Below are 115343 nucleotides of genomic sequence, written 5' to 3'. Positions count from 1 at the left end.
CCGGATCCTCGAACTGGGGCTGGGGGGCGGCGATCTCACCCGCCATCTGCACCAGCGCTGGCCCGATGCCCGCCACGAGTGCGTCGACCTCGACGAAGAGGTGCTGACCGTTTATCAGCAGTTTTTCCAGCATCAGGAGCACGATGAGCAAGCCGCTCCGGTACTCCATCAGGCCGATGCCTTGGCCTTTCTCGAACAGAGCGAGCAACAGTACGATCTCATCCTGCTCGATCTCTTCAGTCAGGATGGCAACCCGCTGCTGCTGTTTCAGGAGCGACTCTACCGGGCGCTGGCCCCCCGCCTCTGCGGTACCCTGGTTATCAACCTGCTGCCGCGCACCGAGCTGGAGCTAACCCATGCCCTGACACTGATGGAACAGTGGATTGGCCCGGCTACACCTTATCCGGTCGCGGGGCTCATCAACGTGATCGTCCATGTCACGCCACGGGATGAAACATCCTCAGACCTGTAGCCAGAAGGTAACCGGGCCGTCGTTGACCAGCGCCACCTTCATGTCGGCGGCAAAACGGCCGGTTTCGGTCGGGATGCCGCTGGCAGCAGACTTGGCCACAAAGTAGTCATAGAGCCGCTCGGCTTCGCTCGGGTGAGCGCCGCAGGAGAAGCTGGGGCGCATCCCGCTCTTGGTGTCAGCCGCCAGGGTAAACTGGGAGACCACCAGCAGGCTGCCGCCCACCTGGCTGACATTGAGGTTCATCTTGCCATTCTCGTCACTGAACACCCGGTAGCCGCTCACCTTGTGCAGCAACTTGTCGGCCTTGGCCTCGTCATCCCCCTGCTCCACCCCGAGCAGCACCAGCAGCCCCTGACCGATGGCACCGGTCACTTCGCCCTCGACGGTCACGTTGGCCTCGCTGACCCGCTGAATCAATGCAATCACATCCCTCTCCTCTCAAAACAGAACGACCGCCCCCTCACAGGGGCGGTCGTCGATGCTACCAATAAACTGGTGGGCAAGGCGATGGCTCAGCCCGGTTCTTCGCTGGTCGGTTTCTCGTATTCGCCGAGGCAGGCGGTCGCTTCTGCACCGAACAACACCACCAGCCAGCTGAGGTAAACCCAGACAAACAGGATCGGGATGGTCGCCAACGCGCCTCAAAATTGGGAGCTCAACAGCAAAAACCAATTCGCTTTGGCATGGGAGGCTAACGTGGTCAAATCGCGATTATGTGATCTAAGGTGTCATTTGGATTTGTTTTTTTGTGTACTATACCAAGTAGTGTTTGTATGGATATATTTTCTGCTAGGTGGTTGATACATATGGGTTTTTTTAATTTATCGAAAGCATTTGATGATGTTAAGGATGCTTTTGGAGCCAAAGAAACGGCGATAGCCGGAGCTAAGTTATTAGGTAAGGGAGTTGTTAACGTCGCCCAGTTTGCGGCGACAACGGGTCTTGACACCGTACTTAAATCTTCGAGTGAGAAGATTCTAAATAAAGCTGATGCTACCGAAGAACAGCGAATGAATGCCATGGAAGTCCATGAGAGGGCTTGTAATCGCATTGCCGCTCGTAAAGAAAAAGAGCGTCTCGAGCGCGAATCAGAAGGCTAATAGATTAGTCTACGTATAAATAATCAACTAGAGGTGTAGTAAATAATGACAGTTGTATATCGAGCTAAGTGTTCAGATTGTAAGTATGAGTGGACTAGCAGAGCGGGGTTCGGCACACCAGATTACTGCCCTAAATGCAGAAGTAAACATATCAGCTCATCGCCAATAAAGCAGTAACTTAGGTGCTGCTATCAGGGGGCGTTTCAGAATTCTGAATTTAAAGTACGGTAAGCGGTTGACTCGGTGGGCGCGCTCACAAACGATCGTTTGTGAGCAGTGTCAGTGAGAATCCGACCTACGCCAGTGCTGGCATGGGTCGTTACTTTATCAAAAACCACTCTCGTATCACACGACTGAAACAGCCGAGTTTCGAGAACCACGAAAATGCGGTTTCTAGGGGGCGTTATTTGCGCAAAGCAGCGCCGTTGCGGGGCCTAGAATTACTTAACGTACTTTAAATTCAGAATTCTGAGGCGAGCCAAATAAGTTCGACTGGGTAATTATTAGGAGAGATAAAATGGGCTTTTGGGATACAGCAGGCAAGCTTGCAAAGGGTGCTGCAAACGCATTAGAAGAAAAATCTAATGAGCTTCACGCCATAAAAATGCGCTTAGAAAGCAAGCGCAGTGAAGAGCTAAAACGCCTAATAAAAGACGATGGTATTTTCTCTGCGAGCAGCTCAGAAAAAAGCATTGCGATGAAAATCCTCAGGGAACGCGGAGACATTTAAGAAAGGTTAAACAATAGGCGCGATGACGTTTACTCATACGCCGTTAGTCCGCTATGCGCTTAAGGGGGCGTTACGTTAAATCGGACGCACTTTTTCTGACACTGCCATCGAGCAAGATGGCGCGGTCCTCTCAAAACAGAACGACCGCCCCCTCACGGGGGCGGTCGTCGATGCTACCAATAAACCGGTGGCCAAGGCGATGGCTTAGCCCGGCTCTTCGCTAGCCGGTTTCTCGTATTCGCCGAGGCAGGCGGTGGCTTCTGCGCCGAACAACACCACCAGCCAGCTGAGATAAACCCAGACAAACAGGATAGGGATGGTCGCCAGCGCGCCATAGATGGCCTGATAGGAGGGGAAGTTGGTGATGTAGATGGCAAAACCACGCTTGGCCAGCTCGAACAGGGTGGCCGCCAGCAACGCGCCGATAAAGGCGTGGATCAGCCGCACCTTGCAATTGGGCACCACGGTATAGACCAGCAGGAAGGTGAGTACCGAGAAGAGGAACGGCAAGCCGCGCAGCAGCAGATAACCGATGCCGAACAGGCTCTCGGCGCCAAACAGCCGCAGGGAGAAGATGTAGGAGGAGATGGCGATGCTGGCCCCAATCAATACCGGCCCCAGGGTCAGGATCATCCAGTACATGGCGAACGCCTGCGCCAGGGGGCGACTCTGGGTCGAGCGCCAGATGTAGTTGAGGTTCTTGTCGATGGCGGAGATCAGCATCAGGGCCACTACCACCAGCGCCCCGATCCCCACCGCCGTGGTGTTGGTGGCGTTGGCGACGAAGCCGTCGATGTACTCCTTGAGCATGTCCCCGGCAGTCGGCACGAAGTTGTGGTAGACGAACTGCTCCATCTCCTGCTTGAGGCTCTGGAACACCGGAAAGGCGGACATCATGCCAAAGACCACGGCGATCATCGGCACCAGCGAGAGCAGGGTGACATAGGCCAGATAACCGGCGGTGACCGTCAATCTGTCCTGTTGGAAACGGCCCCAGACAAACTGGGCGAAGTGGCGACCATCATGGCGCACAAAGGAGAGGGCGTGGGCCAAACGGCCGCTGATTTGCTGCTGCATCTTGATTCTCGTAAGCATCGTCATGCAGACATTGTGTCAGAGTGGCGCGCTGTTTGGCCACCTTTGACCCCGGATTGCCGCCATATCCGCCCATTTGCTGCACAGGCTGCGCCTTGGGCTGTCACGGGATGCCGCAACAAAAACGGCCCCGATAAAGGGGCCGTTTGCAACGCAGATTACAGCATGTAGTCCGCGGGCAGCTCGGTACGAGCAACGCCGGAGGCCACCGCCGCCAGCGCCACGGCACGGGCGACCCGTGGCAGCAGGCGGGCATCCATCGGCTTGGGAATGACGTAATCCTTGCCGAAGGTGAGCGTGCTCACCCCGGCGGCGGTCAGTACCTCGGCCGGCACCGGCTCCTTCACCAGACCACGGATCGCCTCGACCGCGGCGATCTTCATGGCATCGTTGATGCGGCTGGCGCGGGCATCGAGTGCACCACGGAAGATGAAGGGGAAGCAGAGCACGTTGTTGATCTGGTTCGGGTAGTCGGAGCGGCCGGTGCCCATGATGAGATCGCTGCGCACCCCGTGGGCCAGCGCCGGTTTGATCTCCGGGTCCGGGTTGGAGCAGGCGAAGATCACCGGGTTCGGTGCCATCAGGGCGACCGCTTCGGCGGGCAGCACATTGGGGCCGGAGACGCCGACAAACACGTCCGCACCTGCAATGACATCCATCAGAGTACGCAGCGAGGTCTCGTTGGCGAAACGCTGCTTGTACTTGTTGAGATCGCTGCGGCCGGTGTGAATCACCCCCTGACGGTCCAGCATGAAGATGTTGTGCGGATTGGCGCCACACTTGATCAACAGATCCATACAGGCGGTCGCGGCAGCCCCCGCCCCCATGCAGACGATGCGGCTGTCACTGATGAGCTTGCCCTGCACTTCCAGCGCGTTGAGCAGACCGGCAGCGGTGACGATGGCGGTGCCGTGCTGGTCATCGTGGAACACCGGAATGTCGCAGCGCGCGATCAGCGCTTCTTCAATTTCGAAACACTCAGGCGCCTTGATATCTTCCAGATTGATGCCGCCAAAGGTATCGGCGATGGCCGCTACCGTGTCGATAAACTGCTGGCTGGTCTCGTGTTTCACCTCGATGTCGATGGCGTCGATACCGGCGAAGCGCTTGAACAGCAGGGCCTTGCCCTCCATCACCGGCTTGGAGGCGAGCGGCCCCAGATTGCCCAGCCCCAGAATGGCGGTGCCGTTGGAGATGACGGCCACCAGATTGCCCTTGCCGGTATAGCGGTAGGCATCGGCCGGGTTGGCGGCGATCTCGCGCACCGGCTCGGCGACACCCGGGCTGTAGGCCAGCGCCAGATCGTGGGCGGTCTCGGCCGGTTTGGTCAGGGCGATGGCAATTTTGCCGGGTACCGGCTGGGCGTGGTAATCGAGAGCTTGTTGACGCAGATCGGACATGGGGGACCCCGATGTGGTTGGTGCAAATGAGGTGCCGACAGGGGGCACGCAGAAGGGCGGGGATCATAAAAGAAAGCGGTGGGCATGCCCAGCAGATCATGCTGCTGCCAGCCAGATCAGACCAGTTATTTCAGTACCTTACCCCACCCGCAACTACCACTTTAGTTATAGATGCTGCTATGCGGGGCAAAAAATGGGACAAAAAAGGGCGGCAAGTTGGCCTTGTCGCCCTTTCTGTCAGTGCTGTAGACCTGACTCAGTTGCCCAGATAGACCGGCAGCAGATTTGCCATCGACAGGAAGTGGAACAGCGCGGTCGCCAACCCGAACAGGATCAGCAGCCAGGCCATCAGCTTGCCGCCGGGGGTGACGAAGTGGGGTGTCACTTCACCCCGCTCGGCCCGTGCCCGGGTACGCAGCACCAGCAGCGCCGGGATGATGCAGGTCCAGATGGTCGCGGCGGCACCGGCATAGCCGATGGCCAGCAGGAAACCGAACGGGAAGAGCAGCGAAAGCACCAGCGGCGGCAGGAAGGTAACCGCCCAGGTCTTGCTGCGACCGGCGCGGCTGTTGTCGAACTTGAACAGATCCGCCAGATAGTCGAACACCCCGAGCCCCACCCCGATAAAGGAGGAGAGAATAGCCGCCATGGAGAAGCCGTTGATGGCGCTAGCCACCTTCTCCGATTCAATCACCCCGGAGAGCGCGGAAAGCAGCACGCTCACGTCACCCCCTTGGGCAATCACGGGGGCAAAATCCTGACGGGGCAGATTGCCGAAGATCCCCAGCAGCCAGAGCACGTAGAGCACCAGCGCGATCAGGGTTCCCCCCAAAATGGCCCATCGGGCCTGCTGCTCGTTCTGGTAGTAGGCGCGCAGGGAGGCAACCGAGTGGTGATAGCCAAACGAGGTGAGCGCCACCGGCAGCATCGCCATGGCATAGGGGGCGTAACCGCTCTCACTGCCTGCCAGATCGAGCAGGGTCGGCAGCTTGATATTACCGAGCAACCCGGCCACACCGAGGGCGAAGCTGAGGATCATGAAGGCGATCAGCACCACCGAAATTCGGTCAACGGCGCGGGTCGAGTGCCACACCACCAGCGAGAAGATCGCCACGAACAGCACCGAGGCGAGCTTGCTGTCGATCCCCAGAATCCCCTGCAAGATGGCACCGGAGGAGGTGATGTAGGCGTAAATCAGAATGCCGCCAACAAAGTAGACCGAGAGGTTGTTGAGGAGGTTGAGCTTCTCCCCCAGCAGCTCGCGGGTCACGGTATTGAAGGAAACCCGCATATCGTAGTGCTGGAACGACTCCAGCAGCATCCAGCCAGACAGCGTCATCATCACCATGGTGACGGTCAGTGCCAGCACCGACCAGAGGGTCCAGGCTCCCGCCCCCGAACTCGGCAGACCGAGCATGCCGGCTCCCACGCAGACGCTGGCAATGATGCAGGCGCCCCCCAGAATTGACGGTTTTTTCTTCATAATTCCTTCTTTATTAATTAGTTACACACCTGAATTGCATAAATACCGGGGCATGATGCCAGTCTTTGTCGAAAGACGCACATCTATATCGGGCTGCAAGGCAGCAGGAGCGAGTCTTCCAGGCAGCAATGACAATATCCAAGAGGCATAAGAGAAGGAGCCGAAAGGCGTTTCAGCCTCGGCTCCTGTCTGACATGGATAAGGTTCGGCGATAGGACGAGGGCGCAGTCCGCCCTCAATCCATCACAGGAATGCCGGCTTTCGCCTCCGCCTGTCTGGCGATGGCCTCAGTCATCCCCTGAAAGATGAAGAGGTGGAACGGCAGCATGGCCAGCCAGTAAGCCAGCCCCCAGGCCCCTTGCGGATGCCAGTGGGCCGTCACCTTGAGTCGGGTCAGGCCAGACTCCTCCGGCAAAATAATGAACTCCAGCCGACCCACGCCGGGGGCCTTCATGTTGAACAGCAAGTCGAGCCTGCGCCCCTCATCCACCCCGAGGATCTGCCAGGAGTCGAGCATATCGCCTTTGACAAACTGATCCGGGTTGCTGCGGCCACGGGTGCGGGCCGGACCACCGATCAGGTGATCCATCCACTCGCGCACCACCCACAGCTCATTCATGTAGAAGTAACGCTGCTCACCCCCCAGTTGCTGCAGCACCTCCCACACCACCTTGGGCGAGGCGAGACAGATGGCATCGCCACTGGCGGTACGGTCGTAGAACCCATATTCGGGATGGCGCCAGCGCAGGCCGAGGGGCGTCTGCTGGCCTTGTTGTTCAGCACCGAGTCGTTGCTCCAGCGCCAGACTCTCCGCCAATGCCTCGTCGAAGCTGAGCAGGGTTTGCGGCAGCAGAGCTCGCAGCGGGCCATCATCGGCCGGAATGTCGTGCTTGAGGCCACCCACCAGCGCCTTGGCCACCGGCTGCGGTACCGAGGTGACAAACTGCAGCCACCAGGCGGAGAGACGCGGGCTCAGAAACGGAATGGGAATGATGGGGCAACGCTTGCCGATATGGGCGGCGAACTTCTGCAACTGCTGCTGATAGCTGAGCAGCTCGGGGCCGACGGCGTTGAAGATGTGGCCATCCACCTCGTCGGCCTCTACCAGCCCGCCCAGATAGTGCAGCAGGTTGGACAGCGCAATCGGCGGCGTGCGCGAGCGCACCCATTTCGGCGTCACCATCAGCGGGAGGTTGAACACCAGATCCCGCATCACCTCGAACGCCGCCGAGCCGGGCCCGATGATGATGCCAGAGCGCAGCTCAACCGTCGGCACGCCGGAGTCACGGAACAGCTCGCCACAATGACGGCGGGAGTTGAGATGGCGACTGTTGCACTGCTCGGGCTGGATCGCCCCCAGATAGATGATGCGACGCACCCCGGCGGCGCGGGCAGCGGCGGCAAAGTTCTTCACCCCCTGCTGCTCCAGCCGGTGAAAATCGGCCCCCGCCCCCATGGCATGCACCAAATAGAAGACGGTATCGATGCCCGCCAGCGCAGGCAGCAGGGTGATGGGCTTGAGGCTGTCGGCGAGGCGAAACTCCACCCCCTCCGGCAGGCGGCAAGGGCGTCGTGCCCCGGCAATCACCCTGTAACCCAGGGTTTGCAGGTGGGGTACCAGATAGGAACCGATATATCCTGCCGCCCCCATCACCAGACAGTTACGCATTCACGCGCTCCTCATGTTCGTTGCTTATCACCAACGCGCCATCACCGATGCCGCATGTCAGCCAGAGTACGCAGCGCAACACCCTTGAAGATGTTCAACAACAGCGCCACCATCCAGCCTCTTGCCATCCTGCCACGCCGCCACCTTGCGACATAGTACTAACCACTTCCGTGATTAGTCCGATTTGGTGTTAAGCCTTGCTCATTGACTGGTCGATAACTGACCAGATGTATAGCGCCGAGGGCGAATGTATGCGCATCGATCACTACGACCTCCAGGGGGAGGTGCAATACCGGCAACAACAGGCCCAGAGCCGCAAGGTGCGCAACCTCGGGCCCGTGCCCCCCACTATCAACCCGCCAGATAACCGCACACGCGCCACCTCATCTGACGAGCCGCGAACCAATCTCACCCTGATGCAGGCCAGCGCCCTGACGCTGCAAGCCACCAACCGCGCTGCCACCAGCCCGCAGGCTGGCGCGATGCCAGCCCCGCCCCCGGCAACCGATGTCAAACAGGATGATAACGGCATGCCCGATGACGGACTGGATAACCGCCAGCGGCTGATCAAGCTGATGATCGAGGCGATGCTGGGCCACGAAATCGAGCTGCCCAAGCCGATAAAACCCGCCGAAGAGGGGGGTGAAGGGGTAATGCAAGGAGACGCTGCAGCTCAGGCCGCCGAGCCGGATCAACTGGTGGAGGTGACAGACACCCTGCTGCAACAGGAGCAGCTCAAGGTGGTAGCGTCAGCCAGCGTAGCGACTCGGGATGGTCAGAACTTGCAGCTGGATCTCGGCTTTGTGCTCGACTGGCGTCAGCTGGAGGTGAGCCAGCGGCGCACCACCCTCAATGCTCTCAAGGATCCGCTGGTGCTCAGTCTGGATGGCAAGATTGCCGATCTGACCGAGGTGCGGGTCACTTTCGATATCGATCAGGATGGCAAGGAGGACAGCCTGCCGGGCCTGCGTGAAGGGAGCGGCTTCGTGGCGCTGGATCGCAATGGCAACGGCACCATAGACGATGGCGGCGAGCTGTTTGGCGCCCGCTCCGGCAATGGCTTCGGCGAGCTGGCAACCCTGGATGAGGATGGCAACGGGGTGCTGGATGAGGGGGATAGCCAGTTTTCAGCTCTGCAGTTCTGGCATCCCGAGCACGCCCCCATCGCGCTGGTCGAGCTGGGGATCGGCGCCATTCTGCTGCGCCCCCTCGACACCCCCTTCACCCACCTGGGGGAGAGCGGCAATCAGGGAGTGCTGCGCCAATCCGGCCTCTACCTCACCGAACAGGGCAAGGGGGGCTGGGTGCAGCAGATCGATCTGCGGGTCTGAACCTTGTAACCGAATAATCCGCTCGGTCGCTGGCGAGAACTGCCCGTGACCGGCTCCGGCACCATCAACTCAGCTCGGTGGGATCGATATCCAGACTCCAGCGCACCTTTTTGGTCTCCGGCCAGCCCTCCAGCTCCTTCACCGCCCAATCCAGCAACTGGGCCAGCGGTGCCCGGTTCGGCCCCTGCACCAGCAACTGCATACGGAACTTGCCCGCCTTGCGCTCCATAAAGCCACTGATGGGTCCCAGCACCTGCAGATGGGGATAGCGGGCGCTGCGCAGGGTATCGGCGAGGCGGGTAAGGAACAACTGCACCTCGTCGCGACCCGTAGCCTCAGCCCGGAACAAACTTTGATAGCTAAATGGCGGCAGCCCCAGCAGACGACGCTCTTTCAGCGCCGTATCGGCAAAGTGGCCGTAACCGTTCTGGGTCAGATCCTGCAGCAGGGCATGCTCCGGATGGTGGCTCTGCAGCACCACCAACCCGGGTTTGCTGGCGCGACCGGCACGGCCCGCCACCTGGGTGTAGAGCTGGGCCAGCTTCTCGGCGGCGCGAAAATCGGCGCTGAACAGGGCGCCATCTACATCCAGCAGCCCCACCAAGGTTACATCCGGGAAGTGGTGGCCTTTAGCCAGCATCTGGGTGCCGATCAGGATCTTGTACTTGCCCGCCTTGATGTCGCCGAGATGGGTCTCCAGCTCTCCCTTGCGGCGGGTGTTGTCCCGATCGATACGCACCACCGGGTATTGCGGGAAAACCGTGGTGAGCAGCTGCTCCAGCTGCTCGGTGCCCACTCCCGAGCCAATCAGCTCGTTGCTGCCGCACTCGGGGCAGCTGTGGGGCAGCGGACGCACGCTGTCGCAGTGATGGCAGTGCAGCCGTCGCCCAGCCTGATGCCAGGTGTACCAGGCATCACAGCGCTCGCAAGCAGCGCTCCAGCCACACTGGTGGCAGATAAGCGATGGGGCATAGCCGCGGCGGTTGAGGAACAGCATCACCTGATTGCCCGCCGCCAGATGCGACCCCATCAACTGCTCCAGCTGGGGGGATAGCCCGGCCTGCAGCCGCACGTTCTTGATATCCAGAATCACCTGACGGGCGGTCTGGGCATTGCCGGCGCGCCGGGTCAGGGTGAGGTGGTGGTACTTGCCGGTTCTGGCATTGTGCAGGGTCTCCAGCGAGGGGGTGGCCGAACCGAGCAGGATCGGAATACCTGCGCGATGGGCCCGCATCACCGCCAGATCCCGTGCGTGGTAGCGAAAGCCGTCCTGCTGCTTGAAAGAGCCGTCATGCTCCTCGTCGATGATGATGATGCCGAGGTTGTGAAACGGGGTGAACACCGCAGAACGGGTGCCGATCAGGATGGCGGCGCCGCCATCGCGGCAGGCGAGCCAGGCGTCGAGCCGCTCCCGATCGTTCATGGCGGAGTTCATCGCTACCACCGGCACCTTGAAGCGGCGGCGGAAGCGGTTGATGGTCTGCGGGGTGAGGCCAATCTCCGGCACCATCACCAGCACCTGCTTGCCAGCCCGAAGCAGCGGCTCGAGGATGCTTAAGTAGACCTCGGTTTTGCCGGAGCCGGTGATGCCATCGAGCAAGAAGGCGCCGAACTGATCGCTCTGGCTGGTGACAGTCGCCACCGCCAACGCCTGTTCGCTGTTGAGACGCAGCCCCTCCCCCGCGTCAAAACGGGTTGCCCAGTCACTATCGTGGCTGGGCTCCAGGCTGCGCTTCTCCAGCAACCCCTTTTTCTCCAGCGCAGTGAGCGCGGCACTCTGGATCTCCTCCTGCTTGAGCGCGGATGGAGTCTGTGGCCCCTTGCGCAGCAGGGCGAGGGCCTGCTGCTGTTTGGCCGCCCGCTTGAGCTCGTTGAGGTCGATCGCTATCCCCGCCTCGGTGGCAAACCAGAACTCCAGCTCCCGATAGGCGGCGGGCTCTCCCTTACGCACCAGCACTGGCAGGGCGTGAGGCAGCACTTCTCCCAGCGGATGCTGGTAGTAGTTGGCGCTCCAGTTCATCAGCGCGAGGATGTCGGCCCCCAACACAGGGGTCGTGTCGAGCACCCTTTTCAAGGGTTTTAATTTGTTGCGGGGCACCTGACTCTCGGTTGGGTGATCCACCACCAAACCCACAAGAGTCTGCGGACCGAAGGGGATCTCGACCCGACAACCGGGCGCCGGTAATGGCAGGGGGGAGAGATAGTCGAAGTGACGGCGTAACGGTACCGGGACAGCGACACGAACCAGATCCAGCATTTGGGAACAATTCACCAGGGGTTGCCTATTTTTTCTGCGAAGCCACTTGCCTGATCTCAGGCATTTCCTATATTATTCGCAGCCTTTGAAACTGTGTTCAACAATCGTGTGGTGTCCGACAAGAGATCGGATGGCGACACGGCCTATTAATTGAGGTTGTCCATGAAAGCTAATATTCATCCTGAGTACGTCGCCATCACCTGCAAATGCTCCTGCGGTAATGTCATCAACACTTTCTCTACCCTGGGTAAAGATCTGAACCTGGACGTGTGCTCTGCATGCCACCCGTTCTACACCGGTAAGCAGAAAGAAGTTTCTAGCGGCGGCCGCGTAGACAAGTTCAACAAGCGTTTTGGTGGCCTGACTGCCAAGAAGTAATCTTACTTCTGAAAAATTCTGAAAAAGGCGCCTATCGGCGCCTTTTTTATGCCCGCAATTTTCGTATCCCAGCCGATGGGATACCCGGTGCTAATATCCGCGTTCGCTGCTTTTGCGTAAATAGACATAGCCTTCCCCCGGACTGCCCCAGCGAGACCCTCCCTGATTGTCATAGGCGCGATCCAGCAGTCGAATGCTATTCGGCCCAATCCAGATATGCTGCACTAGCGTGCTGGCCCCGCCAAAGTCGGTAGCACAGTGCCCCACCCGGGTATGACCAGCGTATTCACCGGATGCCGTCCGGCTCAGCCAAATCTCGCAACCGTGACGCAGTGAGAGTTGTTGCGGGGTCAAACTGTCGAGCAAAGCGGGTTGACGCCAGGCACCAGCAAAATCGATAGCTCTGGGCATGGTCAGTTCGGCCATCAGGATCCGCCCGTCAGGGGCGGGTGAGAAGCGATAGACGCGCTGACGGAAGGGACGGATGGAACGCAGGGTCAGGTATTGTTCGGCATAGACCCAGCGATACCCCTGATAGCCGGGCCAGATCTCCCTCAGCCGCAGTTCGGCGCTGGTAAAGCGGCTATCATAGCCAGCCTGCTCCTTGCTCGAAAAGTCACCGCTTAACCAACTGAGCAGCGGCTCCATGCCGGGCTTGAGTGGAGTAGCCTGGGGCGCCGAACCTGCCAACACCAGACAAGAACAGAGCAGCCCGAATGCAGCCACCAGCAACTTTGCCATCGAATCCTTCCGAATCATCATAATGGCGGCGATTATATGAGCGAATGCCCCCAATAACAGCCATCAGGATCAAATCATTGCCACTCAGGGACAAAAACCTCGCAAGGATACCTGTCCGATCACTAAACCCGGTATTTCGCCACCGCCTTGTTCAGTAGCTGAGCTTGCTCGTTAAGGCCCTGGCTGGATCTGGCGTTCTCCTCCGCCATGGTGCTCGACTCCTGGGCTATGTCGCGGATGTTGTTGACGTTGCGGTTCACCTCGTTGGCCACCAGGCTCTGCTGTTCGATGGCTGCCGCTATCTGGGTGCTCATGTCCATGATCAGGGTGACATCCTGGGTGATCTGCCCCAGCAGCGCCCCTGCGGTGCTGGCCTGCTCCGCGCTGCGGCTACCCTGCTCACGACAAGTCGCCATTACCTCGACGATACTGCCGGTCTGTTTTTGCAGGGAACTGATGATACCGGCAATCTCCTGAGTCGATTTCTGGGTGCGAATCGCGAGACTGCGCACCTCGTCCGCCACCACCGCGAAACCACGCCCCTGATCCCCCGCCCGTGCGGCCTCGATGGCGGCATTGAGCGCCAGCAAGTTGGTCTGCTCGGCAATACCGCGGATCACGTCAAGCACAGAGCCGATGGTCTCGCTCTCTTTTTGTAGCTGTCCCACCTCTCGGGACGAGATCTCCAGATTGCCCGCCAGCGAGCGGATCTGACTGACGGTGCTCTCAACCGCGGTGCGTCCCTCCTGCGCCTTGTTATTGGTGGCCTGGGCATTGTTGGCCGCCTGTTCGGTGTTGCGGGCGATCTCCTCAATGGTGGATCCCATCTCGGTGGAAGCGGTCGCCACCATGTCGGTCTCCTGCAACTGGCGCGCCGCCCCCTCGCTGGTGCGTTTGACGTTGGCCGAGAGGTGGTCCGCCGCTTCGGTCAGGGTGTGCACGCTCTGTTTCACATCGCCGATCAGGTTGCGGAACCCGCCCAGCATCACGTCAAGATTGCCTGCCAGTTGCGCCATCTCGTCGGTTCCCTGCAGCTCGATCTTGAGACACAAATCATTATCCTGGCGGATGCGGTTGACCGTATCGTTCACCCGGGTAATGGGGCGGTCGATGCTGCGACCCAGCAATACGCTCATGGTGCCGATCAGCACTATGATGATGCCGCCGCAGACCAGCATCAGCAGATTCAGACGCGCGGTCTGTTGCTCCAGCTGGTCGGCGATATGCCGGTCGACCGCAACAAATCCCTGTTCGGTCTGATGTACCAGTTCGCGCATCTGGTTGCGCAGCCCTTCTTCGTCTTTCAGACCCAACACCTGCATCCCCTGCACCAGGGCAACAAAATCCTGCCGGTACTGCTTGCTGGCCTGCTCCAGCTTGCCGCGATCCGCCTCCGGTAGGGCTGTAAGGCTATCCTGAAAGCCCTTGTGCAACGTCTCGAAGCGATCCAGATACTGGATGTCGGAGCGCAACATGAAATCTTTCTCCGCCCGTCTCAGCTGCAGCATGGTGATGAGCAGCCCCTGCTGATCCAGCTGCTTGAGCCCATTTTCTACCTCATGCACTGCTGCCCGCAGCTTGCCATAGAGGCCATCTTCCGGCCCTAGTCCAATCTTTTGCTGCTGTGCCACCAAGTCGTTGAAGGCCTTGCCATAAGCCGTCATCTGCTGATCCAGCCGAACCAGCTCCACCTGCGCAGCTGCAAGGTTGTCATCGCTGCTCATGTTCTGATCCAGCTGATGAAAATCGGCCAGCCCCTGATTGAAACGTTCGGCAAAAGCCATCTCCTTGCGGATCAGGAAATCCTTCTCGGCTCGCCGCAAATTGAGCATGGCGATCTCCAGCTGGTCCACATGGCGCTGGGCATCGGTCAGATGGCGATTAACCTGACTGGAGTAAAGAAACAGGCCACTCAGCACCATCATGGCGACGGCAACCAGCACGGTATTCAGGATCAACTTATGACGGATCAGCACGGTGGACCTCACACAGACAAAGGATGAACTGCATTGAGCTTAAGCAGAAAAGCCGCGGTGGGTTGCCTGTACAAGGAATATTCATTGAAATGCCCCCCCCACTCCTTATACTGGTTGCACCTGTTTCCAGCCGTGGATTTGACACTATGGAATACAATACTTCTGAACTGTGCGACATCTATCAGGACATGGTGGATGTGCTTGAACCCATGCTCTGCTCCTTCGGTGGCCGCTCCTCTTTCGGCGGCGTCATCACCACCGTCAAATGCTTCGAATCAAATGGCCTGATCCGTGAACTCGTTAAAGAGAACGGGGTCGGTCGCATATTACTGATCGACGGCGGTGGCTCCATGCGCCGCGCCCTGATCGACAGCGACATCGCCACGACGGCGGCCGAGAACGATTGGGAAGGGATTGTCTGCTACGGCTGCGTCCGCGAAGTCGATATTCTGGAAGATCTGGATATCGGCATTCAGGCACTGGCAGCCATTCCGGTCGGAGCCGACAGCAAGGATGTGGGGGAGACCGATCTACCGGTCAACTTCGGTGGCGTGACCTTCCTGCCCGATGACCACCTCTATGCCGATACCACAGGGGTGATCCTCTCCCCCGAGGCACTCGATATCGAGTAAGCCACAGACAGAGTGACGACGGGAGCCTTGGCTCCCGTTTTTTATGCCTGCAACTTGCTGAAAAATGACAAAAAAAGAGGGCCAGATAAACTGGCCCTTAACTGGAAGCAATGTGAGCAATGTCGTGCCTTCACAAGAAGTCCATCACGTTGGAACGAATGAAGTCTTTCCCGGAAAACAAGTTAACAATAATCATTCTCATTTAAATGAGCAAGCGCTATTTGTAGAATAGTGCAAAAAAATTGACCACCGTGAAGGGTGGTCAATCTCATCAGACTTGTCGGGTGGCCGTTTGCAGGCTGGATAATCCGGCCTCGCCCACCAGCTTGCGGCTGAGGTAACGCAGCAAGACGCCGTAGAGTGGCACGAACAAACCAAGGCTTATCAGTAACTTGAATACGTAATCGACGGTTGCGATCTCGACCCAGTGCTCTGCCATGAAAGGATCTGTGGTGCGCCAGAAGGCCACACTGAAGAAGGCGATGGTATCGACCAGATTACCGAACAGGGTGGACGCCGCCGGGGCAACCCACCAGGCCTTCATCAGTCGCAGTCGGTTGAACACCACCACATCCATGAACTGCCCCACCAGATAGGCCATAAAGCTGGCCAGCGCGATACGCGCCACAAACAGGTTGAACTCGGCCAGATTGCCCATGCCCTGATAACTGCCCTCGAAGAACAGCACGGAGAGTCCATAGGAGACCACCAGCGCAGGCAGCATCACGGTCTGGATAATCTTGCGCGCCAGACCGGCACCGAAAATCCGCACCGTCAGGTCGGTCGCCAGGAAGATAAATGGGAAGCTGAATGCACCCCAGGTGGTATGGAAGCCAAATACAGTGATCGGCAGCTGCACCAGATAGTTGCTGCTGGCAATGATCAGGATGTGGAACAACGACAGGCGAACAAGCGCCGTTTGGTACTGCGCAGGGGTCAGATTCATCTTGTGACCTTTTTGGTTAATGGGGTTAGGGAACCCATACCGCCACCATTGGCGATAATCGAGGGGCGAGATTATACGCCCCAAAACCGATAGTTCAATCTCTATGCGATTGCGCTCACCCGGATTGGTCAGTAGCAGAACAGGCCTTGCGGCCGATTGTTACCCCTTGTGTTGCCTGGCGAGCCAGAGCAGCACCTCCCGATCCGCCGGACGCACCGCCTCCAGCCAGCAACCGCTATGATGCTCATACTCCAGCCGAAACTGGCTCCCCTCAAACTCCAGCAGCCAGCTGTGGCGGTCGGCGCCCACATCCTGCTCGAGCGGCTGCAACTCCCACTCTCGCAGCAAGGCCTGCGCCAACACCGGAAACGTGTCCCAGTCGAGCGTCGGGCAATCAAGCATCACCACACCAGCTTCAGTATCTACCTGTTTGATCTGCCAACTCATTCCCTGTCTCTCAGCTGCTGCAGGAGAGCTCGCCACCGCAATACCATGCAGGATCCGGGGTGGCGAGATCCTCATATTCGGGTTGTTCATCATAGGGACGCTGCAGGGCGGTGAACAGCCGCGCGAACGGCTGCATATCCCCTGCGCCGGCGGCATCGATCACCTGCTGAGCCAACGCATTGCGCAGCACATACTTGGGATTGATGGCATCCATCTGCCCCTTGCGCACCGCATCATCGCTTCCTTCGTGCACCAGCCGCACCCGATAGCATTCCAGCCACTCCTGCCAAACGCGCAGATCAGGCAACAGGGCCAGCAGAGACGCGGGCCAGGCACTCTCTCGCGTCACCTCGCCGAGACGGCGCAGGAACAGGTGGTAATCCACCTTGTGAGCTGCCAGCAGCCGGAACAGCTCGCGAAACAGCGCTGGGTCATCCTCCTCCCACACCGCCAACCCGAGTTTGGCGCGCATCAGTTCGGAGTAGTGCAGCATCAGTTGCTGCTCGTACTGGGCCAGCGCCGCAGCCAGCGCATCACCATCTACATGGCCAGCCAGTGCCTGCGCCAGCTTTTGCAGATTCCAGTAACCGACCGCAGGCTGCTGATCTAGCGCGTAGCGCCCCGCAGGATCCGAGTGATTGCAGACAAAATCGGGCTCGTAGGCATCGATAAAGCCGTAAGGGCCGTAATCCAGAGTCAGGCCGAGCAGCGACATGTTGTCGGTGTTCATCACCCCGTGACAGAAGCCCGCCGCCTGCCATTTGGCAATCAGCCGCGCGGTGCGGCGCACCACCTCGGCAAACAGTTCGGCGCCATTCTCCAGCTCTGTGAAGTGGTGGCGCAGCAGATAATCGATGAGCGGCGGGATCTTCTCCCCCTGCCCGCTCCAGGCGAAATACTCAATATGGCCGAAGCGCAGATGGCTGGGGGCGGTACGCAGCACGGTCGCCCCCATCTCGACCTGTTCGCGGTAAACAGGCTCACGGCTGCCCACCAGCACCAGCGCTCGGGTGGTGGGGATGCCAAGGGCATGGAGCGCTTCGGAGGCGAGATACTCGCGAATGCTGGAGCGCAGCACGGCACGGCCGTCGCCAAAACGGGAGAACGGTGTTTTACCCGCCCCCTTCAGATGCAGATCCCAGCGCTGGCCATCCGGCGCCAGCTGCTCCCCCAACAACAGCGCCCGACCATCCCCGAGCCGGGGGCTGTAACCCCCGAACTGATGGCCAGCATAGACCTGAGCCACCGGCTGCATGCCGGGTAGCACTTTTCCCTCGCCACAACAGGCGATCCAGTCAGCCTCGCTGACGCCTCCCAGCCCCAACTCATCCAGCAAAGCCCGGTTGAGATGAAGCAACCGGGGTTGCTGCAGCGACTGGGGAGCCACGGACTCACAGGCCCAGGGCAACTCGGTCGCAAAAGTGTTGATCAGCTTCATGGTTGTGCCATTCGTCCCTGCGTATGCTCGTGTCACTCTTTATACTGCCGTCAGCCATGCTTGCGCTAACTGGCAACCATCATTTTTCAATTCAAGGAGAAGAAGATGCAAAAATGGGTATATGCCCTGCCCTTGCTGGCACTGGCGTGGGGTCATCAGGCCAAGGCTGCAGATATCGAGGCCGGCAAAGCCAAAGCAGCGGTCTGTGCCGCCTGTCACGGCGTGGAAGGCAAGGCGATGATCCCCAACTATCCCCATCTGGCGGGTCAGAATGCCGCCTATCTGGTGAAACAGTTGAAAGCGTTCAAGGATGGCAGCCGCAAAGAGCCCTTGATGGACCCCTTCATGGCGCCGCTGACCGAGGCGGATATCGACAATCTGGCGGCCTTCTACGCCAGCCTGAAATAACCTCGCGTCTGACCCTAGGTTCTTCCGAGCCGCGCTTACAGTGGTCGATTAGGCTGCCTAATCGACCCTAACGACGACAGTAGTCGATGATAAGGTCCATAAAGGCTTCACCGAAACGTTCAAGCTTGCGGTGGCCGACGCCGTTGATGGCCAGCATCTCGTCCTCGGTCATCGGCATCAGCTGAGCCATCTCCACCAGAGTCGCATCGTTGAACACCACGTAGGGCGGCACCTCTTCATCCTCGGCGATCTGCTTGCGCAGGCCGCGCAGCTCCTTGAACAGGCGCTTGTCGTAGTTGGCATTGTCGAGCAGGCCGTTGCGCTTCTCCTTGCGGCTGGAGATAGGCTGCAAGCGGGGCACCGCCAGCTCAAGCCTGGTCTCGCCGCGCAGCACCGGGCGGGCCGCTTCGGTCAGCTGCAGCACCAGATTGCGGGTGATGTTCTGGGTCAGCAGCCCCTTGTGGATCAGCTGGCGGATCACACTCATCCAGTATTCGTGGCTCTGATCCTTGCCGATGCCGTAAGTCGACAGCTTGTCGTGGCCGTGATCCTTGATGCGCTGGTTGAGCGAGCCGCGCAGCACCTCCACCACATAACCCACCCCGAAGTTCTGCCCCACCCGCCAGACGCAGGAGAGCGCCTTCTGGGCATCTTCGGTGCCGTCATAGCTCTTGGGCGGATCGAGACAGATATCGCAGTTGCCACACGGCTTGTCGTTGTACTCGCCAAAATAGTTGAGCAGCACCTGACGGCGGCAGGTCTGCGCCTCGGCAAAGGCCGCCATCACGTTGAGCTTGTACTGCTCCACCTGCAACTGCTGGGGATTCTCGATGTTGTCGAGCAGGCGGCGCACCCGGCCGATATCGGCAGGATCGTAGAGCAGCAGCGCCTCGGCAGGGGTGCCATCGCGACCGGCACGACCGGTCTCCTGATAGTAGGATTCGATGTTCTTCGGAATGTCGTAGTGCACCACGAAGCGCACGTTGGGCTTGTCGATGCCCATGCCGAACGCCACCGTCGCCACCACGATCTCGACGTCATCCTTGAGGAAGGCATCCTGGGTCTGCTGGCGCTGCTCGAGCGGCAGCCCGGCATGATAGGGCGCCGCCTTGCAGCCGTGGCGGGATAGCCGCTCGGCTACCTCCTCCACCCGATTGCGGCTGGAGCAGTAGACGATGCCGCAGTTGCCCTTCTGGCTCTGCACATAGCGCAGCAGCTGTTCGGCCGCCTTGAACTTCTCCACCAGGCTGTAGCGGATATTGGGGCGATCGAAGCTGGCGGTGTGGATGAAGGGGTCATTCAGCTCAAGGCGATGCAGCATGTCGCTGCGGGTCGCCTCGTCGGCGGTGGCGGTGAGCGCCACCACCGGCACCTGCGGGAACCACTGTTTGAGCCGCCCCAGCGCCGCATACTCTGGCCGGAAATCGTGGCCCCACTGGGAGACGCAATGCGCCTCGTCGATGGCGAACAGCCCGAGCGGCAGCTCGGCCAGCCGGTCCATAAACTCGTGCTGCAACAAGCGCTCGGGGGAGACATAAACCAGCTTGATCTCGCCGCGACGCATGGCGGCGAAGTTCTGGATCATCTCCTCCCGGCTCAGGGCCGAGTTGATGTAGACCGCCGCCACACCGTTGGCGCGCAGGCTATCAACCTGATCCTTCATCAGGGAGATCAGCGGAGAGACCACCACCCCGAGCCCTGGCCGCAGCAGCGCCGGGATCTGGAAGCAGAGTGACTTGCCACCACCGGTGGGCTTGAGCACCATGGCATCACGCCCCGCCACTATCTGCTCGATGATCTCCAGCTGGCCCGGCCGAAATTGCTGGTAGCCGAATACCGCCTGCAGCAGGGCAAGCGGGCTCTCTGGCTGAGAATCTGGCAGGATTTCGGCAATCGCGGTCATGGGCTCTCCTTTGGGGTCGCCATTCTAAAGCAGCAGCCGCCCACAATAAACCTGCCATTGCGACTGTTAAGGAACTGTTGCAGACTGGCTGGAGTTTTTACTCGGCTTTGATGACAAGGATTGGGATCAGAGAATGAAACAGATGCTCAAGAAGATGGCGCTCAGTGGTATTGCCAATCTGTTCGCAGAACGGATGCCATTCAACAAACTGATCGGCATGCAGGTAACCCACTACGACTTCGACAAGGTGGAACTGCGCATCAAGATGGACGAGAAGTTGATCGGCAACCCTTTCCACAACATCCTGCACGGCGGCGTCACCGCCACGCTGCTGGATGTGGCCGGCGGCATGATAGTCGCCGCCTCCTGCATCGACGAGCTGGAGGAGTTCTCTCCCAGTTATCTCAAGGAGCGCTTCGCCCGCCTGGGCACCATAGATCTGCGAGTTGACTACCTGCGCCCGGGGCGTGGCAACGAGTTTATCGCCACCGCCCACATTATCCGGGCTGGCAGCAAGGTCGCCGTCGCCCGGATGGAGCTGCACAACGAAGAGGGCACCCACATCGCCTTTGGTACCGGCACCTATCTGGTGGGTTGAACCAAGTTAGTGCATAAAAACCACGCTGCTAATCCACTTTTAATCATTAGATTCCTTACCCCCTCTAGCCGAACAAGGTCCATACTCATAGTCGGGATTGTGTGCAGAGGGAGGATTGCAGGCGATGAGTGCGAAACTGGCGATCAAACCATCCAGAACCTTGTTGACACAGCTCGAGTACATGCTCAACGAGGTGCAGACACCCGAGTGTCGCCACTGGTTGGAACAGGAGCTTGAGGGGTATTCTCTCTCCTCACCCCTGCCTTGGTATCGCATCGTCCCCTGTCGGCAACGCGGACATTTTTTGGATCTGAAAACGGGAAAATATTTGACCTGTCATATCAACAGTCAAACGCTATGCCAACGCGATATGGCCCAAATTCAGTTCATTTATGCCCGAGAACCCGCCGCCCACTATTTACTGCAACGCAATTCCGGCGTTGAACCCTGGCCAGAGCAACTGCTGGAAGATTATCAGGAGCAGTTGATCCCCGGCCATTTATGCCTGCAAGCCTGGCATGAGCCAGTGAGTTCATTACGTGCACAACTGATGGAGGGAATAGAACATTTCATTAGTGAGTACCCCAAGCACGCGGCCTTGCTGCCTCAACACAGTTTCAAGGCATTGCGGCATCAGCACTGGCATATTTGAGTAAGCGCCTGGCGCGCAAGGAGGGCACCATAGACAAGACCCATAGCGAGATTGCCACAATCTAGAGTGCCGGAGTCAGGATCAGACTCCACCGATGGGCCACCAAGCGGTGGCCCTTTTAATGTCCGCAGCAGCCCCACTACCGACAGCTCCATGCACAATAAGCCCCGTCTGCTTATACCCAACCTTTACCCATCTCTTCCATATCTCACTGGCTTACCGCTTCTCTACCCCGCCCTACCCAGAAAGAGTGGGCTGCCATCGCAAGCTGAAACGGATAGCGGATAGCGGATAGCGGATAGCGGATAGCGGATAGCGGATAGCGGATAGCGGATAGCGGATAGCGGATAGCGGATAGCGGATAGCGGATAGCGGATAGCGGATAGGCAAAGTGTGGCGCCGCGCGCCGTGAACCCGCAACATTAACGGGCAATCATGACTCGTAGAGTCTTGGGCTATCGGCAGGTCAGCAGGGGAAATGGCAACAAACGGTAAAAAGCAAATGCAAAAAGGCCGCTCTATTGAGCGGCCTTTTCAAATTTGGTCGGTGTGAGAGGATTCGAACCTCCGACCCCTTCGTCCCGAACGAAGTGCGCTACCAAGCTGCGCTACACACCGATGTCTGCGGGACGGGAATTTACCGAAAGGACCGTGCTGACACAAGTCTTTTCTGCATTTAGCTCAGAAAAAAGCGACCAGATGCTCACCAATCACGCGCCGGATCAGCCTGTTTACCCTGCTGTATCCTGACGGTGACATACTGGCATCCAGGACTCAACCTAACCGCATCGACTCCGGCCCCAGCAAGCGACGCTGCCAGTCCGCCACAGTGCCATGCTCCAGCCAGTCGGCTGCATGCTGGCGCCAGTTGGGGGAGAGGGCCGGATTCTCCAGCAGCAACAGCAAGTCGGCTTCGTTGCGCACCTGATTGAACAGGATATCCGCCGTACGCTTCACCGTCAGTTCGGGATAGGGTCTGTCTACCAGCTCCATGGTCGCGTCGGGCGCGATCATGCCCTCCTCCAGCACCCGCAGCAGCCAGCCACAGCGGCCATTGAGCTGCATAACCTGCGACAGCTGGCCATAGCCAAAGCGCTGGTTGAGCTTGAAGCAGGGGGATCTCGGCTGACTGATCTGGATCAGCGCCTCACCGAGTCGATAGACATCGCCAATGCATGCCTGTGCCTCGGTCAGCCCAAGGCCAGAGAGATTCTCGCCAAAGGCGGCGGGTTGCCAGGGGGTACGTGGCGCAGGCAAGCCCAGCGCGGTTTGCCAGGTCTGCCACCAGAGATAGTGATCAGCAGGATAGTAGTGGAGCGCCCGATCCGGGCCACCGTGGTGGCGCTGGTCACACTGTTCATCCCCTTCCAGACCGGCAAAGGTACAGCGAACTGGCGCAGAAATCGGTTGCTTGTGAATGGCACTGATGAGGCCTGGCACCAACTCGGTGCCGCGACCGCTAAAAAGGGAGATCCGCATACTCATCCTCCAGGTTGACGAGAGTAGGCGGATCTTATCATGACGTCAGACCACGGCCTGCATCTGGATAGTCATGGCAATCTCGGCGCGACGACGCTTCTCCGACCGAGCCATCAGATACCAGCTACCAAAGGTAAACAGCGATACCGACAGCAGGATCAGACTGGCCACCGCGTTGATCTCCGGTTTCACCCCGAGCCGCACCGCCGAGAAGACCTCCATCGGCAGCGTGGTGGAGCCCGGGCCGGAGACGAAGCTCGCCAGCACCAGGTCATCCAGCGACAGGGCGAACGACATCATGCCGCCTGCCGCCAGCGAGGGGGCGATCATCGGGATGGTGATCAGGAAGAACACCTTCCACGGCTTGGCGCCAAGATCCATCGCCGCCTCCTCGATGGAGAGATCCAGCTCCCGCAACCGCGCTGACACCACGATCGCCACATAGGCGGTACAGAAGGTGGTGTGCGCGATCCAGATGGTCAGCATGCCCCGCTCGGCGGGCCAGCCCACCAGCTGGGCCATCGCCACGAACAGCAGCAACAGCGACAGACCGGTGATCACCTCGGGCATCACCAGCGGCGCCGTCACCATGCCGCCGAACAGGGTACGGCCACGGAAGTGGGGGATCCGGGTCAGCACGAAAGCCGCCACCGTCCCCAACGCCACCGCGGCGATCGCGGTGTAGAAGGCGATCTCCAGCGAGCGGAACACAGACCCAATCAGCTGCTTGTTGTCGAGCAGGCCGAAGTACCACTTGAGCGACCAACCGCCCCACACCGTCACCAGCTTGGAGGCGTTGAAGGAGTAGATCACCATGATGACCATGGGCAGGTAGATAAACAGCAGCCCCAGCCAGAGCATCAATTTGGCAAAACCGAAACGTCTCATCATGCCTTGCCCTCCAGCTCTTTGGCCTGATTACGGTTGAACAGGATGATCGGAATGATCAGCACCGCCAGCATCACCACCGCCAACGCAGAGGCTACCGGCCAGTCGCGGTTGTTGAAGAACTCCTGCCATAGCACCTTACCGATCATCAGGGTCTCCGGGCCGCCCAGCATTTCCGGGATAACGAACTCCCCCACCACCGGAATAAACACCAGCATGCAGCCAGCGATAATGCCGTTCTTGGAGAGGGGCACTGTGATCTGCCAGAACCGGGTCAGGTTGCGGGCACCCAGGTCGGAGGCTGCCTCCAGCAGGCTCTGGTCATGTTTGACCAGATTGGCGTAGAGCGGCAGCACCATGAACGGCAGGTAGGAGTAAACGATGCCGATATAAACCGCCAGGTTGGTGTTGAGGATCTGCAGCGGCTCGTTGATCACCCCGATCCCCAGCAAGAAGCTGTTGAGCAGGCCGTTGTTGCTGAGGATCCCCATCCACGCATAGACCCGGATCAGAATGGCGGTCCAGGTCGGCATCATGATCAGCAGCAGCAGCACGGTCTGGGTCTCCTTGTTGGCCCGCGCTATGGAGTAGGCCATCGGATAGCCAATCAGCAGGCAAAGCAGGGTGCTGATAAAGGCCATCTTGAGGGAGCCCAGATAGGCCGCGATATAGAGCTCATCCTCCTGCAGCAACAGGTAGTTGCCCATGTTGAGCAGGATAGTGAGCTGATTGTCTGCCCAGCTCACCACGTCGGTGTAAGGGGGGATCGCCACATCCGCTTCGGCGAAACTGATCTTCACCACAATGATGAAGGGCAGCAGGAAGAAGAGGAACAGCCAGAAGAAGGGGATGCCGATCACCAGCCGGCGCCCCCCAACCCGCTTCAGTCGTTGCACGAACGTCATGATTGCAGCACCACGCCGCTGTCATCTTCCCAGTAGAGGAACACCTGGTCATCCCAGGTTGGCCGCTTGCCGTGGCGTTCGGCATTGGCGATGAAAGCCTGAACGATTTTGCCCGAAGGCAACTTGATGTGATAAACCGAGTGGCCGCCCAGATAGGCGATGTCATAGACCTCACCCTTGGTCCAGTTGAAGTCCGGGTGCTCGATCTCCTCCGGCTTTTGCAGACTCATCAGCAATTTTTCCGGCCGCAGGGCGTAGGTCACCTTCTTGTTCTCGGCGCGGGAGCTGATGCCGTGGCCCACATAGATGGGCTGATCCAGATCGGCGCAGGCGATGATGGCATGATCCTGCTCATCTTCGACCAGCAGGCCGTCGAACAGGTTGACGTTACCGATGAACTCGCACACCAGCCGACTGGCCGGAGTCTCGTAGATATCCATCGGGCTGCCGATCTGCTCGATGCAACCGAGGTGCATGATGGCGATCCGCTCCGCCATGGTCATGGCTTCTTCCTGATCGTGGGTCACCATGACGCAGGTCACGCCGACCCGCTCGATGATCTCCACCAGCTCCAGCTGCATCTTGGAGCGCAGCTTCTTGTCGAGTGCTCCCATCGGCTCATCGAGCAACAGCAACTTGGGACGCTTGGCCAGCGAACGGGCCAGCGCCACCCGCTGGCGTTGACCACCGGAGAGCTGGTGCGGCTTGCGACGGGCATACTGGGTCATCTGCACCAACTTGAGCATCTCCTCCACCCGCGCATCGATCTCGGCTCTGGGCAGGCCATCCTGCTTGAGGCCAAAAGCGATGTTCTGCGCCACCGTCATATGGGGGAACAGGGCGTAGGACTGGAACATCATGTTGATGGGACGCTCGTAAGGTGGCATGTCGGTGATGTCGACCCCATCGAGGAACAGCCGCCCCTCGGTCGGGCGCTCGAAACCGGCCAGCATCCGCAGCAGGGTCGATTTGCCGGAACCGGAACCGCCGAGCAGGGCGAAGATCTCCCCCTTGTGAATATTGAGAGATACGTTATCGACCGCCAGCGTTTCGTCGAACTGCTTGCTTACCCGATCAATCTTCACCAGCACTTCTTTGCGCTGCTGGCTGCCCTCAAGGGCTTTCTTATAGGCACTGGAGGCTATCGCCATTACCAAACTCCCCAACGTGATACCGACCTCGTGGCCGATCCATAAAAGCGATTTGGCGCCCCCGAACGGGCACCAAGGTTAGGTACCGGACTTGATCTTGGTCCAACTCCGGGTGATTAAACGCTGTACCGAGCGGGGATGTGCTTGCTGCACATACAGCCGCTCGAGCACGGCCTGAGGCGGATAAACCTCCTCGTTGTTGCGCACCGCCTCCGCCATGAACTCACCCGCCCTTGAGTTGGGATTCGCGTAGCCCACATAATCGCTGACCTTGGCGATCACCTCGGGCTGGAGGACGTAGTTGATGAGGGCGTGCGCCTCTTTGACATTGGTGGCATCGGACGGGATCGCCATCATGTCGAACCACAGATTGCCCCCCTCTTTCGGAATGCTGTAGGCGATCTTGACCCCCTTGCCAGCTTCATCAGCGCGGGCAGCGGCTTGCAGGATGTCGCCGGAAAAACCGGCCGCCACGCAGATGTCGCCATTGGCGAGATCGCCAATGTATTTGGAGGAGTGGAAGTAGGCCACATAGGGCCGCACCTTGAGCAGCAGCGCCTCGGCCTGCTTGATATCTCCCGTCGCATGACTGTTGGGATCGAGTCCGAGGTAGTTGAGGGCGGCAGGGATCATCTCGTCGGCAGAGTCGAGGAAGGCGACGCCGCAGCGAGAGAGTTTCGCCATTTTTTCCGGTTCGAAGATAGTGGCCCAGGAGTCAATCTTGTCGACCCCCAGCACCGCCTTGATTTTGTCGACGTTGTAGCCGATGCCATTGGTCCCCCACAGATAGGGCACCGCGTACTGATGACCCGGATCCACCTTGTCGAGCTGTTTGAGCAGCACGGGATCCAGGTTGGCCATGTTGGGCAGCAGGGATTTATCCAGCTTCTGGAAAGCTCCTGCCTGGATCTGCTTGGCCAGAAAATTGTTGGAGGGCACCACCAAATCGTAACCGGTCCGCCCCGTCAGCAACTTGCCTTCCAGGGTCTCGTTGGAGTCAAACACGTCGTAGACGGTCTTGATCCCGGTCACCTGCTGGAAATCGCTGAGAGTGGTCTCGCCGATATAGTCTGACCAGTTGTAGAAGTGCAACACAGGCTCCGCCTGAGCTGCACTCACCCATCCCATGGTCAGCGCGAGGGTTATCGACTTGGTTGTGTTCACGGGGTCAGTTCTCCTGTTCAGTGGTTAACCGTCTGCGCATCCATTCGCGCGGCCCATCCAGTTGGATGGCATCACTATCCTCCCGGCCGAACCGCAGACCGGGAGGGGCACTCGTCACTTACTTGCCGGACTTGATCTTGGTCCAGCTGCGGGTCATCACCCGCTGCACCTTGGCCGGCAGATCCGGGAAGGTGTAGATCTTCTGCAGGGTCGCCGCATCGGGGTAGATACCCGGGTCGGTGCGGATCGCCTCATCCACCAGCGGGGTCGCCGCCTTGTTGCCGTTCGGGAACTGCACCACGTTGGTGATACTGGCGATGACCTCCGGCTTCATCAGGTAGTTGATGAAGGTGTGGGCCGCCTCGGCGTTCTTGGCATCCGCCGGAATGGCGATCATGTCAAAGAAGCTTCCCGCCCCCTCTTTCGGTATGGTGTAGGTCAGCGTCACGCCGTTGTTGGCCTCTGCCGCCCGCGCCTTGGACTGCTGCAAGTCACCGGAGTAACCGACCGCGACGCAGAGGTTGCCGTTGGCCAGATCCGAAATGTACTTGGAGGAGTGGAAATAGGCGGTATAGGGGCGGATGGAGAGGAACAGCGCCTCGGCTTGCTTTAACTCGTCCGGTTTCTGGCTATCTGGCTTGAAACCCAGATATTGCAGGGCAGCCGGCAGCATTTCGGTCGGCGAATCGAGGAAGGAGACGCCGCACTCTTTCAGCTTGGCCATGTTCTCCGGCTTGAACACCAGATCCCAGGAGTTGATCGGGGCATCGGCACCCAGCACGGCCTTCACCTTCTCGGCGTTGTAGGCATAGCCGATGGTACCCCACAGATAGGGGATGGAGTACTGGTTACCCGGATCGCTCGGCTCGAGCGCCTTGAGCAGGTTGGGGTCCATATTTTGCCAGTTGGAGAGCTTGGACTTGTCCAGTTTCTGGAACACGCCCGCCTTGATCTGCTTGGCCAGGAAGGGGTTGGACGGCACCACGATATCGTAACCCGAGCTGCCCGCCAGCAACTTGGCTTCCAGCACCTCGTTGCTGTCGAACACGTCATAGACCACCTTGATCCCCGTCTCCTTCTGGAAGTTATCCAGGGTATCCGGCGCTATGTAGTCGCTCCAGTTGTAGACGTGCAGCACCTTCTCTTCAGCCATTGCTCCGGTACTTGCCATGACCAGAGCCACAGAGGCAGCGATCACTCCTGTTTTGAAAGACATCATCCTTGTCTCCTAAGCAAATTGTATGCGCATGCCAACCTGCCCGACCCACCTCAACCTTTCAGCTTTGCGGCTGTCAGATCCAGACTGCGCCTGGCCAGATTGACCAATTCATCAACCTGTTCCTCGGTGATCACCAAGGGGGGCGATATGATCATGGTATCGCCTACCGCCCTCATCACCAAGCCATTGTTAAAGCAGAACTCCCGACAGGTCATCCCCGCATTTGCGTGCGCCGGAAAACGCCGGTTGGTCTGCTTGTCCTGCACTATTTCCAGCGCGGCCACCAGCCCGCGGCCACGGGTTTCCCCCACCAGCGGATGATCGGCCAGCTCCCCCCAGCGGCGCTGCAAATAGGGGCCGATGGTATCATGGACACGCTTAACTATGCTCTCTTTCTGCATAAGCTGGATATTGGCCACTGCCACGGCGCAAGAGACCGGATGGCCCGAGTAGGTGAAGCCATGATTGAACTCGCCCCCCTCCTCCACCAGCCCCTTGGCAACCCGGTCGCTCACCATCACAGCGCCGAGCGGCAGGTAGCCGGAGGTGATCCCCTTGGCCAGGCACATCAGATCCGGCTTGATGCCAAACCCTTCGCTGGCAAACCAGTGGCCGGTGCGGCCAAAACCGCAGATAACCTCGTCGGCGATCAGCAGAATGCCGTAGTGATCGCAGATCCGCTGGATCTCCGGCCAGTAGCTGTCAGGCGGAATGATGACGCCGCCCGCCCCCTGGATCGGCTCGCCGATAAAGGCGGCCACCTTGTCCACCCCCAGCTCCAGAATCTTCTGCTCCAGCTGACGGGCCCGCTCCAGCCCGAACTCGTGGGCACTCATCCCCTGCCCCTCACCGAAGTGATAGGGCTGATCGATGTGCACTATGCCGGGAATGGGCAGGCCACCCTGGGCATGCATCCCCTTCATACCGCCGAGACTCGCCCCCGCCACGGTAGAGCCGTGGTAGGCGTTGTGGCGACTGATGATCACCTGTTTGTCAGGCTGACCCTTGCTGGCCCAGTAGTGACGCACCATCCGCAGCACGGTGTCGTTGCACTCGGAGCCGGAGCCGGTAAAGAAAACACGATTGAGATGAGCTGGGGTCACCTCGGCCAGCAGGGTCGCCAGCTCGATCACTGGCGGGTGAGCGGTCTGGAAGAACAGGTTGTAGTAGGGCAACTGCTGCATCTGGCGAGTGGCTGCATCCACCAGCTCTTGTCGGCCATAGCCCATGTTGACGCACCACAGGCCCGCCATGCCGTCGAGAATGCGGTGGCCGTCGGAATCTTCGAGATAGACGCCGCTGGCCTTGGTGATGATGCGCGAGCCCTTCTTGTTCAGGGCCTGAAAGTCGGTAAAGGGGTGCAGGTGGTGGCTGGCATCCAGCTGTTGCCACTCACGGGTTGTCTGCTGCATGTATTGCTCCTCGGTTCCTTCGATTTAGCAGGATTATTTTGTCAATTCATCAGGAGGGCTGGCATATCCGCAGTCACTGCCACTCACGGGTGTCAGCTGCATGTATTGCTCCCCTGCGCCTTCGATTTAGCAGGATTCTGGCGTCAAATAGTCAGGCGGGCTGGCACGTTCGCAGCCACTGCCACTCACAGGTGGCATATCGCCACCTGGCTCGTTTCCGGTGTCTTGGATACAGGGACCGGAGAGGCCGACTCTGGCCTCCCCGTTACAGGGGCTGGCCGCCCCCGGGGTCAGACGTTGAGCAGCAGGAACTCCCGCTCCCAGCGACTGATAACCCCGAAGTAGGTTTCATACTCTTTGCGTTTTACCGCAACGAAGGCACGGATAAAGCGCTCACCCAGCATCTCCTTGATGGGTTCGCACTGCTCGAGATGACTGAGCGCCTCCTCCAGCGAACGGGGCAGGCTATAGGGCAGCTCGTAAGCGCTCGACTTCATCTCCGGCAGCGGCTCCAGCTTCTCCATCATGCCGAGGTAGCCACAGGCCAGAGTGGCGGCTAGCGCCAGATAGGGGTTGGCATCGGCACCGGCAAAGCGGTTCTCTACCCGACGGGCGCTCGGATCGGAGAAGGGCACCCGCAGGCCGCAGGTACGGTTCTCTACGCCCCACTGGACGTTGCGCGGCGCGCTCTCACCGAAAGTCAGGCGGCGGTAGGAGTTGACGTTGGGGGCCAGCAGCGCGGTCACCGCTGGCGTGTATTTCTGCAGACCGGCGATAAAGTGCATGAACTGCTCGCTGTTGCCGCCGTTATCGGTACCAAACAGGTTGCGACCATTCGCATCTTCCAGGCTCTGGTGGATGTGCATGGCGGAGCCCGGCTCATCGCTCATCGGCTTGGCCATGAAGGTGGCATAGATACCGTGCTTGTGGGCCGCTTCACGCATGGTGCGCTTGAACAGGAACACCTGATCCGCCAGATCGATGGCATCACCATGCAGGAAGTTGATCTCCATCTGGGCAGCACCCGACTCGTGGATCAGGGTGTCAACCTCCAGCTCCTGCGCCTCGCAGTAGTCATACATATCTTCAAAAATCGGGTCGAACTCGTTGACCGCATCGATACTGAACGACTGGCGGGCGGTCTCCGGGCGGCCGTTGCGACCGACCGGTGGCACCAATGGATAATCGGGGTCTTCGTTGCGCTTGACCAGATAGAATTCCAGCTCGGGGGCCACCACCGGCTTCCAGCCCTGCTTCTCGTAAAATGACAGAACCCGACGCAGCACTGAGCGTGGCGCTATGTCGATTAGCTTGCCGTTGATATCAAAACAGTCGTGGATAACCTGCGCGGTGGGCTCCAGCGCCCAGGGGACAAAACGGATGGTGTTGGGGTCAGGATAGAGCTGCATGTCCCGCTCCAGCGGGTCGATCATGCTGTCATCATCCGGATATTCACCGGTCACCGTCTGGGTGAAAATCACCTCGGGCAGACGCATGCCCCCTTCGCGCAAAAACTTGTTGGCTGGGATGATCTTGCCCCGGGCATTGCCGGTGAAATCCGGGAACAGGCACTCCACTTCCGTGATGCGATTGCTCTCCATCCAGCCTTTGATACTGTCCATGTTAAACCCCGACTTTACGGTTGCCATTGGCAAAGGTGTCTAATATATGGAACACCCTTGTTATGAAATTGTAATCAACATCACCATAAAAGCCCGCCATCAAGGGCAATGTCAAGCGGGCGTGTTTAAAAAACTATAAATAACGGCGCATATAATGACCAGGTCGGCACCAAATACTAAACACATACTGTCCGACCAAGCGGGTGTTAAACCACCATTCCATTAACTGCAAAGCGGATGCCAACACCCGGGGTGCCGGATGGCAAAATCTGCTCAATTCCCCACCAGAATGGGCCATTTTTTTGCAAGGGCGCACAATCCTTATGCTATTTGCTTTGCTTGGCTGCATTTTTTTGGTACAAGGCCCGCCCTGATTTGCACTCTCTTGCATGGAACTGGTGCAAATCGGGATACAAGGGCTTGGTCTGTAGGCAGACAGCCCCCATAAACAGGGATTATTGGGTTAGCAAACTGACTGGTAGTTAATCGTATGTGTGATTTCATGACTGAAGACCAACTGGCCTTTTACAAGGGGCAGATCGAGCGACAGATCGTCGAGCTCGAAGAACGCCTCAGCTCTCAGGCTAGCCAGGCCATCGCCACCGACACCAACGAGATGGCTGATGAAATTGACCGTGCCAGTATCGAGGAAGCCCGCCGTCTGGAGCTGAACCGCATCGAGCACGACAAGCTGCACCTGCGCAAGTTACGGGGCGCGTTAAAGCGTATGAACGAAGGGGACTTCGGTTACTGCGAATCTTGCGGTGACGAGATCTCCCTCAAGCGGCTGCATGCCCGTCCGGAATCCCGTTTCTGTGTCGAATGCCAGAGCACCAAGGAATTTAACGATACCCACGTGTTCCGTCGCGTCGCCTGATCCCGCCAGGCACTGTCACTGGTCTCTGGCGAACCCTCGTCAGCAAGATAGTGACAAGTTCTGTTAGACTCCGGGCACGTCCCGGAATCGACAGGAGAACTGCGCGTGAAATGGCTCATCAAACTGTGTTTGTGTCTGCCGCTGCTGGCACAAGCACAGGTTTTGACGGTGAAAGTCCCCAGCCGTCCCATCAACAATCTCGATCAAGAGTACCAGCTAAAACTGCTGGAACTGGCGCTGACCCGTGCCGGGCAACCCTTTCGCATCCAGCCTGTCGACCTCGATCTCAACCAGTTCACCCTCCAGCAGCAGCTGAGCAAGGGCAAGACCATCAACGTCTTCTGGATGGGCACCTCCAGCGCACTCGAATCTTCCCTGATCGCCGTCCCCATTCCGCTGTTTCGCGGGCTGGAAGGATTGCGGTTGTCGTTCATCCACGCCGATGCGCAAGAGAAGTTCAACCAGATCAATACCCTGGCCGACCTCAAGCAGCTAAAGGCGGGGCAAGGGGTGGGCTGGGCCGATAACAAAATTCTGGAAAATGCCGGCATTCCCACCTACGCCGGCCGTTACAGCAATCTGTTTCGGCTGATCAACGACGGCGACAAGCTCGACCTCTTCCCGCGCTCGCTGGTGGAGATTTACGCCGAGCGCAGCGAACTGGTGGCGCAGTATCCCAACCTCGCCATTGATCAGCACCTGCTGATCCGCTACCCCTTTGCCCAGTTCTTCTTCGTCAGCCCCGAATACCCCAAGCTGGCCAAGGCGATCCAGACCGGGCTGGAGCGGGCCTACGCCGATGGCAGCTTTATGCAGTTCTTCCATGAAAATCCGAAGATCCGCGAAGCACTGGCCAGCGCCAACCTCGACCAACGGGTCACCATAGCGCTGCCCAATCCGGACATGACCCCATTGCTAAAAAGCATTCCGGCCCAATATTGGGAGTATCCACCTCAGTGATGGCGCAGGATGATGATTATCACGCCCATGCAACTCGTTACTGAGGCCCGCAACCTGCTGGCGAGGAACAACATGAACAGATTACAAGGGTCGCTGCTGCTGACGAGCTGCTTACTGGCGATGCCCGCCATGGCTGACAAGGCTGACCCCGTCGGTGAGGTGAGCACCTCTTTCAAGCTGTTAGGCCCCAACCACAAGATTTTGGTAGAAGCCTTTGATGACCCGCGTATCGACGGGGTCGCCTGCTATCTGGCGCGCCCCAAGACCGGCGGCGTAAAAGGCGGACTGGGGCTGGCGGAAGATCCCTCCCACGCCTCCCTGTCGTGCCACCAGATTGGCCCCATCACCCTGCCCGAGAAGTTGAAAGCGGGGGAAGAGGTGTTCGACGTCAGCACCTCGCTGGTGTTCAAGGAGCAGAAAGTGGTGCGTTTTTACGACAAAAAACGCAATACACTGGTTTACCTGACTTACAGCACCAAACTGGTGGATGGTTCGTACAAGAGTGCAGTCAGCGCGGTCCCCATCATGCCGTGGGGACAATGACCTGCCGGTTTGTCCGGTGATAGCTGACCCATTTTGTTGTAATTTAACGACACACACGCTGCGGAGCACACACCATGAAGGTCGCCGTATTCAGTACCAAGAGCTATGACAAAGAGCATTTCAACCAGGCCAACAGCCAGTACGGCTTCGATCTGGAGTTTTTCGATGTGCGGCTGGAGGCCAAAACGGCCCGACTGGCTCACGGCTTTCCGGTGGTGTGTCTGTTCGTCAATGACGATGCCGACCGCGAGGTATTGACCGAACTGGCCGCCAACGGCACCCAGGTCATCGCCCTGCGCTGCGCCGGTTACAACAACGTGGATCTGGCCGCAGCCAAAGAGCTGGGGCTGAAAGTGGTGCGGGTGCCCGCCTACTCCCCCGAAGCGGTCGCCGAGCACGCGGTCGGTCTGATGATGACCCTCAACCGCCGCATCCATAAGGCTTATCAGCGCACCCGCGATGCCAACTTCTCGCTGGAGGGGCTGGTCGGCTTCAACATGTTCGGCCGCACCGCCGGCATTATCGGCACCGGCAAGATCGGCATCGCTACCCTGCGCATCCTCAAGGGCTTTGGCATGCGCCTGCTGGTGAGCGACCCCTACCCCAATCAGGCGGCCATCGAGCTGGGGGCCGAGTATGTGGATCTCGATACCCTGTTCCGTCAATCCGATGTCATCAGCCTGCACTGCCCGCTGTTCAGTGAGAATTACCATCTGCTGAACAAGGAGGCGTTCGCCAAGATGAAGGACGGGGTGATGATCATCAACACCAGTCGTGGCGGCCTGCTCGACTCCAACGCCGCCATCGAGGCACTCAAGACCTCCCGCATCGGCGCGCTGGGGCTGGATGTCTACGAGGAGGAGGAAGACCTGTTCTTCGCCGACAAGTCCAACGAGGTGATCACCGATGATGTGTTCCGCCGTCTGTCGGCCTGCCACAACGTGCTGTTCACCGGTCATCAGGCGTTCCTGACCCGCGAGGCGCTGCACGCCATCGCCGATACCACCCTCGGCAATATCCGCGCCATCGAGAGCCAGGGCCACTCCGACAACGAAGTAGAATAAGGGCTCCTCCCTTCATCCTGTTCTTCATTGCTGTGCGCCGGGTTGTGAGACCCGGCGCCTTCGGGTAGGCTAGCCCCCCTTTTTTATTCAGGAGTCTGGCGCCCATGTTGATCGGATTTGCTCACGGTACCTCCGACTGTGCGTCGGGTTGTGAGACCCGGCACCTTCGGGTAGGCCAGCCCTCCTTTTTTACTCTGGAGTCTGGCACCCATGTTTATCGGATTTGATTACGGCACCTCCAACTGTGCCGTGGCCGTGATGGAACAAGGTAGCCCCAGGCTGCTCAATCTCGGCGCATCCCGCTATCTCCCCTCCACCCTGCATGCGCCCCACCGGGATGCCATCGCCGGTCTGTTGGCCGAAGGGCTGGCACCCGCCCAGCAGGCGGAGTACCTCAAGCTGCGTGGCCCCGTGGTCACCCGCGCCCAGATGGTTCGTCGCCAGATGCGTGAAGAGGGGCTGATCGACGAGCTCTGCTTTGGTGGCGCTGCGCTGGAGCGCTATCTGGAAGAGCCGGATGACGGCTACTACATCAAATCGCCGAAATCCTTCCTCGGTGCCTATGGCCTCAAGGCCCCCCAGATAGCCCTGTTTGAAGACATCGTCTGCGCCATGATGCTCCACGTCCGCCAGCAGGCGGAGCAGCAGCTCGGTGCCCCAATCCGCCAGGCGGTGATCGGCCGTCCGGTCAACTTCCAGGGTCTGGCAGGGGAAGAGAGCAACAGCCAAGCCATCGCCATCCTGACCGAGGCGGCCCGTCTGGCCGGGTTCGAGCAGGTGGAGTTTCTCTATGAGCCGGTGGCCGCCGGTTTTGAATTCGAGGCGCGCCTCAGCGAAGACGCCGTGGTGCTGGTGGTGGATATCGGCGGCGGTACCACCGACTGCTCCATGCTGCGGATGGGCCCCAGCTACCGCGATCAGCTGGATCGCAGCGGCGACCTGCTCGGTCACAGCGGCCAGCGGATCGGCGGCAATGACTTCGATATCCGCCTGACGGTGGAGGGGATGATGCCGCTGCTCGGCATGCACGAGACCCTCAAAACCGGCAAGCCGCTGCCCCACCCGCTGTTCTGGGACGCCGCCGCCATCAACGATGTCAGCGCCCAGAGCCGTTTCTACAGCCTCGACACCGCTCGCCAGTTGCAGGATCTGCAGCTCGACAGCCAGCCCGGCAGCAAGCTAAAGCGCTTGGCCAACCTGCGGGCCCACAAGCTCAGCCACCAGCTGGTATGGCGCGCCGAGCAGGGCAAGATCGCCCTCTCGGAGCAGCCGCTGAATCGCCAGTCGCTGGCCGAGCTGGAAAAAGGACTGGAAGCGGAGCTGACCCGCGAGCAACTGGCCAACGCCTCTGCCCTGTTGCTGGAGAAAATTGGCGAGCTGATGGATGAAGCCATTGCCAATGCCGGTGTGCAACCGGATCGCATCTTCGTCACCGGCGGTAGCGCCCGCTCGCCGCTGATCGCCAGCTTTATCCGCCAGAAGCTCCCGGCTATCCCGCTCGAGGGTGGTGATGACTTCGGCTCGGTTGCTTCGGGTCTTGCCCGTTATGCCGAGCGGTTGTTCGCACAATAAGCAAACCGATGGCAACATCCACCCGGGTGTTGCCATTTCGCGACAGTGGTGCGGGACAAGGGGCGACAGAAGCAGTCGGTCACCCCCTCTAGCCCCCTGCGCCACAGCCAGTAAACAGGGTATTCTGGGCACTCCACCAACCGGAGCCCCCTCATGCCCAGATTGCTATCCCTGCTGCTCTCCCTGCTGCTGCTCGCGGGCTGCAGTTCAACCGCCTTTGTCCGGCAGGATCTGCAACATCACCACTGGGTACTGAGCAAGCTGGATGGCGAACCGGTCGCCGCCTTGCGCGACAATCCCCCCGATTTCGAGATAGGTGAACACTTCACCGTCAACGGCATCGCCGGTTGCAATCGCTACTTCGGTCAGGGCCATCTGAAAAATGACCGGCTGTGGGTCACCAGCATGGGCAGCACCGAGATGGCCTGCATGCCGCCGCTGAACACCATAGAGCAGGCCGTGCTGACCACATTAACCGAGGGCGCCACCGTTAGCGGCTCCAGCCAGACCCTGATCCTGCAGGGCAAACAGCACCGTTTGGAATACACCTTGCGCGACTGGGTGCTCTAGCGCCCACAATCCCCATCACAAAGCCGCATCACAAACAGGAACATGTTGTCCGGCTGTGGCACACTATGAGGCAGAGTTCGCAATGGAGGCTGCCTCAGCCATGTCGATGGATCGCCTGTTTGACAAGATCAAACAACTCCCCACCATTCCCCAGCTGCTGCATGAATTGATGCAGAGCTTCAATGATGAAAATGCCCGCATCGACGAGATTGCGGCCAAAATCGCCATGGATCAGGTGATCAGCGTCAAGGTGCTGCGGATGGCCAACTCGGCTGCCCTGCGCCGGGGCAACGAAGTGACCTCCATCGAACAGGCGGTGATCCGGCTTGGCTTCAACCGGTTGCGATCTGTGGTGGTTGCCTCCGGCATCATCGGCAGCTTCAAAGCCCCTCCCAGCTTCAACAAAAACAAGTTCTGGACCGAGACCTTTCAGGTCGCCACCATTGCCAAGACCCTGGCGCAAGAGACCAAGGCACTGGATCCCGAGACGGCCTTTACCTGCGCCCTGATCCACAACATCGGTGAACTGCTGATCCAGAGCACCCTGCCGGAAGAGGCAGAACTGATCAATATGTCGATCCAGAACGGCAGTAGCCGGGTGGAGGCCCAGCGGGAGATGCTCGGCTACGACTATTCCCAGCTTGGCGCCGAACTGGCGCGACGCTGGAACCTCTCCGAGGCCTTCGTTGATGCCATTTCCCAGCAGCTTGACCCGCTCTCCCACGATCCGGTCAGCAAGGAGGCGGTGCTGATCCGCCTCGCCGTGTTTATCTCCTTCGCCTGGAATGCCGGGGTGCCTGCCCAGGCCATCATTGCCCGCTTCCCCAAACCGCTCGCCGACCAGTTGGGACTGGATCCCAAGTCACTGGCAGGCCAGCTCGAAACGCTTCACGAACAGGGTAATGCCCTCGCCGATCTTCTGACTCAATAAGCATCATGACCCATCCGTTTCTGTTTCATCCCCAGGTGGCGCCCTGGTTCAAAGAGAGCGCCGACGCACTGCAACTCACCCTCTTTAGCGAACTGGACGCCCCGATCCGCACAGTGTGGCTACGCCACGAGCCGGACAACGAGGAGTACCTGATCCCGATGACACCGGTCTCGACCCGCGACCGGCTGCAGGTGTGGCAGGTCGAGCTGCCACTGGCCAAGGGGCAGGATACCCACCTCTACAGCTTCAAGTGCCTCACCGACGAAGGGCAGTGGTGGTTGCACGGCGCCGGCGTCAGCCCCGCCATGCCGCCACGGGAGCAGCATTTTCGCTTCAACAGCCTGCACCAGCCGCCGGCCTGGGTGCAGGATCAGGTGTTCTACCAAATCTTCCCCGACCGCTTCTGCAATGGCGACCCGTCGCTGAGCGTCAAGCATCACGAATATGAGTACCGCGGCAAGGCGGTGGTCAGCAAAGGGTGGGGGGAGCCGGTCAGCCGTCATGAAGAGGGCCACGGCGCCTGCGAATTCTATGGTGGCGATCTTGCTGGCATTGATGCCAAGCTGCACTATCTGCAATCCCTCGGGGTGACGGCGCTCTACCTCAACCCCATCTTCGACTCGCCTAGCAACCACAAGTACGACACTCAGGACTACTTCAAGGTCGATACTCACCTCGGCAGCAACGAGCAGTTCGCCGAGCTGACCCGCAACCTGCACCAGCGCGGCATGAAGATCATCCTCGATGCGGTGGTCAACCACACCTCGACCGAGCATCCCTGGTTCTGCCCGCCGCTAGGGGCCAACAGCAACCCGGATTCCCCGTGGCGCAGCTTCTACACCTTTGACAGCGAAGGGGATTACGTCAGCTGGAAGGGTATTCGCAGCCTGCCCAAACTCGACTTTGCCAGCGAACAGGTGCAGGACGCCATCTATCGCGCTGATGACGCCATTCTGCGCTACTGGATGCGGCCGCCCTACCATATCGACGGCTGGCGCTTTGACGTCATCCACATGCTGGGGGAGCGCGGCACCGCCGAGGGCAACCGCAGTCATGTGCGGGCCATTCGCGGGGCGGTGAAGCAGGAGAACCCGGACGCCTATGTGCTCGGCGAACACTTCTTCGAGGCAAGCCAGTGGCTGCAAGGGGATCAGGAGGACGGTGCCATGAACTACTATGGCTTCGCCCACCCGATCCGCGCCTTCCTGGCAGGACAGGATATCGCCTATCACCCCATCAAGATCAGCGCCGAAGAGCTGGACCGCTGGCTCAAGCTGGCGCGGGCCCACATCCCGTTCAAGAACCAGCTGGCCCAGTTCAACCTGCTGGACAGCCACGACACCGCCCGCTTCCTCCACCTGCTGGGAGAAGACAAACAGCGGATGCGGCTGGCGGCGACGCTGTTGCTCACCTATATCGGTACACCCTCCATCTACTACGGCGACGAAGTGGGACTCTCCGGCGGCAACGACCCGGACTGCCGCCGCTGCTTCCCGTGGAATACCACAGACTGGGATCATGTGCTGCACGATTACTACCGCCGCCTGATCCAGATCCGCCGCCAGCGCCCCTCCCTACGCCGTGGTGATATCCAGACCCTCTATGCCGGGCCCCACAGCTATGTGTTTGCCCGCACCCTGCAAAGCGATCAGGTGGTGGTTGCCTGCAACCGTCACCCCAGCGAGCCGCGCACCATCAGCCTGCCCCTGTGGCAAACCGCCAGCCCGGCCAGCCGCTTCACCGATGCCTTCAACGGCGACAAGTTCGAAGTGGTGCAGGGCGAGGTGCAGCTCACCATCCCGGCCAACTCGGCCAGGGTGTTGATCTCCAGCTGAGCGAGTAACTAACGCGCTGAAAATAAAAAACCGGAGCGCCAGGCTCCGGTTTTTTATTCCGCTCAATCCACGATGGCCTCTGGCCCGTTACACAGCGGGGTCAGTAGTTGATGCTGACGTAGGGCACTTCCGGCACCTGCCAGCGCTGCTTGAGGTAGACGGTGAGCACAAAGAAGAAGTTGGCCAGCAGGTTGGCGAAGCGATAGAGAATGGGATCGAAGGCCACCTCGCACTCTTCCAGCCGGACCAGCAGCCGCACTACCTTCTTGCTGCCACAGCGGCACAGATGGAGGGTGGGAATGGGCTGGGGCCCCTGTGGCAGCACGAAACCGGTGACGCTCCCGCGACTCGCCTCGTTGTAGTGGTCGTAACGGGCCTTGAGCCACTCAAGATCTGCATCGAAGATCCCCAGCTTGCCGCGCACCGAGCCGTTGAGGTTGTAGATAAGCCGCTGCAACACCGCGAGATCCGCCAGCATGGGCTCGGTATCAGCATCCGGCGCAAGGTGTGACAGCACAGCCCCGACCTGACAGCAGAGCTCGTCAGTGGCGATTTCAAAATCACATTTGAGCGCGGTTTCGAAGATAAAGGGGTAGCAAAGCTCGCGCTTGTCTCTTGGCTTCTTGGGGTTCATGGGGCAACCGGATTGGAGAAAAGGCCAGTTTGCCAGCCCCGGGAAGGGCTGGCAAACGGCAGGTCATTACTTGCGTTACGCGCTGTGGCTCAGGCGTTCTTACTGGCGGGCTCTGTTGATGGCTGGAACTGGTTAATCATCCGCAGCGCCTCCAGCATCCGCTGGTTGAAGCTGGTGAAGCGATCGACCTGTAGCGGGTCCGCTTCACCTCTGGCGGCCAGCACGGCCGGGGTCAGCGCCTGTTGCTGGGATGCTGGCAGCAGGGTATCCGCCTGTTTTTGTACCTGATCCAGCTTGGGCAGGTAGTCGGCAAACGGCTTGATCAGATCCTGCAGGGAGTGCGCCCCCTGATAGGTCTGGCTCAGCTTGACGCTCTGCTTGAGCTTGAGGGAATAAGAAGCCAGTTGGCTGTCATCCAGTTTCAGCTCGCTCGCCTTATCCAGCAGATCCTCGAAGTTGCCGGAGAAGAAATTCCCGGCCAGCTCGTCGATCCCCTTGACCAGCTTGCCGATGGACTCCATCTCATCGCTGCTGAGATCCCCCTCCAGCGAGAAGCTGAAGCTCTGGCTCGACTTGAGGCTGAACTGGCTGCCGCTCTCACTGCTCTGAGACTTGCTCTGCCAGCTGTCGTTGAAGCGCAGCACCACCTTGTCGCCATCCTTGGTCTGGATCTCCAGATAGCCCTGCTGGCGACTGGCCATCTCGGCAGCCCCCATGTCGGTCGGGGAGACCTTGCCGAAGAACTCCTTCTCGAACTCGTCGAGCCCCTTCTGGATCAGCTTGTAGCTCTGATCGATACCGGTCTTGATATCCTCATTGTCGGTTGCCCAGTCGCCGAGCTGCTTGCGGGCATCACCGAACCCCTTGTCTACCCCTTTGCGCGCCTGCTCCATCATGCCGGTCAGATCCTCATCGGATTTGCCATCGGCTCGCGCAGCGCCAAGTCGGCCAGTGACAAACTGCAGCACGTTGTCCGCCACCGACTGGAAGTCGAACAGGGTCTCCGGCGTGATCACCTCCGGCTCCTGTACCTTGGGCGCTTTATAACCCTGGCCATTGATCTCCAGCGAGAACTGCAGCGCCTGCTGGATAAGCACCTGCGCCCATTTGGGCGGCTTGTGTAAAGAGACCTCTTCCTCGTTCTTGACCTGTTTCGACTCCGCCTGTTGAGGCGATTTGGGAGAGACACCCACTCCCTTGGGTTGGGCTGCGCCCATGCCTTCGATCTGCATAATGTGTCCTCCCACCATGCTTGTAGATCTACTATCGGCCTGACTGAACACTTCTTGACCACAAAATACTGGACAATCTACTGCGGCCTTTTAAAATCCACACCCTTTGGGTGGCCTGTTGCCTTCCCCCGATTTCGATCCGGCCTGGCCGGTGTGCATGTGAGGTATATCATGACCCAATCCCAACGGGCTGACGCAGATTCTGTGGCGCCAAGAACCCCTGCCGACTATCAGGCCCAGCTCGACGAAAAGAGCGCTCGCCTCACCGAGCTGTTTGCCGGATTCCCCCTCCCGGCGCTGGAGGTTCATGCCTCACCGGCGGAGTATTACCGGATGCGGGCCGAATTTCGCATCTGGCATGAGGGGGATGATCTCTTCCACTGCATGTATGCCCCGGCAACCAAAGAGATTATTCGGGTTGAGCACTTCCCGACCGCCAGCCGCCTGATCAATCAGCTGATGCCGGTACTGCTGGAGGGGCTGCGCCCCCATCCGGTGCTGCGCCGCAAGCTATTCCAGATCGACTACCTGTCGACCCAATCCGGCCAGCTCATCGTCAGCCTGCTCTATCACCGCAAGCTGGAGGCCGAGTGGCAGCAGGTCGCCGACACCCTGCAAGCCGACCTGCGCGCCCAGGGGTTTGATCTGCGGCTGATTGGGCGGGCTCACAAACAGAAAATCGCGATGGGTGATGACTTTGTTATCGAGCAGCTCAACGTGGCGGGTCGCCAGCTCACCTACAAGCAGGTGGAGAACAGCTTCACCCAGCCCAACGCCGTCATCAATGAGCAGATGCTGGCCTGGGCGCTGGCTGTGACCAAGGGGAGCGAAGGGGACCTGCTGGAGCTCTATTGCGGCAACGGCAACTTCTCCATCGCGCTGGCGCAGAACTTCCGCAAAGTATTGGCCACCGAGATCGCCAAGCCAAGCGTCGACTCTGCCCAGTTCAACATCGCCGCCAACGGCGTCGACAACCTGATCATCCTGCGCATGTCAGCCGAGGAGTTCACCATGGCGATGCGCGGCGAGCGGGAGTTCAACCGCCTGAAAGGGGTCGATCTCCAAAGCTACCAGTGCAACACCATCTTCGTTGACCCGCCCCGCGCCGGTCTCGACGATGCCACCGTCAAGCTGGTGCAGGAGTACGACAATATCCTCTACATCTCCTGCAACCCCGAGACCCTGCAGGCCAACATGGCGGTATTGGGTGAAACCCACGAGATCGCCCGTTTCGCCCTGTTCGATCAGTTCCCCTGGACCCACCACATGGAAGCCGGAGTCTATCTGCGCCGCAAGGCGGGTTGATTCCAGCTGATGGAAAACAAAAACAGGGCCGCATGGCCCTGTTTTGCTATCTGGTCGCTCGCCGCCAAAAAGGGGTGCCCGCTTTGTTGTTATCTGGATGGTGCAGCTTGCAACACCCGTTGCCGAATGATCTGGGTAACCCCTTGTTCATCATTACCCGGCGCGATAAAACGAGCTAATTTTTTAATTTCAGGGTGAGCATTGGCCATGGCATAACTGTGATAGGTCTCTTTTAGCATTTCGACATCATTAAAAAAATCACCAAAGCTCATGCTCTGCTCGTAGTTGAAATCAAAAACAGTTTGCAGCTTTTTAATGGCCGCCCCTTTCGAGGCATCTTTGTGCATAAAATCGAGCCAAATTTCGCCGCTCACCACCACCTGATGGCTATCGCCAAAATGCGGGAATACCACCGGGTAAACATGCTGTTCAGCGCCATTGAAATTAAGCACGGCGACCTTGATAAACTCATCGTCAATTGCCAATAAATCATCCACTTGCACCAGTGAGTGATAATAGTTGTTCATTTCACCAAAGGCAGCCTGACAGGTTGTTTCGGTATAGGCGGTATGCTTGCCACACAACACCAGATGAGAGCCCGCGATTTGACGCACTGCGGTAATCATCTGATAGGCATCTTGCTGGTCAATCAGGCTGCTATGCAACTCGTTACCCTGATAGACCACATAAGTGCCATTTTCAGCAATAAATACCATCTGGTCTTTGATTGGCGAAAAAATATCCAGCAAGCTGTGATATTGCCGACCCGATGCCGCAGCAAACAGCACCCCCTGCTGTTGCAGCAAGGCGAATACTTCAAAAAAATCCACTGGCAACGCTTTCTGGCTATTTAATAAGGTGCCATCCATATCGACGGCAATAAATTTAATCTGCGTACTCACAAGCGCTCCTGTCGTCATTATTCATAAAAACATCGCAATAAAAATCAACGCCACCACATCCATGACGGCGCCCCTAAATGGCGGCCTCAAGTCTACTGCTGTTAGCTGCCAATGTTGGAGGGGACAAATCTTGAGTGACTACCGAACCAGTGGCAACCGGCGCAATAGTCACCATCGAGGTGGGTGAAGATAAACTCGGCGGGAATGCTTGTCACTTGAGTCGCGATTTTTATCAATAACGGCGGGAGGCTGGTGAAGTCTTGCGGGGCGTACCATTGAGACGATTGGCGGGAAAATGGGTGGCTCACCCTGACGGTGAGCCACGGCCATTATTTCTTCTTGGCGTACTTCATGGAGTCCAGCGCCACCGCCAGAATGATGATGCCGCCCTTGATGATAAACTGCCAGTAAGGGCTGACCCCGATATAGGTCAAACCGTAGTTGATCAGGGTGAAGATAAGCACGCCGGTGATCACACCCGCGACCGTCCCTACCCCGCCGGCAAACGACACGCCACCCACCACACAGGCCGCGATGGCATCAAGCTCATACATGAAACCGAGGTTGTTGGTGGCACTGCCCACCCGCCCCGCTTCCAGCATGCCGCCGAAGGCGTAGAAGACCCCTGCCAGCGCATAGATCATCACCAGATTGACTGCCACGTTGACGCCGGAGACCTTGGCCGCCTCGGGGTTGCCACCGATGGCGAAGATGTTTTTGCCAAAGCGGGTCTTGTTCCACAGCACCCAGACAAAGACGCTGGCGATGGCCGCATAGAAGGTGAGGTACGAGAGCTTGAATCCTCCTATCCGGATAAAACCCTGGGCAAAGCTGGAGAAGCGGGGGTCAAACCCGGCCACCGGCGAAGCCCCTACCGAGTCAAAGTAGAGGGAGTTGATGCCGTAGACGATGATCATGGTGCCCAGAGTAGTAATGAACGGAGTGACGTTCAGGTAAGCCACAATCAGACCGTTAACCAGACCAATCAGCGCCCCTACCGCACACACCAGCAGGATCACCACCGGAATGGGCACCTCCCCCAGCGCGGGGAACACCTTGTTGACGTTGGTCAGCGCCTGCAACATGGTCGCCGCAATCAGTGCCGCCAGACCGACCTGACGACCGGCCGAGAGATCCGTCCCCTGGGTGATGATGATGCCCGCCACCCCCAGCGCTATGATGACCCGCACCGAGGACTGGGTCAGGATGTTGCTGAAGTTGGTGAGGCTCAGGAAGGAGGGTTCCTGGATCACGATGACCATGAGCAGCACCAGCAACACCAGGTAGATGGCGTTTTCCTTGAGCGCCTGCATCAGATTGAAATTTTTAGCCGACTCCATAAATGTCTTCCTGTCTCTAGAGGTACAGAGATGCCAGGCGCAGTATCTCGCTCTGGTCAGTTTCTTTGGTATTGACGATCCCGGCGACCCGGCCATTACTCATCACCATGATGCGGTCGGTGATCCCCAGCAATTCCGGCATCTCTGACGAGATGATGATGATCCCCTTCTCCTTCTTCGCCAGCTCCAGGATCAGCTGATAGATCTCGAACTTGGCGCCCACGTCGATGCCGCGGGTGGGCTCGTCGAGCATCAGGATCTCCGGCTGGGTCAGCAGCCAGCGACCGATGATCACCTTCTGCTGGTTGCCCCCGGAGAGGGAACCGATCTGGGTCTGCTGGGTCGGCGTCTTGACCCGCATGGAGTCGATGACCCACTGGGTATCGCTCTTCATCTTGGTATCGCTGAGCAACCCCATGGAACCCTTGTAGCTGTCCATGTTGGCGATCAGGGAGTTGAAGGCGATGTCGAGACGGGAGTAGATACCGGTGGAGCGGCGCTCTTCCGTCACCAACGCAAAGCCGTTGTGAATCGCTTCATGGGCGTTGTGGTTGGCCACCTCTTTGCCGTGCAGCTTGATGGTGCCCTGGCTGCGATCGCGAATACCGAACAGGGTCTCGACGATGTCGGTGCGCTTGGCCCCCACCAGTCCGGCGATGCCGAGGATCTCCCCCTTGTGCAGGTTGAAGGTCACATCCTTGATGGAGGGCTGGTTCTTCGCCGTCAGGTGTTCGATCTCGAGGATCACCTCTTGCGGCTGGTTGGTTTTTTCCGGGAAGCGCTGGGTCAGTTCACGGCCGACCATCATGCCGATGATCTGATCCATGGTCATGCCCTTGAGCGGCTGGGTTGCCACCCACTGGCCATCCCGCAATATGGTGATCTCGTCACAGAGCTGGAAGATCTCCTCCATCTTGTGAGAGATGTAGACGATACCGCACCCCTTATCCTTCAACTTGTTGATGATCTTGAAGAGGTGGTTCACCTCTTTCTCGGTCAGGGAGGAGGTGGGTTCGTCCATGATGACGATCTTGGCATCGTAGGAGAATGCCTTGGCGATCTCGATCATCTGCATCTGGGAGACCGACAGGGTCGCGACCTTCACCTTGGGGTCGATGTCGATGTCGAGCTCGTCGAAGATGCGCTTGGTGTCGTCATACATCTTGCCGTGGTCGATGAACCACCCCTTGGTGGGGTAGCGGCCGAGCCACATGTTGTCCATCACGGTACGCTGCAACACCAGGTTGAGCTCCTGATGCACCATGGAGACGCCATTTTCCAGCGCCTGCTTGGAGGAGCTGAAGTTGATCTCCTGCCCCTTGAAGAAGATCTTGCCCTCATCCTTCTCGTAAATGCCGAACAGGCACTTGAGCAGGGTGGATTTTCCCGCACCATTCTCGCCCATCAACGCATGCACAGAATGAGGACGGACCCGTAAATTGACATTATCGAGTGCCTTGACGCCGGGAAAACTCTTACTGACGTCAATCATCTCCAACAGCCATTCTGATTGTTGCTGTGTTGTCATATCAGCCATCACATCTGGTTGAAAAAAGGGCAAGGGGATCGCCCTTGCCCTGGAGGGGGGAATTACTCGAATTGAGACAGGTTGTCTTTATCCACACCAACGTAGGCAACGCGCACCACCTTGTTGTCGATCTTCCAGTTGGTGCCTTCACCGGCCGCTTTGCCTTCAGCCAGGTTCTTGGTCAGCTCGAAGGTGGCTTTGGCCTGATTGGCCGCGTCGTTCAGCACGGTCCCCGCCATGGCGCCGCTCTTGACCATGGCCAGCGCTTCCGGCAGCGCATCGACGCCGAACACCGGAATGGCGATCTTGCCCTGGGCTTTCAGTGACTCGACTGCGCCCATTGCCATACCGTCGTTGTTGGCGATGACCACTTCGATCTTGTTGGCGTTGGGGCCTGAGATCCAGGCATCCATCTTGTCTTTGGCCATGGCGGTATCCCACATACCGGTATCCATGTGCAGTTGCTCCGTCTTGAAGCCACCATCATTCAGGGTCTTGATGACATAGGAGGTACGGGCTTCTGCATCCGGGTGGCCCGGCTCGCCCTTGAGCAGCACGAACTGGATCACGCCATCCTTGTTCAGATCCCACTCTGGATGGGCTTTCCAGTGTTTGGCAATCAGCTGACCCTGGATGATCCCTGACTCCTTGGAGTCGGTGCCCACGTAGTAGGCCTTGTCATAGCTGGCCAGATCGGTAGCACTCGGCTCCTTGTTGTAGAACACCACCGGGATATCTTCACCGCGGGCTTTCTCAATCACCACAGGCGCCGCAGCGGGGTCAACCAGGTTGATGGCAAGCGCCTTCACCCCTTTGGCCAGCAGCACGTCGATCTGATCGTTCTGCTTGGACTGGTCGTTCTGGGAGTCGTTCATCAACAACTCAACCCCGGGGTTGGCCGCCGCTTCCTTCTCGATCGCCTTGCGCACGACCGCCATGAAGTTGTCATCGTATTTGTAGACAGTTACCCCGATGCGGGTGTCAGCCTGAGCATTGGCACCAGCCATCATGCCCATCAGCAGGGCGGCAACTGCGGTCAGTTTTTTCATTATGTGTGCTCCGATGTGTCTATCTGTGTTGTAGGGTGGCGAGCAATTGAACAATCGCCAATCAATGTAATCAGTTTGTTGTCATTTCTTCTGTGATCGTGACGACAAAATGAAAACGATTACACTCTGTTACACTGCGTCTTTTTATTTATTTTTCAAATGCATACAAACAAAAACAAGAGCTGAGACTCAATCAGACCCTTTTCATGATGGGCCAGTCGTTACCGGCCTGTTGTCAAAACGGTTCAACGAAAGGTGCAAAACCAGCGGTAACAACGTTCAAGCAACTGATACTCCGGACGCACACTCTGACTCCAGGAGTCATCTCCGCCCACCCCCATGTGGGCGCCATCGAGGCAGACCCACAACCCCTCTTCAGCCACCAGATCGCTCTGGTGACGGGCGGCCGCCAGCTGCTGTTGGCTGAAGCGGCTGGCACTGAAATGGAAGGCGCCGCTCACCGTCATGCTGCCCAGTTGCAGCTGGCGGGTATCGCAGCGCAAGCCGTTGTCGCTCGGGAAAACATAAGGGGTGTGCATGGCCTCCAGCGGCAGGCTCCAGCGACCGAGATCGGCGCCCAGCAGGCGATCCGGATAGTTCTCGTGCGGGCCGCGACCCAGCCATTCGGCCCGCGCCGGCACCTCGGCCAGATGGATCAGCAGGCCGATCCGTGGCAGCGAGGGCAACGCCTGCGCCAGCTCGGTCTCGATCTCCAGATTCATGGCGCCGTCGTCGGCAAAGCGGTGATGCCAGTGACTCACCAGCAGCAACTCATCGTGGTGGAAGTAACCGTGACTGACCCGGATATCCCCTCCGGCGGCCGTGATCCCCAAACAGCGGTGCTGCCACTGGCCAAGGCCACAACCCTGCCAGCGGGCAAGCCAGGAGTTGGGGTCGGCGTGATCCGCTTCGCTGGTGCCGATATCGTTGTCGAGCGGCGCGCGGTAGAAGTGATCCATGATCGGTGCCAGCAACTGCTCCTGCCCCGATTTTTGCCAACTGGTGATGCGGCCGCTCTGCTTGTCGAGCCGCCACTGACTGTTTGCCACGCTGACTAGCCAGCACTCCGGTTGCTCGGTCAGGATGGCAGCAGCGGCGGGAGCTGGCAGGGCAAGGGGGGTAGGCAGGGTGAACTGCTGGCGGGCGACCTTGTGATCCGCCTGCGACCAGAGGGTGGCCTGTGGCTGAGCGATGGCCAGATCGAGCCAGGCCAGTGAGCCAGCCGCAAAGGCGGGCAGCGTCTCGCTCAGGGTCAACTCGACCATCCCTTGCGGCATCAGCGTGAGGGAGAGCTCCCCCTGCTGCTGCACATGGCCGTTCTCGCACAGCTGCCAGCAAAGCCGCTCGTTATCGGTTTCCCGGAACAGGTATTCGCTCTCGATCCGCACCCGCAGCGGGGTGTGCTCAAGCAGGGTGAAGCGAAACGGCTGCTGGGCGCGCTTTGCCTCAAACAGGGCGGGATGGGGGGTGCGATCCGGGAACAACAGGCCGTTGCAGCAGAACTGGCGATCATTTTGCAGATCGCCAAAGTCGCCGCCATAGCCCCAGTAGTGGCGGCCATCGCTGGTGTATTTGTCGAGCCCCTGATCGACCCAATCCCAGACAAACCCGCCTTGCAGGCGTGGATGATCGCGAAACGCCTGCCAGTAGTGGGCGTAGCCCCCGAGGCTGTTGCCCATGGCGTGGGCATATTCGCAGAGGATCAGCGGCCGGCTCTCGCCGGGCAGGCCGATCCACTTGGCCAGCGCCCACTTGGGCACCGCCGGGAAGGGTTGATCCTGATGGGTTCTGGCATACATGGGGCAGATGATGTCGGTGGCCGGAGTATCGGCCCCGCCCCCCTCATACTGCACCGGACGGCTCGGGTCGCTGCGCTTGATCCAGCCATACATGGCATCGTGGGCCGGGCCGTAACCCGACTCGTTGCCCAGCGACCAGATGATGATCGAGGGGTGGTTGAAATCCCGCGCCACCATGCGGGTGGCCCGCTCCAGAAAGGCGTTGCTCCAGGCGGGATCCCGCGCCAGCCGCCCCATGGGGGTCATGCCATGGGTCTCCAGATTCGCCTCGTCCACCACATAGAGGCCGAGCCGATCGCAGAGGCGATAAAAATCGGGGTGGTTGGGATAGTGGGAGCAACGCACCGCGTTGAAGTTGTGCCGCTTCATCAGCAGCAGATCCCGCTCTATGGTGGCGCGATCGATGGCATAGCCTTTGGCGGGGTGGTGTTCATGGCGGTTGGCACCGCGAATCAGCAGCGGCTGCCCATTGACCCGCAGCAAGCCGCCACGGATCTCCACCACCCGAAAGCCTACATCGCACGCTTCGCTCTCGATGGCTTGGCCCTGCTCGTCCAATAACGTCAGGGTCAGGCGATAGAGATGGGGCGTCTCGGCGCTCCACTGGTGCGGCGCAGCCACGTCGAGCGTCAGCTCGGCACGATCGTCGTAAGCCCCTTTTTCGTCAATGGCTTGGGTGCCGATCGGCTGGCGCAAGGTCGCAACCCGCTCGCTGCCGTCATAGAGATTGGCCTCTACCGACAGACCGGCCCCATTGGCTACCTGCAGTGCAATCTTGAGACGGCCATCCCGATAACAGGCATCCAGCTCAGGCGTCACCCGGATATCCATCAGATGGCAGGTCGGTTTGTGCAGCAAGCTGACGGAGCGGAAGATCCCCGACAGCCACCACATATCCTGATCTTCCAGATAGGAGCCATCGGACCAGCGCAGCACCAGCACTGCCAGCCGGTTGCGACCGGCGTGCAGGCAAGGGGTCAAATCGAACTCGGCGGGCAGCCGGCTGTCCTGGGAGTACCCCACCCAGTGGCCGTTGCAGAAGAGATAGAAGGCACTGCTCACCCCGTCGAAGATGATCCGGCTCTGGCCGCTGGCCAGCCAGTCGGCAGGCAGCTCAAACTCACGGGAGTAGCAGCCGGTGGGGTTCTCTGTCGGTACCCGCGGCGGATCGCAGGGAAAGGGGTATTTGATATTGGTGTAGATGGGGCCATCGGTGAGCGGCCGCGCTGCCGGGTAGGCGGCATCCAGCTGCCAGTTGCCCGGCACGGTAATGGGGCTGGCATCCGCCAGATCCTGCGCCAGCCAGCTCTCGGGTACCCGCTCGGGGACGGCAAAGAAGGAGAAGCGCCACTCCCCATCGAGCAAGAGACGGGAGGAAGAAGCCAGATCATCTCTGGCGTCCGCTGCGCTGCGCCAGCTGAACATGGGGGTATGGGCAGCCAGCCGGTTTACCGACGTAATCGCTTGGGTCTGCCAATCCTGACGCGCCACTATCTCCCTCAACATTCACTCTCTCCCCGCAGATTAGAAAACGTATGCAGTCTAGAGAAGTATGGCGCAGGGAACGGCGATCTCGCTCACACAGATGTAAACGATTACACTCATTTTGTTAAGTAAAACGGAGTAAAAATGATTAAAAACCAGTAAAACAATAAACAGGCAGGAGATGGCCCCGAACAGGGCCACAACAGGGGGCTATCCGGCCCGAACCGGTGCCACCGAGTGACGATTGATCAGGGTCGGGGTATAGATCCGGCTCTGGGTCGCCTCGCTCTCCCCTGCCGCCAGCTGAATCGCCAGCTTGGCCGCCTGGGCCGCCATCAATTCGATGGGATAGCGCATGGTAGAGAGCTTGGGTCTCAGGTATCTGGCATAGATGATGTCATCGAAGCCCACTACCGAGACCTCTTCCGGCACCCGCAGACCATTATCTGCCAACACCGAGATAACACCGGCTGCCATGGCATCGTTATAGGCCACCACGGCGGTCACTTTGAGCCCCTTGGCCAGCAGGTTGAGCATGGCGCGCTCGCCACCCTCCTCGTTTGGCGTGCCGCTCTCGATAAGCTCCGGATCGGCAGCCAGACCCGCTGCCATCAGCCCGTCCTGATAGCCTTGCAGGCGCAAGGTGGCATCCTCGATGGCATGATCCGAGCTGATAAAGGCGATATGGCGGTGGCCCAAGTCAATAAGATGACGGGTCGCGGTAGCCGCCCCCAGCCGGTTATTGAGGGAGATACAGCGCCCCTTGAGGGCCGGAATATCGCGGTTAATCAGCACCATACCCGGCACCCGATTGGCGTAGTCACAAAGCACCTCGTCACTGAGGGCCTTGCTGTGTACCACCAGCGCCTCGCAGCGCTTGCCGATCAATAGCTCGATCGCTTCGCGCTCCTGACGTGCCTTGTGAAAACCGTTACCCATCAGCAGGTGAAGGTTCTGCTCTACCGCTACCGCAGAGACCCCCTTCACCAGTGCACCAAAGAAGGGATCCGCCACGTCACCCACCACCACTCCCATGGTGTCGCAAGTCTGGCTCACCAGTGCCCGCGCGTTGGCGTTGGGGGTGTAGCCCAGCTCGGCCATGGCTTTCTGCACCACCTCGCGAGAAGCGGCGCTGGCCTTGGGTGAGTTGTTCATCACCCGTGAAACCGTTGCCACTGACACATTGGCCAAACGGGCGACATCCTTGATGGTGCTCATGCTGTTTTCACTCATTTCACAGTGCAATAGAGCTGCATTATAACGAGCAAACCCTTTAAAAACAGTGATGAAGAACATATGTGCAGCCATGGCCATTTCGAAATAAGTGTAATCGTTTACACAAATTTGTAAGCAAGTTCACAGTTTGGTCGCTCCCCCCTCGCTAGACTCCTTCCAGACACTTTTCAGTGGAGAGCAAAATGAACGTTCTGGTCACCGGCGGCTGCGGATATATCGGCAGCCACACCTGTCTGGCCCTGCAAGCGGCAGGCATGAACCCCGTGGTGGTCGATAACCTCGGCAACAGCAAGCGCAGTGTACTGACGCGGATCGCCGCCATCAGCGGTCAGGAGCCCGCATTCTATCAGGGTGATATTCGCGATCCCGCCCTGCTGGATCGGATCTTCGCCGAGCAGCAGATCGATGCAGTGATCCACTTTGCCGCCCTGAAAGCGGTCGGCGAGTCGACCCGCATTCCACTGGATTACTACGAGAATAACCTGAGCGGCACCCTCACCCTGCTGCAGGCGATGAAACGGGCCGGGGTGCACAATCTGGTGTTCAGCTCCTCGGCCACCGTCTATGGCGATCCCGCCAGCCTGCCGATCCGCGAGGATTTCCCCCGCAGCGCCACCAACCCCTACGGACGATCCAAGCTGATCATCGAGGAGATCCTCGAAGATCTGCAATTGGCCGAGCCCCACTGGAGCATGACCCTGCTGCGCTACTTCAATCCGGTCGGCGCCCACGAATCGGGCACCATGGGGGAAGACCCGCAGGGGATCCCCAACAATCTCATGCCATTTTTAACCCAGGTGGCCATTGGCCGTCGCGACTGCCTCTCGGTCTTTGGAAACGATTACCCCACCCCGGACGGCACCGGTGTGCGCGACTACATCCACGTGATGGATCTCGCCGAGGGGCACGTCAAGGCACTGCAACACTGCGCCGGCAAGGGTGGCGTGCACACCTACAACCTGGGCACAGGTCAGGGCCAGAGCGTATTGCAGCTGGTCGCCGCCTTCTCCAATGCCTGCGGCAAGCCGCTACCGTTTCGCATCGAACCGCGCCGCCCGGGCGACATCGCCGCCTGCTGGGCCGATCCGGCCAAGGCAGAGCGCGAGCTGGGCTGGCAGGCGACCCGAGATATCGACGCCATGTGCGCCGACAGCTGGCGCTGGCAATCGGCCAACCCGAATGGTTACGAGGAGTAGGCACTCCTGCTCCCCGTTAATAAACGACTATTTTTTCAATATCTTATTCAGGAGAGATGATGTTCAACCCCGTCGATCATCCCCATCGCCGCTTCAACCCGCTGACCGGTCAGTATGTGCTGGTCTCCCCCCACCGGGCCAAACGCCCCTGGCAGGGACAGGTGGAGAAGGTGAGTCAGGCCCCCAAACAGGCCCACGATCCCGACTGCTTCCTCTGCGCGGGCAACACCCGGGTCACCGGTGACATCAACCCCGACTACAAGGGCACCTTCGTTTTTACCAACGACTTCGCCGCCCTGATGCAGGATACCCCGGCCGCCGACAACGCAGGCGACCCCCTGCTGAAGCTGGAAGCCGCCCGCGGCACCAGCCGGGTCATCTGCTTCTCGCCAAATCACGGCAAGACCCTGCCCGAGCTGCCGCTGCCCGCCATCGAAGGGGTGATCACCACCTGGATCGATCAGGTCACCGAGCTGTCGGCCCAGTGGCAGTGGGTGCAGGTCTTTGAAAACAAAGGGGCCGTCATGGGCTGCTCCAACCCGCACCCCCACGGCCAGATCTGGGGCAGCGACTTCCTGCCCAACGAGATCGCCCGCGAAGAGCAGCACCAGCGCGACTGGCTGGCCGAGCATAGCCGCCCCATGCTGCTCGACTATGTGGAGCGGGAGCTGGCGGATCGCTCGCGCATCGTGGTGGAGACCGAACACTGGCTCGCGGTAGTGCCCTTCTGGGCCGCCTGGCCCTTTGAAACCCTGCTACTGCCCAAGGCGCACGTCCCCTCCATGCTCAACCTGACCAAGGCCCAGCAGCAGGATCTGGCGGTGGCGCTCAAGGAGCTCACCAGCCGTTACGACAATCTGTTCGAGTGCAGCTTCCCCTACTCCATGGGTTGGCACTTTGCACCGCCCAAATCGGATTGCCCTGAGGCATGGCAGTTGCACGCCCACTTCTATCCGCCGCTGCTGCGCTCCGCCACCGTGCGCAAATTCATGGTGGGCTTCGAGATGCTGGCCGAGACCCAGCGTGACCTCACCCCCGAGCAGGCTGCCGAGCGGCTGCGTGCCCTGAGCCCCATTCACTACAACCAGACCAGCCAAACCAATGAGGAGGCCCTATGACCCCCAGCCAACGCGTCAGCACCGTTTTTGCCGAGCAATTTGCCAAAGCGCCCGATCTGCTGGTGCGCGCCCCCGGTCGCGTCAACCTCATCGGTGAACATACCGACTACAACGACGGCTTCGTGCTGCCCTGTGCCATCGACTACGAGACCTGCGTCGCCATCGGCCTGCGCGATGACCAGCTGGTGCAGGTGATCGCTGCCGACTACGACAACCAGCGCGACCAATTCGATCTCGGCCAGCCCATCGAACACCACCCTGACCAGCGCTGGAGCGACTACATCCGCGGCGTGGTGAAATACCTGCAAGCCCGTGGTTATGCCCTGCGCGGCCTTGATCTGGTGGTCTCCGGCAACGTGCCGCAGGGTGCGGGCCTCTCCTCTTCCGCCTCGCTGGAAGTGGCCATCGGTCAGGCCTTTAAAGAGGCACTGGGGCTCGACATCACTCAGGCCGAGATTGCCCTCAACGGCCAGCAGGCGGAGAACAAGTTCGTCGGCTGCAACTGCGGCATCATGGATCAGATGATCTCTGCCAGCGGCAAAACCGATCACGCCCTGCTGCTCGACTGCCGCTCGCTGGAGACCCGCCTCATCCCGATGCCGACGGATCTGGCGGTGCTGATCGTCAACTCCAACATGCGCCGCGGTCTGGTGGACAGCGAATACAACACCCGTCGTCAGCAGTGTGAAACCGCCGCCCGTCACTACGGGGTCAAGGCGCTGCGTGATCTCGATCTGGCCGGACTGGAAGCGGGCAAAGCCGGGCTGGATGAGGCCTGCTACCGCCGCGCCCGCCATGTGGTCGGCGAAAACGCCCGCACCCTGGCGGCGGCCGATGCGCTGGCGAGCCACGATCTGACCCGCCTCGGCGAGCTGATGGTCCAGTCACACGCCGCCATGCGCGACGACTTCGAGATCACAGTGCCCGCCATCGACGGTCTGGTGGAGATCATCAAGGCCAACATCGGCACCGATGGCGGCGTACGGATGACCGGCGGCGGCTTCGGCGGCTGCGTGGTCGCCCTGCTGCGCCCCGACAAGGTGGCCGAAGTAATCGCCGCCGTCGAGGCACACTATCCGGCCATCTCCGGCCGCAAAGCCGACTGCTACGTCTGCCGCGCCAGCGCGGGGGCGGGGGCGGGGGCGGGAAAACTATGAGCCCATTTATGATGCAGGCCGACGGCTACGTCTGCCGGATCGGCAACACCGGTGCAGGCAAGTTATGAGCAGCGCCATGACCCCATTCGAGCTGGAAAACGAGGAGGGGCTGCGCCTGCGCGGCCTCGATTTTGGCGCCACCCTCACCTCCCTCACTCTGCCGGTAGCGGGTCAGCGCCGTGAGGTGCTGCTGGGTTGTGCCGACGACGCCTATCCCACCCAGCAGGTGTGGCTGGGGGCGGTGGCTGGCCGCTTTGCCAACCGCATTGGCGGCGCCGAGCTGATGCGCGATGGCGAGCGCTGGCCGCTGGATGCCAATCAGGCACCCAACTGCCTGCATGGCGGGCAGGCAGGCTTTCATCGTCAGCGCTGGCAGATCAAGGAGCTGGAGGCGGATCGGGTCAAGCTGGCGCTGCTCTCCCGAGCGGGGGATCAGGGCTTTCCCGGCAATCTGCGGGTGACGCTGGAGTACCGACTGGAGCAGAGCGATCTGGTGGTCGATTTTATGGCCAGCACGGATGCGGCGACCCCGGTCAGCCTCACCAGCCACGCCTACTTCAATCTCGATGGGCAAGCCGATGGCGGCGATGTCCGTGACCACCTCATCAGCCTCAATGCCGACCATTTCCTGCCCAGCGACCCGAGCGGTTTGCCGATCGCCATCACTCCGGTGGAGGGGCCATTCGATCTGCGCCGCGAGCGCCTTGTCGGGCAGGATTGGTTGAGCCATCCCCAACAGCAACAGGCCAAGGGGTACGATCATGCCTTTCTGCTCAACGGCCCGACATCAGAATGGGCCGCTCGGGTAGTCTCGGGCGACAAGCAGCTGGCGATGGAGGTCTACACCAACCAGCCCTCGCTGCAGTTCTATACCGGCAACTGGCTGACCAATACCCCGAACCGCAGCGGCCAATCACATCGGGATCACGACGGCTTCTGTCTTGAGGCGCAACAGCTGCCGGACAGCCCCAATCGACCCGAGCTGGGCAACCCCTGGCTGCTGCCGGGCGGGCGTTATCACCACCAGACCCGCTACCGTTTTATCCGCGACTGACTTAAAGGTTTCACGATTTTTACATAGCCTCAGCAGTCACAATCGAGCAAGATAAGCCGCCCCGAATTCTCTGTCGGGGCTTTTTTTGCATCAACGTAGCAAGGATTCTGTTCGATGACTGACACTTATAGCCTGCTGGTCGCCTTTATTCTGGGCGTCGTCGAGGGGCTGACCGAGTTTCTCCCCGTCTCCTCCACCGGCCACATGATTATCGTCGGCCATCTGCTGGGCTTTGAAGGCCCCAAGGCTGCCACCTTCGAAGTGGTGATCCAGCTTGGCTCCATCCTCGCAGTAGTCGCCGTCTTCTGGCGCCGCCTGTTCGGCCTGATTGGCATCCACTTTGGCCAGAAGCCGTCCCAGGATCACGCCACCCTGTCGCTGGTGCATATCATCCTCGGCATGCTGCCCGCCATCGTCATCGGCCTCGCCGTACACAGCTGGATCAAAGCCAACCTGTTTGGCCCGGAGACTGTGATGTACGCACTGGTGGCCGGCGGCATCTTGCTGATCATCGCCGAGAAGTGCCGCCCTGCCGTCACCGCCGAAACCCTGGATGACATCAGCTACAAACAGGCATTCGGTATCGGCCTGTTCCAGTGTCTGGCCCTGTGGCCCGGTTTCTCCCGCTCCGGCGCCACCATCAGTGGTGGCATGCTGATGGGGATCAGCCGTCACGCAGCCGCCGAGTTCTCCTTCCTCATGGCGGTGCCCATGATGGTGGCGGCCAGCGGGCTGGATCTCTACAAGAGCCGCGATTTTCTCTCGATGGCCGACTTCCCGATGTTTGCGGTGGGCTTTATCACCGCCTTCGTGGTGGCAATGTTTGCGATCAAGACCTTCCTGGCCTTGATCCGCCGGATCGACTTTATCCCGTTCGCCATCTACCGCTTTATCGTGGCGTTCGCCGTCTATCTGGTGTTTGTCGCCTGACCGGCAGCCAGCAATGGAATGAAAAAAGGGACCAATCTGGTCCCTTTTTCTATGGCGTCATGGTGCTCAGTAGAGGTGCTGGCTGATACCGTTAAGCAACCGCGACAACCCCTTGGTGAACTGCACCGGCGCATCCTGCACCGTATAGCAGAGGCAGCCGTCCGGCGTGTGCGGACTGTGGGAGTGGCTGGCATCGCGCCAGATAAAATCTCCTGCCTTGTAACGGGTATCCCCATCCTCGATAGTGCCCGCCAGCAGCAGGGTCAGCTCATAACCCTGATGGGTGTGCTCGGGGATACGACCACCGGCCTCGATATGGAGCAGGCTGGCGCGGGCACCCATCTCGTCCAGCGGCAGGCTCTGCTGACGAATGGCCCCGATATGGCGCCACTTGGGCGAACGGTAGCGGGCCAGCACCCGTGGCAAGCGGTAGGCGTGACCGGCCACCTCCAACTCGGTGGGCTGGGCTCGGGGCAGATCGATAACGGGTGCGGCAACCGGTTCGGGCTGCGCCAGAATGCCCGCCAGCATGGCGTCAAATCCGGCATCCAGCGCCGCATCATCGCGAGAGGCCAGCTCGGGCTCTGCTGGCGAGGCAAGATATTGCTGCGCCAGCTCCTCTTCGAATGTCTTCAATCGGGCAGCGCAATCCGGGCAGAGTTCACAGTGGGCGGAGAGCCCCACCGCCAGCGGCAGAGGGAGCTCGTCGGCGGCGAAGGCGCGCAGCATTGGGTCGGTCGGATGGGCTTTAATCATGGCCTTGCTCCACTTGCTCTTTCAGTTTCTGTAACGCCAGCCTGAGGCGGGACTTGATGGTACCGAGCGGCACGCCGAGTCGCTCCGCCAGCTCCTGCTGGGAGAACTCCTGCAGATAGATGCCGCGCACCACCTGCTGTTGTGGCTCCGGCAAGGTGCCCAGATAGTGGGCCATCTGGCGGGTCAGTACCGCATCCTCACCGCCGCTCAGGTGCTCCTCTTCGGCTTGAAACTCCAGCACCGGCCACAGCTCCTCGGCACAGAGATCCTCCTTGCTGGCGCGACGACGGCGCAGCATGTCGAAGCACTGGTTGCGCATCACGGTGTAGATCCAGGTGGTCGGCGCCCCCTTCTCGGGGTGGTAGAGGCGCGCCTTCTGCCACACCAGCAGCAGGGTCTCCTGCACCAGCTCCATGGCGTTGGCCTCGCTGCCGAGATGGCGCAAGCCGTAGCTGCGAATGTGCGGCGCGAAGTGCTGGAACAGGTGGGCAAAGGCCGCCTTGTCGGCGTGCTCTGCCACCCGGATCAACAGGGCTTTCAGGTCGCCATTAGGGTTATCCATCACGGGTGATGTCCTGCGTATGGTCGAGTGTGGTTGGCCAGTATATGCCATTGCGCCATCCCTTTGATGTGCTGTCGAGCGTGCTGTGGTGATGACTATTACGACCTTGCGGCGCTGGCGGATCAGCGGGTCAGAAAAAATCAGTGGCTGGCCACCAGCACCCCCTTGAGCAGGGCCATGGCCGGTTGATTGTCGGCAGCCACCAGCAACAACTGCTTCTGCTCGGGGGGATCGGCAGCACCTCCAGCCAGCGCTGGGCCACCCAGTTGCCATCATCCCAGCGGGGCTCGGTATAAAGAGCAGCATAGTCGGGGTAGTCGGCAAACACCTCCTGCAGCGCCTCGACCAGCGGTTGCTGATCGGGATGAAGCCGCTGTGATGGCCACGCCGTCAGCGGCGTCACCTCGCCGATGCGCAGGCCGTCTGGCTCCTGCCACAGATCATCTATCTGCACCCGTTCCATCCCCTGCACCGTGATCCCCAGCATGCCGTCCGGCAGCTGGTCGAAGTCAATGATGGTGACCCGGGTGGCGATGGGCAACATGTTGCGCAGGGCATCGGGTTGGCGAGGGTCCACCATGCAGAGGGCAAAGCCGGACTCCCCCGCCTCGGCGATCATCCGCTGGTATCTCGGTTCGAAGATCCGCAGCGGCATGATGCCGCCGGGCAGCAGGTGGGCAGAAAGGGGAAACAGCGCCAGTCGCATCGCAAACTCCTCGGTTGGTAACCTCTGTTGATACGCCGGGCCAGAGGGAGGAGATCATTCCCGTCATCGGAAAGGAAAAACCCTTAACAATCAGGGGAAAATAGCCTGGACAAGGCGCTTCGATATGCAGTAGAAATGGATAAGCACCATATTACGGTCAATCTTCCGGATATTGGCGCCAAAAGCAGTGAAATATCCGCCCGACAGCGAGCGGCGGGTCATCCCTATAGTTTTCTCGGGCCGATGCGGGTAAAATTCACGCCCTTATATATCAGTCATTTTTCGACGCGCAACCTTGGTGGTCAGTTATGAAAGAGCATATTCATCATCTACTTGAACAAACGGTAGCCAATCTCAAGTCAGCAGGCATCCTGCCGGCGGACCTGGAAGCCCGCGTGCAAGTAGACCGATGCAAGGAGAAAGCTCACGGCGACCTGGCTACCAACCTGGCCATGCTGCTGGCCAAACCGGCCCGCAAGAACCCGCGTGAGCTGGCCGCTGCCATCATCGAGCATCTGCCTGCCTCCGATCTGATCGCCAAGGTCGAGATCGCCGGCCCCGGCTTTATCAACTTCTTCTTCGACCAGCGCTGGCTGGCCGGTCAGGTCGAGGCCATGGTGACCTCTGCCAACGCCAACGTGAAGTTGCCGACCCCGCAGACCGTGGTGGTGGACTACTCAGCCCCCAACGTGGCCAAAGAGATGGCGGTGCACCACATCCGCTCTACCGTGCTTGGTGACGTAGCCGCTCGTGCGCTGGAGTTCCTCGGCCACAAGGTGGTACGTGCCAACCACATCGGCGACTGGGGCACCCAGTTCGGCATGCTGATCGCCTATCTGGAGAAGATGGCCAACGAGCACGCCAGCGACATGGCGCTCAAGGATCTGGAAGCCTTCTACACCCAGGCCAAGCGTTGCTACGACGAAGACGAAGCCTTCGCCGAGCGTGCCCGTAACTACGTGGTCAAGCTGCAGGGTGGCGATGAGTACTGCCGCACCATGTGGAAGAAGCTGGTCGACATGACCATGGAACAGAACCAGATCAACTACGACCGCCTGAATGTCTCCCTGACCAACAAGGACATCATGGGCGAGTCCATGTACAACGACATGCTGGCGCAAATCGTTGCCGACCTGAAAGCCAAGGGGCTGGCAGTCGAGAGCGAAGGCGCCACCGTGGTCTTCCTGGACGAGTTCAAGAACAAGGATGGCGAGGCCATGGGCGTCATCATCCAGAAGAGCGATGGCGGTTTCCTCTACACCACCACCGACATCGCCTGTGCCAAATACCGTTACGAGACCCTGGGCGCCGACCGTGTCATGTACTTCATCGACTCCCGTCAGCACCAGCACCTGATGCAGGCCTGGACCATCACCCGCAAGGCGGGCTATGTGCCGGAATCCGTCCCGCTTGAGCACCACGCCTTCGGCATGATGCTGGGCAAGGATGGTCGTCCCTACAAGACCCGCTCCGGCGGCACCGTCAAGCTGGTTGACCTGCTCAACGAAGCGGAAGAGCGCGCCGCTGCCCTGCTGGAGAGCCGCAACAGCGACCTCTCTGCCGAAGAGAAGGCTAACGTGGTCAACGCCATCGCCATGGGCGCGGTGAAGTATGCGGATCTCTCCAAGAACCGTACCACCGACTACATCTTCGACTGGGACATGATGCTGTCGTTTGAAGGCAACACCGCCCCTTACCTGCAGTATGCCTACACCCGAATCCAGTCCATCTTCCGCAAGGCCAACATCGATGCCAACACGCTGACCGGCAACGTGACCCTGAACGAGGAGGCCGAAGAGGTGCTGGCCCAGAAGCTGATCCAGTTCTCCGATGCGGTCAACGGCGTGGCAGACAAAGGCATGCCGCACCTGCTCTGTACCTACCTGTACGAGTTGTCCGGCAACTTCATGACCTTCTATGAAGCCTGCCCGATCAACAAGGATGGCGTGGACGAAGCAAGCCGTCAGAGCCGTCTGCTGCTGTGCGCCGCCACCGCCAAAGTGCTCAAGCTGGGCCTCGGCGTACTGGGTATCCATACCCTGGAGCGCATGTAATAGATGGCAACCCGGGATTATGTCGGCAGCCGCCCGCGACGTCGGGCGGGTGGCCGCAATACCAAGAAAGCGGCCCCTCGCCGCTTTCCTGTTATTCCAATCCTGCTGGTCGCAGCACTGCTGGCAGGCTTTGGCGGCTTCCTTTACATGATCAATGGCAAGGGCAACGACGCCCCCACCATTGAAGAGCAGGTAAAGGCCAACAAGCCAAAAGCGCAGAATAACGGGCTGCCACAGGAGAAGTGGAGCTATATCGAGCGGCTGGAGAACAAGCAGGTCGATATCATAGAGCCGCCCACCCAGCCGGGTGTGCTGCCACCACCACCGGCAGAGACCCTGACCCTGCAGCCGAGCAAACTGCCGCAACCGGTGCCGACCGACATCCCCCAGCCTGGTACCCCGATTGGCCAACCCAAGCCTTATCTGCCCAATCCGGCGACCACCCCCTCCACCTCGGGTGCACCGGTTGCCAGCGCGCAAGAGCAGGCGATCGACCGCAAAGCCGAACGGGAGCGGATGGAGCGGGAGATCCGCGCCGAGCTGGAACGGGAGCGCGCCGCTGCCGCCAAAGCCCAGCCCGCCAGTGCCCCGGCACAACCGGCCGCGACCGACAATGGCCGCTATATGATGCAGTGCGCCGCCTTGCGCTCGCAGGATTCTGCAGAGTCGCTCAAGGCACGCATCGCCTTTGGCGCTGGTCTTTCCTCCAGCCTGCAGGTGATCAATGGCGCCAACGGCACCGTCTACAAGGTGATGGTCGGCCCCTTCAACGGCAAGGCTGCCGTCGATGCGGCCAACCGCAAGCTGCAGAGCTCTGGCATCAGCGGCTGTATTCCCAAGAAAGGGTAATCCGCTTACCGATGACACAGGGCCGGGTGGCAACATCCGGCCCTGTTCTTTTGGGGCCGCTCGCCACCCCGGCATCCCGTCACAACGTTTATCCCGATAAAAGGCAGGGTTGAAAAGCCGCTTTGCCATCCCCATCTTTCTTGCCATGCACAGTCAGGCCGTCATTCGGCTCAAGCGAGGTAAGTAAAGTGACTACCATAGTTTCAGTTCGCCGCAACGGTCAGGTCGTCATCGGTGGCGATGGCCAAGTCTCTCTTGGCAACACCGTCATGAAGGGCAACGCCCGCAAGGTTCATCGTCTCTATAACGGCAAGGTGCTGGCCGGTTTCGCTGGCGGTACCGCCGACGCCTTCACCCTGCTTGAGCGTTTCGAAGCAAAACTGCAGGCCCATCAGGGTAATCTGGAGCGCGCCGCCGTGGCGCTGGCCAAAGATTGGCGCACCGATCGCGCCCTGCGCCGCCTCGAGGCGCTGTTGGCCGTGGCCGACGAACACAAATCTTTCATCATCACCGGCAACGGTGACGTGGTGCAGCCGGAGCACGATCTCATCGCCATCGGCAGCGGCGGCAACTTCGCCCAATCCGCCGCCATCGCCCTGCTGGAAAACACCGAGCTGGATGCCAGGAGCATCGTCGAGAAGTCGCTCAAGATCGCCGGTGATATCTGCGTCTTCACCAATGGCAACCACACCATTGAAGTGCTGGATTATTTAGCTAAATAAGTCGGCCAAATAACGGCGCGAGCCAACGACCACATTCTTCAAGGGGTGGGCCCTGCCCGCCCCGGATACAGGAACCCTATCATGTCCGAGATGACTCCAAGAGAAATCGTCCACGAGCTGGATCGTCACATCATTGGCCAGGCCGATGCCAAGCGTGCCGTCGCTGTTGCCCTGCGTAACCGCTGGCGCCGGATGCAACTCGATGAAGAGATGCGCCATGAAGTGACCCCGAAAAACATCCTGATGATCGGCCCGACCGGGGTCGGCAAGACCGAGATCGCCCGCCGTCTGGCCAAGCTGGCCAACGCCCCCTTCATCAAGGTGGAAGCGACCAAGTTCACCGAAGTGGGCTATGTCGGCAAGGAAGTGGACAGCATCATCCGCGATCTGACCGATGTCGCCATCAAGCTGGTGCGCGAGACCGAGATGGAGAAGATGAAATTCCGTGCCGAGGAAGCCGCCGAAGAGCGCATCCTCGACGCCCTGCTGCCCAACCCGCGCAATACCTGGGGTGAGGAGGAGAAAGCCGACAACTCCAACACTCGCCAGATCTTCCGCAAGAAACTGCGGGAAGGTCAGCTGGCTGACAAAGAGATTGAGCTGGAGCTCTCCGCCAGCCCGATGGGGGTCGAAATTATGACCCCGCCGGGGATGGAAGAGATGGCCAACCAGCTGCAGGGGCTGTTCCAGAACCTCGGCCAGAGCCAGAAGAAAAAGCAGAAGATCAAGGTCAAAGAGGCCATGAAGGCGCTGATCGAAGAGGAAGCGGCCAAGCTGGTTAACCCGGAAGAGCTGAAGCAAAAAGCGATCGCCGCCGTCGAGAACAACGGCATCGTGTTCCTCGACGAGATCGACAAGGTCTGCAAGCGGGGCGAAAGCTCAGGCCCTGACGTCTCCCGTGAAGGGGTACAGCGCGACCTGCTGCCGCTGGTCGAAGGTTGCACCGTCAACACCAAACACGGCATGGTCAAGACCGACCACATTCTGTTTATCGCCTCCGGCGCCTTCCAGATCGCCAAGCCGTCAGATTTGATCCCCGAACTGCAGGGTCGTCTGCCGATCCGGGTCGAGCTGACAGCGCTGACCACCAATGATTTCGAGCGGATCCTGACCGAGCCGAACGCCTCCCTGACCGCCCAGAGCAAGGCGTTGATGGGCACCGAAGGGGTCAATATCGAGTTCACCAAAGAGGGCATCCGCCGACTGGCTGAAGCGGCCTGGCAGGTCAACGAGCGCACCGAAAACATCGGTGCCCGCCGCCTGCACACCGTGATGGAGCGGCTGATGGAAGACATCTCTTATGATGCCTCCGAGCAATCTGGTGCGACCTTCGTCATCGACACCGACTACGTCAACGCCCACCTCGGCGCCTTGATCGAAGACGAAGACCTGAGCCGCTACATCCTGTAAACCTGCTCAACACCCCGCTGGTCGAACGCCTCCCTTGTGGAGGCGTTTTTTTTCATCTCCCCCCATCCCACTCCCTTCTTTAACTACCCCGAAAACCTGCCAGATCCACTGCACCACTGGTCTACCTACTTAGATATAACTATTAATCTCAAGGGATTACCTCTGACGAGATATATAAATAGACACTTGATTTGCATCAATTGCCCGCCCCAGCCGACTGGGTAGCCTAGCCCCAGAATGATGTTTTATTACTCCAAACTAGAGGCAATCATGAGCAAAGTCAGACTGGTCGTTGTGGGCAACGGCATGGTGGGGCACCGCTTCATCGAAGAGCTGATCGAGCGGGCCGACCCGGGCCGCTACGAGATCACCGTCTTCGGTGCAGAACCCCGTCCCGCCTACGATCGCGTCCATCTCTCCTCCTACTTCTCCCATCACACCAGCGAAGATCTCTCCCTCGTCAAACCCGGTTTCTACGACAAGCACGGCGTCCGCCTGCTGCTCGGCGAAGCGGTGAAAACAATCGACAGGGCCAACCGCGAAGTGTACTCCAACAAGGGCACCGTGGTCGGATATGACAAGCTGGTGCTGGCCACCGGTTCCTACCCCTGGGTGCCCTCCATTGCGGGCAGCCAGCACCACGAGTGCTTCGTCTATCGCACCATCGAGGATCTGAAAGCCATCCGCAGCGCCGCCAGGAGCGGCAAGAGCGGGGTGGTGATCGGGGGCGGCCTGCTTGGCCTCGAAGCCGCCGGTGCCCTCAAGGCGCTGGGCCTCGAGACCCACGTGGTGGAGTTTGCTCCGGTGCTGATGGCCGAGCAGCTCGACGGTCAGGGCGGCCAGCTGCTGCGCCGCAAGATCGAATCCATGGGCGTGCAGGTGCACACCAGCAAGAGCACCAGCGAGATCCTGATGCATGGCGGTGAACAGGCGAAACACCGCCTCGCCTTTGCCGACGGCAGCCAGCTGGAAGTGGACGTGGTGGTCTTCTCCACCGGCATCCGCCCTCAAGACACATTGGGCCGCTACGGCGATCTCGCCATCGCCGAGCGCGGCGGCATCGTCATCGACGATCACTGCCTCACCTCTGATCCCGATATCTACGCCATCGGTGAGTGCGCCGCCTGGCAGGGCCGCTTCTTCGGGCTGGTGGCGCCCGGTTACAAGATGGCCCAGATCACCGTCGACCATCTGCTCGGCGGCGACAGCCGCTTCGAGGGGGCGGACATGAGCGCCAAGCTCAAGCTGCTCGGCGTCTCCGTCGGCTCCATCGGTGATGCCCACGGCCGCACCCCGGGCAGCCACAGCTATGTGTTCCAGGACGATCAGGCAGGCGTTTACAAGAAGATCGTGGTGAGCGAAGACAACAGCCGCCTGCTCGGCGCCGTGCTGGTGGGTGACGTGGAAGATTACGGCAACCTGCTGCAGATGATGCTCAATGCCCTGCCGCTGCCGAGCCACCCGGACACCCTGATCCTGCCCGCCTACGCCGGTGCCAAGCCGACGCTGGGGGTGGATGCCCTGCCGGAGAGCGCCCAGATCTGCTCCTGCTTCGACGTCTCCAAGGGGGACATCGCCAAGGCGGTGGCCGAGGGTCACACCACCCTGGCCGCCATCAAGCAGCACACCAAGGCCGGTACCGGCTGCGGCGGCTGCGTGCCGCTCATCAGTCAGGTGCTCAACGCCGAACTGGTGAAGCAGGGCATCGAGGTCAACAACCACCTCTGCGCCCACTTCCCCCACTCCCGTCAGGAGCTGTTCCATCTGGTCAAGGTGGAGGGGATCAAGAGCTTCGACGAACTGCTGGCCAAGCACGGTCAGGGCTATGGCTGCGAGGTGTGCAAACCGACCGTCGGCTCCATCCTCGCCTCCTGCTGGAACGAGCATGTGCTGAGTCCGCGCAACACCCCGCTGCAGGACACCAACGACATCTTCCTCGGCAACATGCAGAAGGACGGTAGCTACTCCGTCATCCCGCGCATGGCCGGTGGCGAAGTGACCCCGGAAGGGCTGCTGGCGGTGGCTGAAGTGGCCCGCGACTACCAGCTCTACACCAAGATCACCGGCGCCCAGCGCATCGGCCTGTTCGGGGCCCAGAAGGATGATCTGCCCGCCATCTGGCGCAAGCTGCTGGCAGCCGGTTTCGAGACCGGTCAGGCCTACGCCAAGGCGCTGCGCATGGCCAAGACCTGCGTCGGCAGCACCTGGTGCCGCTTCGGCGTGCAGGACAGCGTCGGCCTCGGGGTCTTCCTCGAGAACCGCTACAAGGGCATTCGCACCCCGCACAAGATGAAGTTCGGCGTCTCCGGCTGTACCCGCGAATGTGCGGAAGCACAGGGCAAAGATGTCGGCATCATCGCTACCGACGCGGGCTGGAACCTCTATGTGGGCGGCAACGGCGGCATGAAGCCGCGCCACGCCGACCTGCTGGCCTCCGATCTCGACCGCGAAACCCTCATCAAGCTGATCGACCGTTTCATGATGTTCTACGTCACCAGCGCCGACAAACTGCAGCGCACCTCGGTCTGGCTCGGCAATCTGGAAGGGGGCGTCGACTACCTGCGCGAGGTGATCGTCGACGACAAGCTGGGGCTGGCCGACACGCTCGAGCGCGATATCCAGACCCTCATCGACAGCTACGAGTGCGAATGGTCGCGCACCCTCAACGAAGAGGAAGCGCTCAAGCGCTTCAGCCACTTCATCAACAGCGACAAGCGCGATCCGGACGTTCAGTTCGTTGCCGAGCGCGACCAGCACAGACCCGCCACTCCGGCCGAGCGCATCCCCGTCTACCAGATCGAGGTGGAGACCAAATGATGAAACTTGCCTGCCAATTCAACGACACCCTGCTGGGCTGCATGGACGTTTGCGCTCTGCTCGATAGCCAGTTCATCCCACTCGAGGTGGAGATTAAGCGATGAAATTAGCCTGCCAACTCAACGACATCCTGCCGGGAACCGGTGTCTGCGCTCTGATCGAGGGGCGCCAGATCGCCCTGTTTCGCCCGAGCGCGGCCGCCGAGGTGTTCGCCATCGACAACCGGGATCCCTTCTTCGCCGCCAACGTGCTGTCGCGGGGCCTGATCTGCGAACACGACGGCGAACTCTGGGTCGCCAGCCCGCTCAAGAAGCAGCGCTTTCGCCTGAGCGATGGCCACTGCGTCGACAATCCTGCGATGTCAGTTCAAAGCTATCCCGTTGAAGTGCGCGACCAGCAGGTCTGGGTCGCCGTCTAAAGCCGATTTCACTCTCTTTCGGGCTGCCAGAGGGCAGCCCTTTCAAGGACTCACAAGATGTACACGGAAACCATTAACAAGTGCGCCGCCAATGCGGCCCGCATCAACCGCTTCGAGCGCAGCGACAAGCTCGGCTTCTGGCTCAGCTCCGCCATGGCGGGGGCCTATGTGGGCCTCGGCATCATCCTCATCTTCACCCTCGGCAATCTGGTTGATCCCGCCATCCGGCCGCTGGTGATGGGGGCCACCTTTGGTATCGCCCTGACCCTGGTGATCATCGCCGGCTCCGAGCTCTACACCGGCCACACCATGTTCCTCACCTTCGGGGTGAAAAGCGGCAAGATAACCATGGCCGACCTGCTGCGCATCCTGCCGCAGACCTGGGCGGGCAACCTGATTGGCTCCATCGTGGTGGCGCTCATCTACTCCTACGGTGGCAGCCTGCTGCCGGATGCGGGCAGCCTGGCTCACAAGGTGGCGCTGGCCAAGACTCAGGCACCGGCCCTGACCCTGTTTATGAAGGGGATCCTCTGCAACTGGCTGGTCTGCCTCGCCATCTGGATGGCGCTGCGCACCGAAGGGGCCGCCCGCTTCATCGCCATCTGGTGGTGCCTGCTGGCCTTTATCGCCTCCGGCTACGAGCACTCCATCGCCAACATGACCCTGTTTGCCCTCTCCTGGTTTGGAGCCCATTCCGATGCCTACACCCTGGGCGGCATCGGCCACAACCTGCTGTGGGTGACCCTGGGCAACACCGTCTCCGGCGTCCTCTTTATGGGCCTCGGTTACTGGTATGCCACCCCGAAAGCTGAGCGCCCGGTGGCAGTGACCGACACCACCAGCACCGCCAGCCAGACCCAAACCGCCTGATCCGGAGGCCCCATGGACTACTTGCCCATCTTTTGCCGACTCGACAACAAACCCGTGCTGCTGGTCGGCGGCGGCGAAGTGGCAGAGCGCAAGGCGCGCCTGCTGCTGGATGCCGGTGCCCGCCTCACCGTCGTAGCGCCCGAACTCGACCCCGAGCTGGCGGAACTGGCTGCCAACGGAAGCATCGAGTGGCTAGCCGGTGAATTTGCACCAGCGCAACTGGCGGGCAAGTGGCTGGTGGTGGCCGCCACCGATCGGCGTGAGGTGAATGCGCTGGTCTACCAGAGCGCCAACCAGGCGCGGATCTTTGCCAACGTGGTGGATGACCCGAAACGCTCCAGCTTCATCATGCCGTCGATCATCGACCGCTCGCCGCTGATGGTGGCCATCTCCTCCGGCGGCAAGGCCCCGGTGCTGGCCCGGCTGCTGCGGGAAAAACTCGAAGCCCTGCTGCCGCAACATCTGGGGGCCGTGGCGACCTTTGCCGGCAGCCTGCGGGATCGGGTCAAGGCCCGCTTCGCCACCATGGGAGAGCGGCGCCGCTTCTGGGAGCGGCTGCTCGGGGCTGACCGGCTCGGGCAGGCGCTGGCGCGGGGCGATAGCGCCTCTGCCCACCAGCTGGCCGACAACCTGTTTGCCGACGAAAGCCACACCGCTGGCGAAGTGGTGCTGGTGGGAGCAGGCCCCGGCGATCCGGGTCTGCTCACCCTGCACGCCCTGCGCCAGATGCAGCAGGCGGACGTGGTGGTCTATGACCGGCTGGTCTCTGACGAGGTGATGGCACTGGTGCGCCGGGATGCCAAACGCATCTTCGTCGGCAAGCAGGCGGGCAACCACTGCGTGCCGCAGGAGGGGATCAACCAGCTCTTGCTGGAGGAAGCGAAGAAGGGGCAACGGGTGGTGCGGCTGAAAGGGGGCGACCCCTTTATCTTCGGCCGTGGCGGCGAGGAGCTGGAGACGCTGGTTGGTACTGGCATCGGTTTTCAGGTGGTGCCGGGGATCACCGCAGCCAGTGGCTGCGCCGCCTACGCTGGCATTCCGCTGACCCACCGCGATCACGCCCAGAGCGTGCGCTTCGTCACCGCCCACGGCAAGGGTGGCGCCCGGGATCTCGACTGGCCGCTGCTGGCCAAAGACAAACAGACACTGGTGTTCTATATGGGGCTCTCATCTTGCGCCACCATCCGCGAACAGCTGCTGGCTCACGGCAAGCAGGGCAATACCCCGGTAGCGTTGATCGAGCGCGGCACCCAACCCTGTCAGCGGGTCATTCGCGGCACCCTCGATGAGCTGCCCACGCTGGCGGTGGGGGTCGAAAGCCCCGCGCTGATCATGGTGGGCTCGGTGGTGACTTTGGCCGACCAGCTCGCCTGGTTTGGCGAGGCGCCACAGCTTCAGCGAGCCCTCGCCTGAGGGATTCTCGGCAAACGATCATGAGGCCACCAGCAGGTGGCCTCACTTTTACCTCCCTCTTCTCCTATCACGGTCATAACCAGCTGTTTTAAGTCTGGTATCCTATGGGCATTGCGCCCTTGGCCACTCTTTCAGGAATTCATCCATGTCTCTTCCCATCAAGAACAGCGCCCGGCAGCGCGCGGAAGACAGATCCCGCATCCTTAGCCTGCTACTGACTGACGACGCCCTCACCGATAGCTTGCTCGACCCGCAGGTCGAACAAGATGCCGAGCAGCGGGACCAGACCAGCGAATTGAGCGGGCTGGCCAACAACTTGCCGGCAGCCGACGTCGCCGATGCGCTGGAGTCACTGCCGCCCGATGAGCGCCATGCCCTGTGGGCACTGGTGGATGAGGCACGCCGTGGCCAGATATTGGTAGAAGCATCCGAAACCGTCTGGGACAGCCTGATCAGCGGCATGAGTGACAAGGAGCTGCTGCACGCCCTGCGCACTCTGGATATCGATGACCAGATCTATCTCGGCCAATACCTGCCGCGCAACCTGATGGGACGGCTGCTCACCTACATGGCCCCCGCAGAACGGGATCAGGTACGGGAGGTGATCCGCTACGGTAAACATACCGTTGGCGCCATGATGGACTTCGAGATCATCACCATCCGCCCCGAGGTGAGTCTGGCCACGGTGCAGCGCTATCTGCGACTTCGTCGCAAGATCCCCGCCAACACTGACAAGCTGTTCGTCATCGACCGCCGCAACCACCTGCTGGGGGAGCTGCCCCTGACCACTGTGCTGCTCAACAAGCCCGCCACTCTGGTCAAGGAGGTCATGACGCAAGATCCGGTCACCTTTGATCCGGAAGACAACGACGAAGCAGCCGCCCGCACCTTCGAGCGGGATGACCTGCTCTCTGCCGCCGTGGTGGATGGCAAGGGCAAGCTGATGGGCCGTATCACTGTCGAAGAGGTGGTCGATCTGGTCTATGAAGAGAGCGATACCGACCTGCGCCGGATGGGGGGTATCAGCGAGGATGAAGACGTGTTCGCCCCGGTTGGCAAGGCGGTCAAAACCCGCTGGGCCTGGCTGGCCCTGAACCTCTGCACCGCGTTTGTTGCCTCGCGGGTGATCGGCATGTTCGAGCACACCATTTCGCAGCTGGTAGCATTGGCGGCCCTGATGCCCATCGTCGCCGGGATCGGCGGTAACACCGGCAACCAGACCATCACCATGATAGTGCGAGCGCTGGCACTGCAGCACATTCAGGCGGGCAACCTCTCTTTCCTGTTAGTGCGCGAGCTGGGGGTGGCCCTGATTAACGGTCTGGTGTGGGGTGGCATTATGGGACTCGTGACTTTCTTGCTGTATCAGGACCCTGCACTCGGGGGCGTCATGACCCTGGCCATGGTACTCAACCTGCTGGTGGCGGCCCTGATGGGGGTTATCATCCCCATGACCATGACCCGCCTTGGCCGCGACCCGGCGGTAGGGGCCAGCGTGATGATCACCGCCATCACCGACACCGGCGGCTTCTTTATCTTCCTCGGGCTGGCGACCCTGTTCCTGCTGTAACAAGCCACCTCTCCATCATAAAAAAACAGGCCCACCGAAGTGGGCCTGCTGCTATCTGTGTGGTCGGGAATATCGCGATAAAGGGCGCTACTCCCGCTCCTTCACATAAGGGGTGCCGAGCGCCTTGGGCGCCACTGCACGGCCGATAAAGCCCGCCAGCAGGAACACCGTCAGGATGTAAGGCAACGCCTCGATGGCCTGTACCGGAATAGTGAAGTCACCGATAGTCACCCCCTGCAGCCGGATGGCGACGGCATCAAGGAAACCAAACAGCAGACAGGCAGCCAAGGCACTCCAGGGTCGCCACTTGCCAAACACCAGTGCCGCCAGCGCCATAAAGCCCTTGCCCGCACTCATGTTGGGGATGAACTGCGCCGTCTGGGCCACCGCCAGATAGGTGCCGCCGATACCCGCCAGCAAGCCGCCGATGATCAGCGCTGTGTAGCGCATCCGCACCACCGAGATACCGGCAGTATCGACCGCTGCCGGAGCCTCGCCCACCGCCCGCAGCCGCAACCCGAAGCGGGTGCGGAACATCACCCACCAGGCCAGCGGTACGCAGGCAAACGCCACATACTCCAGCAGGGAGTGGCCACTGAGCAGCTCGCTGTAGAGCTGGCCGATCACCGGCACATCATAGAGCTCCTTGGCATAGGGGAACTCGATAGGGGCGAACCGAGCATCACCGGAAAGCGCCGGGGTCTGGCCACCCTGATCGAACCAATAACGGCCCAGAGTAACGGTCAGACCGGCCGCCAGAATGTTGATGGCCATGCCGCTCACCACCTGATCACCACGGTGGGTGATGGTGGCAAAACCGTGCATCAGGGCAAACAGGATGGAGACGCCCACCCCGGCACCCAGACCCACCCAGGCAGAACCGGAGACCGCAGCCGCCGCACCACTGGCGAACGCCGCCGCCAGCAGTTTGCCTTCCAGCGCGATGTTGACCACCCCGGAGCGCTCGCAGAACATGCCCGCCATGGCGGCGAGAATGAGCGGCGGCGCGGTACGAATGGTGGCATCCAGCATCAGGATCAGAATTTCAAACATGATCAGACTCCCTTGGCTTGCACGGCTGAACGGTTGGCAAACGCCAGATAGAGCTGCTCGATGCGCGGACGCATCATGTGCTCAAGGGCGCCACAGAACAGGATCACCAGCCCCTGCAATACCACCACTATGTTGCGGTCAACCCCGAACTCGAAGCTGAGCTCGGCGCCCCCCTGATAGAGGAAACCGAACAGCAGGCTGGCGATGATGACGCCGACCGGATGGTTGCGCCCCATCAGCGCCACCGCGATACCGGTGAAGCCGAACCCTTCCACGAAGTTGAGTTTGATCTGGTGCAGCTCACCCTGCAGCACGTTGAGGGCGAAGAAGCCCGACAGCATGCCGGAGATAACCATGGCCAGGATCACCACCTTGGGATAGGAAATACCGGCATAGGCGGAGGCACTTTGGCTGGCCCCAACCGAGCGGATCTCGTAACCCCAGCGGGTGTGCCAGATAAAGACCCACACCAGTGCCGCGCAAATCAGCGCCCAGATAAAACTGATGTTGAGCGGGCTGTTGGGCATCTCCATGCCGAAGGTGCTTGCCAGCGAACTCATCTTGGGCAGCCAGCTAGCCTCGGCAAACACCTTGCTCTCGGTCGCCATCGAGCCGGGCGGCTTGAACACCTCCACCAGCAGATAGGCCATCAGCGAGGCGGCGATGAAGTTGAACATGATGGTGGTGATCACGATGTGGCTACCGCGTTTGGCTTGCAGCCAGGCCGGAATAAAGGCCCAGGCCGCACCGAACAGACCACCGGCAATGATGGAGAGCGGCAACAGCAAGGCGAACGGCAACACATCGCCGAGGATCAGGCAGACCAGACCGACCCCGAGGCCGCCGATATAGGCCTGACCTTCACCACCGATATTGAACAGACCGGCGTGGAAGGCGACCGCCACCGACAGACCGGTAAAGATAAAGCCGGTTGCGTAGTAGAGGGTGAAACCGACCCCTTCACCCGTGCCGAACGCGCCGTACCACATGATCTTGGCGGCATCGATCGGGTTGATGTCGAGGTAGTAGAACAGAATGGCCGACACCAGGAAGGCCAGCAGGATGTTGACCGCAGACAAGACGCCCACGGAGACCCAGGCAGGAATACGAACTTGGCTCATCAGTGGGCCTCCTTGGCAATCTGGTCAGGCACTGGTGTATTGACCATCATCAGACCGGGCTGGCTACAAATGGAAGTGATGCTCATGGCTTAGCTCCTTGGGGCTGACTGGCAGCCACCTCGTCGGGAACTATGTTCGCCATCATCAAACCGATGGTGCGCTCATCAGCCTTGGCACCATCCAGCTCGCCGACGATGCGACCATCGGCAATCACCAGAATCCGGTCAGAGAGGCTCATGATCTCGTCCAGCTCCACCGAGACCAGCAGCACCGCCTTGCCCTTGTCGCGCATGGCGATGATCTGCTGGTGGATATACTCGATGGCACCGATGTCGACCCCGCGAGTCGGCTGGCCGATCAACAGCACATCCGGGTTCTGCTCCACTTCACGGGCGATCACCAGCTTCTGCTGGTTACCACCGGAGAAGTTGGCGGTCTTGTGATCAGGATGGGGCGGGCGCACGTCCCACTTCTCCATCTTGGCCTGGCAATCCTGCTGGATCGCCTCCTTGTTCTGCAGCCATCCCCGGTTGTACTGCGGGCGACGGTGATAACCGAGGATAAAGGCCTCTTTCGCCTCGAAGCGGTTGATCAGCCCCATCTTGTGGCGATCTTCCGGCACATGGCCAAGGCCGTAATTGCGCACCTGCTCGGGATCTGCCGGATGCTCTGCACTCACCTTGTTGATCCCGCTCTGGCTGCTGATGGTGAAGCTACCCTTGCTCGGCTTGATGATGCCGCCAAGCAGGCTGAGCAACTCGGACTGGCCGTTGCCAGACACGCCAGCGATGCCGACCACTTCACCGGCCCGCACCTCGAAGCTGACCGATTTGACCCGCTCCACCTTGCTGGCGTCGAAGTAACTGAGCCCCTCGACCTTGAGCTTGGCCTCCCCCGGTTGGGTTGGCCCTTTATCGACCTTGAGCCGCACCTTGCGACCCACCATCAGCTCGGCAAGTTGTTCCTTGTCGGTATCCTTGGTGGCAACGTGGGCCACCATCTCGCCCCGGCGCATGATAGAGACCTGATCGGTAATGGCCAGGATCTCCCGCAGCTTGTGGGTGATGAGGATGATGGTCGCCCCCTGGTCCCGCAGTTTTTTCAGCACCTCGAACAGGTGATCCGCCTCTTGCGGGGTCAGTACCCCGGTCGGCTCGTCGAGGATCAGGATGCGGGCACCACGATAGAGCGCCTTGAGAATTTCGACCCGCTGTTGCAAGCCAACCGGCAGATCTTCGACCTTCTCGTGCAGCGGCACGTCGAGGCCATAATCGCGCGCCAGTTCGCCCAGCAATTTTTCGGCCGACGCCACGCTCTGCTGAAGGTGCCAGCCGTTCTCAGCGCCGAGGATGACGTTTTCCAAAACAGTGAAGTTGTTCACCAGCATAAAGTGCTGGTGCACCATGCCCACGCCTGCGGCAATCGCATCTTGTGAGCCATGGGGTTTGAACGGTTTCCCGTCGATCAGCATCTCGCCTTTGTCGGCATGGTAGAAACCATAAATGATGCTCATCAGGGTGGATTTACCGGCGCCATTTTCGCCGACAATGCCGTGGATACTGCCTTTGCGAACCTTAAGGTCGATCAGCTTGTTGGCGTACACTTCGCCGAACCGCTTATCGATACCTCTTAATTCGATGGCATAGCGATCTGTCTGGTCCATGATGCAGCCCTGCGTTTCATGAAAGAAGACTAAAAACCGGCCCGTGCGGGCCGGTCGTGCGTTGAGAGTCGTAGCAACTATCTAATTAGTATTTGCAGGTGTTATCGCTCATGTAGTCATGAACTTTGATCTTGCCTGAAATGATGTCGGCCTTGATGGCATCCACCTTGGCTTTCATTTCCGGGGTGATCAGCTTCTCGTTGTACTGATCCAGTGCCCAATCCACACCGCCCTCGGCCAGACCGAGGTTCTGGATACCCGGCTTCCACTGGCCTTTGGCAGCGTCATCCCAGGTTTTGTATGCGGCCAGACCGACCGACTTGACCATGGAGGTCAGCATGGTGCCCGGTTGCAGGTGGTTCTGGTTGGAGTCTACGCCGATGGCCAGTTTGCCTTCGTCTTTGGCAGCCTGGTAAACACCGATGCCGGTACCGCCAGCAGAGGCGTACACCACATCAACACCCTTGGCGAACTGGGACTTGGCCAGCTCGGCACCCTTGGCCGGGTCAGCAAACGCCGCCGGGGTAGAGCCGGTCATGTTTTGCAGCACGTCGATCTTCGGATTGACGTATTTGGCACCCTGCTCGTAACCGCACTGGAATTTGCGGATCAACGGGATATCCATACCGCCCACGAAGCCAACCTTGCCACTCTTGGAGGCGATGGCCGCCAGCGCACCCACCAGGAAGGAACCTTCATGCTCCTTAAAGATCAGTGACTGCACGTTCGGCTTGTCGACCACCATGTCGATGATGGCGAACTGGATGTTCGGGAACTCGCCAGCCACTTTCTCTACCGCAGAACCCATGTTGAAACCGACCGCCACGATCGGCGTGTTGCCACGGCTGGCCAGACGACGCAGACCCTGCTCGCGCTGGGCTTCGTTCTGGGGTTCAAACTCTTTGATCTTGACCCCTTTGTCCTTGTTGAAGAGCTCGACGCCGTTACGGAACACGGCTTCGTTGAATGACTTGTCATACTTGCCCGCGGTGTCATAAATCACGGCTGGCTCGGCGGCAGCCTGAACAGAGAGGGCAGTCAGAGTGAGGGCGGCCACAGTGGCCAGCTTGAGCACTTTAGTCACGATCGTATCCTTGATTGTTATTAAGTGAGGGAACTTGCTTGCCTGTTAAAACAGGCTATCTAGCACGCAGGGTTACTCTAAGTCAGCCCCGATGCGGGTCAAGCAAATGATAAGGGAAAAACGTTTGCGTTAACGGTTTGAATTATAAGCAAATAACCTTATAAGGAGTTGTTTTTTAGCTACTTTTTAGTTTTTTATGCTACCAACAAAAAGACCCAAACGACATTTCACTTATTGTTCAGCAACTTACTGTAAACCGTTTTCCCCTTTTATTCATCCGCCCCCCCTGCCAGCCCGTGATCCGGCTCGCAAAATCCCCACAAACCGCGCGAGCAAGGGTTGGCTACAGCTGGAAACGACCAAAGCTCACAGCCCCTTTCTCGAATACGCTCCAGTCAACATTCGCTTACCAACAATGCCCACTCAACGCCACTTTGTTGAGCAAGCTCACAATTCATGTGAACTCGAGATCCAGATCAAGTTGAAAACCATATGAGCCCCTGTATGATGCCCGCCGCATAGACCTCAAATGAAACTAACAAAAACATCAATTGGGCTTCTTTTGCATCACTTCATGCCACCTATTCTGACTTCCTCAGCCAGGTGCCGGTGACATATGCATCGTTGTTTCAGGAAAATAAAAATGAAAAAAAATATTCTGGCTTTATCGGTTGTGACGGCGTTATCCAGCTTGGCGCTGGCAGGTTGTGGCGGTGGTGGCGACGGTGCCAGCACCGATAATGGCAATAACAGTGGAAATGGTGGAAACGCCACCAAACCTGCATTGACCGCCACCTTTATTGATAGTGCGGTAGCCGGTTTGAACTACACCTGCGGTAGCTACAGCTCGCTCACCGATAAAGATGGCCAGTTCCTCTTTAATGACGGTGACACCTGCGCCTTCAAACTGGGCTCAATCCCGCTTGGAGAAACCCAGCTTAAAAAGGGTCAGACCCTGGTAACCCCATACACCATCGCCGAGAAGGGTGACAAAGGTCGCGCCATTCGTATCGCCGCACTGCTGCAAACTATGGATGCTGACGGTGATGCAAGCAACGGGATTACTCTGAAAGCAGAGGATGTGGTCAAGCTAGGCAACACTCTTCGTTTTGGCAGCGATGACGAGTTTAACACCAGTCTGAATGAAGCCCTGAAACTGGCACAGATCGACAAAAAAGCGATTGATACAACAGCAGCCGCAGCACATATGAATGCCTCGCTGGCCAAAGCCAATGGTAAATCAGCTGCAGTGGACTGGGTTCTTCGCGACCTTGTCGAACAGAACAAGCATTGGGAACAGGCTAACTTCGAAAATACGCTGCGCGGATATAAAGATCGCTTAAGCACCGAGGCTGATGAGCCAGGCAAGGCCGATCGCCAGATCATGCTGGCAATTATCGCCATGATGGAAGTGACCAATGACCCAATCGTCAGCAAGCGCTTCGATGTTGAACCGTCACAGGTTGGGCAAGGTTATACCACCATGCTGGCAAAAGTGCTGGATGCTGTAATTAACCATGCTCGCCTGACCGCCAAAGAGGCCACTGGCAATACCAAGGATGTGGCAGAACTGCTGGCAAAATATGCCGTCAAGATGCAGGAGACTGCCAACAGTCTGGGCAACATTGTTAACCCGGAGTACAAGGCAACCTACGGCGATAATGATGAACTGACCCTCTCCTACGATCAGGTCAGGGCACTGCGCGCCAGCGCCACTGCTATGGCTTCTGGTCTGAATATCATGGCCGCATACCAATATGGCGATGATCGCCATCTGTTGCCCAAGTCAGAAGAGTTGACTCTGCCTATTTTTGCTTTTGAAGAGACCGGTATTGCTCACTTCTACGGTGATCATGCCTACCCAGGATACCAAGGGGATCAAGATAGCTGGAAATATTCCCTTCCGAATACACACATCACCGCAGAGTACAGTGATGCTGATGTGAATCCAGCTCTGCTCTGGCAAGACCCCCAATTCTTCGTAATCAATCAGGCCGACCGTCTCAAGCTGGCGCGCACCCAACTGGCTGAAGCCGCCAAGCTGACTGCCAATCTGGGGAATGCCCTGACATCTCTGCGTCTCGATGCAGAAGAGGCCAAGAACACCCTCAAGCTGGCTGAAGCACTGGATAAACACCTGAATGCTCAACAAGCGAGCGTCACTATCGACTCAACCAATGGTAACGGCATCTCCGTCAAACTGGATTTGAATCCCTTCTTCAGCGAAGGGCTGGATCGTAATGACGTCGATGTTATCGTTGGTGCAGGAACCTGCGAGCATGGCATGGGAGCCTACTCCGAGGAGTACTCCAAAATGATGGGCTATCCGGTGTGCGGTTTGAGCAATGCCGATGTGGAAGATATCTGGGCAGACACTTATCGCTTCTGGATCATGCCGCAACTGAGTTTCAAAGTTGAATACACCTCAGACTTCATCCAAAACGAGTTCGATCAAACGGCAAGCTACATCATGCACGTCACTCGCGCTCCGGTTGTTCCCTACCATACCGAAGTCACTCTGAAACCCCGTGAAGGCTCTACCTTCGGCAAGGTCTTCCTGGAATGCCGCCGTACCGAGAATGGCCAATCTGATGTCGTAGATTGTGCTGCGCTTCAGTAACCTCAACAGCCCGAGCATTGTGGTACTGCTTGCCACAATGCTCATCAGCTTCACTCCGGGCGCCTTGGCGCTCGGAGTCACAGAACACTACCGTGACTATTCGAACGCTGTATACGATGAGCAAGGGATGCTTGTTTATCGTATTTACGCCCGCGAATTTCATCGTGAACTCCTTCCCAAAAAACTCTCGCTGCTCAGCCTATTCTCCATGCGCGCTGTCAATAACCAGCGATCACACTACGAGCAGGGTGTATTACTGCTGGGCGACTGCTCGCTCTATTTTGAAAAAGCCTATCTGAACGAAATGAAACTGCGCCTCTATCGAGTTCACGGCACGCTTCCCGAAGGTAACGTGGTCGCAGCCGAGATGAGTTATCAGATAGCCACCCATGAACTGGCAGGAGAAGACCTCACGCTCACCCCAACAGGTGAACAACGGCTGATCCGAAAACGCCACTATCAAAAACAGCAACCAGTGCCACCTCAGGAATCATGCATTTCAGGATCGACGGAACTTCCGTATAATCCCCGCCTGTATAAATAAACAGGAGTGGTGATGGACGTTTCAACCCTGCTCGACGGGCTCAACGACAAACAAAGAGATGCCGTTGCGGCCCCTCGTAGCAATCTGCTGGTGCTGGCCGGTGCCGGTTCGGGCAAGACCCGGGTGCTGGTGCACCGCATTGCCTGGCTGATGCAGGTGGAACGCTGTTCACCCTTCTCCATCATCGCGGTGACCTTTACCAACAAGGCTGCGGCAGAGATGCGTGGCCGGGTCGAGAAAGTGATCGGCGACGGCGTGCGCGGCATGTGGATCGGCACCTTCCACGGCATCGCCCACCGTTTGCTGCGGGCCCACCATCTGGATGCGGGGCTACCGCAGGATTTCCAGATCCTCGACTCCGACGACCAGTACCGGCTGATCCGCCGCGTCATCAAGGCGCTCAACCTCGATGAGAAGCACTGGGCCCCGCGCGCCGTGATGAGCTACATCAACGGCAAGAAGGACGAGGGTTTGCGCCCCGGCGACATCGATCTTTACGGCGACCCCGTCACCCGCACCTATCAAAAGATTTACCAGACCTATCAGGAGACCTGCGATCGCTCCGGTCTGGTGGATTTTGCCGAACTGCTGCTGCGCGCCCACGAGCTATGGCTCAACCGGCCGCACATCCTTGAGCACTACCGCGACCGCTTCCAGAACATCCTGGTGGACGAGTTTCAGGATACCAACGGCATCCAGTACGCCTGGCTGCGGATGCTGGCGGGCAACAGCGGCAAGGTGATGATCGTCGGTGACGATGACCAGTCCATCTACGGCTGGCGCGGCGCTAAGATCGAGAACATCCAGCGCTTCCTGACCGACTATCAGGGGGCCGAGACCATCCGCCTCGAGCAGAACTACCGCTCCACCGCCAATATCCTCAAAGCCGCCAACAGCGTCATCGCCAACAACTCGGACCGGCTTGGCAAGGAGCTGTGGACCGAGGGGGCCGAGGGCGACCCGATTTCCCTCTACGCCGCCTTTAACGAGGTGGACGAAGCCCGTTTCGCGGTCGGCCGCCTCAAGGATTGGAAGGAAAAAGGCGGCTTGCTCGCCGACTGCGCCATTCTCTATCGCTCCAACGCCCAGTCACGGGTGCTGGAAGAGGCGCTGATGCAGGACGCCATGCCCTACCGTATCTACGGCGGCCTGCGCTTCTTCGAACGGCAAGAAATTAAAGACGCCATGGCCTACCTGCGGTTGATCAACAACCGTGGCGACGACGCCAGCTTCGAGCGGGTGGTCAACACCCCGACCCGTGGCATCGGCGATCGCACCCTCGAGATCCTGCGCGGCAACGCCCGGGATCAGGGGCTCAACCTGTGGCAATCAGCCAAGGGGCTGCTCAACGACAAAGTGCTGACCGGTCGTGCCGGCAACGCGGTGCGCGGCTTTGTCGATCTGATCGACGCACTGGAAGAGCTGGTCGGCCTGCTGCCGCTGCACCAGCAGGCAGATATCGCCATCCAGAACTCCGGCCTCAAGGCGATGTATCTGGCGGAAAAAGGCGAGAAATCCCAGGCGCGGGTAGAAAACCTGGACGAACTGGTCACCGCCTGCCGTCAATACAAGCGCCCGGACGAGCTGGAGGATATGAGCGATCTCTCCGCCTTCCTCGCCCATGCGGCGCTGGAATCCGGCGAGAGTCAGGCGGACGAATACGCCGACGCGGTGCAGCTGATGACCCTGCACAGCGCCAAGGGGCTGGAGTTCCCGCTGGTGCTGCTGGTCGGCGTCGAGGAAGGGATGTTCCCCAGCCCGCAATCCACCGAGGAGTCGGGCCGCCTGGAAGAGGAGCGCCGCCTCTGTTACGTCGGCATGACCCGCGCCATGGAGAAGCTCTACATCTGTTATGCCGAGAGCCGCCGCATCTATGGCCGCGAAATGCAGCACAGCGTGAGCCGCTTTATCCGCGAGATCCCCGCCGAGTGTCTGGAAGAGATCCGGCTGCGCACCCAGGTCAGCCGCCCCACCCAGTACGGCCGCTTTAGCCAGAACGAGGTGCAGCAGAGCTTCGACGCCAGCGGCATCAAGCTCGGCCAGCGGGTGCTCCATCCGAAATTCGGCGAAGGGGTGGTACTCAACTTCGAAGGGGTCGGCCAGCAGAGCCGGGTGCAGATCCAGTTCGACGAGGTCGGCGCCAAGTGGCTGGTGACGGCCTACGCCAGATTGGAAGCGCTGTAAGGCACAGCGTAATCGGGACGTTTGAGTCATGGGTAAATTGTGTGCCTAGCACGGCTGACGCCGTGCAGGACACGAGGTCAAAGCCCTCGACAGGGTTTCGCCCGCCCTTCAGCGGGTTGGAGGGAGATCAATACCCTGCTTACATTTGAGTTTGGGGTATCCTGTATTATCACTTTGGTCAGAACGAGGTGGTGCGATCTTGGGCGCCAGCGGTATCAAGCTCGGCCAGCAGAGCCGGGACGGATCCCGTTCAACGACGTAGGCGCCAAGGGGCTGGTGATGGCCTATGCCAGATTTGAAGCATTATAGACAGCTATAATTATTAACCGTCCTTGTGAGGTATATATGCGAGTTCTTATGTCAATTAAACCAGAGTATGCAAATGCAATTTTCTCAGGAAAAAAAGCATATGAATTTAGGCGTAAAATTTTCAAAAGGAAAGATGTGAAGACTATTGTTGTTTACGCTACCAAGCCTGTCGGGAAAGTAATTGGTGAGTTCACTATTGAAAATATAATATCTGATATACCAAGTGCAATATGGTTTAAAACAAGCCAAGATGCCGGAATTTCAGAAAGTTACTTCAACTCCTATTTCACTGGAGTAGATATCGGTTATGCGATTAAAGTGGGTGCATTGAAAAAATACGAAATGGGTGGATTTAAATTATCTGAGCTTGGAGTAAAAAGACCACCTCAATCATATATGTATATTGACTAACTTTTATTTTAACTTTAAGAAATGATATTCATTTTTATTTTTCCAGTATTCTCCAAATACCTTTTTATCGACTACAAATCCCTTTTTAGTCAAAAAGGGATATAGCTCATCCAGTACGTCTTCATTGACCGTTATCGACACATCATTTTTCCCCAACAACTTAAGAGAATGAGACATTAGGTAACTAGCCAAACCTGCGTTTTTATATTTTTCCTCAAGCGTAAATGTTGAAATCTTTTTCTCATTACACGTATTTTTAAGAATTGATATTCCTGCCGGGATATCATCAATAGATAAAACTAAAAAATAACGTTCCATTCCTGGAATGTTATTTCTTTCTTTCAAATACTTAGTGCCCCCCCCCTTAATCCTTCATCAAAGAAAAAATTTGACTTCAGAGCATCTCGAGAGGATTTACAATACCAATTGTCAAAGTTTTTATATAACTCACTTGGTTTTCGCAAAAGATGTTTTATCTCTCTGCTATTAAAATCCGATGGAGTGTCCATTAAATCGAGACCAACATTTTTAACCGAGGAGGGAACCTGAACTCCCTCTCGGTTAAAATCAGACTTCGTCAGTCTTTCAATTTGTTTCATCACTACACCTCAGATTAATACCAGTTATAGTATATATCGACATGAAAGCTATGTACATGAGCAAAAAACCATTGTTTATTAAAAAAAATATGCTCAATTGGTGTCTTTGGGGGTCGATGTAGTCGCCGGTGTAGTCATTTCCAGTAAACGAGGTATATTTACTTTGAGTAGATCATAACAGAAGCAGCTTAATATACTAATAAGCATAATTACGATAATGTAGTTAATAACCGTATACCATTTATGCTTAATTGACTTAAATTTAGCCACAGCAATAAAATCAGTGATTTTATTTTGACTGTCTTTAGATGTATCTTTTGACCAATGATAAATCATTGTTGGCTGAGTAAATGGCAATGGATCCTTATGGAGCCCGCAATTCTTTGATATATAATTTATGAATTTATAGACCCACGTCGACTTTGATTCATAAACTGAAACATCTTCTTGCTCAAAATATTTCCTCCATGTTTCAGCCTCTAATATCCTGCATTTTTTATAACTACTTCCTGAATGAGATAATTGATACTCATCACTTTCATCTCTAATTATAAACAAATGATATTTTTGAGGTGTTGAGCATGTCGCAGCAACACTAGTTTTTATTTCCTTAGGCAACACTCTTATCTCATTAATCCTAAAATCTACCACATCAAGCTGTTCTTTGAATGGTTTTAGAAACCAGTCATTACCTTTGATCGTATGAATCATACTCCCATAAGCTATTTCATCTAAAGGAATTCTGAATCGAATGTAATGCTCTTTATGTTTTTTATTCTCCATTTCGTTTAATTTTGGCTGTCCCCAAAAAAATGATTTAAGATCGATCTTGATATTATCTGTATTTTTTTCACCTCCTATCTTTTTTGATTTCGCAAGACCATCCAAACATGATTTAAGATCAAATTTGATATTAGTGTAATTATGGGGAGTATCATCTACAAAAACTCGCCTATCATATCCAGACAAAGTGGCATTAAAGTCTATATTAAGATGAAGGTATATCTCATCACCACTCGAGAAGCGAATTCTAGAGTGCTTTGTTTTTAAATTCTCGAGCAAATCCACGTAATCATTGAATATAGCAGTTAGTAAATCCTGGCTATTTACCATTTTGGTACTAAGATCTTCAATACCACTTTTGTGTACTTTAAAAGGAATGTTTATATTGAGATGCTCTGCATTATCTTCATCAATAATTGAGAAGTTTATCCCTATATCAATACATCTTATTTTAGGAGATGCTGTTGTCCACAAGTTAATATGAACTTGATTTATTTTTGCTGCATTCTCTGAGCCAGTAGCCCAAATACCAAAACTGCTTGCCATGCTATCCCCTAAATAAAATAAATTAAAAAATAACAGAAATAGTATTTTTAATGAAGCGTTAGCCCATATATATTTAGAAAAATCTGGGGCCCACCTTTCTGATAGAGGCGTAACTGTTGATGCTACGCCCTCTTTGTCAGGCGAAGGTATCTGATTACTTGACCAGCTTGCTCTCCATCACCCCTTGCTTACCCTCCTCTTCACTGACCTGACTCAGCTTGGAGCGGGCCATCAGCAGGCCCATCTTGACCTCTTGCCAGACGTAGTAGTTTTTACCTGCCTCGGTGCTGAGGGTCAGGGTGGCATCGTTCTCCGACTTTGAGGTGATGGTGTGGCTGCCCGGCGTCACCTGCTTGAGGATATAGCTGTGGGCCACGGTATCGCCTACGGCAGAACCATCCACCAACACCGGCATTTTGACAGCCGTGCCGAAGGTCTCGTTGCGATAGATATAGAGGTTGGCCGCAACCTTGGGCGCCACAAACTGCTTGGCTTGGGCGTCTGCGGTGGCATCGGCCATGGGTACGGAAGCACAACCGGAAAGCAGCGCCGCCGACAGCAAGGCGGCACTCATCATTATTTGCCTGAACATAGTCGTTATTTTTTAGTGGGGTAACGGGGTGTAAAGGTTCGCATGAGGCTTTGCTGGCTGACAATCGCTCAAATCGTTCGGGGTGTGACTCGGCTCAATTTTTCAGCATTTGGTGGGATGAAGGGGGGAGATCAGAAACCCGGCCGCCAGATGGGGCGCGGCGGCCGGGTGAATTGTAAAGAGTAGGGTGACAGGGGAAGGGATCAGCCTAGTCTAATCAACTCGATGGGCGCATAACGCTCTTGAGTGTTTGCCAGCAGCACGCACTTCTCATGCTCCGCCTGATATGGGGTCATGTGGTCGGTGTGGGCCTCTTTCAGAAAATCGACTGCGCCAGTGGCGGCAATCATCACGCGCTGACCCAGGTTCAGCACATTGCGGTTACGGTCATAGATCTTCATGTCATTCTCCTTTTCTAGGGTCCTGGCGAATGCGGATGCACAGGCGAGTATCCAGGACAACGGCATTCAGCCTACGCCCCTGAAAAAGGGTGATGTATGTCACAGATCAAAAAAGGGGTAATGAGGGACTCGCAGGTTCAAAAAGCGAGCATGGCCGGTTGGCCAGCAGTTGTCGCGCGCAGTGCGCCTCCCCTGCCCTTTTCGTCGCGGCGGGCTCGAACCCGGCAGCGGTTGGAGTATATTGGTGGCCGATTAGCCAGTCTCATTCACTGTGGCCACGCAAGCGGGCCGTTGTTTCAACAAGATGGAGAGTGCTTATGAATCGCGACATTACCGCCCAGTTTATCAAGATGCTGACCAACCTCGACCACTGTCTGGCCAAGGCCGAAGCCCACGCTGCGGCGAAGCAGTTCAACGTGGAGAACTTCTTCGGCGAGCGGCTGATCGTTGACATGCTGCCGTTGGCCAAGCAGGTGCTGATCTGCTGCGATTCGGCCCGCTCCGTGGTCGCCACCGCCAGCCACAGCGAGCTGCCGGTGCTGGGGGATGACCCCAAGACCATGGCGGATCTGCGCGTCCATATCGGCAAGACCATCACCTATCTGCAAAGCAAGCTGGAGGCGGACTACAGCCAGTATGCCAGCGCCCGCTACGTGCCCCACTGGGCGGGTGGCAAGGGGATGGATGGCCATACCTGCGTCCATGAGTACGGCATCCCCAACTTCTACTTCCACCTCACCATGACCTACGCTCTGCTGCGTCAGGCCGGGGTCGATCTCGGCAAGCGCGACTATCTGGGCGGGCTCAACCTGCAATAAGCGCCGCCCGCTTGGGGCGAACAGATAGCAACAGCCTGCCACGCGGCAGGCTTTTTTATATCGGGTGGTGCAGGGCTGGTGCGCAGAAGGGCAAGCGCCCTAGAAGGGGCCGTTGCTCTCGCGCAGCTTGTCGGGCAGGCCGTCATGATCCCCCAGCTCGCGCTCGGGGACGTCATCCCAGTGCAGCTTGCCGAGGGTGATATTGCGTTCGGGGTGCACGGCGTAGTGGATGCGGTTGTCCTCCCGATCGGTATCGCCGATGCAGAGCAGGCGGACAGTCTCTTCGGTGTTGTTGATAAAGGCGTGGGACAGCCCGTCACCGGCCTTGAAGCCCACCGAGTCGCCCGGTTGCAGCCGATAGAGCACGCCATCGAGCCAGACATCCGGCGTCCCTTCCAATACGTGGACGAACTCGTCCTCGGTCTTTTCGGCGTGGGGCCAGCTGGTACGGTGGCCGGGTTCGACGATCTCGTGGTGAATGCCGATGCGGCTAAAGCCAAAGTGTTTGCCGAGGGCGCAGCCGCGAGAAAGGGGCTCCTGACTACCGGAGTAGTAGCGCGGCGTCTGCTCTTGCAGCTCGCGCCAGTGTTTGATGCAGGGGTGGCGGGTCATCATGATTCCTTATACTGTGAGGGGCGCTCAGAACGGGCCGTTGCTATCGCGCAGCCGGTCGGGCAGACCATCGTGATCGCCCATGTCGCGCCGGGGCACATCGCCCCAATGACGTTTGCCGATCTGGCGGTTGTACTCGGGGTGCAGGGCATAGTGGATGCGGTTGTCGGCGCGATCCCTATCCCCCACGCAGAGCAGCCGCACCGGCTCATCCGTGTTGTTGATAACGGTGTGGGCCAGCCCGTTACCGGCCTTGAAACCCACCGAATCCCCCGGTTGCAGCCGATAGAGCTCGCCGTCGAGCCAGACATCCGGCGTCCCTTCCAGCACGTGGACGAACTCGTCTTCGGTCTCTTCGGCATGGGGCCAGCTGGTGCGGTGGCCGGGCGCCACCAGCTCGTAGTGAATGCCAATGCGGCTAAAGCCGAAGTGCCTGCCCAGCGCGCTGCCGAGGGACATCCGCTCCTCGCTGCCGGGGTAACATCCCGGCTCCGGTTCTTGCAGCTCGCGCCAGTGTTTGATGTTGGGGTGACGATTCATAGTGATTCCTTTTCTATGAGGATGCGGTCACGGGAGGGGTCATCCTAACTGCCAGAATGCGGCGGAGAAAAGCAGAAATCGGCAGCCGGTTTCCCCGCTGACGGCGAGATGGCGGACTCGGCGGCAGGGCGATTGCCCATCCCGCAAGGGCTGAGCGGCCATGCGACCGGCAGTTGCGCGGGCAAAAATGCAGACAACAAAGAGGGAGCCGCTGGCTCCCTCTCTCGATCTTGTCGACACCTGTTTGCCGATGCTTATTTCCCGCGGTTATTTTCCACTCTTATTTACCGCTCTTATTTTCCGATATTGTCCGCCAGCTGTTTGGCACGATTGGCCGCCCACTGGTCGATCATCTTCTCCATCTCCTCGGCGGTGATGGGCTCATCCTTGTGGGTGGTGTCCGGGCTCTCGCGGGCATCCATCACCCGTACCAGCAGCTTGCCGCTCTGGGAGTCGAGCAGCTGGGCCATGCTGCCCACCTTGAGCAGATAGGGCTCCTTGCCAATCACTTCGCGGGTGACGTTGATGGCGATCTTGGCGGGCAGCAGATCCCGCAGTTTGGGGTCGGGACGGGTCAGGTCGAAGTTGGTGACGGCGGCCTGGATCCGCATGACCTTAGGGCCGGGGGCGGTAGCGATCTTGACGCCGTGCTTGATCAGCTCGCTCTGAAACTTGTCGTGGTAGTAGCGGCCAATCTGGTTCTGTTCGTTGGCGGTCAGCAAATACCACTGGCCATTCTCTTGGCGGATAAACTGCAGCGGATCGAGCAGCACCTCATTGTATTGGCGCAGGTCAGTACCCGGCTCCTTGTAGACCCGCTGGTTGGGGTTGCTCTCGTTCGGCTGGAAGGCGCTGAAGGGAACAGTTTGCAGTGACTGCAAGCTGTAGGAGACCTGATTTTTGACGGCGCAGCCACCCAGAAGGACCGCAGCCACGGCAACCATCACGACCTTTTTCATATTTGCTCCTGCATTTTACTGTTTGTTTTTGCTGTGGATTTCGCACCACATGGCTGGAGAACCCGTGCTGGATACCGCCAATCTCACAGAGAAATAACCCATTCACCACCTTCCCACAAGGGACAGATCAAGATTGTTCAGCTCACATCCAAGTTGTCACAATTGCGGCTCTTTTGTACAGGGTCAGCCAAGGAGCGAACGGCAATCTGGCGAGGGTTCGGTTGTTTAATCCGGCTACTTGGGGCTGCGGTGGGCGTTCTGTTTTTTCAAACGATGCGGGCCCGCAGGCGGCGTGAGTTGAACGGGGAAATGTCTCAGAACGGGCGATGACCGATCATCAGCCATCTTGCGTAAACGGGCCTGCCGCCGGACAAGCGACAGGCCCACCCATCAGTTATCCAGATCCCAGGGGCACTGCTTAACCAACCCCTCTTTGCCGCTGGCGACGATCGCCTGCTGCACCATCCGTTTGTAGCGATTCTTGATATGGGCGGGCAGCGCGGGCACCAGCAGCCGCTCGTCAAACTCCGGCAGCGGGCGATCCGGCAGCACCGCCTGCTCCTGCGGGCTGAGGGGCGGCCGGGAGGCGATATTACTGGCCGAGATGGTGGGCGTGCCCACCAGCATCTGGCGTTGCAGCGGCGCGCTCAGCAGAAAATCCACCAGCAGGTAGGCGGCCTTGAGCCGTGCGGGATCATCGCCAACATGACGGGCGATGGAGAGCGCATCGAGGGCATAGATGGCCCCCTCCTGCACCATGGCGATCCGCCACTGCTGATCGTTCTGCTTGTTGCACGCCACCAGCTCCAGCCCCCAGGTGGTGGCAAACTTCTGCTGGCGCAGATCCTCACAGCGGTTGGCCTGATTGAACCAGAAGCCGCGACTGGCTTGCAGCCGCTTCGAGAGCTGCTGCTCCACCTCCTGCTGCAACTTTTTGTCGGCCAGCATCTCGCCGCTGGCAAACAGGGCGGGCGACTTGCCGAGGGAGAGCAGCACCGAAAACAGCAGCGGTTCGAACTGGTCGCAGAACTCGGCAAACTGGCCCGGCGGCGAGCTGTTGGCGAGCACCTGCCAACTGGTGGGCGCTTGCGGCACCTGTTTGCTGTCGTAAGCGAGGCTGAACATGGCGTAGGAGAAGGGCACCGAGTAGTTACGCTCCCCCTGCTTGTCATATTCGGTGTTCTTGAGGGCGGGCTTCACCTCGGGGTAGTGCTGCAGGCGGCTGAAATCGATGGGGAGCAACAGCTTGAACAGCGGCTGGTGATGGGCCTTGTAGAAGTAGCTGGTCGGCAGCACCACATCGGCGCTGCGGGTGCGCAGGGCGCGGTAGACGCTGTCAAAATCGGTCAGCAGCGGCTCGATCCGGCTGACCGTCGCCTCCACCCCATGGGCTTTGGCGTAGTCGGCAAACTGTTGTTCATAACCCGCTGGCAAATAGCCCCATTCAAGCAATTTGAGCTGAACCGGGGCCGCCAACGCCGGGGTCATCCCCAACAACCAGCAAAGAGGCAGTAGACGCATGGCCGAACACTCCTGACAGGTAAACCTTGCTGGAGTATAGGCCCATGCGCCGACTTATCAGGCCACCAGATCGGCCCCCATGCTCACCAGAATGGAGAGGCTGACCAGCGCAAACAGCACGCCGGTCACCACATTGAGCGGCCGCTGCACCCGCAGCAGCAGGCGCTGGGCGCGATCAGTGGAGAGGCTCCACGCCAGCAACCCGAACCAGCAGAGGGAGATGATGAAGAGCTCGCCCACCAGCAGGCCGCGGGTTACCCCATCCACCTCTGGCGTCACCATGGCGGCCAGCAGACCGATAAAAAACACCAGCGCTTTGGGGTTGAGCAGATTGGTGGCGAGGCCAGTGCGCACACCCCTGCCCCAGCCGCGCAGCTCGTTGGCGGCGCTGGCCACCACTGTGCTGCTCTGCTGGCGAGCCGCCATCAAGGCGCCCCACCCCAACCAGCCCAGATAGAGGGCACCGCAGCACTTGATCACCATAAACAGCAGCGGGCGGCTGGCGATCAGCATGCTGATCCCGGTCAGGCTCAGGGTGGCGTGCACCATGATCGCCAGCGAGATGCCCAGCGCCGCGCCAAGGGCGGTCGGCCGGTGCAGGCTGGTGCGCAGGATCAGGGCGAAATCGGGGCCGGGGCTAGCCAGTGCAATCAGGTGCATCAGGCCGAGGGTAACGAACAGACTGGTCAGCATAACAACTCTCGTTTTAACGACGGAGAACCAGCATGGCGGATCAGCGGGGGGCGCGGCTTGTAAAAAATTGCATCTGGGCACGAAATTCGGCGGGCGTCAGACCGAATGCCTGGCGAAAGCCGTGGTGGAAGTGACTCTGATCGAAGAAGCCGACCGCCAGCGCTACTTCGCTCACCGCCATCCCGCTCGCCAGCAGCCGCTTGCCCTGCTCCAGCCGCAGCCGTTTCAGCCAGGCGTAGGGAGTCATGCCGCTGCGCTTCTTGAACTGGCGTAAAAAAGCGAAGCGATCGAGCCCGAGCAGCCCCGCCAGCTCTTCCAGCGAGTGTGGCTCATCGAGGGCGGCCATCAGGTAGTCGCGCAGGAATCGCAACTGGGGATCCGCCAGCTGGTGCACCTCGGGGGCCAGATGCAACAGCTCCCCCAGCAGGGCGAGCAGCTGGCTCTCGATCAGCAGGCCATCGGCCTGGGGGTTGTCGAGATAGCCGTGCAGTTGGGCAAAGCCCTGATAGAGGTCTGGGCGGCTCTGCAATCCCTTATCGAAGAAGGGTTCCGACTGCTCCGGCAGCCAGAGCGCCAGCTGCTGCGGATCGATGGCGAAGACCCGCACCTCGTACCCTTCCGGCAGCAGACTGAGGCCATCGTGCACCTCATCCGGGTTGACGGTAGAGAGCACCCCGCGCACCAGATGGTGACTGTTCCCCTTGTGGATAAACTTCTGGCCACCCCGCTGCACCAGCCCGATATGGTAGTCGAGATGGACATGGCGGCCGTAGCTGAACGCCCGGTGGTGGGAGTGCGACAGCTCGACCCCCGGCAGGTGCGGGGATTGCCAGTAGCGGATGAGGGAATCTGTGGTATTCATGGGTTATAGATACACCAGCAGCGGGCCTTGGGCTTGTAGATTATTGCACGCCCCCCCTCTCAACGCCCCCACAGCCGCGGGGTCGACTCCACCAGCGAGGCGAGCGGCACCCGCTCCACCACCTGACGCATGCGCTGCACCAGCTCGGGGTTGGCATCCCCCAGCGACTTGGTCAGCACGATATGCACCTGCAGCGGGGTGACCGGCAGGTAGATGAGGCGGGTCGCCGCAGGGAGTTTGGCGCGAAAATGGTTGGCGGAAATATCGTTGGAGAAGAGTGCGGCATCAATCCGCCCGCGCAGTAACTTCTGCATGTTGCCATGCTCCCAGCTGAGCTGGGAGAGGGTGTCGATATGGATCTGCGGATGCTGCAACAGCGGCGGCACGATCGCCTGACTCGACCAGCCGATGGTGGTGCCGTAGAGATCTTCCTGCCGCTCGACCGAATGAAGTCGCGATGGCACCAGTACCACCAACACCGGCCGCAGCAGCAACAGGTGGGGGTCAATATAGCGGAAGTGGCGAGCTCGCTCCGGACTGTAACTCAGCAACGGGGTCAGATCGCACTCACCGCTCTCGAGGTTGCTGAGCAGCCGCGCCACATTGAGCCCCTGCCACTCGATGGTGTGCCCGATCACGGGTTCGATGTGGCGGCGAAAGTAGTCGATAACCGGCCCGGAGACCTTGCCCTGCTGATCAATGGTGACCAGCGGCGCCAGCTGGAAGACGCATCCCCGCAGTGGCGCATTGGCCGCCACGGCTTGGCTGATGGTCATAAATGGGAGAAGAAGTGCCGATAGCAGTAATAACAAACGCATACCCGAACGAGAGATGCCCATAAGTGTCGACCCGATACCCTGATAGCCATCAGCATGGCACAAGGCAAAGGGGCGGGCTATCTCCTCGCACCGTTTAGCAGCCTCTTGTGACCCCTATTTCCACTACCACCGATCACCCGTTTTATTGCGGTAAAAATCAATAAAGCCGCTGCTCTGATGGATTTTTAGGTCTTGAGATATAGTGTTGCCCCATTCATCAAACCGACGGGTGATCGCCCCGCCGGACAGGTAGATTCATGAGACTGTTTTTGCTGTTGTTGTCGTTGTTCGCCACGACCGTAAGTTCTGATGAAAAGCCGCGCCTACCCTATTACGACTGGGGTCGCTGCCCGTTTGAAGGTTGCACCTATCAGACGTGGACCACCAAGCAAGAGGTGATCGTCAGAGCCGAACCATCTTCTACTGCCAAGGAGCTGTTCCGGCTGCCCCGCGGCCAGCAGGTAGAGGGGCTGACCGGTGTCGTCATTACCGAAAAACCGGGGATCGTCGAGATACTCAGGCCAGCCAAACTGGGCTACAGCAAGGAGGGGGAAGGGCCGCTGTTTGACATGAAGGCAGGGGAAAAACTTTATCTCCTCGGCTGGCTGGGCGAAGGCAATGGCCTGTTCTGGTACAAGGGTAAAACCTACATCCTCGATTACGACTATGCGCGCAAAGAGGTCAGATACGGCCCGTCACCGCAGAACCAGTGGTGGGTAAAAATTCGGGACCAGCAAGGGCGTGAGGGTTGGGTTGCCGAAGCCAAAAACTTCGCCCATATGGATCGTTTCGAATAGTGACTGACAGCCAGCCCCCCAAGATCGGGGGGCTGGCTGTGGATGACTCACTGCCCGGGTTGCAGCTTCATCTCTTGCAGATACTCCAGCACTTGGGTCTTGTAGTCCGCCTGATAGGAGAACTTGGTGCTGTCGCACGCCGCAATCAGGTTCACTGCTGTGCAGAACAGGGTTGCAGCCAGCAGCCCCTTGCCGACCCACTGCGGGTAACAGCGGCTCCAGCGCACCAGCAGCAGCAGGGTCGGGAACAGGGCGTAGGGGAAAATCAGCATCAGGTGCCAGTAGTTGAAGGTGATGGGCGAAAGCGCCGCACTCACCAGTACCGCTAGCACTGCCGCCAGCGCATAAAGACCAAGCCAACTCTCGCCATCCACTGCGGTACGATCACTGCGCAGCAAGCGTGGCTTGAGATCGCGCCACAGCTGCCAGTTGGCCTTGGCTGCCAGCAGCACGGTCGCCGAGCCCACCCCGTAGATCACCACCCGCCACAGCCAGACCGCCGCCAGCTGCAGATACTCATGACCTGCCAGCCAGATGAACTGGGTGTCGTTGACCAGCTTGCTGGCAAACAGCCAGGAGCCGTATCGCAGCCAGTAGAGCACCGATTTCAGCACCGGATAGACATGCACCAGCCCCCAGCCGATATAGCGCTGGCGCGCTTCGGGATCGCCTTGCTGAGTGATCGCTGTGTTACTCATAGCCTCCAGTACGTAAGGGATAAGAGAGGCACCAATCAACAGGGCAGCCACCACCACCCCGCTCCAGCTCACCTTGAGAATGCGGCGCCAGAAGAGGTAGGTAGACATCACCGCCAGCAGCGGCCAGGAGTAGTGCAACTGCATCGCCATGCCGATGGCCAGCAGATGCACGATCATGTGCCAGAAGGAGGCCCGCTCGCGCATATGCCAGGCCGACCAGCAGTGCATGGCAGAGAAGAGGAACAGATAAGAGGGGTTGTAGAGCAGACTCTCGTACTGGAACCAGGGGTTGAGCCAACAGAGCACCAGAAACAGCAACCGCACCACATTGCTATTCAATACATTGCCATTCAATACACGGTCATCAAACACCTGCCGGATCACCGCATCAAACAGCAGGAAGCCAACCAACCGCATTGCCAGCAGCAGCAGCATGGGGGCATAAGGTGAATCCCACAGCAGCAAGGGCCCGCCAATCAGCCAGGCCGACAGACTCCCCGGCACATTGCCCACCGCACTCGCCGCATTGCCATAACTAAGCCAGACCCCCTCATAAGCCCCCAGGTAACCCTTGTAGAGCATCTGGGTCTGATCGCCGGTGAGGAGTTGGTGATCGGAAAACAACCAGGAGAGCAGCAGCCCGGCAAATATACAGGCCGCGAATAATGCGTTATGGTATCGCCCACTAAGACCAATCATTGATCCACACCTATTTGAAAAAATTGCTAACGACTTTAACAGTTACCACCTGATTTTTCTCGTTTACGATTCACATTTTTAGTATATTTACCAGACAGTTATGAGACCTGCGGAGCAGTTATGACCCCACCAGTTAAAAAGTTTCTATTCATTGTTGAAGACTTGTATGGTGGTGGTGCAGAAAAGGTTCTGCTTAATACCGCATCATTACTAAAAGATGCCGGCGCCGAGGTAACGTTATATACCTTGCGGGAAAAAATAGACCATACGCTGCCTGACAATATTCATCCGGTTAATCTTGGTGTTGTCACAAAACTGACCAAAGCTATATCCAATGTTGCGGTTGAAAAAATACAAGCGTCGCTGATCCTCAAAAAAATAAAAGAGATCTCACCTGACGTAATTATCTCATGTTCATGTGACAAAATTACCAGACACCTGCCTGAAACACTGAATATCTATTACTGGATCCACGGTAATGTCACCGGTTTTGCCAAAAACAACGCCAAAGGATATGAAAAATTCAAACGCTTTTATAATGGCAAAAAACTGATCTGCGTATCTCGTGGCATAGCAGATGATATTTTGCACAATGTAAAAGCCACCCCCAAATCGTGTCAGATTATCTATAATCCGTTTGATATCGAGAAAATTCAGGCGTTGGCCAATGAGCCTTTCAGCAAGCCATTCGACAAGTACTTTATCCATGTCGGCACCTTCGAAGAGCGAAAACGCCACGATCGTCTCTTGCAGGCATATCAGCTAAGTGGCGTTGATACGCCACTCGTCCTGATGGGCAAAGGGGAGCGGCGTCCGAGAATTGAAGCCATGATCGAGGAGATGAACCTTGCCAGCAAGGTGAAAATTATCGATTTTCAGAAGAATCCCTATCCCTATATCAAAGCTGCCCAAGCACTTATCCTGACATCAGATGCTGAAGGGCTGCCAACAGTACTCATTGAAGCACTCATCTGCCATACGCCAGTGATCAGCGTGGATTGTCCGTCTGGGCCTGCTGAGATTATCACCTCTGATATAGAGAAATATTTAGTTCCTTTAGATGATGTTCATAAACTAGCTCTGGCTATTTCTGATATGGATGACTACCGTGCTATTATAAATGGCAGCTTATATAAAACGTTCTCCAAAAAAGAAACAATCACTACTTTTATGTCTCTATAGAAAATGGTGATTTACATTTAAACCACCATTTTTAGTTAAAACATAGTCAACGTCGCGAATTTTTAATATAGATAGCAACATTGAATAAATAGCTTAATAAATCGCTGCGAAAACGAAACACTTCTTTTCTCGCTCTCGAAAACAGAGAGCGTTTTCCTTTATTTTCTCGTTCAGAATATCCAATTTCAGATGGTAGGTCTGTTTGCAATACGATCGGTGGCTCAATACCATAGTCACAAACACCATGAATATGTTCACTATCCATATAGTCATCCACTGGCCACCACCATGACTCTGAGTAACTTAGAAATTTTTCCGCAGCAGAAGGGGACAGCGCGTATCCATGACAGCAACTCGGCCCTCTCAAATACTTGACGAGTGAGTGCCCCCCTACTCCACTAAGATGTTGCATAGAATAATACGCACCAAATATTGGCATTGTTTTGAGCGGCCCTCGCCCTAATCGCACATAACTATAGCGTGATACAACTTCGTCAAGGCCTTTGAGACAATTTATAAACGCATCAGAAAAATCCACATCATCTTCTAGAATTAACATAGGTTCTTTTAATAAAATACATTTTCCCCACAATGCCCTATGACTGGCAAAACAGCCTCTTTCACCCAGAGTCAGCGAGTGCCCCTTCTCTTTTATTCTCTGCTCATCATCATATCCTGGTGTTTGCTCTGCTCGCCCATCGACTGCAGAGAAAAACTCAAATGCAATGCCTAAACCAGACAAATGCTTTGTGATTCGCTCTCTACGCTCACTGGAACGTTCCAGACTAACAACATATATCTTCATTGTTGATTCTCATTATTAATTGAAACTGATAGTGCCAACACTAAAGAGAAGACAAAAAACGAGATCCCTGAATTATGAGAAAAATAGGCTTGGCTAAGATGATAGTCAGCTGTTGTCAAACAAGTGACAATAACGAGAACACCTCCATTATATGCAAGCGACTCTTGTGCCATAATCGAGAACCTTTTCCTCACCAAGAGGATAGGAACACACAGCATGGCAAGCAGTACTAACAACCCTATAATTCCACGTTTTGCCATCTCTTCAAGATATTGGTTATGGGCGTGATAGTTGAAGTTATATATGAAATTAGTAATTTTATTTTCTTTTAATTGTTGTTTCTGTGACTCACGTAACCCATTTTGTCCCCACCCGAAAAATGGCCTCTCCTTAAATGAATCCCAAGCGCTTCCCCACAATTGAAAACGAATGCCAAGAGATGTATCCAAGTTAGTACCATCGATGTACTGTTCTATATCAGTTTTCGCAGCATCAAATCTTTTCAACATACCTGTTTGAGGTGTCAGCACCATAGCCATAACAATTGCAAACAAAAACAACAATCCCTTTTTTTCATTATTTGTAATAATTTTTCTATACAGCATTAATATCGAAATAATCACGACTGGAAGCAATACCCAACCACCTCTGGCCCCGGATAAGAAGCTCCCAGTAAAACCAGAAATTGCACCTAGCATATAAAGGTAAGAAAAATACTTAGCATTATTAGCTCGATACCAAAAATAGCCACATAGACAAAAAAGGCCAAGTGACATGCTAATGTTTCCGGACTGTATAGGCATTGAATAAAAATCGAATGCTCGCTCATATCCGAGATAGAATTTATCGTAAATTGCGATACCGGCTGCTATTAACGCACCACAAGCGAACCCACAAAGTAAAACTTCCAACTTAACTTTATGTTTAGCAAGTGTAGGGATCACTAGAGCAGCCATTAATGCCCGACTTGGTCTATCTAATTGGCTAAATGAACTACCATCGACAATAACAGATATAAAAAAAAGAACGAAATATGATAAAAGCAATGATGCAATTATTTTATGTTCTTTCTCCATGGCAGAGAGGTACTCTTTACGCCAAAAGACAAAAAGACTCACTATTGCCAGCAACGCCGGGCCATATGAGTATCCACTTGGAACAGTAAGAGCAAGCGCGCCAAACAAAAAAGCCGAGGTTTGCACCACAAGAGGTACAAACCTCTCTTTATTCACTAAGACCATCATTCTTTTTCTTTTCTCACTTTCTAAAAACATAATTCCCGCGGATTTTACGCCATAACCCGAACACATCCGTGCGGGGGAAGATGGCAATCCGGCGGATCTGGAAAGGGTCCTGATGCATCGCTTTGGGGCCACTGTTGGTAGCGACGGCAAAACGATACCCGGCGGCAATAGCCTGCTCCTTGGCGCTGTCGTTCATATCACCGTAAGGGTAGGCGAATGAGAGCAGCGGATGGCCAAGCAGGGCCTCCAGTTGGCGTTTATTCTCCTGAATTTCATGGGCTTGTTGCTCGGGTGAAAGCTGACTAAGACGGGGATGGGTCAGGGTATGACCACCAATCTCCACATGACCGCTGGCGGCCAGCGCCTTGACCTGCTCACCACTCATCAATGAAACCTTGGTATCCGGATTGGTCGGATGCTCCACATCCCAACGGTTATAGCCTTCACCGGTGACCACGTACACCACAGCTTTGTAACCATATTTTTCCAGCAATGGCAGCATGCGGGTCAGGTTGTCCTGATAACCGTCATCGGCGGTGATCATCAGGTACTTCTTGCCGTATTGCAGACGGTGGATAAAGCCTTTGTCCGCCAAATCACGGAAGGTCAGAGTTTCATAGCCGAGCCACTTCATCAGGCGCAGATGCTTCTCGAACATGGCGATCGGCATCCAGGTGCCGTGCACCCCTTTCTCGCTATCTTGCTCGATAAAGCGGTGGTACATGATGACCGGCATTTCACGGCGCAGGGTTTCCACCACCGCATCCTGATAGATGGATTCCAGACCGGATACCACACCCTGCAAGCCATACTCATCCTGAATGCGTTGGCGAATGGCTTCCGGCACCACCTTGCTGGCCAAGGCGGGCTCGATCTCTCCCTTCAGGGCCGCAAAATCAATGGCCAGATCCTTGGGACCAATATCACCGAAGTTGCTGGCCAGCGCCTCATCCAGATTCTGTTCCGTCACCAGACCGATTGCCTTTGCCTCACCGATGGCAAAGGCGGGGCGACCGCAGATCAGTGCTTCCATCGCCACCCGACCGGCGCCGATCACCAAATCGCTACCCGCCAGCAGAGCAGGCACATCATCGACATAACCAACAAACTCGGCACGGCCTTCGAAACGGGCAAAGCGCTCCGGCACCTTGGTACCGCTGACAATCCGCACCCGACAAGCATCAAGATCAAGCACTTCGTCGAGCAGGCGGTAACAGAGCTCCCCTTTGGGGCCGCTCAGGCGACCAATGATGGCGATCACCGGCTTGGGGTTGTCCGGCGCAGGCACAGGTTGGAATTTGTCGGTTTCGATACCATTGCGCAGCACCTGCACGATGGCGGGATCAACCCCCAGATTGTCGACAATCTGATGGGCAATATCTTCACAAACGGCAACTGCCCGATAGCCGAGAGCATGGAACGCCTTGCGGGACGCGTGTACCGGCTGGCGACCATGCACCGTGGTGATCATCGGGGTGCCAGTCAGCTTGCAGGCCACATAACTGCTCCAGCCGGAAGCGCGAGAGTGAGCATGTACCAACTGGATATGGTGCTTCTTGATGAGATAGATAAGGTAAAAGACGTGCCAGAAGCGGCGCAGGATGCTGCGCTTGTTGAATCTCAGCTTGAAGACGGGACCAAGGGTCGGTTTGGTCAAGGTATCTGAAACGTAAAAAACGTTGTGACCACGCCGGGTCAGTTCATTGCCGACCGTGGTGGCATAGACCTCAGCGCCCGTTACCTCGAGCTGGGAGAGTGCCATCAATACATTCATCGCGCGGTTACCCGGTAGAGAAAAGAGGAACGGCAAGCAGCCACAGACACCAGAAACCGGAAGCAGGCGAGTGCCCACTTCCGGTTTTGCGCTCAAACTGCCGCGTTGTGCTCACCCGTTAGCGGTTGAGCCAGGCCATGTAATCCGCTACCCCTTCGGCAACAGTTTTGAACTCGGCGTCATAACCCACGCTGCGCAGCTTGGTCATGTCAGCCTGGGTGAAGCTCTGGTAGCGACCCTTGAGGTGATCCGGGAAGGGGATGTACTCGATGGCACCCTTCTGATGATGCTTGATCACCGCTTCGGCCACGTTCTGGAACGGCTCGGCACGGCCAGTACCGCAGTTGAAGATGCCGGAGTACTGCGGGTTCTGCCAGAACCAGAGGTTTACCTTGCAGACGTCGTCAATATAGATGAAGTCACGCATCTGGCCACCGTTCGGGAAGCCATCGCAACCTTCAAACAGCTTGGGATTCTCACCCTTCTTCACCTGGGTATTGAGGTGGAACGCGACAGAAGCCATGGAACCTTTGTGCTGCTCGCGCGGGCCGTAGACGTTGAAGTACTTGAGGCCGACTACCTGAGAGTTGATCTCCGGCATCCAGCGGCGCACGTACTGGTCAAACAGCTGCTTGGAGTAACCGTAGACGTTGAGCGGCTGTTCGAACTTGGGATCTTCGATGAAGTTGTCGTTGCGGCCACCGTAGGTCGCTGCAGAAGAGGCGTAGATAAACGGAATTTCACGCTCGATGCAGTAGTGGAACAGATCCTTGGAGTACTCGTAGTTGACCTCCATGATGAACTTGCCGTTCCACTCGGTGGTGGCAGAGCAGGCGCCTTCATGGAAGATCACCTCGATGCCATCCCACTCTTCGAAATCGTCACCAGACACTATACGGTGCTGAAACTCTTCCTTATCCATGTAGTCAGCGATGGTCAGATCGACTAGGTTGACGAACTTGGTGCCGTCGGTCAGGTCATCGATGACCACGATATCGGTCCGTCCTTGAGCGTTCAGCTGCTTGACCAGATTGCTGCCGATAAAGCCAGCACCGCCAGTTACTACGATCATGGAGTTTGCCTCTCGTACGTTGATGGCTACATGTGACTGCTTGTTAAAGCTGTGTATAGTGAGCCAATTTGAAATTGCCGAAAAGTTTATCACGGGCGGTCTGGGGATTCGACCTTGTTAAAATCGCCCCCAGACGAAACCCGCTGGAGGAATGAGTGATGAAAACCAGAGACAGGATCATTCACAGCGCGACCGAGCTGTTCAACGATCAGGGTGAGCGCAACATCACCACCAACCATATTGCAGCGCACATGGGCATCAGCCCGGGCAACCTCTATTACCACTTCCGCAATAAAGAAGACATCATCCACTCCATCTTCGACCAGTATGCCCGCCATCTGAGCGAGAGCTTCGTCCCGACCCGCAACCGTGAAATCACCCTGCAGGATCTGATGGGCTATCTGGATGCCATCTTCTATCTGATGTGGCAGTTCCGCTTCTTCTACGCCAACCTGCCGGACATCCTCAGCCGTGACGAGCCGTTGCAACAGAAGTACCTCAAGGCTCAGGAGCAGATGCGAGCATCAGTGGTCGCCCTGCTCAGAAGTTTGCGCGAAGGGGGTATTATCGATGTCAGCGACGAAGACCTGCCGGATCTGGGCCAGACCATCAAGATGGTGGTGACCTGCTGGATTCCGTTCCAGATTGCCCAGGCGCCCAACACCCGCATCACCAAACCCCTGCTCTATCAGGGGGTGTTGAAGGTGCTATTCCTGCTGCGCCCCTATGTGCAACCCCAAGTGGCCGAACAGATCCAGCAGCTGGAACTGCATTACCGTCAGCAGGCCCAAACAGCTGGGTGAGATCTGTTTCACATTTGTTGAATATCAGCACAATCATTTGAATTAGCCGCAACAGATTGCAGTAAAATGTTGCCCTCTGTTGATACGCAGCTGAAATAGCCAATAAGGATCGAGGATGTCTAACGGATTCTATCGTCACCTGACCGAGCAACTGAACCAGGTGCAAGCGGAAGGGTTGTACAAGCAGGAGCGCATCATCACCTCCGCCCAGCAGGCCAGCATCGCCGTCGGCGGTGAGCAGGTACTGAACTTCTGTGCCAACAACTATCTGGGGCTGGCCAACCACCCGGATCTGATCGCCGCCGCCCATCAGGGGCTCGACAGCCACGGCTTCGGCATGGCTTCGGTGCGCTTCATCTGTGGCACCCAGGACCAGCACAAAGCGCTGGAGCAGAAGATGTCCGTCTTCCTCGGCACCGAGGACACCATCCTCTACTCCTCCTGCTTCGATGCCAACGGCGGTCTGTTCGAGACCCTGTTCGGCGCCGAAGATGCCATCATCTCCGATGCCCTCAACCACGCCTCCATCATCGACGGCGTGCGGCTGTGCAAGGCCAAGCGCTATCGCTACGCCAACAACGACATGGCCGAGCTGGAAGCCCAGCTCAAACAGGCGGATGCCGACGGTGCCCGCTTCAAGCTGATCGCCACCGACGGCGTCTTCTCCATGGATGGCGTCATCGCCGATCTCAAATCCATCTGCGATCTGGCGGACAAATACGATGCGCTGGTAATGGTGGATGACTCCCACGCCGTCGGCTTTATCGGTGAAAACGGTCGTGGCACCCACGAATATTGCGGCGTGCTGGATCGGGTCGACATCATCACCGGCACCCTGGGCAAGGCGCTCGGCGGCGCGTCCGGTGGCTATACCTCCGGCAAAAAAGAGGTGATCGACTGGCTGCGTCAGCGCTCCCGCCCTTACCTCTTCTCCAACTCGCTGGCCCCCTCCATCGTCGCCGCCACCATCAAGGTGATCGACATGCTGGCTGAAGGTCACGACCTGCGCGCCCGCCTGAAAGAGAACAGCCGTTATTTCCGCGAGCGGATGAGCGCCGCCGGTTTCACCCTGGCAGGTGCCGATCATGCCATCATTCCGGTGATGCTGGGGGATGCCAAACTGGCCTCCGAGATGGCGAGCCGCATGCTGGCTGCCGGTATCTATGTGGTGGGCTTCTCCTTCCCGGTCGTGCCCAAGGGTCAGGCACGCATTCGCACCCAGATGTCTGCCGCCCACACCCGCGAGCAGCTGGACAAGGCGATCGACGCCTTCATCCGCATCGGCCGTGAACTCGGCGTTATCTGATTTGAATCAAGGGGCTGCAGCCCCTTTTTTCTGCATTCATATTGAAGGAACAACCATGAAAGCACTCTCCAAACTGCACAAAGAGGTCGGCATCTGGATGACGGATGTGCCTGCTCCCGAGCTCGGCCACAACGACCTGCTGATCAAGATCCGCAAAACCGCCATCTGCGGCACCGATATCCACATCTACAACTGGGACGAGTGGTCCCAGAAGACCATTCCGGTACCCATGGTGGTCGGCCACGAATATGTTGGGGAAGTCGTCGCCATCGGTCAGGAGGTGCGGGGCTTCGCCATCGGCGATCGGGTCTCCGGCGAAGGGCACATCACCTGCGGTCACTGCCGCAACTGCCGCGCCGGGCGCACTCACCTGTGCCGCAACACCATTGGTGTTGGCGTCAACCGCCCGGGCGCCTTTGCCGAGTATCTGGTGATCCCCGCATTCAACGCCTTCAAGCTGCCGGACAACATCCCGGACGAGCTGGCAGCCATCTTCGACCCGTTCGGCAATGCGGTGCACACAGCCCTCTCCTTCGATCTGGTGGGTGAGGATGTGCTCATCACCGGGGCTGGCCCCATCGGCATCATGGCTGCCGCGGTCTGCCGTCATGTTGGTGCGCGTCACGTGGTGATCACTGACGTCAACGAATACCGGCTGGAGCTGGCCCGCAAGATGGGCGCCACCCGCGCGGTCAACGTCAGCAAAGAGAAGCTCGCTGACGTGATGAGCGAGCTGGGCATGACCGAAGGGTTCGACGTGGGGCTGGAGATGTCCGGCGTGCCGAGCGCCTTCCAGGAGATGCTCGACAAGATGAACCACGGCGGCAAGATCGCCATGCTCGGCATCCCCCCTTCCACCATGGCCATCGACTGGAACAAAGTGATCTTCAAGGGGCTGTTTATCAAAGGGATCTATGGCCGCGAGATGTTCGAGACCTGGTACAAGATGGCCAGCCTGATCCAGTCCGGGCTGGATCTCTCCCCCATCATTACCCACAGATTCCACATCGACGAATTCCAGCAGGGGTTCGATGCGATGCGCTCCGGCCACTCCGGCAAGGTGATCCTGAGCTGGGACAAATAGCCCATTTCAGCCTTTGGTTACCCGAAACCCGGCGAATGCCGGGTTTCTTTTTATCTCCACTACCCGAATTGGCGTGATATCGGACAAGACTTTGTACGCAGAGTGTTTAACAGTTCACACACAAGCGTTTAAAAGGCCGTAACTATTCGGTTATAATCCCGTCGTTTACAGGGATAATAAAAGACTGCTGGGAGTATATGAGCGTGTTGAAAAAACTGAGCTATTTGCTGGCTGTCGGGATGACGGCCGCCAGCCTGTCTGGAGCCGTGCTTGCGTCCGCAGAGATGTCGCCGGAAGCCATTGCCGAGCGGGTCAAACCAATCGGTCAGGTCTATACCGCCAAGGATCTGGAAGGTATTGTCGGGGCAAGTGCGACTGCTGTTGCCACCACACCTTCCGGCCCCCGCGACGGCGAAGCTGTATATAATGGAGCCTGTTTTGCCTGTCATGCCACCGGTGCCGCTGGTGCCCCCAAACGGGGTGACAAGGCAGCCTGGGAACCTCGCATCGCCCAGGGTATTGCGACACTCAAAAAACATGCCATTGAAGGCTTCACCGGCAAGTCCGGCATGATGCCGCCACGCGGCACCTGCGCGACCTGTAGTGATGAAGAGATAGAAAACGCCATTCACTACATGATCGATAAGCTGTAAGTATTTGAAAGGGCCGCAATTGCGGCCCTTTCAATCTATCGGCTTCCGACTACTCTTGTAAGGTAGACATATCGGGAGTTGCACATGTCGTCCCAATCCATCGAACCCCATTACTCAACTCCTCTGTTGGCGTTGGTCTCTGCCATTATGGACTTCCCGGCGCAGCAAACGGCCACGGCTGGGGATTACGACGCACTTATCCAGCAAATTGATCAACTCTGCCCGCTGCAACATTTCGGCATGCTGGGCCTCTCCGATACCGGCTTGAACTGGATCTACGCCCACAAGGTGAGCGACACCTTCAAACAGCAACTGGGCAGGGAGCAATCTCGCATCGCCGATCAGCTCACCCAGCTGGATGAGGCTGAGGGGTGGTGTGTCTTCCCCATCGAGCATGGCCAGATACAGTGGCTACTGGCGCGCGGCGCACCAACAGATCTGCCGACCCTGCGCCTGCTGCTGGAGTGTCTGGCCAAACGGCTGACCGAAACCCAAGCGGACTATCATCTCGCTGAACTCCCTTCTCCCTTGTTCCGTAAAGATCCTAACTGGAAAAAGAAGATTGAGAGCATCAGTCGCATCATACGGTTAGCCAACACCCTGCCAGGTCAGGCGCTGTTTTCCCAGCTAGAGGCAGTACTGCGCCAGATGCTGGCCATCGAAGACATGCTGCTGGTCAGGCTCAATAGCCAGAAGCTGGAGAAAATTTATCCGGCACACCCTTACCAGAGTGATGAACTCATAAGTGGTTTATGTCACAGCACCAGCAATATCGAGGTAAACAGGGAATCACGACACTGGCACAGTATGCCGCTACGACTGCAGCAGCAGTATTTCGGCCACTTCATCATCAGCACGGCTCAACCGCTGGAGACCGATGACAAGCTGTTCCTCGATTTCTTGCGCGGCCAGCTCACCCTGCTGCTGGAGCTGAGACGGATCCGCCAGCAGCTCAACGACATCAATACCGAGGACTCGATCAACCAGCGGCTGCAACAGCTGCGCCAGACCAACCTCAGATTGCAAAAGCAGCTCAAGCAGCATCAAGAGCTGGAGCGACGGCTGCAATTCGATGCACTCCACGATCCCTTGACCCAGCTACCCAACCGGGCGCTGTTGATGAACCATCTCAATCAAGCCATGACCCACTACAATCGCTACAAATCGCCAGGGTTTACGGTGATTTTTATCGATGTGGACCACTTCAAGCAGATCAATGACACCCTGGGCCACAGTGCCGGCGATCAGCTACTGAAAGAGGTCAGCCGCCGGCTGCAGACCTGTATCCGGCAAAATGATCTGGTGGCTAGACTGGGTGGGGATGAATTCGTGATTTATCTGGATAGCAGCAAACACGAGGATGACATCAGCCCGGTGCTCAACCGCATTATCAGCCGCCTCTCCTATCCGTTCCGGCTGTTAGGTAACGAGCTGAATATTACCGTCAGTCTCGGGGTATCGAGCGTATCCGAGCAAACCACGGATATCAGCCAACTGCTCCATCAAGCCGATCTGGCCATGTATCAGGCCAAGCGCAATGGCCGCAGCAGGATCGTCAACTACTCGGAAGATTGTATTAACCAGAACTGGAACTCGCCGGAGGAGATGCTGGCCAGAGCGTTGCGAGAGGGGCGAATCGTCCCCTACTACCAACCGGTGATCCGGCTGCAAGACAGTCACCTGACCGGGCTGGAGGTAATGGCGCGCTGGTTGACCGAGGAGGGAGTACTGAAAGATGCCTTTGATTTTATTCCGCTGGCGGAGCAGTGTGGTCTCATTCTCGAGCTGGATTACCAGATCCTGCGGCGAACCTGCCAACAGTTAAAAAACTGGTTGCCGTTCTCGGGACAAAGCAAGTTCAAGGTCGCCATCAACCTCTCGGGCAAGCACCTCGCCAACCACGACCATATCATGCGGCTGATGGCCATCATTGAGGAGGTGGGGGTTGCCCCCAACTACCTGATTTTTGAATTCAACGAGCGGGAATTGTCACGACAGGATTCCGATGCGCTCGCGTCCTTGCATGACTTGCGAGCCAAGGGCATCCAGATCAGCCTGGATGATTTTGGCACCGGCTTCTCATCCCTCAATGCCCTGTTTCACTTTCCGGTGGATTACATCAAGGTGGATGACAGTTTTACCCAACGCATGCTGCAGTCACCCAAAGATTTGGCGTTGATCCGCGCCATGCGGGATATCTGCCAGGATCTTAATTACACCCTGGTGGTCGAGGGGATCGAGAACCAGCAACAGTTGCAGAAGCTGATCGACATCGGCTGCCAGATGGGACAAGGGCGATACATCTCCCCCCCTATGCCCGGAGCCGACATAGTGCCGCTGCTTGCCCCGGCCAGCCCATCGCTTTAGTCCTTCTTGAACATCGCCCGCAGATTGGCAATGCCCACTTGTCCTTTCTGCTGGCGCTCCTCGGCCGTCACCTTCTTCTGATTTTCCCACTCCAGATCATCCTGCGGTAGCTCCAGCAGGAAGCGACTCGGCTCTGGCCGTACCGACTCGCCAAACTGGCGCCGCTCCTTGCAGAGGGTGAAGGTCAGCTCGGTCTGGGCCCGGGTGATGCCCACGTAGGCGAGACGGCGCTCCTCCTCCACATTGTCTTCATCGATGCTGGTCTGGTGGGGCAACAAGCCCTCCTCCATCCCCACCATATAGACATAGGGGAACTCCAGCCCCTTGGATGCGTGCAGGGTCATCAACTGCACCTGATCCGCATCGTCCTCCCCCTCGTTGCGCTCCATCATGTCACGCAGGGTGAGGCGAGTGACCACCTGAGCCAGCGTCATCGACTCCTCCAGCTCATCCCCTTCCAGCATCTCGGTGATCCAGCGATAGAGGGTGGAGACGTTCTGCATCCGCATCTCGGCCGCTTTCGGGCTGGGGGAGGTCTCGTAGAGCCACTCTTCGTAGTGGATCTCCTTGATCATGTCCCGCACCGCCTCCACCGGATTGCCACGCAGCGCCAGATCGCCAAGGCGAACCAGCCAGTTGGTGAACGCCTGCAGTGCCACAAGGCCACGCCCAGAGAGGTGCTGCTCCAGCCCCAGCTCGAAACTGGCGGCAAACAGACTCTTGCCGCGCTGGTTGGCATACTGACCAAGCTTCTCAAGGGTAGTGGGGCCAATCTCGCGGCGTGGCAAGTTGACCACCCGCAGGAAAGCGGTGTCCTCATCCGCGTTCACCAGCAGCTTGAGGTAGGCCATGATGTCCTTGATCTCGGTGCGGGAGAAAAACGAGGTGCCACCGGAGATGCGGTAGGGAATGCGGTTGGTCATCAGCGCCTTCTCGAAAATGCGCGACTGATGGTTGCCCCGATAGAGGATGGCGTAATCCTTGAACCGGGTGCGGTTCATAAACTTGTGGCCCATCATCTCGGCGGCGATCCGCTCCGCCTCGTGCTCTTCGTTCTTGGCGAACAGCACCTTGAGCTTCACCCCCTCATCCAGCTCGGAGAAGAGCGCCTTGTCATAGACATGAGGATTGTTGGCGATCAGGATGTTGGCGCACTTGAGGATACGTCGCTTGGAACGGTAGTTCTGCTCCAGCTTGATCAGCTTGAGGCTGGGGAAATCTTCGCTCAACAGCACCAGATTCTGCGGCTTGGCACCACGCCAGGAGTAGATGGACTGGTCATCATCACCCACCACGGTAAAGCGGGATCGCTCACCGACGATCTGCTTCACCAGTTCGTACTGGCTGGTATTGGTATCCTGATACTCATCAACCAGCAGGTAACGGATCTTGTTCTGCCAGCGCTCGCGCACCTCCTGATTACTCTTGAGCAATAGGGTCGGCATCACGATGAGATCGTCAAAATCCAGCGCGTTATAGGCCACCATCTGACGGTGATAACGCTCGTAAAGCTGCGCCATCAGCACCTCTTCCGGCCCACGAGCGATGCGCATGGCACGGGCAGGCAGGATAAGGTCGTTCTTCCAGTTGGAGATCTGGCTGATAAGGGCCGAGAGCTTGTCCTTGTCGTTGTCGAGCTCGTCTTCGGTGAGCTCCTTGAGCAGCGCCAGCTGGTCGGTGTCGTCGAACAGAGAGAAGTTCGCCTTGAGATTCAAACTCTTGTGCTCACGGCGAATGATATCGAGACCCAGGGTATGGAAGGTGGAGACCATCAGCCCCCGCGCCTCCTTGCGCCCCAGAGTCTGACCGACCCGCTCCTTCATCTCCCGTGCCGCCTTGTTGGTAAAGGTGACCGCAGCGATATTGCGCGCGTTGTAGCCGCACTGCTGCACCAGATAGGCAATCTTGTTGGTGATGACGCGGGTCTTGCCCGATCCGGCACCCGCCAGCACCAGGCAAGGGCCGGAAACATACTTGACCGCTTCGTTCTGATTGGGGTTGAGCTTCATGGGCCGGATCTCTTGGCTTATGATGAGGGGCGGCATTGTACCAGAAATCACCCGACGAGCCGTACCTGCTGCACGGCAGACAACCGCCAATCGGGCTCATCGCGCCTTGTGTTCGGGCGCTATTTTCAGGATCATGGCCGACCTTTCGAGATGATGACTTTTTCCAGATGATGAGGGGAGCATGAATCAGCAACAGCATGACCGACTGCGCAGCCAGTTTCCGGCCTTGGCGCAGGAGGTAAACGGCCACCCTCTGGTCTATCTGGACAACGCCGCCACCACTCAGAAGCCGCAATCGGTACTGGATGCCATCGCTCACTACTATCGGGCCGACAACGCCAACGTGCACCGCGCCGCCCACGCCCTGAGTAGCCGAGCTACCCGCGCCTTCGAGGCCGCCCGCGAAACGGTCGCCCGCTTTATCAATGCGCCCCGCAGCCAAGAGGTGATCTGGACCCGCGGCACCACGGAGGCGATCAATCTGGTGGCCCAGAGCTGGGGGATGAGCGAGCTCAAGGCGGGGGACGAAATTATCCTCAGCACGCTGGAGCACCACGCCAACATAGTCCCGTGGCAACTGGTCGCCCATCGTACCGGCGCCCTGATCCGGGTTATCCCCCTCGATGAGCGGGGCGATCTCGATCTGGCCGCCTATCACGCCATGCTGGGGCCACGCACCCGGCTGGTGAGCGTAGCCCACGTCTCCAATGCCCTCGGCACTGTCAATCCGGTCGCCCGGATGGTGGCGGCCGCCAAAGCAGTTGGCGCCGTAACACTGATCGATGGCGCCCAAGCGGTGGCCCATCTCGAGGTGGATGTGCAAGCCATTGGCTGCGACTTCTACGCTTTCTCCGGCCACAAACTCTATGGCCCGACTGGTATCGGCGTGTTGTGGGGCCGCACCGAACTGCTGGAGCGGATGCCGCCCTGGCAAGCAGGTGGCGAGATGATCGATCGGGTCAGTTTCAGCGGCACCACCTTCAATGCCCTGCCCTTCAAGTTCGAGGCGGGCACTCCCCATATTGCTGGCGCTATCGGCCTCGCCGCCGCCATCGACTTTGTGATGGCGCAAGACCGGCAATGGCTCGACCAGCATGAGCAGGCCCTGACCGACTATCTAGTCGCTGGCCTGCAACAGGTGCCGGGGCTGCGTCTGGTCGGCGAACCCGGCCAACGCGCCGGTGCGGTCTCCTTCCTGCTGGAGGATATCCACCCGCAAGATGCCGCCACCCTGCTCGATATGCAGGGGATCGCCCTGCGAGTCGGCCATCACTGCGCCATGCCACTGATGGAATCGCTCGGGATCGGCGGCACCATGCGCGCCTCGCTGGCCTGCTACAACAATCGGGACGATGTCGACGCCCTGCTGGCCGCCCTGCACAAACTCAGTGACTTCTTCTAAGGCAGACAACCGAATGAGTGACCTCGCAAGCTATACCAAGATTGGCCTTGAGCCCAACGCCGACAACATCAGCCAGCAGTTTGCCGCCGCCCACGGCTGGGAGAACCAGTATCGGCTCATCATCCAGCTCGGCAAGCAGCTGCCAGCGCTACCCAGCGCATGGCAGCAGGAAGAATTCCGCCTCAAGGGGTGTGAAAGCCAGGCCTGGCTGAAGGGAGAAAAAAGTGAGGACGGTTGCTGGCACTTTGCCTGTGATTCTGATGCCCGCATCGTACGCGGGCTGATCGTCATCGTGCTGGCAGCACTCAACCACCAATCCACAGCGGCGATCCAGGCCTTTGATGTGGAAGGCTATTTTACCGAACTGGGGCTTGAGAAACACTTGAGCCCGTCACGGGGTAACGGGCTCAGAGCGATCGTGCTGGCGATCCGGGAGCAGGCGGTCTAACCCGCCTTGTTCAGTGGTCGATTACGCTTCGCTAATCGACCCTGCTGCTTCATTCCCGGCCTCTTTCTCAGCGCGGGCACCCCGCTCGGCAATCTTCTTCAATACCCGGGACGCGGCAACCAGCCCAAAGGTTGCCGTCACCGGCGTCACGGCGCCAAAGCCGGAGGCGCAATCCATCTTCATGGTGCCATCGCTGGCCGCCTTGGCCTGACAGGTGCCACCATTGCCATCCGGATAGCTCAGCTGCTCGGTTGAGAAGACACACTCCACCGCAAACCTGCGCGCCGGATTCTTGCTGAAGTTGTGCAACCGGCGCAGGTCAGAGCGCACCTTGGCCGCCAACGGATCCTGAATGGTCTTGGCCAGATCGGCCACCTTGATTTGGGTCGGATCCATCTGCCCGCCAGCACCACCCGCCACAATCACCGGGATCTTGTTGCGCTTGCAGAAGGCAATCAGCGCCACCTTGGCCTTGACTGAGTCGATGGCATCGACCACATAGTCAAACTCCTGCTTGATATGCTCGGCCAGATTGTCGGCAGTCACGAAATCGTCCACCTCGATCACTTCGCAATCCGGATTGATGGCGCGAATACGCTCGGCCATCACCTCTGTCTTGAGGCGACCAACCGTCCCCTGCATGGCGTGGATCTGGCGATTGGTGTTAGTGATGCAGATATCGTCCATGTCGATCAGGGTGATCTGGTTGATACCGGTACGGGCCAGCGCCTCCGCCGCCCAGGAGCCAACACCGCCGATCCCCACCACACAGACCTTGGCCTGGCTAAAGGAACGCAGGGCGTTCTGACCATAAAGACGGGCAATGCCCCCGAATCGCTGTAGATATTCTGCTTTCATACCACCACCTTGCTTGAGGGCGGCCATTATAACGACAACTAAAGCCAGCGGCGATGACAGATCCGGAGAAAATAGAGGAGGAAAAACAGAGAAAACGGCAAAGAAGAGGGAATAAAAGGTCAATTATCAGGCGATTTACTGAATTTCAGCCAATAAAAAACCCCGCTCATCGAGCGGGGTTTCTTGTATTTGGTGCCTGGCAGTGTCCTACTCTCGCATGGCGAATGCCACACTACCATCGGCGCTACCGCGTTTCACTTCTGAGTTCGGCATGGGATCAGGTGGTTCCACGGCGCTATGGCCGCCAGGCAAATTAATTCAATCTGAGAAAGCTGACGTGAGTAATGATGTCGCTCGTGGCTTCATCACTATCACTGAATTTTTAAGTAGTTCATGCACTTGCTACAAGGCCAGAAACACTTCTTGGGTGTTGTATGGTTAAGCCTCACGGGTAATTAGTATGGGTTAGCTCAACACGTCGCCGCGCTTACACACCCCACCTATCAACGTTGTGGTCTCCAACGGCCCTTTAGGACCCTCAAGGGGTCAGGGATGACTCATCTCAGGGCTCGCTTCCCGCTTAGATGCTTTCAGCGGTTATCGATTCCGAACTTAGCTACCGGGCAGTGCCACTGGCGTGACAACCCGAACACCAGAGGTTCGTTCACTCCGGTCCTCTCGTACTAGGAGCAACTCCCTTCAATCATCCAACGCCCACGGCAGATAGGGACCGAACTGTCTCACGACGTTCTGAACCCAGCTCGCGTACCACTTTAAATGGCGAACAGCCATACCCTTGGGACCGACTTCAGCCCCAGGATGTGATGAGCCGACATCGAGGTGCCAAACACCGCCGTCGATATGAACTCTTGGGCGGTATCAGCCTGTTATCCCCGGAGTACCTTTTATCCGTTGAGCGATGGCCCTTCCATTCAGAACCACCGGATCACTATGACCTACTTTCGTACCTGCTCGACCTGTCCGTCTCGCAGTTAAGCTGGCTTATGCCATTGCACTAACCTCCTGATGTCCGACCAGGATTAGCCAACCTTCGTGCTCCTCCGTTACTCTTTGGGAGGAGACCGCCCCAGTCAAACTACCCACCAGGCACTGTCCGCGAGCCCGATTCAGGGCCCTGCGTTAGAACATCAAACATACAAGGGTGGTATTTCAAGGACGGCTCCACGACAACTAGCGTTATCGCTTCAAAGCCTCCCACCTATCCTACACATGTAGGTTCAATGTTCAGTGCCAAGCTGTAGTAAAGGTTCACGGGGTCTTTCCGTCTAGCCGCGGGTACACCGCATCTTCACGGCGAATTCGATTTCACTGAGTCTCGGGTGGAGACAGCATGGCCATGGTTACACCATTCGTGCAGGTCGGAACTTACCCGACAAGGAATTTCGCTACCTTAGGACCGTTATAGTTACGGCCGCCGTTTACCGGGGCTTCGATCAAGAGCTTCGCTTGCGCTAACCCCATCAATTAACCTTCCGGCACCGGGCAGGTGTCACACCCTATACGTCCACTTTCGTGTTTGCAGAGTGCTGTGTTTTTGATAAACAGTCCCAGCCATCTGGTCACTGCGACTCCCAACTGCTCCATCCGCAAGGGACTTCACTGTCAAGAGCGAACCTTCTCCCGAAGTTACGGTTCTATTTTGCCTAGTTCCTTCACCCGAGTTCTCTCAAGCGCCTTGGTATTCTCTACCCGACCACCTGTGTCGGTTTGGGGTACGATGACTTGTAATCTGAAGCTTAGAGGCTTTTCCTGGAAGCATGGCATCAATGGCTTCCGCACCGTAGTGCGTTCGTCTCGTGTCTCAGCGTTGTATCTCCGGATTTGCCTAGAAATACCGCCTACGCACTTTCACCAGGACAACCGTCGCCTGGCCCACCTAGCCTTCTCCGTCCCCCCATCGCAATTACAAGTCGTGCAGGAATATTAACCTGCTTCCCATCGATTACGCCTTTCGGCCTCACCTTAGGGGTCGACTCACCCTGCCCCGATTAACGTTGGACAGGAACCCTTGGTCTTCCGGCGAGGAGGTTTTTCACCCCCTTTATCGTTACTTACGTCAGCATTCGCACTTCTGATATCTCCAGCATACCTCTCGATACACCTTCGCAGACTTACAGAACGCTCCCCTACCACTCAATCATAAGATTGAATCCGCAGCTTCGGTGCCTGGTTTGAGCCCCGTTACATCTTCCGCGCAGGCCGACTCGACTAGTGAGCTATTACGCTTTCTTTAAATGATGGCTGCTTCTAAGCCAACATCCTAGCTGTCTGAGCCTTCCCACATCGTTTCCCACTTAACCAGAACTTTGGGACCTTAGCTGGCGGTCTGGGTTGTTTCCCTCTTCACGACGGACGTTAGCACCCGCCGTGTGTCTCCCGGATATTACTTACTGGTATTCGGAGTTTGCATGGAGTTGGTAAGTCGGGATGACCCCCTAGTCCAAACAGTGCTCTACCCCCAGTAGTATTCGTCCGAGGCGCTACCTAAATAGCTTTCGGGGAGAACCAGCTATCTCCGAGTTTGATTGGCCTTTCACCCCCAGCCACAGGTCATCCCCTAACTTTGCAACGTTAGTGGGTTCGGTCCTCCAGTTGATGTTACTCAACCTTCAACCTGCCCATGGCTAGATCACCCGGTTTCGGGTCTACACCTTGCAACTAGACGCCCAGTTAAGACTCGGTTTCCCTACGGCTCCCCTATACGGTTAACCTCGCTACAAAATGTAAGTCGCTGACCCATTATACAAAAGGTACGCAGTCACCCCGAAGGGCTCCCACTGCTTGTACGTACACGGTTTCAGGTTCTATTTCACTCCCCTCACAGGGGTTCTTTTCGCCTTTCCCTCACGGTACTGGTTCACTATCGGTCAGTCAGGAGTATTTAGCCTTGGAGGATGGTCCCCCCATATTCAGACAGGATGTCACGTGTCCCGCCCTACTCGATTTCACTTCAAGGTCGTTTTCATGTACGGGGCTATCACCCTGTATCGCTGGCCTTTCCAGGACCATTCCACTAACTTCCAAGAAACTTAAGGGCTAATCCCCGTTCGCTCGCCGCTACTAAGGGAATCTCGGTTGATTTCTTTTCCTCGGGGTACTTAGATGTTTCAGTTCTCCCGGTTCGCCTCGTTAAGCTATGTATTCACTTAACGATACCCAGCTTATGCTGGGTGGGTTTCCCCATTCGGAAATCTGTGAGTAATAGCGTCTCTTACCGACTTCTCACAGCTTATCGCAGGTTAGTACGTCCTTCATCGCCTCTGACTGCCAAGGCATCCACCATGTACGCTTAGTCACTTAACCATACAACCCCAAGAAGTGTCGTCGAAACAACGCGACTTGTTGTCGTACAACAAGGACCAAAATAAATTTTGGTTTTCGCCAAGAAGTTTCCAAAGCACTTGTAACAAATGTTTGAGAACTACTTT

The 115343-nt window shown here is 58.1% G+C and carries 99 protein-coding genes, 1 tRNA gene, 2 rRNA genes and 2 pseudogenes (1 of these 104 cut by a window edge); 46 read left to right on the top strand and 58 right to left on the bottom strand.

The features are described 5' to 3' along the window. A protein-coding gene (locus tag CK911_RS18125; RefSeq protein ID WP_172954111.1) for a spermidine synthase crosses the window boundary here: on the top strand, positions 1 to 472 show its 3' portion. Its footprint begins 209 nt before the window's first position; the window shows 472 of its 681 coding nt (coding positions 210-681); its start codon lies off the left edge, out of view; the stop codon is at positions 470 to 472. Here CK911_RS18125 and dtd read toward each other — a convergent pair. Together dtd and CK911_RS21250 are read right to left on the bottom strand one after the other, a co-directional pair. Next, positions 461 to 898 (bottom strand): D-aminoacyl-tRNA deacylase, encoded by a 438-nt coding sequence (dtd, locus tag CK911_RS18120; protein WP_098971713.1) that lies wholly within the window; start codon positions 896 to 898, stop codon positions 461 to 463. The genes CK911_RS18125 and dtd overlap by 12 nt on opposite strands. A gap of 86 nt (positions 899 to 984) precedes the next feature. Continuing rightward, positions 985 to 1113: pseudogene (locus CK911_RS21250) on the bottom strand (YhjD/YihY/BrkB family envelope integrity protein); the annotation flags it as partial. A gap of 132 nt (positions 1114 to 1245) precedes the next feature. Between CK911_RS21250 and CK911_RS18115 the strand changes: the two are divergent. Beyond that, the gene (locus CK911_RS18115) at positions 1246 to 1572 is read left to right on the top strand and encodes a hypothetical protein (protein WP_157774569.1); all 327 of its coding nucleotides are present in this window, start codon (positions 1246 to 1248) and stop codon (positions 1570 to 1572) included. A 517-nt stretch (positions 1573 to 2089) separates the two neighbouring features. Further along, positions 2090 to 2302 (top strand): hypothetical protein, encoded by a 213-nt coding sequence (locus CK911_RS18110; RefSeq protein WP_040099369.1) that lies wholly within the window; start codon positions 2090 to 2092, stop codon positions 2300 to 2302. Positions 2303 to 2506: 204 nt separating this feature from the next. Here the strand turns inward: CK911_RS18110 and CK911_RS18105 are convergent, their stop codons facing one another. The 4 genes from CK911_RS18105 to CK911_RS18085 form a co-directional block, all read right to left on the bottom strand. After that, positions 2507 to 3379 carry a virulence factor BrkB family protein gene (locus CK911_RS18105; RefSeq protein WP_098971711.1) on the bottom strand — a complete coding sequence of 291 codons (873 nt, stop codon included), beginning with the start codon at positions 3377 to 3379 and terminating at the stop codon, positions 2507 to 2509. Between the two features lie 176 nt (positions 3380 to 3555). Beyond that, complete coding sequence (locus tag CK911_RS18100; protein WP_098971709.1) at positions 3556 to 4797, bottom strand: malic enzyme-like NAD(P)-binding protein; 1242 nt, start codon at positions 4795 to 4797, stop codon at positions 3556 to 3558. 256 nt (positions 4798 to 5053) lie between these two features. After that, positions 5054 to 6280: an aromatic amino acid transporter gene (locus CK911_RS18090; RefSeq protein ID WP_098971705.1), complete on the bottom strand. Its 1227-nt coding sequence runs from the start codon at positions 6278 to 6280 to the stop codon at positions 5054 to 5056. 235 nt (positions 6281 to 6515) lie between these two features. Further along, on the bottom strand, positions 6516 to 7949 hold the full coding sequence (locus tag CK911_RS18085) for a DUF2867 domain-containing protein (protein ID WP_098971703.1): 1434 nt from the start codon (positions 7947 to 7949) through the stop codon (positions 6516 to 6518). A gap of 227 nt (positions 7950 to 8176) precedes the next feature. Between CK911_RS18085 and CK911_RS18080 the strand changes: the two genes are divergently transcribed. Next, positions 8177 to 9280, top strand: coding sequence for a hypothetical protein (locus CK911_RS18080; RefSeq protein ID WP_172954052.1), 1104 nt, complete (start codon positions 8177 to 8179; stop codon positions 9278 to 9280). Positions 9281 to 9344: 64 nt separating this feature from the next. On the opposite strand, the gene priA is transcribed toward CK911_RS18080, so the two are convergent. After that, on the bottom strand, positions 9345 to 11552 hold the full coding sequence (gene priA, locus CK911_RS18075; protein ID WP_098971699.1) for a primosomal protein N': 2208 nt from the start codon (positions 11550 to 11552) through the stop codon (positions 9345 to 9347). Positions 11553 to 11699: 147 nt separating this feature from the next. On the opposite strand from priA, the gene rpmE reads away from it, so the two are divergent. Continuing rightward, the gene (gene rpmE / locus CK911_RS18070) at positions 11700 to 11915 is read left to right on the top strand and encodes a 50S ribosomal protein L31 (protein ID WP_033129027.1); all 216 of its coding nucleotides are present in this window, start codon (positions 11700 to 11702) and stop codon (positions 11913 to 11915) included. Between the two features lie 90 nt (positions 11916 to 12005). On the opposite strand, the gene CK911_RS18065 is transcribed toward rpmE, so the two are convergent. After that, the gene (locus CK911_RS18065; protein WP_098971697.1) at positions 12006 to 12656 is read right to left on the bottom strand and encodes a chromophore lyase CpcT/CpeT; all 651 of its coding nucleotides are present in this window, start codon (positions 12654 to 12656) and stop codon (positions 12006 to 12008) included. 122 nt (positions 12657 to 12778) lie between these two features. Next, on the bottom strand, positions 12779 to 14632 hold the full coding sequence (locus tag CK911_RS18060) for a methyl-accepting chemotaxis protein (RefSeq protein WP_098971695.1): 1854 nt from the start codon (positions 14630 to 14632) through the stop codon (positions 12779 to 12781). Between the two features lie 146 nt (positions 14633 to 14778). Between CK911_RS18060 and rraA the strand changes: the two genes are divergently transcribed. Beyond that, positions 14779 to 15264: a ribonuclease E activity regulator RraA gene (gene rraA, locus CK911_RS18055; protein ID WP_042018316.1), complete on the top strand. Its 486-nt coding sequence runs from the start codon at positions 14779 to 14781 to the stop codon at positions 15262 to 15264. A gap of 271 nt (positions 15265 to 15535) precedes the next feature. On the opposite strand, the gene CK911_RS18050 is transcribed toward rraA, so the two are convergent. The 3 genes from CK911_RS18050 to CK911_RS18040 all read right to left on the bottom strand — a co-directional run bounded on the left by CK911_RS18050 (position 15536) and on the right by CK911_RS18040 (position 18095). After that, positions 15536 to 16210 carry a 7-cyano-7-deazaguanine/7-aminomethyl-7-deazaguanine transporter gene (locus tag CK911_RS18050; protein ID WP_098971693.1) on the bottom strand — a complete coding sequence of 225 codons (675 nt, stop codon included), beginning with the start codon at positions 16208 to 16210 and terminating at the stop codon, positions 15536 to 15538. Between the two features lie 159 nt (positions 16211 to 16369). Continuing rightward, positions 16370 to 16657, bottom strand: coding sequence for a DUF3630 family protein (locus CK911_RS18045; protein ID WP_098971691.1), 288 nt, complete (start codon positions 16655 to 16657; stop codon positions 16370 to 16372). Between the two features lie 10 nt (positions 16658 to 16667). Beyond that, the gene (locus CK911_RS18040) at positions 16668 to 18095 is read right to left on the bottom strand and encodes a YdiU family protein (protein WP_098971689.1); all 1428 of its coding nucleotides are present in this window, start codon (positions 18093 to 18095) and stop codon (positions 16668 to 16670) included. 105 nt (positions 18096 to 18200) lie between these two features. On the opposite strand from CK911_RS18040, the gene CK911_RS18035 reads away from it, so the two are divergent. Next, positions 18201 to 18503 (top strand): c-type cytochrome, encoded by a 303-nt coding sequence (locus CK911_RS18035; protein ID WP_075113735.1) that lies wholly within the window; start codon positions 18201 to 18203, stop codon positions 18501 to 18503. A gap of 67 nt (positions 18504 to 18570) precedes the next feature. Here CK911_RS18035 and recQ read toward each other — a convergent pair whose 3' ends face one another. Continuing rightward, a complete protein-coding gene (gene recQ / locus CK911_RS18030) occupies positions 18571 to 20406 on the bottom strand; it encodes an ATP-dependent DNA helicase RecQ (protein ID WP_098971687.1) in 1836 nt (611 codons plus the stop codon). A 133-nt stretch (positions 20407 to 20539) separates the two neighbouring features. Here recQ and CK911_RS18025 point away from each other — a divergent pair, with 133 nt between their 5' ends. Both CK911_RS18025 and CK911_RS18020 read left to right on the top strand, forming a co-directional pair. Continuing rightward, positions 20540 to 21004: a thioesterase family protein gene (locus CK911_RS18025; protein WP_172954051.1), complete on the top strand. Its 465-nt coding sequence runs from the start codon at positions 20540 to 20542 to the stop codon at positions 21002 to 21004. Positions 21005 to 21128: 124 nt separating this feature from the next. Then, complete coding sequence (locus CK911_RS18020; RefSeq protein WP_042018327.1) at positions 21129 to 21656, top strand: hypothetical protein; 528 nt, start codon at positions 21129 to 21131, stop codon at positions 21654 to 21656. A gap of 541 nt (positions 21657 to 22197) precedes the next feature. Here CK911_RS18020 and CK911_RS18010 read toward each other — a convergent pair. From CK911_RS18010 to CK911_RS17970, 9 genes are all read right to left on the bottom strand, one after another. After that, a tRNA-Pro gene (locus CK911_RS18010) sits at positions 22198 to 22274 on the bottom strand. Positions 22275 to 22430: 156 nt separating this feature from the next. Further along, positions 22431 to 23135: an MOSC domain-containing protein gene (locus CK911_RS18005; RefSeq protein WP_098971683.1), complete on the bottom strand. Its 705-nt coding sequence runs from the start codon at positions 23133 to 23135 to the stop codon at positions 22431 to 22433. Positions 23136 to 23180: 45 nt separating this feature from the next. After that, positions 23181 to 24023, bottom strand: coding sequence for an ABC transporter permease subunit (locus tag CK911_RS18000; RefSeq protein WP_042018465.1), 843 nt, complete (start codon positions 24021 to 24023; stop codon positions 23181 to 23183). After that, positions 24023 to 24928 (bottom strand): ABC transporter permease subunit, encoded by a 906-nt coding sequence (locus CK911_RS17995; RefSeq protein ID WP_098971681.1) that lies wholly within the window; start codon positions 24926 to 24928, stop codon positions 24023 to 24025. Before CK911_RS17995 ends, CK911_RS18000 begins: the two co-directional genes overlap by 1 nt. Beyond that, complete coding sequence (potA, locus tag CK911_RS17990) at positions 24925 to 26079, bottom strand: polyamine ABC transporter ATP-binding protein (protein WP_068978166.1); 1155 nt, start codon at positions 26077 to 26079, stop codon at positions 24925 to 24927. The genes CK911_RS17995 and potA overlap by 4 nt, the downstream gene beginning before the upstream one ends. A gap of 78 nt (positions 26080 to 26157) precedes the next feature. Next, positions 26158 to 27243: a polyamine ABC transporter substrate-binding protein gene (locus CK911_RS17985; RefSeq protein WP_098971679.1), complete on the bottom strand. Its 1086-nt coding sequence runs from the start codon at positions 27241 to 27243 to the stop codon at positions 26158 to 26160. A gap of 118 nt (positions 27244 to 27361) precedes the next feature. After that, positions 27362 to 28459 (bottom strand): polyamine ABC transporter substrate-binding protein, encoded by a 1098-nt coding sequence (locus CK911_RS17980; protein ID WP_083221027.1) that lies wholly within the window; start codon positions 28457 to 28459, stop codon positions 27362 to 27364. A gap of 53 nt (positions 28460 to 28512) precedes the next feature. Beyond that, positions 28513 to 29874: an aspartate aminotransferase family protein gene (locus CK911_RS17975; RefSeq protein ID WP_098971677.1), complete on the bottom strand. Its 1362-nt coding sequence runs from the start codon at positions 29872 to 29874 to the stop codon at positions 28513 to 28515. A gap of 290 nt (positions 29875 to 30164) precedes the next feature. Continuing rightward, complete coding sequence (locus CK911_RS17970) at positions 30165 to 31496, bottom strand: glutamine synthetase family protein (RefSeq protein ID WP_042018338.1); 1332 nt, start codon at positions 31494 to 31496, stop codon at positions 30165 to 30167. 490 nt (positions 31497 to 31986) lie between these two features. Between CK911_RS17970 and CK911_RS17965 the strand changes: the two genes are divergently transcribed. The 8 genes from CK911_RS17965 to malZ all read left to right on the top strand — a co-directional run bounded on the left by CK911_RS17965 (position 31987) and on the right by malZ (position 39848). Then, positions 31987 to 32373, top strand: a complete 387-nt coding sequence (locus CK911_RS17965) for a TraR/DksA C4-type zinc finger protein (protein ID WP_042018339.1) — start codon at positions 31987 to 31989, stop codon at positions 32371 to 32373. Positions 32374 to 32478: 105 nt separating this feature from the next. Continuing rightward, positions 32479 to 33333, top strand: a complete 855-nt coding sequence (locus tag CK911_RS17960; protein WP_098971675.1) for a hypothetical protein — start codon at positions 32479 to 32481, stop codon at positions 33331 to 33333. Between the two features lie 72 nt (positions 33334 to 33405). Next, positions 33406 to 33876 carry a CreA family protein gene (locus tag CK911_RS17955; RefSeq protein WP_098972783.1) on the top strand — a complete coding sequence of 157 codons (471 nt, stop codon included), beginning with the start codon at positions 33406 to 33408 and terminating at the stop codon, positions 33874 to 33876. 74 nt (positions 33877 to 33950) lie between these two features. Beyond that, on the top strand, positions 33951 to 34940 hold the full coding sequence (locus CK911_RS17950) for a 2-hydroxyacid dehydrogenase (protein WP_098971673.1): 990 nt from the start codon (positions 33951 to 33953) through the stop codon (positions 34938 to 34940). Between the two features lie 210 nt (positions 34941 to 35150). Further along, the gene (gene yegD, locus CK911_RS17945) at positions 35151 to 36512 is read left to right on the top strand and encodes a molecular chaperone (RefSeq protein ID WP_098971671.1); all 1362 of its coding nucleotides are present in this window, start codon (positions 35151 to 35153) and stop codon (positions 36510 to 36512) included. Positions 36513 to 36665: 153 nt separating this feature from the next. Then, positions 36666 to 37082 carry an META domain-containing protein gene (locus CK911_RS17940; protein ID WP_042018346.1) on the top strand — a complete coding sequence of 139 codons (417 nt, stop codon included), beginning with the start codon at positions 36666 to 36668 and terminating at the stop codon, positions 37080 to 37082. An 82-nt stretch (positions 37083 to 37164) separates the two neighbouring features. Further along, positions 37165 to 38013 (top strand): HDOD domain-containing protein, encoded by an 849-nt coding sequence (locus tag CK911_RS17935; protein ID WP_042018348.1) that lies wholly within the window; start codon positions 37165 to 37167, stop codon positions 38011 to 38013. 5 nt (positions 38014 to 38018) lie between these two features. Further along, entirely contained in the window at positions 38019 to 39848 is a 1830-nt protein-coding gene (malZ, locus tag CK911_RS17930) for a maltodextrin glucosidase (RefSeq protein ID WP_098971669.1), read from the top strand. Between the two features lie 100 nt (positions 39849 to 39948). Here malZ and CK911_RS17925 read toward each other — a convergent pair whose 3' ends face one another. Together CK911_RS17925 and CK911_RS17920 are read right to left on the bottom strand one after the other, a co-directional pair. Continuing rightward, positions 39949 to 40482, bottom strand: coding sequence for an ATP--cob(I)alamin adenosyltransferase (locus CK911_RS17925; protein ID WP_098971667.1), 534 nt, complete (start codon positions 40480 to 40482; stop codon positions 39949 to 39951). An 89-nt stretch (positions 40483 to 40571) separates the two neighbouring features. After that, a complete protein-coding gene (locus tag CK911_RS17920) occupies positions 40572 to 41714 on the bottom strand; it encodes a DUF5610 domain-containing protein (RefSeq protein ID WP_042018354.1) in 1143 nt (380 codons plus the stop codon). Between the two features lie 171 nt (positions 41715 to 41885). Here CK911_RS17920 and trmA point away from each other — a divergent pair, with 171 nt between their 5' ends. Continuing rightward, positions 41886 to 43019 carry a tRNA (uridine(54)-C5)-methyltransferase TrmA gene (gene trmA / locus CK911_RS17915; protein WP_098971665.1) on the top strand — a complete coding sequence of 378 codons (1134 nt, stop codon included), beginning with the start codon at positions 41886 to 41888 and terminating at the stop codon, positions 43017 to 43019. Positions 43020 to 43108: 89 nt separating this feature from the next. On the opposite strand, the gene CK911_RS17910 is transcribed toward trmA, so the two are convergent. The 6 genes from CK911_RS17910 to CK911_RS17885 form a co-directional block, all read right to left on the bottom strand. Further along, positions 43109 to 43921 (bottom strand): HAD family hydrolase, encoded by an 813-nt coding sequence (locus CK911_RS17910; protein WP_216640686.1) that lies wholly within the window; start codon positions 43919 to 43921, stop codon positions 43109 to 43111. A 329-nt stretch (positions 43922 to 44250) separates the two neighbouring features. Then, the gene (mglC, locus tag CK911_RS17905; RefSeq protein WP_098971661.1) at positions 44251 to 45261 is read right to left on the bottom strand and encodes a galactose/methyl galactoside ABC transporter permease MglC; all 1011 of its coding nucleotides are present in this window, start codon (positions 45259 to 45261) and stop codon (positions 44251 to 44253) included. A 16-nt stretch (positions 45262 to 45277) separates the two neighbouring features. Then, on the bottom strand, positions 45278 to 46798 hold the full coding sequence (gene mglA, locus CK911_RS17900; RefSeq protein WP_098971659.1) for a galactose/methyl galactoside ABC transporter ATP-binding protein MglA: 1521 nt from the start codon (positions 46796 to 46798) through the stop codon (positions 45278 to 45280). Positions 46799 to 46851: 53 nt separating this feature from the next. Beyond that, a complete protein-coding gene (gene mglB, locus CK911_RS17895; RefSeq protein WP_098971657.1) occupies positions 46852 to 47838 on the bottom strand; it encodes a galactose/glucose ABC transporter substrate-binding protein MglB in 987 nt (328 codons plus the stop codon). A 245-nt stretch (positions 47839 to 48083) separates the two neighbouring features. Then, the gene (locus tag CK911_RS17890; RefSeq protein ID WP_098971654.1) at positions 48084 to 51143 is read right to left on the bottom strand and encodes a beta-galactosidase; all 3060 of its coding nucleotides are present in this window, start codon (positions 51141 to 51143) and stop codon (positions 48084 to 48086) included. 189 nt (positions 51144 to 51332) lie between these two features. Next, complete coding sequence (locus CK911_RS17885) at positions 51333 to 52340, bottom strand: substrate-binding domain-containing protein (protein WP_098971652.1); 1008 nt, start codon at positions 52338 to 52340, stop codon at positions 51333 to 51335. A 200-nt stretch (positions 52341 to 52540) separates the two neighbouring features. Between CK911_RS17885 and galE the strand changes: the two genes are divergently transcribed. From galE to bacA, 5 genes are all read left to right on the top strand, one after another. Beyond that, positions 52541 to 53554, top strand: coding sequence for a UDP-glucose 4-epimerase GalE (gene galE, locus CK911_RS17880; protein ID WP_098971650.1), 1014 nt, complete (start codon positions 52541 to 52543; stop codon positions 53552 to 53554). A gap of 59 nt (positions 53555 to 53613) precedes the next feature. Continuing rightward, positions 53614 to 54672 (top strand): UDP-glucose--hexose-1-phosphate uridylyltransferase, encoded by a 1059-nt coding sequence (locus CK911_RS17875; protein WP_098971648.1) that lies wholly within the window; start codon positions 53614 to 53616, stop codon positions 54670 to 54672. Next, the gene (galK, locus tag CK911_RS17870; RefSeq protein ID WP_098971646.1) at positions 54669 to 55829 is read left to right on the top strand and encodes a galactokinase; all 1161 of its coding nucleotides are present in this window, start codon (positions 54669 to 54671) and stop codon (positions 55827 to 55829) included. Before CK911_RS17875 ends, galK begins: the two co-directional genes overlap by 4 nt. Positions 55830 to 55893: 64 nt before the next feature. Beyond that, complete coding sequence (gene galM, locus CK911_RS17865; protein ID WP_172954050.1) at positions 55894 to 56883, top strand: galactose-1-epimerase; 990 nt, start codon at positions 55894 to 55896, stop codon at positions 56881 to 56883. Positions 56884 to 56997: 114 nt separating this feature from the next. Next, the gene (gene bacA / locus CK911_RS17860; protein WP_068978148.1) at positions 56998 to 57813 is read left to right on the top strand and encodes an undecaprenyl-diphosphate phosphatase; all 816 of its coding nucleotides are present in this window, start codon (positions 56998 to 57000) and stop codon (positions 57811 to 57813) included. Between the two features lie 66 nt (positions 57814 to 57879). On the opposite strand, the gene CK911_RS17855 is transcribed toward bacA, so the two are convergent. The 3 genes and pseudogenes from CK911_RS17855 to CK911_RS17845 form a co-directional block, all read right to left on the bottom strand. Then, a complete protein-coding gene (locus CK911_RS17855) occupies positions 57880 to 58569 on the bottom strand; it encodes a ChrR family anti-sigma-E factor (RefSeq protein ID WP_098971642.1) in 690 nt (229 codons plus the stop codon). Next, positions 58562 to 59131, bottom strand: coding sequence for a sigma-70 family RNA polymerase sigma factor (locus CK911_RS17850; RefSeq protein ID WP_172954109.1), 570 nt, complete (start codon positions 59129 to 59131; stop codon positions 58562 to 58564). The genes CK911_RS17855 and CK911_RS17850 overlap by 8 nt, the downstream gene beginning before the upstream one ends. Before the next feature lie 140 nt (positions 59132 to 59271). Beyond that, positions 59272 to 59837, bottom strand: a pseudogene (locus CK911_RS17845) (LON peptidase substrate-binding domain-containing protein). 308 nt (positions 59838 to 60145) lie between these two features. Here CK911_RS17845 and argS point away from each other — a divergent pair. The 9 genes from argS to mgtE all read left to right on the top strand — a co-directional run bounded on the left by argS (position 60146) and on the right by mgtE (position 71960). Beyond that, complete coding sequence (argS, locus tag CK911_RS17840; protein WP_098971637.1) at positions 60146 to 61891, top strand: arginine--tRNA ligase; 1746 nt, start codon at positions 60146 to 60148, stop codon at positions 61889 to 61891. Positions 61892 to 61894: 3 nt separating this feature from the next. Continuing rightward, on the top strand, positions 61895 to 62740 hold the full coding sequence (locus CK911_RS17835; protein ID WP_098971635.1) for an SPOR domain-containing protein: 846 nt from the start codon (positions 61895 to 61897) through the stop codon (positions 62738 to 62740). A 188-nt stretch (positions 62741 to 62928) separates the two neighbouring features. Further along, the gene (hslV, locus tag CK911_RS17830; protein WP_098971633.1) at positions 62929 to 63462 is read left to right on the top strand and encodes an ATP-dependent protease subunit HslV; all 534 of its coding nucleotides are present in this window, start codon (positions 62929 to 62931) and stop codon (positions 63460 to 63462) included. Between the two features lie 81 nt (positions 63463 to 63543). Further along, the gene (gene hslU / locus CK911_RS17825; protein ID WP_042018389.1) at positions 63544 to 64872 is read left to right on the top strand and encodes an HslU--HslV peptidase ATPase subunit; all 1329 of its coding nucleotides are present in this window, start codon (positions 63544 to 63546) and stop codon (positions 64870 to 64872) included. A 270-nt stretch (positions 64873 to 65142) separates the two neighbouring features. Further along, positions 65143 to 67689 carry a nitrite reductase large subunit NirB gene (gene nirB, locus CK911_RS17820; RefSeq protein ID WP_172954049.1) on the top strand — a complete coding sequence of 849 codons (2547 nt, stop codon included), beginning with the start codon at positions 65143 to 65145 and terminating at the stop codon, positions 67687 to 67689. 100 nt (positions 67690 to 67789) lie between these two features. Then, positions 67790 to 68107 carry a nitrite reductase small subunit NirD gene (nirD, locus tag CK911_RS17815; RefSeq protein ID WP_098971629.1) on the top strand — a complete coding sequence of 106 codons (318 nt, stop codon included), beginning with the start codon at positions 67790 to 67792 and terminating at the stop codon, positions 68105 to 68107. A 57-nt stretch (positions 68108 to 68164) separates the two neighbouring features. After that, complete coding sequence (gene nirC / locus CK911_RS17810; RefSeq protein ID WP_098971627.1) at positions 68165 to 68977, top strand: nitrite transporter NirC; 813 nt, start codon at positions 68165 to 68167, stop codon at positions 68975 to 68977. 12 nt (positions 68978 to 68989) lie between these two features. Beyond that, positions 68990 to 70390: a siroheme synthase CysG gene (gene cysG / locus CK911_RS17805; RefSeq protein WP_098971624.1), complete on the top strand. Its 1401-nt coding sequence runs from the start codon at positions 68990 to 68992 to the stop codon at positions 70388 to 70390. A gap of 145 nt (positions 70391 to 70535) precedes the next feature. Then, positions 70536 to 71960 carry a magnesium transporter gene (gene mgtE / locus CK911_RS17800; protein ID WP_042018400.1) on the top strand — a complete coding sequence of 475 codons (1425 nt, stop codon included), beginning with the start codon at positions 70536 to 70538 and terminating at the stop codon, positions 71958 to 71960. Positions 71961 to 72047: 87 nt separating this feature from the next. Here mgtE and CK911_RS17795 read toward each other — a convergent pair whose 3' ends face one another. The 4 genes from CK911_RS17795 to CK911_RS17780 all read right to left on the bottom strand — a co-directional run bounded on the left by CK911_RS17795 (position 72048) and on the right by CK911_RS17780 (position 76881). Continuing rightward, positions 72048 to 73013: an ABC transporter permease gene (locus tag CK911_RS17795; protein ID WP_098971622.1), complete on the bottom strand. Its 966-nt coding sequence runs from the start codon at positions 73011 to 73013 to the stop codon at positions 72048 to 72050. A gap of 2 nt (positions 73014 to 73015) precedes the next feature. After that, entirely contained in the window at positions 73016 to 74134 is a 1119-nt protein-coding gene (locus CK911_RS17790; RefSeq protein ID WP_098971620.1) for an ABC transporter permease, read from the bottom strand. Between the two features lie 82 nt (positions 74135 to 74216). Further along, positions 74217 to 75797: an ABC transporter ATP-binding protein gene (locus tag CK911_RS17785; protein WP_098971618.1), complete on the bottom strand. Its 1581-nt coding sequence runs from the start codon at positions 75795 to 75797 to the stop codon at positions 74217 to 74219. 85 nt (positions 75798 to 75882) lie between these two features. Next, positions 75883 to 76881 carry a BMP family protein gene (locus CK911_RS17780; protein ID WP_042018409.1) on the bottom strand — a complete coding sequence of 333 codons (999 nt, stop codon included), beginning with the start codon at positions 76879 to 76881 and terminating at the stop codon, positions 75883 to 75885. A gap of 643 nt (positions 76882 to 77524) precedes the next feature. Between CK911_RS17780 and CK911_RS17775 the strand changes: the two genes are divergently transcribed. From CK911_RS17775 to CK911_RS17760, 4 genes are all read left to right on the top strand, one after another. After that, positions 77525 to 79501, top strand: a complete 1977-nt coding sequence (locus CK911_RS17775; RefSeq protein ID WP_098971616.1) for a hypothetical protein — start codon at positions 77525 to 77527, stop codon at positions 79499 to 79501. Further along, positions 79485 to 80045, top strand: coding sequence for a hypothetical protein (locus CK911_RS21245; protein WP_157774568.1), 561 nt, complete (start codon positions 79485 to 79487; stop codon positions 80043 to 80045). Before CK911_RS17775 ends, CK911_RS21245 begins: the two co-directional genes overlap by 17 nt. 12 nt (positions 80046 to 80057) lie before the next feature. Next, positions 80058 to 82229, top strand: a complete 2172-nt coding sequence (uvrD, locus tag CK911_RS17765; RefSeq protein WP_098971612.1) for a DNA helicase II — start codon at positions 80058 to 80060, stop codon at positions 82227 to 82229. 357 nt (positions 82230 to 82586) lie between these two features. Then, a complete protein-coding gene (locus CK911_RS17760; RefSeq protein ID WP_216640685.1) occupies positions 82587 to 82949 on the top strand; it encodes an ASCH domain-containing protein in 363 nt (120 codons plus the stop codon). Positions 82950 to 82952: 3 nt separating this feature from the next. Here the strand turns inward: CK911_RS17760 and CK911_RS17755 are convergent, their stop codons facing one another. The 5 genes from CK911_RS17755 to ydfZ all read right to left on the bottom strand — a co-directional run bounded on the left by CK911_RS17755 (position 82953) and on the right by ydfZ (position 85870). Beyond that, positions 82953 to 83294, bottom strand: a complete 342-nt coding sequence (locus CK911_RS17755) for a hypothetical protein (RefSeq protein ID WP_157774567.1) — start codon at positions 83292 to 83294, stop codon at positions 82953 to 82955. Continuing rightward, positions 83291 to 83548, bottom strand: coding sequence for a hypothetical protein (locus tag CK911_RS21240; protein ID WP_157774566.1), 258 nt, complete (start codon positions 83546 to 83548; stop codon positions 83291 to 83293). The genes CK911_RS17755 and CK911_RS21240 overlap by 4 nt, the downstream gene beginning before the upstream one ends. A gap of 93 nt (positions 83549 to 83641) precedes the next feature. Next, positions 83642 to 84877, bottom strand: a complete 1236-nt coding sequence (locus CK911_RS17750) for a hypothetical protein (RefSeq protein WP_157774565.1) — start codon at positions 84875 to 84877, stop codon at positions 83642 to 83644. A gap of 154 nt (positions 84878 to 85031) precedes the next feature. After that, entirely contained in the window at positions 85032 to 85469 is a 438-nt protein-coding gene (locus tag CK911_RS17745) for a DUF2846 domain-containing protein (protein WP_098971604.1), read from the bottom strand. A 203-nt stretch (positions 85470 to 85672) separates the two neighbouring features. Further along, positions 85673 to 85870, bottom strand: coding sequence for a putative selenium delivery protein YdfZ (gene ydfZ / locus CK911_RS17740; protein WP_042018422.1), 198 nt, complete (start codon positions 85868 to 85870; stop codon positions 85673 to 85675). A 317-nt stretch (positions 85871 to 86187) separates the two neighbouring features. On the opposite strand from ydfZ, the gene CK911_RS17735 reads away from it, so the two are divergent. Next, positions 86188 to 86688 carry a DUF1993 domain-containing protein gene (locus CK911_RS17735; RefSeq protein WP_098971602.1) on the top strand — a complete coding sequence of 167 codons (501 nt, stop codon included), beginning with the start codon at positions 86188 to 86190 and terminating at the stop codon, positions 86686 to 86688. A gap of 99 nt (positions 86689 to 86787) precedes the next feature. Here CK911_RS17735 and CK911_RS17730 read toward each other — a convergent pair whose 3' ends face one another. The 7 genes from CK911_RS17730 to CK911_RS17700 form a co-directional block, all read right to left on the bottom strand. Then, on the bottom strand, positions 86788 to 87300 hold the full coding sequence (locus CK911_RS17730; RefSeq protein ID WP_098971600.1) for a cupin domain-containing protein: 513 nt from the start codon (positions 87298 to 87300) through the stop codon (positions 86788 to 86790). A gap of 27 nt (positions 87301 to 87327) precedes the next feature. Continuing rightward, entirely contained in the window at positions 87328 to 87840 is a 513-nt protein-coding gene (locus CK911_RS17725) for a cupin domain-containing protein (protein WP_098971598.1), read from the bottom strand. 293 nt (positions 87841 to 88133) lie between these two features. After that, positions 88134 to 88799, bottom strand: coding sequence for a DUF3313 domain-containing protein (locus CK911_RS17720; RefSeq protein ID WP_098971596.1), 666 nt, complete (start codon positions 88797 to 88799; stop codon positions 88134 to 88136). 390 nt (positions 88800 to 89189) lie between these two features. Continuing rightward, positions 89190 to 90320: a PotD/PotF family extracellular solute-binding protein gene (locus CK911_RS17715; protein WP_098971594.1), complete on the bottom strand. Its 1131-nt coding sequence runs from the start codon at positions 90318 to 90320 to the stop codon at positions 89190 to 89192. 57 nt (positions 90321 to 90377) lie between these two features. Next, positions 90378 to 91013: a LysE family translocator gene (locus CK911_RS17710; RefSeq protein WP_098971592.1), complete on the bottom strand. Its 636-nt coding sequence runs from the start codon at positions 91011 to 91013 to the stop codon at positions 90378 to 90380. A 40-nt stretch (positions 91014 to 91053) separates the two neighbouring features. Then, positions 91054 to 91875, bottom strand: a complete 822-nt coding sequence (locus CK911_RS17705; RefSeq protein WP_098971590.1) for an AraC family transcriptional regulator — start codon at positions 91873 to 91875, stop codon at positions 91054 to 91056. Between the two features lie 59 nt (positions 91876 to 91934). Beyond that, positions 91935 to 92651 carry an ABC transporter substrate-binding protein gene (locus CK911_RS17700; protein WP_098971588.1) on the bottom strand — a complete coding sequence of 239 codons (717 nt, stop codon included), beginning with the start codon at positions 92649 to 92651 and terminating at the stop codon, positions 91935 to 91937. Positions 92652 to 92950: 299 nt separating this feature from the next. Between CK911_RS17700 and CK911_RS17695 the strand changes: the two genes are divergently transcribed. Then, complete coding sequence (locus tag CK911_RS17695) at positions 92951 to 93490, top strand: hypothetical protein (RefSeq protein ID WP_042018442.1); 540 nt, start codon at positions 92951 to 92953, stop codon at positions 93488 to 93490. A gap of 47 nt (positions 93491 to 93537) precedes the next feature. On the opposite strand, the gene CK911_RS17690 is transcribed toward CK911_RS17695, so the two are convergent. Then, positions 93538 to 94770: a 3-deoxy-D-manno-octulosonic acid transferase gene (locus tag CK911_RS17690; RefSeq protein WP_098972781.1), complete on the bottom strand. Its 1233-nt coding sequence runs from the start codon at positions 94768 to 94770 to the stop codon at positions 93538 to 93540. A gap of 237 nt (positions 94771 to 95007) precedes the next feature. Here CK911_RS17690 and CK911_RS17685 point away from each other — a divergent pair, with 237 nt between their 5' ends. Continuing rightward, on the top strand, positions 95008 to 96069 hold the full coding sequence (locus CK911_RS17685; protein ID WP_098971585.1) for a glycosyltransferase: 1062 nt from the start codon (positions 95008 to 95010) through the stop codon (positions 96067 to 96069). Between the two features lie 46 nt (positions 96070 to 96115). Here the strand turns inward: CK911_RS17685 and CK911_RS17680 are convergent, their stop codons facing one another. The 4 genes from CK911_RS17680 to rfaD form a co-directional block, all read right to left on the bottom strand. After that, entirely contained in the window at positions 96116 to 96874 is a 759-nt protein-coding gene (locus CK911_RS17680) for a glycosyltransferase family 25 protein (protein ID WP_098971583.1), read from the bottom strand. Continuing rightward, the gene (locus tag CK911_RS17675; RefSeq protein ID WP_098971581.1) at positions 96871 to 98118 is read right to left on the bottom strand and encodes an O-antigen ligase; all 1248 of its coding nucleotides are present in this window, start codon (positions 98116 to 98118) and stop codon (positions 96871 to 96873) included. Before CK911_RS17675 ends, CK911_RS17680 begins: the two co-directional genes overlap by 4 nt. A gap of 13 nt (positions 98119 to 98131) precedes the next feature. Continuing rightward, positions 98132 to 99892, bottom strand: coding sequence for a polysaccharide deacetylase family protein (locus CK911_RS17670; RefSeq protein ID WP_098971578.1), 1761 nt, complete (start codon positions 99890 to 99892; stop codon positions 98132 to 98134). Positions 99893 to 100010: 118 nt separating this feature from the next. Continuing rightward, on the bottom strand, positions 100011 to 100964 hold the full coding sequence (gene rfaD, locus CK911_RS17665; protein WP_098971576.1) for an ADP-glyceromanno-heptose 6-epimerase: 954 nt from the start codon (positions 100962 to 100964) through the stop codon (positions 100011 to 100013). A 158-nt stretch (positions 100965 to 101122) separates the two neighbouring features. Between rfaD and CK911_RS17660 the strand changes: the two genes are divergently transcribed. The 5 genes from CK911_RS17660 (at position 101123) to CK911_RS17640 (ending at position 107177) form a co-directional block, all read left to right on the top strand. Continuing rightward, positions 101123 to 101767 carry a TetR/AcrR family transcriptional regulator gene (locus CK911_RS17660; protein ID WP_098971574.1) on the top strand — a complete coding sequence of 215 codons (645 nt, stop codon included), beginning with the start codon at positions 101123 to 101125 and terminating at the stop codon, positions 101765 to 101767. A gap of 115 nt (positions 101768 to 101882) precedes the next feature. Beyond that, a complete protein-coding gene (locus CK911_RS17655) occupies positions 101883 to 103073 on the top strand; it encodes a glycine C-acetyltransferase (RefSeq protein ID WP_098971572.1) in 1191 nt (396 codons plus the stop codon). A gap of 55 nt (positions 103074 to 103128) precedes the next feature. After that, on the top strand, positions 103129 to 104157 hold the full coding sequence (tdh, locus tag CK911_RS17650; RefSeq protein ID WP_033137598.1) for an L-threonine 3-dehydrogenase: 1029 nt from the start codon (positions 103129 to 103131) through the stop codon (positions 104155 to 104157). A gap of 197 nt (positions 104158 to 104354) precedes the next feature. Further along, complete coding sequence (locus CK911_RS17645; protein WP_172954048.1) at positions 104355 to 104810, top strand: cytochrome c5 family protein; 456 nt, start codon at positions 104355 to 104357, stop codon at positions 104808 to 104810. Between the two features lie 84 nt (positions 104811 to 104894). Then, the gene (locus tag CK911_RS17640) at positions 104895 to 107177 is read left to right on the top strand and encodes a bifunctional diguanylate cyclase/phosphodiesterase (protein ID WP_098971570.1); all 2283 of its coding nucleotides are present in this window, start codon (positions 104895 to 104897) and stop codon (positions 107175 to 107177) included. Here the strand turns inward: CK911_RS17640 and rep are convergent. Beyond that, positions 107174 to 109186, bottom strand: coding sequence for a DNA helicase Rep (gene rep / locus CK911_RS17635; RefSeq protein ID WP_098971568.1), 2013 nt, complete (start codon positions 109184 to 109186; stop codon positions 107174 to 107176). The two genes, CK911_RS17640 and rep, sit on opposite strands and share 4 nt — an antisense overlap. Before the next feature lie 181 nt (positions 109187 to 109367). Here rep and CK911_RS17630 point away from each other — a divergent pair, with 181 nt between their 5' ends. Together CK911_RS17630 and CK911_RS17625 are read left to right on the top strand one after the other, a co-directional pair. Then, complete coding sequence (locus CK911_RS17630) at positions 109368 to 110588, top strand: SufS family cysteine desulfurase (RefSeq protein ID WP_098971566.1); 1221 nt, start codon at positions 109368 to 109370, stop codon at positions 110586 to 110588. Positions 110589 to 110601: 13 nt separating this feature from the next. After that, positions 110602 to 111036: a SufE family protein gene (locus tag CK911_RS17625; RefSeq protein WP_172954047.1), complete on the top strand. Its 435-nt coding sequence runs from the start codon at positions 110602 to 110604 to the stop codon at positions 111034 to 111036. A 21-nt stretch (positions 111037 to 111057) separates the two neighbouring features. Here CK911_RS17625 and tcdA read toward each other — a convergent pair whose 3' ends face one another. The 3 genes from tcdA to CK911_RS17610 all read right to left on the bottom strand — a co-directional run bounded on the left by tcdA (position 111058) and on the right by CK911_RS17610 (position 115218). Further along, on the bottom strand, positions 111058 to 111894 hold the full coding sequence (gene tcdA / locus CK911_RS17620) for a tRNA cyclic N6-threonylcarbamoyladenosine(37) synthase TcdA (protein WP_098972776.1): 837 nt from the start codon (positions 111892 to 111894) through the stop codon (positions 111058 to 111060). Between the two features lie 194 nt (positions 111895 to 112088). After that, positions 112089 to 112203 (bottom strand): 5S ribosomal RNA (gene rrf / locus CK911_RS17615). 125 nt (positions 112204 to 112328) lie between these two features. Next, positions 112329 to 115218 (bottom strand): 23S ribosomal RNA (locus CK911_RS17610). Positions 115219 to 115343 lie beyond the last annotated feature (125 nt).

Origin of the sequence: Aeromonas sp. CU5, assembly GCF_002586745.1 — a bacterium.
GTDB lineage: Bacteria > Pseudomonadota > Gammaproteobacteria > Enterobacterales > Aeromonadaceae > Aeromonas > Aeromonas sobria.
This window is presented reverse-complemented; position numbering and strand designations above follow the sequence as displayed.

Bases quoted from the DNA above. Each gene is read 5' to 3' on its own strand.
- CK911_RS18050 (WP_098971693.1), bottom strand. From the start codon at position 16,210: ATGAATCTGACCCCTGCGCAGTACCAAACGGCGCTTGTTCGCCTGTCG.
- CK911_RS17940 (WP_042018346.1), top strand. From the start codon at position 36,666: ATGCCCAGATTGCTATCCCTGCTGCTCTCCCTGCTGCTGCTCGCGGGC.
- CK911_RS17680 (WP_098971583.1), bottom strand. From the start codon at position 96,874: ATGAAGATATATGTTGTTAGTCTGGAACGTTCCAGTGAGCGTAGAGAG.
- tcdA (WP_098972776.1), bottom strand. From the start codon at position 111,894: ATGAAAGCAGAATATCTACAGCGATTCGGGGGCATTGCCCGTCTTTAT.
- CK911_RS21240 (WP_157774566.1), bottom strand. From the start codon at position 83,548: ATGAAACAAATTGAAAGACTGACGAAGTCTGATTTTAACCGAGAGGGA.
- yegD (WP_098971671.1), top strand. From the start codon at position 35,151: ATGTTTATCGGATTTGATTACGGCACCTCCAACTGTGCCGTGGCCGTG.
- cysG (WP_098971624.1), top strand. From the start codon at position 68,990: ATGGACTACTTGCCCATCTTTTGCCGACTCGACAACAAACCCGTGCTG.
- CK911_RS17720 (WP_098971596.1), bottom strand. From the start codon at position 88,799: ATGAAAAAGGTCGTGATGGTTGCCGTGGCTGCGGTCCTTCTGGGTGGC.
- CK911_RS18065 (WP_098971697.1), bottom strand. From the start codon at position 12,656: ATGGCAAAGTTGCTGGTGGCTGCATTCGGGCTGCTCTGTTCTTGTCTG.
- mgtE (WP_042018400.1), top strand. From the start codon at position 70,536: ATGTCTCTTCCCATCAAGAACAGCGCCCGGCAGCGCGCGGAAGACAGA.
- CK911_RS17675 (WP_098971581.1), bottom strand. From the start codon at position 98,118: ATGATGGTCTTAGTGAATAAAGAGAGGTTTGTACCTCTTGTGGTGCAA.
- CK911_RS17670 (WP_098971578.1), bottom strand. From the start codon at position 99,892: ATGAATGTATTGATGGCACTCTCCCAGCTCGAGGTAACGGGCGCTGAG.
- CK911_RS17835 (WP_098971635.1), top strand. From the start codon at position 61,895: ATGGCAACCCGGGATTATGTCGGCAGCCGCCCGCGACGTCGGGCGGGT.
- CK911_RS17690 (WP_098972781.1), bottom strand. From the start codon at position 94,770: ATGCTCTACAAGGGTTACCTGGGGGCTTATGAGGGGGTCTGGCTTAGT.
- uvrD (WP_098971612.1), top strand. From the start codon at position 80,058: ATGGACGTTTCAACCCTGCTCGACGGGCTCAACGACAAACAAAGAGAT.
- CK911_RS17735 (WP_098971602.1), top strand. From the start codon at position 86,188: ATGAATCGCGACATTACCGCCCAGTTTATCAAGATGCTGACCAACCTC.
- CK911_RS17685 (WP_098971585.1), top strand. From the start codon at position 95,008: ATGACCCCACCAGTTAAAAAGTTTCTATTCATTGTTGAAGACTTGTAT.
- CK911_RS18025 (WP_172954051.1), top strand. From the start codon at position 20,540: ATGAAACAGATGCTCAAGAAGATGGCGCTCAGTGGTATTGCCAATCTG.
- CK911_RS17885 (WP_098971652.1), bottom strand. From the start codon at position 52,340: ATGAGCACCATCAAGGATGTCGCCCGTTTGGCCAATGTGTCAGTGGCA.
- CK911_RS17695 (WP_042018442.1), top strand. From the start codon at position 92,951: ATGAGACTGTTTTTGCTGTTGTTGTCGTTGTTCGCCACGACCGTAAGT.
- CK911_RS17980 (WP_083221027.1), bottom strand. From the start codon at position 28,459: ATGTCTTTCAAAACAGGAGTGATCGCTGCCTCTGTGGCTCTGGTCATG.
- CK911_RS17875 (WP_098971648.1), top strand. From the start codon at position 53,614: ATGTTCAACCCCGTCGATCATCCCCATCGCCGCTTCAACCCGCTGACC.
- mglB (WP_098971657.1), bottom strand. From the start codon at position 47,838: ATGAAAAAACTGACCGCAGTTGCCGCCCTGCTGATGGGCATGATGGCT.
- galK (WP_098971646.1), top strand. From the start codon at position 54,669: ATGACCCCCAGCCAACGCGTCAGCACCGTTTTTGCCGAGCAATTTGCC.
- ydfZ (WP_042018422.1), bottom strand. From the start codon at position 85,870: ATGAAGATCTATGACCGTAACCGCAATGTGCTGAACCTGGGTCAGCGC.
- CK911_RS18090 (WP_098971705.1), bottom strand. From the start codon at position 6,280: ATGAAGAAAAAACCGTCAATTCTGGGGGGCGCCTGCATCATTGCCAGC.
- CK911_RS18085 (WP_098971703.1), bottom strand. From the start codon at position 7,949: ATGCGTAACTGTCTGGTGATGGGGGCGGCAGGATATATCGGTTCCTAT.
- CK911_RS18035 (WP_075113735.1), top strand. From the start codon at position 18,201: ATGCAAAAATGGGTATATGCCCTGCCCTTGCTGGCACTGGCGTGGGGT.
- CK911_RS17705 (WP_098971590.1), bottom strand. From the start codon at position 91,875: ATGAATACCACAGATTCCCTCATCCGCTACTGGCAATCCCCGCACCTG.
- CK911_RS17700 (WP_098971588.1), bottom strand. From the start codon at position 92,651: ATGACCATCAGCCAAGCCGTGGCGGCCAATGCGCCACTGCGGGGATGC.
- CK911_RS18000 (WP_042018465.1), bottom strand. From the start codon at position 24,023: ATGAGACGTTTCGGTTTTGCCAAATTGATGCTCTGGCTGGGGCTGCTG.
- hslU (WP_042018389.1), top strand. From the start codon at position 63,544: ATGTCCGAGATGACTCCAAGAGAAATCGTCCACGAGCTGGATCGTCAC.
- CK911_RS17640 (WP_098971570.1), top strand. From the start codon at position 104,895: ATGTCGTCCCAATCCATCGAACCCCATTACTCAACTCCTCTGTTGGCG.
- argS (WP_098971637.1), top strand. From the start codon at position 60,146: ATGAAAGAGCATATTCATCATCTACTTGAACAAACGGTAGCCAATCTC.
- CK911_RS17715 (WP_098971594.1), bottom strand. From the start codon at position 90,320: ATGCGTCTACTGCCTCTTTGCTGGTTGTTGGGGATGACCCCGGCGTTG.
- rraA (WP_042018316.1), top strand. From the start codon at position 14,779: ATGGAATACAATACTTCTGAACTGTGCGACATCTATCAGGACATGGTG.
- rep (WP_098971568.1), bottom strand. From the start codon at position 109,186: ATGAAGCTCAACCCCAATCAGAACGAAGCGGTCAAGTATGTTTCCGGC.
- CK911_RS18080 (WP_172954052.1), top strand. From the start codon at position 8,177: ATGTATAGCGCCGAGGGCGAATGTATGCGCATCGATCACTACGACCTC.
- mglC (WP_098971661.1), bottom strand. From the start codon at position 45,261: ATGGAGTCGGCTAAAAATTTCAATCTGATGCAGGCGCTCAAGGAAAAC.
- nirB (WP_172954049.1), top strand. From the start codon at position 65,143: ATGAGCAAAGTCAGACTGGTCGTTGTGGGCAACGGCATGGTGGGGCAC.
- CK911_RS17655 (WP_098971572.1), top strand. From the start codon at position 101,883: ATGTCTAACGGATTCTATCGTCACCTGACCGAGCAACTGAACCAGGTG.
- CK911_RS17630 (WP_098971566.1), top strand. From the start codon at position 109,368: ATGAATCAGCAACAGCATGACCGACTGCGCAGCCAGTTTCCGGCCTTG.
- CK911_RS17970 (WP_042018338.1), bottom strand. From the start codon at position 31,496: ATGGACAGTATCAAAGGCTGGATGGAGAGCAATCGCATCACGGAAGTG.
- CK911_RS17745 (WP_098971604.1), bottom strand. From the start codon at position 85,469: ATGTTCAGGCAAATAATGATGAGTGCCGCCTTGCTGTCGGCGGCGCTG.
- CK911_RS17890 (WP_098971654.1), bottom strand. From the start codon at position 51,143: ATGTTGAGGGAGATAGTGGCGCGTCAGGATTGGCAGACCCAAGCGATT.
- CK911_RS17955 (WP_098972783.1), top strand. From the start codon at position 33,406: ATGAACAGATTACAAGGGTCGCTGCTGCTGACGAGCTGCTTACTGGCG.
- CK911_RS17855 (WP_098971642.1), bottom strand. From the start codon at position 58,569: ATGATTAAAGCCCATCCGACCGACCCAATGCTGCGCGCCTTCGCCGCC.
- CK911_RS17760 (WP_216640685.1), top strand. From the start codon at position 82,587: ATGTCAATTAAACCAGAGTATGCAAATGCAATTTTCTCAGGAAAAAAA.
- CK911_RS17795 (WP_098971622.1), bottom strand. From the start codon at position 73,013: ATGTTTGAAATTCTGATCCTGATGCTGGATGCCACCATTCGTACCGCG.
- malZ (WP_098971669.1), top strand. From the start codon at position 38,019: ATGACCCATCCGTTTCTGTTTCATCCCCAGGTGGCGCCCTGGTTCAAA.
- CK911_RS17790 (WP_098971620.1), bottom strand. From the start codon at position 74,134: ATGAGCCAAGTTCGTATTCCTGCCTGGGTCTCCGTGGGCGTCTTGTCT.
- mglA (WP_098971659.1), bottom strand. From the start codon at position 46,798: ATGGCTGATATGACAACACAGCAACAATCAGAATGGCTGTTGGAGATG.
- CK911_RS17975 (WP_098971677.1), bottom strand. From the start codon at position 29,874: ATGCAGCAGACAACCCGTGAGTGGCAACAGCTGGATGCCAGCCACCAC.
- tdh (WP_033137598.1), top strand. From the start codon at position 103,129: ATGAAAGCACTCTCCAAACTGCACAAAGAGGTCGGCATCTGGATGACG.
- CK911_RS17660 (WP_098971574.1), top strand. From the start codon at position 101,123: ATGAAAACCAGAGACAGGATCATTCACAGCGCGACCGAGCTGTTCAAC.
- CK911_RS18100 (WP_098971709.1), bottom strand. From the start codon at position 4,797: ATGTCCGATCTGCGTCAACAAGCTCTCGATTACCACGCCCAGCCGGTA.
- CK911_RS18005 (WP_098971683.1), bottom strand. From the start codon at position 23,135: ATGCGGATCTCCCTTTTTAGCGGTCGCGGCACCGAGTTGGTGCCAGGC.
- CK911_RS17750 (WP_157774565.1), bottom strand. From the start codon at position 84,877: ATGGCAAGCAGTTTTGGTATTTGGGCTACTGGCTCAGAGAATGCAGCA.
- CK911_RS18020 (WP_042018327.1), top strand. From the start codon at position 21,129: ATGAGTGCGAAACTGGCGATCAAACCATCCAGAACCTTGTTGACACAG.
- CK911_RS17965 (WP_042018339.1), top strand. From the start codon at position 31,987: ATGTGTGATTTCATGACTGAAGACCAACTGGCCTTTTACAAGGGGCAG.
- CK911_RS17925 (WP_098971667.1), bottom strand. From the start codon at position 40,482: ATGAACCCCAAGAAGCCAAGAGACAAGCGCGAGCTTTGCTACCCCTTT.
- CK911_RS18110 (WP_040099369.1), top strand. From the start codon at position 2,090: ATGGGCTTTTGGGATACAGCAGGCAAGCTTGCAAAGGGTGCTGCAAAC.
- galM (WP_172954050.1), top strand. From the start codon at position 55,894: ATGAGCAGCGCCATGACCCCATTCGAGCTGGAAAACGAGGAGGGGCTG.
- trmA (WP_098971665.1), top strand. From the start codon at position 41,886: ATGACCCAATCCCAACGGGCTGACGCAGATTCTGTGGCGCCAAGAACC.
- nirD (WP_098971629.1), top strand. From the start codon at position 67,790: ATGAAATTAGCCTGCCAACTCAACGACATCCTGCCGGGAACCGGTGTC.
- CK911_RS17725 (WP_098971598.1), bottom strand. From the start codon at position 87,840: ATGAATCGTCACCCCAACATCAAACACTGGCGCGAGCTGCAAGAACCG.
- CK911_RS17645 (WP_172954048.1), top strand. From the start codon at position 104,355: ATGAGCGTGTTGAAAAAACTGAGCTATTTGCTGGCTGTCGGGATGACG.
- bacA (WP_068978148.1), top strand. From the start codon at position 56,998: ATGACTGACACTTATAGCCTGCTGGTCGCCTTTATTCTGGGCGTCGTC.
- CK911_RS17775 (WP_098971616.1), top strand. From the start codon at position 77,525: ATGAAAAAAAATATTCTGGCTTTATCGGTTGTGACGGCGTTATCCAGC.
- rpmE (WP_033129027.1), top strand. From the start codon at position 11,700: ATGAAAGCTAATATTCATCCTGAGTACGTCGCCATCACCTGCAAATGC.
- nirC (WP_098971627.1), top strand. From the start codon at position 68,165: ATGTACACGGAAACCATTAACAAGTGCGCCGCCAATGCGGCCCGCATC.
- CK911_RS17850 (WP_172954109.1), bottom strand. From the start codon at position 59,131: ATGGATAACCCTAATGGCGACCTGAAAGCCCTGTTGATCCGGGTGGCA.
- rfaD (WP_098971576.1), bottom strand. From the start codon at position 100,964: ATGATCGTAGTAACTGGCGGTGCTGGCTTTATCGGCAGCAATCTGGTC.
- CK911_RS18115 (WP_157774569.1), top strand. From the start codon at position 1,246: ATGGATATATTTTCTGCTAGGTGGTTGATACATATGGGTTTTTTTAAT.
- galE (WP_098971650.1), top strand. From the start codon at position 52,541: ATGAACGTTCTGGTCACCGGCGGCTGCGGATATATCGGCAGCCACACC.
- CK911_RS17995 (WP_098971681.1), bottom strand. From the start codon at position 24,928: ATGACGTTCGTGCAACGACTGAAGCGGGTTGGGGGGCGCCGGCTGGTG.
- potA (WP_068978166.1), bottom strand. From the start codon at position 26,079: ATGGCGATAGCCTCCAGTGCCTATAAGAAAGCCCTTGAGGGCAGCCAG.
- CK911_RS17785 (WP_098971618.1), bottom strand. From the start codon at position 75,797: ATGGACCAGACAGATCGCTATGCCATCGAATTAAGAGGTATCGATAAG.
- CK911_RS18105 (WP_098971711.1), bottom strand. From the start codon at position 3,379: ATGCAGCAGCAAATCAGCGGCCGTTTGGCCCACGCCCTCTCCTTTGTG.
- CK911_RS17935 (WP_042018348.1), top strand. From the start codon at position 37,165: ATGGAGGCTGCCTCAGCCATGTCGATGGATCGCCTGTTTGACAAGATC.
- recQ (WP_098971687.1), bottom strand. From the start codon at position 20,406: ATGACCGCGATTGCCGAAATCCTGCCAGATTCTCAGCCAGAGAGCCCG.
- CK911_RS17920 (WP_042018354.1), bottom strand. From the start codon at position 41,714: ATGCAGATCGAAGGCATGGGCGCAGCCCAACCCAAGGGAGTGGGTGTC.
- CK911_RS17625 (WP_172954047.1), top strand. From the start codon at position 110,602: ATGAGTGACCTCGCAAGCTATACCAAGATTGGCCTTGAGCCCAACGCC.
- CK911_RS18045 (WP_098971691.1), bottom strand. From the start codon at position 16,657: ATGAGTTGGCAGATCAAACAGGTAGATACTGAAGCTGGTGTGGTGATG.
- CK911_RS17730 (WP_098971600.1), bottom strand. From the start codon at position 87,300: ATGACCCGCCACCCCTGCATCAAACACTGGCGCGAGCTGCAAGAGCAG.
- CK911_RS17710 (WP_098971592.1), bottom strand. From the start codon at position 91,013: ATGCTGACCAGTCTGTTCGTTACCCTCGGCCTGATGCACCTGATTGCA.
- CK911_RS17950 (WP_098971673.1), top strand. From the start codon at position 33,951: ATGAAGGTCGCCGTATTCAGTACCAAGAGCTATGACAAAGAGCATTTC.
- CK911_RS18040 (WP_098971689.1), bottom strand. From the start codon at position 18,095: ATGAAGCTGATCAACACTTTTGCGACCGAGTTGCCCTGGGCCTGTGAG.